The organism is Streptococcus sp. 17.1 (genome assembly GCF_016648655.1).
Classification (GTDB): domain Bacteria; phylum Bacillota; class Bacilli; order Lactobacillales; family Streptococcaceae; genus Streptococcus; species Streptococcus salivarius_E.
Genome location: NZ_JACLQM010000008.1, coordinates 1 through 108,775 on the forward strand (window position 1 = coordinate 1; position 108,775 = coordinate 108,775).

A 108,775-nucleotide genomic window follows, 5' to 3' on the forward strand; every position below is an offset into this window, starting at 1 on the left:
GTGACTAGTTCACCTTTGGCTTGTTTACCGTTACTGTGGAAGTAGACTGGGACATTGTCAATGGTTTGTTCACCGGTAACTTTATCACCATTGACATCAACGTAGTAGAAATAGTCCTCACAATCGAAGTCTTTGCTTGAAAGTGGGTAGTGACTAATGTCTACTGGTATTGTGTTATCATTGAGACCAAAAATAAAATTATGTGGGTACTTGATAAAAAAGTTATCGACAGGATTACCGTATTTATCTTGAAATTTCCAGTTATAGATATGGACGTAACGGTTTGTTACAAGTGCACCAGTATCCTTATCATAGTAGTGTCCATCAGGAGCAAAACGTCCCTTAACCTGTGCTCCATTAGGGAAGAAGTACATTTTGACATAATCAAGTGTTTGAGGTCCTTTTAGTGGTCGGCCTTCCCTATCAAGGTAATACCAGTCCTTTGCATATAAAATTTCGCCATTTATGGTACTACCAACGGAAGTCAATACTTCTTTAAAAGTATTGGTCACTAGTTCACCAGAATCTTTGTCATAGAATTTACCGTTTTGAGCAACCCTTCCTTTGGTCTGAAAACCCCAAGGATTATCAAAGTATAGTTTTTGACCATTAATTTCAACTTCTCCTGTTGCAGCTGTACCATCTTTTGTAAAATAATACCAAGTTCCAGTTCCATTACGTTCGAAAAAGCGATTTTTCAAGATTTTACCACTATGATCAACATAATAGACCTTATTATTTTCATAGATAAAACGATCTCGTAACATTTCTCCAATGTCATAGTGTTTATACGTATTTTCTGGACGGAAGTAATAGAAATCGCCATTAATTTCCTGAAGCCCAAGAACTATTTGTCCTTTATCATCAAGGTAGTAGGTTGAATCATTTTCATTAACAAAGCCTGCATGGGTTACTTTGCAACCATTGTCTTTATCATAGTAGTACTTAGGCATGTAATAATATTTGGAGATAAACTTCGGATCTCTTACAAATCCTCCTTTAATCTGTTTACCATCATGGGGATCGAACATAACATCTTGTCCATCAATAATGTAGGCCCCTTTTAGTGGGCTACCGTATTTATTAACATAGTACCAATTACCATTAACTTCAACGTAACGATTGGTTACGAGATTTCCTGTATTGATATCGTAGTAACCTTTAAGGTCATTATATATATCTAAATAGGCCCCTTTGACTTGTTGTCCATTATCCCGGAAGAATACTCTTTGTCCCTTAATGATTTGGGAACCGATAAGGTTTTCTCCGCTTGCATTCTTATAATACCAGTTACCCTGTTCATCGCTATAGTAGCCGTTAGGGTTTGGAGCATCTTTACCAATTCCATTTTCATCAAAGTTATAAGTCATCCCATTGATCGTTAGGCTTGTATTTACAACACGAGCTCCAGAATCAGGATCATAGTAACGGAGGACCCCATTATCAAGAACAAGTTCTCCTTTAGCTTGACGGCCGTTTGAGTAGAGATAGACGATTTGTCCATTAATAAGGGTTTCCCCATCTTTAGGACGAATAGCATTTCCATCATCACCGTAGTAGTACCATTTATCATGTTCTTTAATTGTTTGTTTTTTGACTAACTGACCGGTTTCTGAGTCAAAATAGTAACGACGGGTAATGTTTGTGGGCGTTCCATATTTATTAGAAGTTGGAAGAGTCTTTCCATCTTCTAGCTCTATGCTGATTCCTTTTTGCATGACACCAGAGTTGATTTCGAAATAATAAAGATTACCATCAATCATACGAGTTCCTGTATATTTAGAACCGTCATTATTGATAAAAAAGGTTCTTCCTTCTTTATCTTGAACGAGACCTTCTTTTCTAACTCTAGCTCCGGTGTTAGGGTCATAATAGTGCATCTTATCAAGATTACCAGAATACTTTTCACTAAAGTCTCCTTTGACTTGAGTTCCGTCATAATCAAAATAAACTTCTTGCCTATCAATGGTTTGTTCCCCCTTGAGAGGAATACCATCCTTGTCAACATAGTACCAGTTTCCCTTATATTCTAGATAACGTTTGGTTTGTAGTTGACCAGTATTATCATCAAAATAACGGTATAGTTTGTAATTTACGATTTGTGGTCCTTTAATTTGTTTTCCGTCCTCCCAGAAGGAGACTCTTACGTTATCAATCGTTTGGTCTCCAGTAAGTTTTTTCCCATTAGCATCTTCATAGTACCAATTCCCCTGTTTATCACTGTAGTAGTGACCGCCAGTGATATTATTTTCAGCAGAGGGAACTTGAGAATTAGGGGTATCAGTATCACTAGTTGTTGGTGACGAATTCTCAGTTGTAACACTCTCACTAGTCGTTGCACTTACCTCAGAATGTGTAGTTTCAGAATTAGCTGCTTCCGAACTAGCTGTGCTTGTGACTTCAGAGCTTGGTTTTTCAGAGACTGTTTCTGTTGAAGCCCCTTCAGAGGTGACCACTGGTGTTTCTGACACAGTGGCAACCTCGCTCGAAGCGGTAGCAGCTGTGTTTTCTACAGGTTTAGTTGTGGCTTCATTACTTGCTGGAGCCTCAACGTCAATAGCGCCTTCTTTGATGATGGCTTCAACAGTTGCTTCATTAACAGGTGTAGGTTGTTCTTCAGCTGAAGCGTAGCTGAGTCCTGCAAAACTCAATCCCAAAGCAAGTCCTGTCACTGCAATAGTTACCCAATGTTTTTTAACTTTGTGAAGTTTAAAATGTACTTTCTTTTCCATGGTAATTCTCCTTTCATTTTAAACTTTTTACATACTGCAAAATAAGGGCTGTCATGAGAGTTTATGAAAAGTGAGCATTGGGGAGGAGTCCCTAACGATGTAAGTTAATCTTTTTGTGACAATCCTTATTTCTCCAAGCCTCCTCAATTTCTATATTACGAGACTGTTCGAGGCAAACATGAGTCCTGACGAAATGATTCTAGAAAAACGAGAGCCGTTCGGAATTTTCCTCCTTTCTAAGCATGGAAGATCTCGTTTATTTTGGGCTTCTAAGACACAAAAAACTAGAGCTTACTAGTATGAGGCGTCCCCTCTAGAGCTCTAGTTTGAAATGATGCTGTATTCTTTTTATGAGCCCTAGTTTGATGGTTCAAAGTGACTCAGGAATGGTTATCCTACTATAATCCTTATTTAGGCATTAGGTAACTAATGTCAATCTTTTAGATAATCCCCCAAGTGTCCTTTAAAGCAAAATTAAAACGCTTACATATTCACCTAGCTTCATTATAATCCTTTTTTAAGAATAAACAACAGAAACTAACGGAATTATCAAAAATGTTAAAGAACTGACATAAAAGATTCTATATTTAGTTTCGTTAGTCAAATAAGAATTCACCTGTGTAAATCATTTATATTTTTAATTTTTGTTCCTCATAGACAGACCACGATCTTAGTCAGATGAAAAAATAGAGTCTTTCTATCTAAAATTTTCTTTTCAGAATTGTCTTTTTAGGGGCTGCTTCTCTCATAGTTTTGCTATCTCTTAAGGTTAATTGAAGCTTGCTTTAATCTTCAAAAGCCTTTGAAGATAAGCACTTGAAGGAGTTTGAGAAGCAAAAAAACTCTATTTAGGACCTTACATATGGTGTAAGGTCTCATTTTTACAAATCAAAGTTAATAATAGGAAGCGTCCGGCAGAGATTCATGAAAATAAGATGACTTTTTCCTATTTGTAATTTGTCTGAATATATCATAGAGTAGAGAAAACAATAGAAAAAAAGGATGATTGTTATAGATGGAAAATAAGGTACGTTTTAAACTACATAAGGTTAAGAAAAACTGGGTAACTATCGGGGTGACTACCCTCTCAATGGTTGCCTTGGCGGGTGGAAGCCTCCTAGCTCAAGGAAAAGTAGAAGCCGATGAGACGAGCGCACCTAATGGTGACGGCTTGCAGCAACTGAGTGAGGATGGTACTGCCAGTCTAGTGACGACAACAACTGTTACTGAGCAAGCTAGTGCTCAAGCAAGTGTGGCAGCAGTAGCAACAGCCAGCGTAAGTCACGAAACAAGCTCTCAGGCGACGACAAGTGCGGTCGCTCAAGAGGCAACTGCTCAAGCACAAAGCAGTCAAGTTATCGATCAAGAAGTGGCAGTTTCTTCGCAAACTCAAGCTAGTGCCCAAGAGACACAGACTACGGAACAGGCCTCACAAGGTCAGACATCAACTCAAGTAGCTGTGCAAACAAGTGCTCAGTCTACTCCAAGTGTGACAGAACAAGCAAGACCTAGAGTCTTGACCAATGCTGCACCAGCAATCGCCACACGCGCTGCTGACAGCACTATTCGTATCAATGCTAACCGCAACACTAACATTACGATTACGGCCAGCGGTACGACACCAAATGTAACCATTATCACAGGGCCAAACACTCCTAAGCCAAACGTAACGGTGACAAGTCCAAATGGCACAAGACCAAATGTGACCATTGTAACGCAGCCAAATCAACCAAACAAACCTATTCAACCAAGTCAGCCGTCTCAACCTAACAAGCCAGTCCAACCAAGTCAGCCAAGTCTTGACTATAAACCAGTAGCTACTAACTTGAAGACGATTGATGGCAAGCAGTATTATGTTGAAAATGGCGTTGTGAAAAAGAACACAGCGATTGAACTTGATGGTCGTCTTTATTATTTCGATGAGACTGGGGCGATGGTAGATCAAAGTAAACCTTTGTATCGTGCCGATGCCATTCCAAATAACTCTATCTATGCGGTTTATAACCAGGCCTACGATACGTCAAGCAAGAGTTTTGAACACTTGGACAATTTCTTGACGGCTGATAGCTGGTATCGTCCAAAACAGATCTTGAAGGACGGGAAAAATTGGACAGCTTCAACTGAGAAAGATTATCGTCCCCTTTTGATGACTTGGTGGCCAGACAAGGTGACACAAGTCAACTACCTCAACTATATGAGTCAACAAGGGTTTGGTAATAAGACCTATACGACCGACATGATGAGCTATGACTTGGCAGCTTCTGCCGAAACGGTGCAACGAGGAATTGAGGAACGTATTGGTCGTGAGGGCAATACCACTTGGCTTCGCCAGTTGATGTCAGATTTCATCAAAACACAGCCTGGCTGGAACTCTGAGAGTGAGGACAATCTCTTAGTTGGTAAAGATCACCTGCAAGGAGGAGCACTGACCTTCCTAAATAATAGTGCGACAAGTCATGCCAATTCAGATTTCCGCCTCATGAATCGCACACCGACTAACCAAACGGGGACACGCAAATATCATATTGACCGTTCAAATGGTGGCTACGAGTTGCTCTTGGCTAACGATATCGACAACTCTAACCCAGCTGTTCAGGCTGAGCAACTAAACTGGCTCCACTACATCATGAACATTGGTTCTATCCTTGGCAATGATTCAAGTGCCAACTTTGACGGTGTTCGTATCGATGCGGTGGACAATGTGGATGCGGACCTCTTGCAGATTGCTTCTGACTACTTCAAGGAAAAATACCGTGTCGCAGACAATGAAGCCAACGCTATTGCCCACTTGTCGATTCTTGAAGCTTGGTCTTACAACGACCATCAATACAACAAGGATACCAAGGGTGCTCAGTTATCCATTGACAATCCACTACGTGAAACACTTTTGACAACTTTCTTGCGTAAGAGCAATTACCGTGGCAGCTTGGAACGTGTCATTACTAACTCTCTTAACAATCGTTCAAGTGAGCAGAAACACACGCCACGTGATGCCAATTATATTTTTGTGCGTGCCCATGATAGTGAAGTGCAAGCTGTTTTGGCTAATATCATCAGCAAGCAGATTAATCCAAAAACAGATGGTTTCACCTTTACTATGGATGAGCTCAAACAGGCTTTTGAAATCTACAATGCGGACATGCGCAAGGCTGATAAAAAGTACACCCAGTACAATATCCCAGCTGCCTATGCCACAATGTTGACCAACAAGGATAGTATCACTCGTGTTTACTACGGGGACCTCTTTACCGACGATGGCCAATACATGGCTGAAAAATCACCATACTATAATGCCATCGATGCCTTGCTCCGTGCTCGCATCAAATATGTAGCAGGTGGTCAAGACATGAAGGTTACTAAGCTTAATGGCTATGAAATCATGTCATCTGTGCGTTATGGTAAAGGAGCAGAAGAAGCCAACCAGCTTGGTACTGCCGAAACACGCAACCAAGGAATGCTCGTCCTTACAGCCAACCGTCCAGATATGAAGTTGGGAACAAATGACCGTTTGGTGGTCAATATGGGAGCTGCCCACAAAAATCAGGCTTACCGTCCATTGCTTCTCAGCAAATCGACAGGACTTGCGACCTATCTCAAGGATTCTGATGTGCCAGCTGGATTGGTTCGCTATACGGACAATCAAGGGAACTTAACCTTCACAGCAGACGATATTACTGGTCATTCAACCGTTGAAGTTTCAGGTTATTTGGCAGTTTGGGTGCCAGTTGGTGCTTCTGAAAACCAAGATGCCCGCACCAAGGCTTCGACGACCAAGAAGGGTGAGCAGGTCTTTGAATCATCAGCAGCTCTTGACTCACAAGTCATTTACGAAGGTTTCTCAAACTTCCAAGATTTCGTTAAGACACCAAGTCAGTATACCAACCGTGTTATTGCTCAAAATGCCAAACTCTTCAAAGAGTGGGGAATCACTTCCTTTGAATTTGCGCCACAATACGTGTCTAGCCAAGACGGCACTTTCTTGGATTCTATCATTGAAAATGGCTATGCCTTCGAGGACCGCTACGATATTGCCATGAGTAAGAACAACAAATACGGTTCGCTCAAAGACCTCATGGATGCCCTTCGTGCCCTTCACTCAGAAGGTATCTCAGCCATTGCTGACTGGGTTCCAGACCAAATTTACAACCTTCCTGGAAAAGAAGTGGTAACAGCCTCACGTACCAACAGCTACGGCACACCACGTCCAAATGCCGAAATCTACAATAGTCTCTATGCAGCTAAAACACGCACCTTTGGAAATGACTTCCAAGGGAAGTATGGTGGTGTCTTCCTTGATGAATTGAAGGCTAAATACCCAGCTATCTTTGAGCGCGTGCAGATTTCAAATGGCCGTAAATTGACAACCAATGAGAAAATCACGCAATGGTCAGCCAAGTATTTCAATGGAAGCAATATCCAAGGTACTGGAGCACGTTATGTCTTGCAAGACAACGCCACAAACCAATACTTCAGCCTTAAAGCAGGTCAAACCTTCCTTCCAAAACAAATGACTGAAATCACAGCAACTGGTTTCCGTAGGGTGGGAGATAAGGTCCAATACCTCTCAACGAGTGGTTACCTTGCCAAGAATACCTTCATTCAAATCGGTGCCAACCAGTGGTATTACTTTGATAAGAACGGTAACATGGTCACAGGTGAATAGGTCATTGATGGTAAGAAATATTTCTTCCTAGACAATGGTCTCCAGCTACGTCATGTCCTTCGCCAAGGCAGTGATGGTCACGTCTATTACTACGATCCTAAAGGGGTTCAGGCCTTTAACGGATTCTACGACTTTGCAGGTCCTCGCCAAGATGTTCGCTATTTTGATGGCAACGGTCAAATGTATCGTGGCCTCCACGACATGTATGGCACAACCTTCTATTTCGATGAAAAGACTGGTATTCAAGCCAAAGACAAGTTCATCCGTTTTGCGGACGGACGCACGCGTTACTTCATCCCAGATACAGGAAATCTCGCAGTCAACCGATTTGCGCAAAATCCTGAGAACAAGGCTTGGTATTACCTCGATAGCAACGGTTATGCCGTGACAGGACTCCAAACCATTAACGGTAAGCAGTATTACTTTGACAATGAAGGCCGTCAGGTTAAGGGACACTTTGTCACAATCAATAACCAACGTTACTTCCTTGATGGTGATAGCGGTGAAATTGCTCGCTCACGCTTTGTGACGGAAAACAACAAGTGGTACTATGTCGATGGCAATGGTAAACTGGTTAAAGGTGCTCAGGTCATCAACGGTAATCACTATTATTTCAACAATGATTATAGTCAAGTCAAGGGTGCCTGGGCCAACGGCCGTTACTATGATGGTGACTCAGGTCAGGCCGTAACCAACCGCTTTGTCCAAGTTGGTGCCAACAAATGGGCTTACCTCAACCAAAATGGTCAAAAGGTAGTTGGTCTTCAACATATTAATGGTAAACTTTACTACTTTGAAGGTAACGGTGTCCAAGCTAAAGGGAAACTTCTGACATACAGAGGCAAGAAATACTACTTTGATGCCAATAGTGGTGAAGCCGTAACCAATCGCTTTATCCAAGTTTCTCGCGGTGTTTGGTATTACTTTAACGCCTCAGGCCAAGCTGTAACCGGAGAACAAGTCATCAACGGTCAACACCTCTACTTTGACGCTTCTGGCCGTCAGGTCAAAGGCCGTTACGTTTGGGTTAAAGGCCAACGTCGTTACTATGACGCCAATACTGGAGCTTGGGTCAGAAAACGATAAGGGGCAGAAGAAAATGTGATTTTGGGACTATCCTAGATGCTTTTGGATTAAAATTCAGTAGGTACCTTCCCAGTCTCACCACTTTTAAGCACTTGAAACATTTTGTTTCAAGTGCTTTTCTTTATTACTATCTCTTGATATGCCAAGCAGATTGTAAGCAAACAATGAGTTTGATTAATAGATTCCTCAATAAACTGCTTACTTTAGCTTTAAATTATGCTCAGTCCTTTAATGAAGGAAGAGCTAAAACGGCTAAACATCGGAATTTCTGTGTACTTTTTAAAAAATCTGAACGTTTTTTGGAAACGATTTCTAACATATAAAAGGCTTAACCATGTATCTTAGACTTGTTTTTTGAAATCTATTATGGGCATAAGGTTAGTCTTATGAGACTAGAGTTATGCATCTGTAATTGTATTCGTTTCCAAAATCCCTTAACATAGAATAGAGAAATAAAGTTATATTGAAAGGTGTATGTTATGGAAAAGAAAGTTGGGTTTAAGTTGCACAAGGTCAAGAAAAACTGGGTGACTATTGGAGTTAGTACGCTGTCTATGGTTGCACTTGCGGGTGGAGCCCTTTTGGCAGACCAATCGGCACAAGCAGATGAAGTGTCACTTCCTAATGGTGATGGTTTTGAACAAACAGATGCAGGCATTGAGTCAAGTGCATCATTGATTAATGAAAGCTATTCACCAACCTTAACAGAAGGTGCTACTTATGTGTCAGCAGTGCCATCTAACTATGCAAGTCAAACGAGTACAGGCTACGAGTCTTCATCATCTGTTTCAACAGGAGGCTCATCTCAGACTGTAGTTGGTGGTGGAGCTGGTCAAGTCAGTTCGTCACAATCTTCTCAAGTAGTAGGAACACAAAACTCTAATTCATCACAAACGGGTTCTGCTTACCAATCAAGTAGCAGCTCGGCATCAGTAAGTGCTAGTGCGTCAAGTTCTTCAAGCTCATCAAGTTCAGCTTGGTACTCTTACTCGTCGTCATCATCATGGTCATCATCATCGTCAGCTAGCGGTTTTGCGACAATTACGACGAGTTCGTCTAACTCAAACGGCATTCATTGGAATGGTGGTCGAAACACGACTATCACCATCACGGCTTCAGGAACTACGCCGAATGTTACTATCGTTTCGAATTCAAATAAACTGTTTCCAAACATATCAGTAGGGCATTCGAATGGTTCAAATGCTAATGTCACTATCATTTCACAAGGTGACCAGCAAAATAACTCAGGTTACCAAATCATCACAGGTGAGACTAAACCAAGTGTTGATTCAAACAATACCAAGTCTTCATTTGTACGTGTAGGTGAAAATCAATGGTACTATTACGATCAATATGGTCAAAAGGTCAAAGGCGAAAAGGTTATTGATGGTAAGGCTTATTACTTCCTTGAAAATGGCCTTCAAGCTCGTGACTCACTTGTTAAAGGTAGCGATGGTTACACCTATTACTATGATAAAAATGGCGTGAAGGCTATCAATGGCTTCTACGATTTTGCAGGTTACCGTAAGGATGTACGCTATTTCGATTGTTATGGTCACATGGCTACTGGTCTCCTTGAAATGGGTAGCACAACCTTCTACTTTGATACACACACAGGTATCCAAGCTAAAGACAAATTTATTCGCTTCTCAGATGGCCGTATCCGTTACTTCATCCCTGATACTGGTAATATGGCTGTAAATACCTTTGTTCAAAATAAAGAAAACCAAGCTTGGTACTACCTTGATGAACATGGTTACGCTGTGACAGGAAAACGTATCATCAATGGTAAAGAATACTGCTTTGACTCAGAAGGCCGTCAAATCAAAGGTCAGATGATGCAACAAGGCAACAAGCAATACTACATTTCTGCCCAAACAGGTGAAATGGCTGTGTCACGCTTTATCTTTGAAAATAACAACTGGTATTATGCGGATGCTTTTGGTTGCCTCGTTCAAGGTGCCAAAGTGATTGATGGTAAACTCTATTACTTCAACAAAGACCATAGTCAGCTAAAAGGTGGCTGGGCTGAAGGACGTTACTATGACGCTGTCACTGGTCAAGCAGTCATCAACCAATTCATTCAAATTGCGGCTAACCAATGGGCGTACCTTAACCAAGATGGTCACAAAGTGATAGGTCTTCAAAATATTAACAATAAAGTTTACTACTTTGGTAGCAATGGTGCTCAAGTCAAAGGTAAATTGCTCACTGTCCAAGGTAAGAAATGTTACTTTGATGCCCACACTGGTGAGCAAGTGGTAAACCGCTTTGTCGAAGCTGGACGTGGCTGCTGGTATTACTTCAACGCAGCAGGTCAAGCAGTGACTGGACAACAAGTCATCAATGGCAAACAGCTTTACTTTGACGGTTCAGGTCGTCAAGTGAAAGGACGTTATGTTTATGTTGGTGGCAAACGCCTCTTCTGCGATGCTAAAACTGGTGAATTGAGACAGCGTCGCTAATTACTATGTACTTTAAAAATCTAGAGCTAATTTTTCCTTTTCCTATCTAAATTATTATTATTTTCCTATCATAACTCTAGGTGATTAAATAGATGAAAAAACCAGCGTTTGCTGGTTTTTTTTGAGTTGTTTTAGAGAAACTGTCAGTGTACACCCTGATGCTTTTTCACACTTAAATCCTAATAATTTTGTCCCTCTCATATTCGCAAGGAGGAGCTATAGCCGTGTTATAATGGGTATTATATTTGCATGTAGGAAAAAAGAGTTAGAGGTAGTTATGGGGAACCATCTTCGTTAAGCTCTAGGTGTAACTGACTTCTTAAAGGAGAGAAATTATGGTTATCTTGGCTTGGATTATCATTGTCATATTATTTCTTTTAATTTCGAATTATTACTTTTATAAAACAGACTTCAGAAAACGAAAATACCCATTACTCTATGCCATTATTGAAACCATAGCTGATTTGTTCACTAGGTAATATCTCTAACCCAAGCCTTTATTTCATCTTAGAAATGAAGGTTTTTTTATTTAAAAATAAATTAATATTGTAGGATGATTCTATCGTCTAAAAAAGTCTAAATCCTAACGATTTTAGTTGGTTTTATGTTATCCTTAGTGCATTTGTTCACAAGGGGCATTTATTAGGCAGATTATTAAAGGACGTTTTCTGAGAAAACGAAGGTAGATACATTAAGCTGACATTATAGTTGTGTAATTGTATTCCCTTGTCAAATAGCTTATGATAGAAGTAATATAAGGGAAAAAGGTAAATATTATGGAACAAAAAGTACGCTTTAAAATGCATAAAGTGAAGAAGAATTGGGTGACTATTGGGGTGACAGCACTCTCAATGGTTACTGTTGCTGGTGGAACTTTGTTGGCGGATCAACAGGTTCAGGCCGATGAGCAAAATCCTGCGAATCAGTCGGGTGATAGCAGTCAGAATCTGCTTCAAGAAACGCCAGCTACAACTAATGATGCAGCAACTACAGTAGCACCAACTATCTCAGCAGATGCTAATACTGCGAGCGTGGCTATTCCTGTCGCAGATGCGACTAGCACGACAACCGATGTTACAGATAGGGCAGCGGCACCTGCTGCAAACACAGCGACAGTTGATACTAACTCAGGTCAAGCAGCACCAAGTACAAATGTGCAAGCAGCTGCAGTTGATACGAGTGCTACAACGACAGATACAAATAATGCGACTGCAACAGCTACTACAGACCGTGCAGCAACAACTGATACGGCAAATACAGAAGCTCGTACACGTAGTCGTCGTGCCTTGGCAGAAACTCGTGAAGCCAATACCAATACAGCGACTGGTATCCAATGGATTAACGGCAAACAATACTATGTCAATAGTGACGGTAGTGTGCGTAAGAACTTCGTCTTTGAGCAAGATGGTAAGTCATATTACTTTGATGCCGAAACAGGGGCTCTTACGACCAAGTCACAGGATGAATTTTCAACTAAACCTATCAAGGCGACCGTAGATTTTTCATCTGGAAATCAGCTCTACAAAAACGATAACAAATCTTTGGACCAACTCGACACCTTCATCACTGCGGATGCTTGGTACCGTCCAAAGAGTATTCTCAAGGATGGTAAGACTTGGACAGCTTCAACTGAAGCGGACAAACGTCCACTCTTGATGGTTTGGTGGCCTGACAAATCGACTCAGGTTAACTACCTAAACTACATGCAAAATCAAGGTCTTGGTGCGGGATCATTTTCAACCAACTCTAGCCAGGAAAGTCTAAATCTAGCTGCTAAAGCGGTTCAGACTAAGATTGAAGAGCGTATTGCGCGTGAAGGCAATACCAAGTGGTTGAGTACAAGTATTAATCAATTTATCAAGACTCAGCCAGGTTGGAATAGTAGCACTGAAAATATTTCATACGACCACTTGCAAGGTGGACAGTTGCTCTTTAACAACAGTAAGGGTGATACTGGTAACCGTACTAGCTACGCCAACTCTGATTATCGTCTACTTAACCGCACACCTACTAACCAGACGGGTACACGTAAGTACTTCAAGGACAATTCTATCGGTGGTCTTGAGTTCTTGCTTGCCAACGATATTGATAACTCAAACCCAGCTGTTCAGGCGGAGCAACTTAACTGGCTCCACTTTATGATGAATATCGGAAGTATCATGGCCAATGACCCAACTGCTAACTTTGACGGTTTGCGTGTCGATGCCTTGGACAATGTGGATGCTGACCTTCTCCAAATCGCTTCAGATTACTTCAAAGCAGCCTATGGTGTTGACAAGTCCGAAGCTAATGCGATCAAACACTTGTCATACTTGGAAGCGTGGTCTGCCAACGACCCATATTACAACAAGGACAATAAGGGGGCACAACTGCCGATTGATAATGCCCTTCGTAATGCTCTTACCAACCTTTTGATGCGTGATAAAAATACACGTATGCAGCTTGGGGACATGACTGCTTTTATGAATAGTAGTTTGAATCCACGAGGTGCTAACGATAAGAACGGTGAACGTATGGCCAACTATATTTTCACCCGTGCCCACGATACGGAAGCGCAAACCATTATCCAACGTATCATCCGTGATCGTATCAACCCAAATCTGTTTGGTTACAATTTCACACGTGATGAAATAAAGAAGGCCTTCGAGATTTACAATGCGGATATTGATAAGGCTCACAAGACTTATGCGTCATACAACTTGCCATCTGTCTATGCCCTCATGTTGACCAACAAGGACTCTGTAACACGTGTTTATTATGGAGACCTCTACCGTGAGGATGGTCACTACATGGCGAAAAAGACGCCTTACTTTGATGCCATTGACACCCTTTTGCGTGCCCGTATCAAGTATGTAGCTGGTGGTCAAGACATGGAAGTGAAAAAAGTCGGAAATGATGGACTTTTGACTTCTGTTCGTTATGGTAAAGGTGCCAATAACAGAACTGATTGGGGAACTGCTGAAACCCGTACGCAAGGGATGGGTGTCATCATGACCAACAACTATGATTTCCGATTGGGTAGTAATGAAACTGTAACGATGAATATGGGTAGAGCTCACCGTAATCAGCTTTATCGCCCATTACTTTTGACGACTAAGGATGGTCTAGCAACCTACCTCAACGATTCTGATGTGCCTAAAAACCTTCTTAAACGTACCGACTGGAATGGGAACTTGACCTTCAACGCCAACGATGTTTTTGGTGTTGAAAATGTCCAAGTCTCAGGTTATCTCGGTGTCTGGGTACCAGTCGGAGCTAAGGCTAACCAAGACGCACGTACACAGCCAAGTAACCGTGCCAATAGCGATGGTCAAGTTTACAAGTCTTCAGCAGCCCTTGATTCGCAAGTTATGTATGAAGCCTTCTCAAACTTCCAAGCTTTTGCGGACAATCAGCCAGAACTCTACATGAACCGTGTCTTGGCTAAGAACACTAATTTGCTCAAAGCTTGGGGTGTTACGTCTGTTGGACTTCCACCACAGTACGTTTCAAGTAAGGATGGTACCTTCCTTGATTCAACAATTGACAATGGTTATGCCTTTGATGACCGTTATGACATGGCCTTGAGTCAAAATAACAAGTATGGCTCACTTGAGGACCTCCTTAATGTCCTTCGTGCCCTCCACAAAGATGGTATTCAAGCCATTGCTGACTGGGTGCCAGACCAAATTTATAACCTTCCAGGAAAAGAAGTAGTTAATGCCACACGTGTTAACGGCTACGGTTATCACCAACAAGGTTATCAAATTGTGGACCAAGCCTATGTGGCAAATACCCGTACAGATGGTACAGACTATCAAGGTAAATATGGTGGTGCCTTCCTTGATGAGCTTAAAGCTAAGTACCCATCTATTTTCAACCGTGTGCAAATCTCAAATGGTAAGCAGTTGCCTACGAATGAAAAGATTACCAAATGGTCTGCTAAGTACTTCAATGGAACCAATATCCTTGGACGAGGTATCAACTATGTCCTTCGTGATGACAAGACCAACCAGTACTTTAATACCTCAGCCAACGGCCAACTCTTGCCAACACCACTTCGTGACACAGGTGCCATCACAAGCACTCAAGTCTTCCAACGTCGTGGACAAGACGTTTACTTCCTTCGTGATAACCAAACCGTTAAGAATGAATTTGTTCAAGATGGTAACGGTAACTGGTATTACTTCGGTGGTGACGGTAAGATGACCAAGGGTGCTCGAAACATCAATAACAAGGATTACTATTTCTTTGACAATGGTATCCAATTGCGTAACGCCCTTCGTCGTGCTAGCAACGGCTATACCTACTATTACGGTCTAGACGGTGCCATGGTTAAGAATGCCTTCGTTGATTTTGATGACAAACATAAGCAGGTTCGTGCCTTTACGACTCAAGGAACAATGGTAGTAGGTAACCTTCATTGGAGTGGCCACCATTTCTACTTTGACCGTGAAACTGGTATTCAGGCTAAGGATCGCATTGTCCGTACAGATGATGGCAAATTGCATTACTATGTTGCTGAAACTGGTGATATGGGACGTAACGTCTTTGCGACAGACAGCAGCACAGGTAAACGTTATTACTTTGACGCTGACGGTAATACTGTGACTGGTTCACGTGTCATTGATGGTAAGACTTATTACTTTAACCAAGATGGTAGCGTCGGTACGGCCTACAGCAATCGTGCAGATTCTATTATCTTTGAAAATGGTAAGGCTCGCTACATCACACCAGCAGGCGAAATCGGACGCAGCATCTTTGTCTATAATCCAGCAACTAAGGCTTGGAATTACTTTGATAAAGAAGGTAACCGTGTTACAGGACGTCAATACATTGATGGTCACCTTTATTACTTCAAGGAAGATGGTAGCCAAGCTAAGGGTGAAATTATCGAAGAAAATGGCATCAAATATTATTATGAGCCAGAATCAGGTATTCTTGCTAGCGGACGCTATCTCCAAGTAGGTGATGACCAGTGGATGTACTTCAAACACGATGGTTCACTGGCTATCGGCCAAGTTCGTGCTGATCATGGATACCTTAAGTACTTTGATAAAAATGGTATCCAAGTTAAGGGTAAAACCATTGTCGAAGATGGTAAGACTTATTACTATGATGCCCACAGTGGAGCTCTTGTAACAAGCAGCTTTGCTGAGATTGCACCAAACCAATGGTCTTACTTCAATACTGATGGCCAAGCCCTTAAAGGCAAGTGGACTATCAATGGCAAGGAATACTACTTTGACCAAAATGGTATCCAATACAAGGGCAAAGCTGTTAAGGTCGGTAGTCGTTACAAGTACTATGACGAAAACGATGGCCAACCTGTAACCAACCGCTTCGCTCAAATCGAGCCTAACGTCTGGGCTTATTTCGGAGCTGATGGCTATGCCGTAACAGGCGAACAAGTCATCAATGGCCAACACCTTTACTTTGACCAATCAGGTCGCCAAGTTAAAGGCGCCTACGTCACAGTCAACGGCCAACGCCGTTACTACGATGCTAACACTGGCGAATATGTCCCAGGAAGATAAGCAGTAGTAGCCCATGTGACTGACTAGAGAACACACAGCCGAGAATGAGGGAAAATTCTCAAGAAGAAAGATCGTGAAAACGGTCTTTTTTTGTACTCCTATTTCGATTTTCTTCGAAATACTATTGACAGTGCTTTCAGAAAAGCGTAGAATCTATTTCGAAAAGTATAGAAATAGGTATTATGACTTAAGTCGTACTGATGCTCCGTATCAAGGAAAGGATAAATCAAATGGAAACATTCCTTTTTATGACAATTCTTGCCATGTTAGTTATCGCCATCATAAGTTTTATCGTTCTGAAGAAAAAATGGCAATTTTCAATCAAGCTCTTTTTAGTAGGTCTGATTGGTTTTGCCTTACCTGTCATGATGATTGAAGGACCTATCAATGCTGTGGCTGTTTCTGGTCTTGCTCACTCTTCTAAATGGTTGACCATTATTTATGGAGGACTTATGGCTGGCCTTGTCGAAGAAACAACACGCTATGTGGTGTTTAAGGTCCTTGCTAAGAAAAGAAGGTTGATGACATCTGATATTGTTGCCTACGGTTTTGGACATGGACTTAGTGAATTTATCTTCCTTGGAGTGATGGGCTTACTCACTAACATCATTGTTTTACAGGCCATCCATTCAGGGCAGGCCGGTCAGTTACCTTCACTTCTTGTGAGTCAGGTCAACCATTTAACGGGCTTTGCTGTGGTTATGTCTCTCTTTGAAAGATTAGTTGCCTTGGTGTTACAAGTCTTGCTTACAGCTTGGGATTTTCTAGCAGTCACTAAGCATAAGCTTTCATTCTATTTCTGGGCGATTATACTCCACGCTGCCATTGATTTTTTGGCAGGTGCTTATCAACTAGGGCTAGTCAGCAATCTCTTACTAATCGAACTTATTTTAGCTATTTATGTGTTAGGTATTGGACTTCTGACACGTCGGATTTGGAGAAAGGAGGGAACTCATGGGCTTATCTGAAACCTTAAAAGCCATCTCTGCCCCTGTGAGGAGAGAAATTTTAGACTATCTAAAGTCTGGACCAAAGTCCGCTGGTGAAATCAGCCAGCAGTTTGCCTTAGCTCCCGCAACAGTTTCCCATCATTTGTCTACCTTGAGAAAAGCGGGACTTATTGAAGAAGAAAAGCAGAAGAATTTTATCTACTATAGTTTGAACTTGACCGTTTTTGAAGAAATTTTAACTTGGATTCAATCACTTGGAGGAAAAGAAGATGAAAAATAATATGCAAAGAGTCATTGGCAATCTAGTAATACTCACACCGGTTATTGTCGGCTTAGCCCTTTACCAGCAACTCCCAAATCGGGTGGCTATCCACTTTAATGTGGAAGAACAAGCCAATGGTTTTATGAATCGCAATCTAGCAATAGTTGTCCTTCCTTTTATTGCTCTTGCCATTTATAATCTCTTATTTTCATATTTTAAACAAATAACCATTTCATTCTTGAAAGAGTTTATGTTATGGCTTATTCCGATTTCTGCAGTTATCATTCAAGGTCTCGTATTGACTGTTGCCATGGGCGGGCATGTCCAAGTTCGATTGACTGTCATTTGGTTAGTGGCACTCATTTTTCTAGTAATAGGAAATTATCTTCCTAAAAGTATTGGTCTAGCTACTAAAAATCACAGTGAGAGCAGTAACTCAGTAGCGAGAAAGTTAGGTTATCTAATGGTTGCAATGAGTCTTGCCTTGTTAATCAGCCTATACTTTAATCCCTATACTACAATTATTATTTTAGGTGTTTTTGTAGTTCTAATCTTGAGTATCTTGTTACCCAATTTTCGCAGTTTAAGAAAGTAATCGACTGATTACTTCTTTTTGTCCGTTCGTGCATTCGTGACAGAAAGATATTTTTGCTCTTGAATTTGATATGCTAGATGTGTATAATGATGTCACAGCGAACTATTAAAGGAGGTCGGTGCTCATGACAATACAAAAATTAACCAATTTAATTCACTTGCTCGACCTAATCTTGCTACAGGTTATAGGAGGTAATCTAGATGACAAAAAGCAATAACACGCAAATTACGGATATCTTAAACAATATCTATAATCTGATTGTAAATCCAGAAACAACTGAAAATGAGAGAGAGTTGCTTGTCAAGTTTAAAAATGAAATAGAAGTTGGGAAGAAGGATAATGATGAACTTCTAGCAGAATTATGTAGAGCTATTCAAGTTCTAGCAGTCCGCAATCTTTCTAAAGGCAAATCACTGAGTTCTGGAGTGAGTGACTTGAGTAAGACGCTCACAGAATTCCAAGAAAAATCAGAGCGTAACTTTAATCTAGCAAGAGGATTAACATCACTCGGCAGTTTGTCTTTTTAAATGATTTATCTGCTTGTGATGATTAGTAAAATGACAAAAAAGATCAACTAAACCCATTAAGTTGGATTTAGTTGATCTTTTATTGTTCTTATCTTGAGTGTCATAATACCTAATTTTCGCTATTTAAGAAAATAAAAAGAAGTAATCGTCTGATTACTTCTTTTTGTCTCCCAAAAACAGCTTGCTAAAATAAGTGTTCTAATGATATAATACAAGTATATTAATCTAATTTTCTAAGGAGTATCTATGAAAAAGCGTAAGAAAATTATTCTTGGTTCCATAACGGGAGCTTTGGCCTTGGCTCTTGCAGGAGGTGGTTTTTGGGCTTATAAAACCTTTGTTCCACAAGAAACGCCGATTGACAAGAATGCTACGGTAGCCTCAAATTTTTACCAAGCTGTTAACAAGGACTGGCTTCTAAAAACCAAAATTCCTGCTGATTCTCCAAGCATTGATAATTTTTATACTTTAGATGAAGATATCAAAGGAAAGCTAAAGAAGGATATCAAAAATTTAGGGGAGGGCAAGGAAACGTCGGATATTACAGGAATGTCTGAGTTTATCACCTTCTACAAGGCTGCTAGTGATTACAAGCAGCGTGAGAAAGATGGCCTTGAACCTCTCAAACCTTATCTAAAAGAAATTGAGGATATCAAGGATCTGAATGATTTGGCCAGTAAATCTGCTAGCTTGACTGATAAAGGGATTCCTCTTCCATTTGGTTATGACGTAGGAACTAACGCAGAGAATACCAGCCAAAAACAAATCCAATTGAGTCCCCCAAGTATCTTATTGCCAGATGTGTCTATTTATAAAGACGAGGCCAGCAAGAAACAATATTTGACTCCAATTGAAACAGCCACGCAAAAAGCCTTGGAAATGCTTGGATATAGCGAAAAAAATAGTAAACGGATTGTCAAAGAAGCACTGGAGTTCGACGAAATCATTGCTAAGTACAGTCTCAGTAACGAAGAGATGTCTGAAAGTAAGAATTTGGTTCACCCTAAAACAGCAGAAGAGATTAATGCCTACTCTGGTTCCTTCAAATTATATGATGTCATTAAAGGCATTATGGGACGTGATTTAGAAACCATCAATGTCCCTAATACCAAGTATTTTGAGAATTATAGTAAGGTCGTTAATCAGGATAATTTTTCTAAAATCAAATCATGGATCTTGGTGCAAGAAGCTATGGCAGCGTCAAATTCTTTGACAGAAGATTACCGTTTGAATTTTGCATCGATTAGCATGGCTATTATGGGTACACAGAAGCCAGTTTCTAAGGAAGATACGGTTTACGAGATGAGTGTCCATCTGTTTAGTGATGTCATGAGTGTCTATTATGGACGTAAATACTTTGGTGAGGAAGCCAAGACTGATGTGACAGGCATGATTGATAAAATCAAAAATGTCTATCGTGGCCGTCTCCAAAAGAATAATTGGTTGACGGAAGGTACACGCAACAAGGCCATCGAAAAGTTGGATAAAATGAAGGTTTTCGTAGGTTATCAGGAAGATGTCGATCCTGGTACTAAGGAACTACATCTTGACCCTAACAAGTCCTTCTTTGAACTGTCAGAAGATATTGCCCAGTTCGGAAAACGTTATACCATTGATCATTTTGATGATCCTATTGATAAGAATAAATGGTCTGGTTCTGCTTTTGATATCAATGCCTATTACAACCCAGAAAGTAACAGTATCAACTTCCCGGCTGGTATTTTGCAAGCTCCGTTTTATGACAAAAACCAAAGTACTGAAAAGAACTATGGTGGTATCGGTGTCGTGATTGGACATGAAATTACCCATGCCTTTGACTCCAATGGAGCCGATTATGATGAGAATGGTGACATGCATAACTGGTGGACAAAAGCAGATACTAAAGCTTTCGACAAGAGGATCAAAGCCTTTGAAGACCAGTGGAATGGTTTGGAAATTTACGGGACTAAGGTAAATGGAAAACTCACAGTCACTGAGAATGTCGCAGATGCTGGTGGTCTCTCATCCACACTACAAGTTCTCAAAACAGATATGACAAAACCTAACCTCAAGGATTACTTTGAGAACTACGCAGATATCTGGAAACAAAAGGCTAGCCTACAGTACAACAAATATACCATGGTGCAAGACGTCCACGCACCAAATGAGCTACGTGTTAACCAACAACTTAAAAACCTTCCTGAGTTCTATGAGACCTACCCTCAAATCAAAGAAGGGGATGACATGTACTTGGCACCAAGCAAACGCATTAGTTTGTGGTAAGATGTGTTGCTATTTTGTAAATCAACAAGAAGAGAATTTGGAATGGAAACATCCCAGGTTCTCTTTTTATGTTGTCGTTTTGGGGAATCATTTTCTAGTGTTATAATGGTGCTATTAAGGAAAGGATTCAAGAATGAAGCATAAAAGGAATCTGATAGAAGATAATAAAAGAGGTGAGAATCAGAGCTTTCTCTACTTCCTACACGAGGAGAAACAATTTGACGTAAAGGCACTTGATGATTTGTGTCACTACATCATAGAACTGGATACAATCAGTCTCGAGGAGCTGAGAGATATCCATTATATTGAAAATCAAATACTACGCCATCTCGTGTATCATTTTGATGATAATGATTTAAGTAAGATTTCAAATCTTCCTTTTGAGTATTGGGAGCATATAGAACCCTTTGAACGTTTGGTGGAATCTTTGTATGAGGGTGATGGTGAGAAATGACAATTATCCAGGGCATAACAAAGACTTAATCGAGCGTTTAAACCAGCAGTATGGCTATGCTAAAGATGTTAAGGAATATTTTGATTTGAAGTAGATTGATGAAAGAGATTCTGTCAGGTAGCTTTACTATGTTTTAGAAAATAAAAAGAAAACACCAGAAAAATTGATTTCTGGTGTTTTTGAATACATTTTGGCAAAAATGAGGTATTTTTCAAATGCTTACAGTTGTTAGTTTGATGTTAATCCTTTTTCTCTGTAGCTACGCCATTTTCGTCAATAATATAGGTTTTTCCATCTTTTTCAAGCGTAGTGTTAGTGGTAATTGGAGAACCTTTTGAGTATGGACTAACTGATATCGGCATTTCAAAATGATAAAGTTTACCATCAAACTCTGCCCATTCGCCACTAAAAGGAGTAGTCATATAAATTTCAGGGTTGAAATAATAAAGTCTATTATCTTCTAACCGAATGACACCTGTTTTTACAACTCCATTTTCATCAGAGATACAGAAACCATTCCAAGAGGTCGAGGTGTCTGTAGCTGTATTCCTTAGAAGTCGTCCTTTAGGGCCAAAAAGATAGGTCTTTTCATTGATAGTTTTTAGATATGTTCGGTTTTCAGCTCCCCATGGTGGGCTAATGTAGTAGGTTTCATTATTATGAGTAACCCATCCGAACTGTAGATGACCGTCTTTATCAGCATAATAGTACTTGTAGTTGCCGTCAATATCATTAGAAAGCATACTACCGTCTTTTTTGAAGAAATAATCGAAATCACCTATCTTGTGTCTATCATTTCGAACTTGGTAGCCATCTTCTTTAAAATAAACACGTTTACCGTCAATAGTTGCCCAACCAAATATCTGGCTTCCATCCTCGCCAAAATAAGTATATTTTTTAGAAAAGTAATCGCCTGTTTCATGGAATTTATTTACGAACATAGCACCAGTATCTTCATCGAAGAAATAGTACTTTCCATCAAGCAAAAGTCGTTTTCCTTTGGCTTGTTTTCCAGTTGGATCAAAGTAGTATTTTTGATGATTAATAATCTGAAGTCCAGTGGCTACCTGTCCATTTTCTTTAATATAAGCCCAATCACCATCTTTATCTTGAATAAATTGTCCAGGTTTATTCATAGTTACATAACCATTTTGGTCAATGATATAACGAATACCATTAAGTTCAAGTGTTCGGTTAGTCCACATAGCTCCGCTGTCTCTATCGAAATAATGTGTTTGACCGTCAATTTCGACAAGTCTTCCCTTAGCTTGTTTGCCCTCTTTATCAAAGTATAGAGTGACATTATCTATTGAATGGAGTCCGGTGACAGCTTTTCCCTCGTTATCAAAGTAGTACCAATTCCATGCATCATCGTGTTCGAAACGATTTGTTAGTTTAGTTTCGGTCGCTACTCCTTTATCATCAATGAGGTAGGCTTTTTTATTGTAAACTAAGGTCTTGGAAACTGTGAGAGGGGAAGTTTCGGAAAGCGAACTTGTTCTATTGAAAGCATAGAATTTATTATCACTTTGAATTACAGTTTCTTCAATCTTAGTTAAATCTGTGTTTTCTGGAAGTAGATGTCCGATGTAGAAATCATTGTTTTCATCAAGATAGTATAGATTACTATAATTATCACGAATAATACGTTTAATCTTATCGGTCTTTGTTCGTACTCCGTGGTCAATAATGTCTACTTCTTCCCTGACGGTATGGGTATAACTTCTTCCACCATTCTTGTAAGTTCTGTTTATGCTAGGCTCTAAGTGGTATAGCTTATCATCAATCGTTTTCCAAGTAGGTGTTGTAACTGTAAACATTTTGGGGATATTGCTATTATCAAAATAGATATTTTCAAAATAATAGAGTTTACCATTATTTGCAGTGCTAACACCAGTAAGTAGAATTCCATCCTTATCTGTACCTACGATGCCAGAGTAGTATGCATCATAATCCAGTTCCTGACGTCCGAGTAAAGGTCCGAGATAGTTTTTTAGAAGTTTGCCTTCAAAATAGTAATAGTCCTTGCCTCCTTTATTGACTATACCAGTGACTGGTGAACCAGAATTTGAAAAATAGTAGTCATCACCATTAATATGATGTTCTCCGGTTAGTACTTGGCCAAATTTATTGGAGCGATAGCTAGTATTTAAAGTTCCAACAAAGACACGTAATGACTGAATATAAAAGGCATCTTTTACCAATTTTCCATGATTATCAAAGAGGTAGTTTTGTCCTTTGAAGATAGTAAGATCATTTTCAACTCGACCCTTATAATCAAAATAATAAAGTTGATCGCCAACTCGATGCCATCCATAGTAACGTCGACCATCAGAACCATAATATTCGTTATACGTTTTAGCAAATGGTTCCTGTCTTCTGATTTCAATAGACCAAGTATGCCAATAGTTGGTTTTTACAGCACCTGAATAGTGACTAAAATAGTAATGGGAGCCGTCAATGATTCTTTCCCCATTTTTCGCTTGACGACCTTCTTTGTCAAAGTAAAGAGTTACTCCATCTACATTTTGCCATCCTTTTAGTTTCTCTCCTGTTGCGGTGTAATAGTACCAGTTGCCTGAGGAATCTTCTTGGAAATGGCCACCAGAAACAAGTGGACGTTGAGGAAGTTTCTGTTCAGTTTCAATCAAAAGTCCATTAGCTTCTGCGTGGTAAGTTTTTCCATTGATAGTAATGTCGGTATTTATGACCTTATGACCACTATCCTTATCGAAGTAATAGGGTTCGATACCTATTGTAACGATTTCACCCTTGGCCTGAACACCGTCTGGGTAGAAATACATGTCGAAGCCATCTATAGTCTGTTCGCCTGTTAGAAGTTTCCCTTCTTTATCACTATAGTACCAGTTGCCGTCGTCATCCGACCAAAAACGGTCACGAACCAATTGGCCAGTATCTTTTTGAAAATAATAGGAATTTCCATCTAGTACGACAAAGGCATCTTTAGCTTGAACACCATTAGGGTAAAAGTAGAGTGGAATATTGTCAATAACTTGGCTACCAGTAAGTGCTTTCCCATCGTGGCCTAAATAGTACCAATTTCCATTCTTATCAGATGCAAAAGCATTACGGGTAAGTTGTCCACTATCTTTCTCAAAGTGATATGTTGATCCATTAACGTGACGGGTGTCTCCTTTGACTTGCTTACCATCGGCATCGAAGTAGACATTCACATTATCAATATTTTGCATACCAGTAAGTGCTTTCCCATCCTTAATATAGTACCAGCTGCCCTGATCATCGCTAGTGTAATGACCGCCGGATATTACAGGACTTTCTTCTACTTCATGGGCTGTATTTGTTTCAGAATGTGATGTTTCAGAGCTTACGACTTCACTGCTAGTAACAGTAGAGACTTCCGAACGAAAAGCTTGTTGAGAGTTAATTTCAGAAGTACTTGTTTCTGGAACAGTTGCTTCAGTGGTACTTAGGTCAGATTCAGTAGAAGTAGCTTCAGTGATGTTTTCTCTTGTATTGGGGGCGTCGAAAGATTTGTTTTCTTCTGGTTTAGTAATAACTTCATTAGTTGACGAGCTTACGACATCAATTGCGTTTTCTTGGATGCTGTTTTCAACAGTTGGTTCTGAGGTGGGGTGAGTCTGTTCAGCTGCGGACACATAGCCCAAGTTTGCAAAACTAAGTCCTAGAGCTAGACCAGTTACTGCAATGGTTACCCATTGCTTTTTTACTTTGTGAAGTTTAAAGTATACTTTCTTTTCCATGATAATGCTCCTTTCATTAAACTGAACAATGTTAGCAAGGATATGGTTAACTCATGAGTAAAATTAAGTTAATATTATAGTTCTATTGCTTACATATCAAGTTTATCATCACATTTCAATAAAATCAAAGAATTGTGTAAGCGTTTTTATTTTTTGTATAAACTCTTTCCAACTCTACTCTAAACAAAACTGATAGTATATGAATGATAAACTTTCATTAAAGAGAGTTAATGATGTATTTGCTTTAAGTTAGCAGCGGATAGATCCTTGAGTAGGGTATTTTTGATATTCATAATATGCTATCCACTGATTTTAGAACGCCACCAAAAAAGCCACTGGCATATAAAACCAATGGCTTTCAACAATTTATTTTTTCTTCCCTAGTACAAAATAGCGGCTAGGGATTTGTTGTGTCAAACTGACGGCGATGGCGATGGTAAAGGAGGCCAGGAAACAAGCTCGTAGGAAGCTGAGGCCTAGGTCTGCATTTCCGATTAAGAGGAAGTAGACCGCACGGTAGAAGCTCATCCCAGGGATGAGTGGGAACATGCTTGAGGCTAGGAAGACTGTAGCTGGACATCTACGGTAGTGGGCCAAAAAGCGTGAGGTGATAGTGACTAATAGGGCTGGGAAGAGGATGGCGAGGACCTCGTGATGGGTATTATTCCAAATCAAGAGGTAGAGGAGCCATGAGCCGGCACCTAGGGTCCCAAGGTCTAAGAAGTATTTCTTAGGCACTCGGTAAAGCACGGAGAAGGCTGCTGTCCCAAGTCCTGCCATGAAGGTCTGAATCAAGACCCCCAGCCATGAGGTTGACGGTGTTGAGAATATGCCTGATAACTGTTCCGCAAAGGGGAGGATGGAAATCATGGCAAGAACACCGACAGAGATAGATAGACAAGTGGAGACCCCTGACAACATCAGGGCTAGACCGCTATAGTAGTTGTTCTGGGTGAATTCTCGAATGGCATTTACAAAGTAAGCCCCAGGAATCAAAATCATCAAGGTGCCCAGAATAATCACGCTACGATGTTGCCCGATACCCAAATAATAGAGAATGTTAGCTGATAAAGCGGCAATGGCACTAGAAAGGATAATCTGCAAGAAACTGGTATGAATAAAACGGGAAAAGAGTTGCATGCCAATCCCTACAAAAACTCCCGATATAGCCGCAGCAGTTCCATCAATCCAGCTACTTCCAAGGGCTAGTGAGAAGCTCCCTGCACCAATGACACAGGCTATAATATCCTCTAAAGGACGATAGAAAGTCTTCTGCTCAATGGTTTTCAGCTTTTGGAAAATGCTAGATACAGGCTGATTTGGCTGTTCTGCCAGTTCTCGAGACAGGCGGTTTACTTCCTCTAGTTTACCTAGATGGATAGACGGGACTGAGGTAGCTAGGACACGAGACTCTTTAAGACCTGAGCGGTTGAGTCCAGAAATCATGACTCCTCGATTGACCACATAAGTGGAGAAGTCTCTGATACCAAGAGACTTGGCCATGTGTCCCATGGTGTCCTCGATACGGTAAATCTCAGCACCGCTCTCCATAAGGACACGGCCTGCCTGAAGGACGGCATCCATTTCATTTTTGGTTTCTATTTCTGTCTCTCTTGGAAAATCGATGGTCATTTGAACCTCCTTAGCGCTTAATTCGTCATTCCATTATAAGGCTTGAATGGTGGTTTTTCAATAGCTTTGACGACTAAAATAGGACTTTCTATGAGATTTTTCTTCTACTTAATGATAGGGGGCAGGAAAATGGGGGGGCTTGCCTTTTGCCTTGCTATTGGTAGAGGCAAATGCTACAATTAAATTATAAAATGTATGCGTTTACATATTTTTACGCTACCTTTCTCAAAAAGCGTTTAAGTCCTTTATTTATAGGGGTCTTAGCAATTAAAGAAGGGAACAAATGTAAGTGCAAATAGATGATACCTTTGAAAAGGAGGCAGTTCCATGAAAAAAATTATCAATAAACCTGAAAATGTTGTGACAGAGATGCTAGATGGTTTGGCTTATGTTCACAGTGATTTGGTGCATCGTGTTGACGGCTTTGACATCATTGTAAGAAATGAGCAGGCTGCTGGTCAAGTTGGTCTCATTTCTGGTGGCGGAAGTGGTCATGAGCCAGCTCACGCTGGTTTTGTAGGTGATGGTATGCTTTCAGCAGCCATCGCAGGTGCAGTATTTACGTCACCAACGCCTGATCAAATTTTGGAAGCTATCAAGGAAGCAGATCAAGGGGCTGGTGTCTTCATGGTTGTTAAAAATTATTCTGGGGACATCATGAATTTTGAGATGGCTCAAGAATTGGCTGAAATGGAAGGTATCGAGGTTGCCAGTGTCGTTGTGGACGACGATATTGCTGTGGAAAATAGCCTCTATACTCAAGGTCGTCGTGGGGTTGCAGGTACCATTTTCGTGCATAAGATCCTAGGTCATGCGGCTCGCGAAGGTAAGTCTCTGGCTGAAATCAAAGACTTGGCTGACAAGATTGTTCCTAATATCCACACTATTGGTTTGGCCCTTAGCGGTGCGACAGTTCCTGAGGTCGGCAAGCCTGGTTTTGTCCTAGCAGAGGATGAAATAGAGTACGGTATTGGTATCCATGGTGAACCAGGCTATCGCAAGGAGTCTATGCAACCTTCTCGACAGTTAGCTGAAGAATTGACAGGGAAGCTCCTTGAAGCCTTTGAGGCTAAGTCAGGCGAACGCTATGCCCTTCTCATCAATGGTATGGGTGCGACACCTCTCATGGAGCAGTATGTCTTTGCTAATGATGTAGCAAGCATTCTTGGAGATGCCGGACTAGATGTGGCATATAAAAAATTAGGTAATTACATGACATCTATTGATATGGCAGGCCTCTCATTGACTCTGATGAAGATTGAAGATGAGGCTTGGCTTGAGGCTTTGGAGAGTCCAGTTAAGACTATTGCTTGGTAGTCTGACGTGAGAACTAGAAATTAGGTATATTATGGATAAAACAGTTGCAGTAAAATGGATGCAAGGCTTTAACCAAAAAGTTGAAGCAGAAAAAGACCACTTGTCTGAATTAGACGGTCCTATTGGAGATGGTGATCATGGTGCTAACTTGGCGCGTGGTATGGCGGCAGCCATTGAGGCTATTAAGAGCACGGAACCACAAAGTGCAGCAGAAGTGTTTAAGGCAGTCTCAATGGCCTTGATTAGCAAGGTTGGTGGTGCCTCAGGTCCGCTCTATGGGTCTGCCTTTATGGGCATGATGAAGGCTGAACAAGCTGGACAGGATTTGGCAGGAGTGCTTGAGGCAGGTCTCGAGATGATTAAAAAACGTGGCCATGCAGAAGCCGGTGAAAAGACCATGGTGGATGTTTGGCATCCGGTTGTTGAAGCTGTCAAACAAGGTCAATTAACCAATGACCTTATTGATCAAGCTGTTCTTTCAACCAAGGAAGTTGTGGCTACCAAGGGGCGTGCCTCTTATGTAGGTGAGCGTTCTATTGGTCACATTGATCCAGGCTCTTATTCGTCTGGTCTACTCTTCAAAGCCTTGCTAGAATCGGAGGGCTAGGATATGCCAGAACTTGGAATTGTGATTGTGTCCCACTCTGCGGATATTGCTAAAGGTTTGGTGAGCCTGATTCGTGAAGTCGCTCCAGATATCCCTTTGACGGCTACAGGTGGTCTGGAAGATGGCGGCCTGGGATCTAGTTTTGACCATGTGCAAGTGGCTGTGGACAGTCAGCCAGCCAATCGCCTTCTGGCTTTTTACGACTTGGGCAGTGCACGTATGAACTTGGAAATGCTTGAGGAATTTTCAGACAAGGAAATCCTTATTCAACAGGTACCTCTCATTGAGGGGGCCTATGCGGCTGCAGCCTTGCTTCAGGCAGGAGCGAGTGAGGTTGAAATCTTATCTCAGATAAATGAATTAACCATTCAAAAATAGAATAAAGGAAAACTATGACAAATCAAATTAAGTATAAATGGGCTACTCTTGGGACGGGTGTTATTGCCAATGAGTTGGCACAGGCTTTAGAGGCTCTAGGTGGTAAACTCTATTCCGTTGCAAATCGTACCTATGATAAGGGGGTGGCCTTTGCTGAGAAATATGGAATCGAAAAGGTTTATAAAGAAATCGACGAAGTTTTTGAAGACCCTGAAGTGGATATTATCTATATCTCAACGCCTCACAATACGCATATTAATTACCTTCGCAAGGCCCTCGCAGCTGGCAAGCATGTGCTCTGTGAGAAGTCCATCACTCTCAACAGTGAGGAATTGGCAGAAGCGATAAAGCTTGCTGAAGAAAACCATGTCAAACTGGCAGAAGCCATGACCATTTTCCATATGCCTATTTATCGAAAACTCTCTGAAATCGTGGAAAGTGGTAAGTTGGGACCTCTTAAGGTTATCCAGATGAACTTCGGTTCTTATAAAGAATATGACATGACCAACCGCTTTTTCAATCGTAACTTGGCTGGTGGAGCTTTACTTGATATCGGTGTCTATGCCCTTTCCTTTGTACGTTGGTTCATGACGTCGCAACCGACAGAGATGGTTTCACAGGTTAAATTAGCTCCAACTGGTGTTGATGAACAAGCGGGTATTCTCCTTGCCAATGCAGAAGGGGAAATGGCAACGGTGACGCTAAGTCTTCACGCCAAACAGCCTAAACGTGGTACTATCGCCTATGATAAGGGCTATATCGAACTTTATGAATACCCACGTGGGCAAAAGGCGGTCATCACCTATACGGAAGATGGCTCACAAGAAGTCATCGAAGCAGGAGAAACCGCTAAAGCCCTCCAGTATGAGGTCCTCGATATGGAAGCAGCTGTTGCAGGCGAGGATGATCATACCTACCTCAATTACAGCCGAGATGTCATGGATCTCATGACACAACTCCGTAAAGACTGGGGTTTGACCTACCCAGAAGAAGAGTAGGAGTTTTGAAAACAGAGTAAAAAATTAGACTTATGTACTGACTCCAAATAGATATGCTGTCAATTAAAGTGAGTTTTTAGCTCTATATTCCATAGAAGTAAGGTCGTTTAATTGATTCTATATAAATACATTTATGTCAAAGGAGAAAGACTATGAGAAATTTTGCAAGTCCGTCACGTTACATTCAAGGTGAAAATGCCTTATTTGAAAATGCAAAAACCATTTTGGAATTGGGAACTCATCCTGTTTTACTATGTGACTCAGTAGTTTATGATATTGTAGGTAAACGTTTCGAAGAATACCTTGTTCAAAATGGACTCACAGTTGTACCAGTCTTCTTTAATGGAGAAGCATCGGATAATGAAATTAATCGTGTGGTCAGCCTAGCCAAAGAAGAAGGCTGTGATTTAGTTATTGGACTCGGTGGCGGTAAGACTATCGATAGTGCTAAAGCTATTGCAGACCTTCTACAATCGTCAGTTGTTATTGCCCCAACTATCGCATCTACAGATGCTCCAGTTTCAGCTTTGTCTGTTATCTATACTGACGAGGGTGCCTTTGAGCGCTATATCTTCTATTCTAAGAACCCAGAGTTGGTTTTGGTTGATAGTAAGGTTATCTCTCAAGCGCCAAAACGCTTGCTCGCTTCTGGTATCGCAGATGGCTTAGCAACTTGGGTAGAAGCTCGAGCAGTTATGCAAGCAAATGGTAAAACCATGCTAGGCAAACACCAAACACTTGCTGGTGTTGCCATTGCTGAACGCTGTGAAGAAATCCTTTTTGCAGATGGTCTACAAGCCATGGCCGCTTGTGAAGCTAAAGTGGTAACGCCTGCCCTGGAAAATATTATTGAAGCTAATACCCTTCTTAGTGGTATTGGATTTGAAAGTGGTGGTTTGGCTGCTGCTCATGCCATCCATAATGGTTTCACAGCTCTCACTGGCGATATTCACCATTTGACTCATGGTGAAAAAGTAGCCTACGGAACTCTTGTGCAATTGTTCTTAGAAAATCGTCCAAAAGAAGTTTTGGATAAATACATTCGCTTCTATCAACAAATTGGCATGCCAACTACTCTTAAAGAAATGCATCTTGAAAATGCAAGCTATGAAGATCTTCTCAAGGTTGGTCAACAAGCAACAATCGAAGGAGAAACTATCCATCAAATGCCATTTGAAGTGAAGGCTTCTGATATTGCGCAAGCCATCGTTGCTGTAGATGCTTATGTTCATGGATTAGCCTAAGTAAATTTGCTCTTTTGTAGGGAAAGTGCCACCATTCCCGTATAGGAATATTATCCCCCTCAGGCACTTATCCCAACAGGATAGTCAAATTCTTATAGGAAAGGGTTCAGTTCTGTATTAGATAGGACTGAGCCCTTTTTACTATTTAAAATCCAATATTTCTAAAGTTAATCAAAGCGGTTTAAGAACTTTTGAAAACATAAAACATTTTCAAGAAATCCTGATTTAACAGTCATTTCACTTGTGTAAGCGTTTCAAAAAGTGTATACTATAAGTAGAAAGATAGGAAAAGGAGATGACTAGTGGCTAGTATAACAATTGAAGCGAGCAAGGTAGCTAGAAAGAGTCCTATTCGCGTAGACAGTAGTCTTGTGGGGACAGTTTCTGGAGTGGAAGACGTGAGCGTTTCCCTACCATCGTCGAAAGCTCGTTTGAGTGTCGGAAAGTTGGGTTACAAGTCTAACACCATTTCTGTCGAGGACGGACAAACCGTTCGTGTTACTAGCAATTTTCTAAATCGTTTCATAGCGATAGCGCCGTTGTTACTCTATCTTGTTGGAGGTCGTTACCTCCCACTCGTGGCAGTCCTATCTACTATAATTTTGCTTTTTAGCTTACCTTTTCTCAAGTTAGAAATCGTAGGCTGATTAGAATTGGGAGTGGCTTAGCCCTCTGTTTGATACCTTTAACTCACTTTTTCATAATAATGCTAGGCCACTCCCTTTTCATTGGGAACGGGTCGAGACGAAAGAGTGGGTTATCAAAAAGGGAACTCGATAGAGTTTCCCTTTTTTCTTTCTCAAGTTAAATTCAGTTCTAAAAGACCTCAGTTGCTAAATCTGAGGTCTTTGTTGTTTCTAGTGATCTATTATTTACGATACAATTTGTCGTATTGATAGTAAGGGTCGAAGGTCACATTGATACCAAGCTTACGGAGAACATTTTTATCTTCATCAGTAAGGATGATAGTTGAGTGGGCTTCAGAACCCTTGAGGTTACCAAGTTCCTCCATGGCACGCGCCGCATCCGCATTGTTGGCAGCTGTAATGGCCAAGGCGATAAGGATTTCGTTGGAGTGGAGACGAGGATTACGGCTACCCAGATGGTCAATTTTCAGACCTTGGATAGGTTTAACCACTTCAGGCTCGATAAGTTTAGTATCCTTATCAATACCTGCAGAAGTCTTGATAGCATTAATCAAAGCAGCTGCAGTTGGACCAAAGAGTTCTGAATTCTTACCAGTGACGATTTGACCATTTGGCAATTCGAGGGCAAGAGCAGAACCACCTGTTTCTTCAGCCTTAGTGCGTGCTGCAACAACCACTTGGCGATCTTCAGGAGTAATACCAAGGTCATTCATGAGCAACTCAATCTTCTTGACAGCAGTCTCAGGAACACGTTCATTTTTGAAATCAAGGACGGTTTGATAGTAGCGACGGATGATTTCTTGTTTAGAAGCTTCTTTGGCTGCCTCATCATCCGTAATGGCAAAACCAACCATGTTAACACCCATATCCGTAGGTGAAGCGTAAGGTGACTCACCAAGGATGCGCTCAAGCATACGTTTGAGGACTGGGAAAATCTCGATGTCACGGTTGTAGTTTACCGTAGTTTTGCCATAAGTTTCCAAGTGGAATGGGTCAATCATATTGACATCATCAAGGTCGGCAGTGGCAGCTTCATAGGCCAAGTTGACTGGGTGATGAAGTGGCAAATTCCAAACTGGGAAGGTTTCAAATTTTGCATAACCTGATTTGATGCCATTGATTTGGTCGTGGTACATGTTAGACATACATGTCGCCAATTTACCAGAACCAGGACCAGGAGCAGTAACGACGATAAGGTTACGGCTAGTCTTGATATAGTCATTTTTTCCCATACCTTCAGGAGAAATGATATGGTTCATATCCGTTGGATAGCCCTTGATAGGGTAATGGATGTAAGACGTGATGCCATTTTTTTCCAGTTGGTTACGGAAGGCATCAGCCGCAGGTTGACCTGAATACTGCGTAATAACAACAGAACCCACATAGATATTGAGCTCGTTGAATTTATCAATCAGACGAAGGACCTCTTGGTCGTAGGAAATGCCAAGGTCACCACGAGCCTTAGAGTGCTCGATATTGCTAGCATTGATGGCGATAACCACTTCAACCTGATCTTTAAGCTCTTGAAGGAGCTTGATTTTATTGTCAGGCTCATAACCAGGAAGGACACGAGCAGCGTGGAAATCCTCCAACATTTTACCACCAAACTCCAAGTAGAGTTTCCCGTCAAACTGGTTAATACGCTCCAAAATATGGTCGCGTTGCAGATTCAAATACTGTTCAGAACTAAAAGCTTGTTTCTTCATAAATAAAAATACCTCTGAGGAAAATTATATCAAATGCCGAGGGTAAATGCTATTGGCGAGAGACGATTTATGGGAGAAAAAGAGGTGAAGTCAATCATGAAACGAATTTTTTATGATAGTCCTTTAGAGTTATTATTTAATTGGAGTTCTCATCTCAGCAGTTAGATTTTTAGATAACAATCACTTTAGAATATTGAATTTCATAAAGGTTTCACATTTGTCGTCTATAATTGGGATAAGAAAAATGAAGAGTCCTCATTTATCTTTGGTGTAGCTGAGGGCCAATGTCTTAAATGGAGGTGGAAGATGGTTCTCTTACAACAGGCAGTTGCTTATATTTTCCGCAAAAAAACGCGGAATTTTATTCTTTTTCTTATTTTATTTTTGATATTATCTTGCTTGTATTTTTGTTTCTCTCTTATGCAAGTTGGTGGAGGAATGAAAGCACAAATCAGGAAGTCAAGTGGGGCAAGTTTTGCTCTGGTAAGTAAAGAAAGAGGCAGTGCATTTTCCTGGAAAGAGGGGGAAAAGATTAGTCATCTATCTGATGTGATGACAACGATACCTGAATATATAAGCCCAGTGCGACTTATCGATAAGGAGGTCGTTACAGGAAAACAAACGGTGGAACGTGATGATCTTGATAATGAGGCTAATCAAGCCTTGGGAGCCACTTTTACTAAGGAAACAGGCCAAAGTGTTGATTTTAGGAGTGGTGCTTTTCAACTCCTTAAGGGGAAGCACATATCTGCTAAAGGTCAAATTATGATTCATGAATCGCTTGCTAGGAAAAATAAGCTAAGCGTCGGAGATAAGCTGACCTTGTCCAATTTCCAGATGACTGAAAGTGGAGCTAGGGAAATGGGCTTTGATATCGTTGGTATTTTTTCTGGCAAGAAGGAGGAGACATTTACTGGAATGTCCTCAGATTTAAGTGAAAATCAAGTCTTCCTCCATTATGAGGACTCTAGCCAGCTGCTTAATTTGACTGATAAGTTAGTGACAAAATTATCCTTTGGTATTAAGAATCCAGATAGAATCGACCAAGTCATTAAACAAGTGGAACAATTAGATATCGATTGGTATCGTCTACGTTTGGACCAGGACCGAAAGGCTTTTGACTCCTTGAAGGAATCGTCTCAAGCGCTACAAGAAATAGTCAGAACGATGATGATTAGTTTAATTGTTACAGGAGCAGGTATCCTCTCGTTTTTAATGGCACTATGGACGCGTGAGAGAAATCATGAGATAGGTATTCTTTTAGCAATTGGGAAGAGCAAGGGACGCATTTTTGCTCAATTTCTTATGGAGATATTGTTGGTGTCCCTTATGTCTTTGTTACCAGCCCTTGCTATTGGACGACTACTAAGTCGACTGTTTTTGCAAGAATTTATAGGACAGCAAGGACAGCAGCAGGCTCTTCAGTTATTAGATCAAATTCCTCAGGGACTACCCTTAGGGCTATCTTATCTATGTCTTCTAGTCTTGGTAATATTATCGCTCGGTGTGACAACAGGTCTCATTTGGCGCAAAACTCCAAAAGAAATCTTATCTAATATGAGTTAAGGAGAAAGGAACACTATGTTAGAACTCAAAGATGTTACGTATAGTTATCAAAATAAAAGTGAAGCTATCTTCTCGAAGGTGAATTATCGTTTCGAGAAAGGTAAATTTTATAGTATTATTGGGCAATCTGGAGCGGGAAAAACGACCTTACTTTCCCTTTTGGCAGGTCTTGATTATCCCAAGAAGGGGCAGGTCTTGTTTAACGGAGAAAATATCAAGAAAAAAAGCTCTAGTTATCATCGTAGACACCATGTTGCGCTTGTTTTTCAAAATTACAATCTCATTGATTATCTTACACCTTTAGAAAATGTACGACTTGTTAATAAAAATGCTGATAAGAAGATACTTTCTGAATTGGGATTAGATGAAAAACAAATTAATCGAAATGTCCTGCAACTTTCAGGAGGGCAACAACAACGCGTAGCTATTGCACGGGCTTTGGTTTCAGAGGCTCCGATTATCTTAGCAGATGAACCGACAGGAAATCTAGACGACGAAACTGCCAAGGATATTATTGCTATCCTTAAAAGAATGGCCTTAGATCGCCAAAAATGTGTTATTGTTGTCACGCACAGTAAGGAAGTTGCTCAGGCATCTGATGTGGTTTTAGAGTTGAAGAAGAAACAACTCATAGAAAAGAAAAAATAAAGAAAGGACTCTTATGTTTCGAAACGCTTTTGCATATATTACACGAAAATGGTCAAAGTCACTATTACTGTTAATTATTATTCTTTTGATGAGTACTCTTAGTTTGTTAGGACTTGCTATGCGAAGTGCAACCCAAGAAGCTGCATCCAAGAGTCTAGGGGCAATTACCAATAGTTTTTCAATGCAGATTAATCGTAACACGAATCCTGGAACTCCTCGAGGGGCTGGAAATCTTAAGGGAGAAGATATTAAAAAGATTAGTGAGACTAAAGGAATTGTTTCGACTATTAAACGGATAAATGGTATTGGTGATTTACTAGATTATGAGATTATTGAAACAGAGCAAACGCTACAAAATCAATCGCCAGAACGTGCTAAAAATTTTAAGTCTACCTTGATGTTGACAGGAGTCAATGACTCATCAAAAGAAGATAAATTTGTTTCAGGTGCTTATAAACTAGTTGAAGGAGAACATCTAACCGATAAGGACCATAATCAAATCTTGATGCACGAAGGTTTAGCTAAAAAGAATGGTCTTAATGTAGGAGATAAAGTAAAGCTTAAATCTAATCTCTATGATGCTGATAACGAAAAAAGGGCTGATGAAACAGTAGAAGTGACTATCAAAGGTTTATTTTCTGGTCAAAATCAAGCTGCCGTTACCTATGCTCAGGAGTTGTATGAAAACACCCTCATCACTGATCTAGATACAGTAGCAAAACTCTATGGTAATACTGTAGAAACTGCCACTTATGAGGATGCCACTTTCTTTGCTAAAGGCGATCAAAATCTTGATTCCTTGATAGCAAAGATTAAAAAGTTGAATATTAACTGGTCCCTCTACGATCTTGTTAAGAGCTCGTCAAATTACCCTGCTTTACAGAAATCTATTCTTGGGATGTATCGTGTGGCAAACCGTATGTTTATTGGAAGTCTCATTTTTACAAGTTTATTGCTAACCCTTCTGTTAATTTTATGGTTAAATGCTCGTCGTAGAGAAGTTGGTATCTTTTTGGCCTTGGGACTTAAAAAGACACAGGTTGCGGGTCAATTTTTAATAGAATTGCTGATGATTGCCTTACCAGCCTTTCTTTTGTCATATGGTTTAGCTAGTTTCTTTGCCGAAAAAGTTGGTAATACAGTCCTTTCCAATGTAACAGAAGGTATCAATAAGCAAATGACCAAAGAATCTCTAGCTGCAAATCTTGGTGGAGGGGCTGAGGCAGAAAGCTTCAGTAAGACTCTAACTCAGATTCACATGACAGTCCAACCTAAGCAACTTTTGGTAGTCATTCTAGTCGGTGGATTTATTTTAAGCTTGGTATCCTTGATTTCTTCTCGCTGGCTTCTTCACAAGAAACCCAAGGACCTCTTAGTTGATGTTGAATGATAAGTTTGCTGCACCTATAAAAAACGGTATAATGGAAGAAAGAGACCATATATAGATTAAAAGGATAATGTATGAAGATACTAATCGTAGAAGATGAAGTCCTGATTCGCGAAGGGATGAGCGACTATCTCATGGAATGTGGCTATGAGGTCTTTGAAGCAGGCGATGGGCAGGAGGCCCTGGACCTCTTTCACAGAGAGGCGCCAGATCTGGTCTTGCTGGATATCCAGCTCCCTATCCTCAATGGCTTGGAAGTACTCAAGACCATCCGGAAGACCAGCTCAGTCCCTGTCCTCATGCTAACGGCCTTCCATGACGAGGACTATAAGTTGACAGCCTTTGGAGAGTTGGCAGATGGCTATCTGGAAAAACCCTTCTCCTTGTCCCTCTTGAAGGTCCGTATCGAAGCTATTTTTAAAAAGCTTCAGCCTTCACGGGTCTTCACCTATGGAGAGGCACAGGTGGATTTTGAGAGCTACACAGCCAGCCTAGCTGGGCAAGCCATCTCCATGAATGCCAAGGAGTTGGAAATCTTGGAATACCTGCTCCAGCATGAAGGCAAGGCCCGGACTCGCTCTCAGATCCTCGATGCCGTCTGGAAGGAGACGGAGGAGATTCCTTTTGATCGGGTGATCGATGTCTATATCAAGGAACTACGAAAAAAACTAGAGCTGGACTGTATCGTTACGGTACGCAATGTCGGCTATAAATTGGAGAGACCATGACCAAACGGAGTATCTTTGCAAAAATCTTTCTGATTACCTTTGCCCTTTTTAGTAGCTTAGTCATTCTTCTACATGCTTCGGTTTACTTTATTTTTCCATCGACCTATATCGAGTCCCAGCGCCAGACGATTTTGAAGAAATCGCAAGCTCTGGCTAAGAGTTTCCAGGGCCAGGAAGAAGGGACCATTGAGTCGGTCATCGACCTTTATTCCAAGACCAATGATATCAAGGTGTCTATCAAAGGAAAGCAAAAACAAAATGCCCTAGAGGTCAAGGATGACCTGCTCGTGAACCCTGACAGCCAGAATAATTCCTTGGTCATTGAAGAGCGAAAGATTCAGACCAAGGAAGGGAAGGACTTGACCTTGCAATTCTTAGCGACCGTCGATTCCCAAAAGGAAGCGCGGGACATCAGTCTGGGCTTTCTTCCCTATAGTCTCCTTGCTTCCTTTGTTCTGTCATTGCTTGCCTCCTATCTCTATGCCCGCATGATTTCTGCTCCGATCCTTGAGATCAAGCAGATGACCAAGCGGATGAAACGGCTGGATCGGACAGCCAGTCTTCCTATTCACTCGCAGGATGAGATTGGCGTTCTCAAGCAACAGATCAACGACCTCTATCACCATCTTTTAGAGGTGATCGACAATCTAGAGCAGCAGAAACAGGAAAATCTGAAGTTGGAGCAGATGAAGGTCGAGTTCCTACGGGGGGCTTCGCATGAGCTCAAGACGCCTCTGGCCAGCTTGAAGATTATCCTAGAAAATATGCGAGATAAAATTGGTCGCTACAAGGATCGGGACCGCTACCTATTAGTTTCTCTTGACATCGTCGATGAGATGAACCAGATTGTCCTAGAGATCCTGTCTTTATCTTCTGTTCAAGAATTAGGTGGTGATAAGGAGTGGATTCAGTTAGATGATGTGGTAAATCGCATACTCACTCAAAATCAAGTGTTGGTTGAGAATCGCTCCCTATCAATTGACAATTATCTTCCGGCAACTAGTATTTTCATGAATTTACCTATTTTGAAATTGGTTCTCTCAAATATCATCAGTAATGCAGTCAAGCATTCTGATAAGGGTGGAGTGATTCGAATAGGTTTAGAAAATGAAGGAACTGATTTTGTCATTGAAAATACGATTGTATCTAAAGAAAATACTCCAACTAAAGTTCAGTCTAAGAAAGAAGGAGGATTAGGCCTTTTTGTGGTTAAATACCTTCTAGAGCATGAGGAACTTAGCTATAGATTTGAAGAAAGTTCCATGGGGAGACGCTTTGTTATGGTCTTGCCCAAAAAGTAAAAAGTGACGGTTGAGGTATTAACCGTCGTTTTTGTCTCACGAAACCCACTAGCTGTGCTAGTGGTTCCGAAAAGCTTTTAGCGATGTATCAAAAAAGTCCCCCTAAAGTGTAATATTAGATAAGGTTTCCCGACCACTAACTAGTATACAAAAGGAGGACCCCTGATGAGACAGGATAATAATAGTTTAGCACATACTACCACGCTAATTTAAAGTATAAATTTGGGAATTTCAAATTTTGGTGTTGAGGGTTTTATGTTGATACGGTTGGGCTAAATCAAAAGTGAATTGAAGAATATATTCGTAATCAATTACAAGAAGACGTGATAGCAGATTAGCTCAGTCTTTTCGAGGAATATTGTCCGTTTACAGGTGAAAAGAATAAAAGAAAGTAGTCTTAAAGAGACCCGCTAGTCGGGTCAGCTAGCAAAGGTGGTGCTGAAGGGAAACCATTCGGTAGGCCTTTAGGCCTCGGCCGGTAGCAGAGGCTTTCAGCCGAAGAGCAAACCACCCGTTCTCACGGGTGGTTTTGATTTGTATTGTTAAGCTAAGCAAAGGCTAACCTTACATTTCAACTCTATTATTTTTCAATATTACCAAAATTTTAAGGAGTCTGGAGTATAGGTCATTGAAATGTTTTAAACAAAAAAGAAAACGCTTGCATAACTTCTAGAAAAACGTAAAATAGAACTATCAGACTCACGATGATAATAAAAACGAGGAGTAGAATCATGCAAAAACATTGGTGGCATAAAGCTACGATTTATCAAATTTACCCTAAATCTTTTATGGACAAAAACGGTGATGGCATTGGTGATTTGAAGGGGATTACCAGTAAGTTAGACTACTTGCAAAAACTTGGAATAACAGCCCTATGGCTTTCGCCTGTCTATGACAGTCCAATGGATGACAATGGCTATGACATCGCTAACTATGAGGCTATTGCAGATATTTTTGGAGACATGAGTGACATGGATGAGCTTTTGGCGGAAGCCAAGAAGCGTGATATTCAAATTGTTATGGACTTGGTGGTTAACCATACGTCTGATGAGCATGCATGGTTCATCGAAGCGCGTGAAAATCCAGAAAGTCTTGAACGAGATTTCTACATCTGGCGAGACAAACCTAATGAGTTAGTATCTATCTTTAGTGGCTCTGCTTGGGAATATGATGAGACCTCAGGGCAATATTATCTGCATTTCTTTAGTAAGAAACAGCCAGACCTCAATTGGGAAAATCCACAGTTGCGCCAGAAAGTTTATGACATGATGAATTTCTGGATTGATAAGGGAATCGGTGGTTTCCGCATGGATGTGATTGATATGATTGGTAAGATCCCAGATCAACTGATTGATACAAACGGTCCAAAACTTCACGATTATATCAAGGAGATGAACCAGGCAAGCTTTGGAAAGCACGACCTTCTAACCGTTGGTGAAACCTGGGGAGCAACACCTGAAATTGCTAAACAGTATTCAAATCCTGATAATCAAGAACTTTCTATGGTTTTCCAGTTTGAACATATTGGACTTCAGCATAAGCCAGATAGCCCTAAATGGGAGTATGAGAAAGAGTTGGATGTTTCAGCACTTAAGACTATTTTTAATAAATGGCAAACCGAGTTAGAGTTGGGACAAGGATGGAACTCACTTTTTTGGAATAATCATGATCTGCCTCGTATTCTCTCAATGTGGGGAGATACTGGTGTCTATCGTGAGAAGTCAGCCAAGGCCTTGGCTATCCTCCTTCATCTGATGAGAGGAACACCTTACATTTATCAAGGTGAAGAAATCGGCATGACCAATTATCCTTTTAGAACTTTGGAAGAATTGAATGACATTGAATCTCTCAACTATGCCAAAGAAGCTCTCGAAAAAGGGGGATCGATAGAAGTTATCATGGACCAAATCCGTCAGGTGGGTCGTGACAATGCTCGAACACCAATGCAATGGGATACGTCTAAAAATGCTGGATTTAGCATATCGGATAAGACTTGGTTACCTATTAATCCAAACTATAAGGACATAAATGTTGAATCAGCCCTTGCCAATCCAGAATCAATTTTCTATACATATCAGAAGCTCGTAGAGCTTCGTAAGACTCAAGATTGGTTGGTAGATGCTGACTTTGAACTCTTGGAGACTGTCGATAAGGTCTTTGCTTATATCCGTAAGACTCAGGATAGCAGTTATCTAGTTGCAGTCAATCTATCAGACCAAGAACAAGACTTCTGTTATGATTTCGAAAGAGCAGAAGTTGTCATTGCAAATACCGAATTAGAGCCAATTACAGACCAAGGCAAACTCCAAGCCTGGGATGCCATTTGTGTGAAGATGAAATAAAAAGAAAAATGGTTGTCAACTAACTGTTGATGACCATTTTTTATCTTCTTTCCCCTTACTTAACTCAGGTTAGTCCTGTAGACTAGAATTATGTTATAATAATAGAAAAATAAGAAAAAGGTAAATTTTATGGCAATCTTAGTTTTAGGTGGAGCTGGTTACATCGGTTCTCACATGGTGGACCGTTTGGTTGAAGCGGGCCAAGAAAAAGTCGTTGTCGTGGATAACTTGGTGACAGGTCACCGTGCGGCAGTCCATCCAGACGCGGCATTCTACGAGGGAGATTTGGCAGACCAGGACTTTATGCGTAAGGTCTTTAAGGAAAATCCTGATGTCGATGCCGTTATTCACTTTGCGGCCTACTCACTTGTGGCTGAGTCTATGGAAAAGCCACTTAAGTATTTCGACAATAACACTGCTGGTATGGTGAAGTTGCTTGAAGTCATGAACGAATGCGGTGTCAAATACATTGTCTTCTCATCAACAGCTGCAACTTATGGTATTCCTGAGGAAATTCCTATCCTTGAGACCACACCACAAAAGCCAATCAATCCTTATGGTGAGAGCAAGCTCATGATGGAAACCATTATGAAGTGGTCAGACCAAGCTTACGGCATCAAGTATGTCCCTCTTCGTTACTTTAATGTGGCGGGTGCCAAACCTGATGGTTCTATCGGAGAGGATCACGGTCCTGAAACCCACCTCTTGCCAATTATTCTCCAAGTGGCTCAAGGGGTTCGTGAGAAAATCATGATTTTTGGTGACGACTACAATACTCCAGACGGTACAAATGTTCGTGACTATGTGCATCCATTTGACTTGGCAGATGCCCACCTCTTGGCAGTGGAATATCTCCGCAAAGGAAATGAGTCAACAGCCTTCAACCTAGGCTCTTCAACAGGTTTTTCAAACCTTCAAATCCTTGAAGCAGCTCGTAAGGTAACAGGTAAGGAAATCCCAGCTGAGAAGGCTGATCGTCGTCCTGGTGATCCGGATACATTGATTGCATCCTCTGAAAAGGCTCGTACAGTGCTAGGCTGGAAACCACAATTTGACAATATCGAAAAAATCATCCAAAGTGCCTGGGCATGGCATTCAAGCCATCCAAAAGGCTATGATGATAGAGATTAATCATAAGCAATAGGAGCTCCATCTGGTCATAAACTACCATTTGGAGTTTTTTCTAGACACCATAGCAAATCTTTGCAATTTTATCTTATATCCTTTAAGATAATTCTGTTACAACTTGAAAAGGAGAACAGGATGGAAACATATACACTTTCAAATGGCGTTACGATTCCTAAAATTGGTTTTGGGACTTGGCAGATTCCAGAAGGGGAAGAAGCTTATAACAGCGTTAGTTTCGCACTTAAGGCGGGTTACACACATATTGATACGGCGCAAATCTACGGTAACGAGGTTTCTGTAGGTAAGGCGATTGCAGATAGTGATGTGGCGCGTGAGGATATTTTCCTAACGACTAAACTCTGGAATGACAAGCACGATTACGATTTGGCTAAGGCCTCTATCGACGAGTCTCTTGAAAGACTAGGTGTGGATTATTTGGATCTTTTGCTCATCCACTGGCCTAATCCAAAGGCTCTTCGTGAGAATGATGCTTGGAAGGTTGGCAATGCAGGTGCTTGGAAGGCAATGGAAGAAGCCTACAAAGATGGTAAGGTGCGTGCTATCGGTGTGTCAAACTTTATGCAGCATCACCTTGTTGCTCTCCTTGAAACGGCTGAAATTGTGCCACATGTCAATCAAATTCTCTTGGCTCCAGGTTGTGCCCAAGAAGATTTGGTTACCTATTGCCAAGAGCGTGACATTCTTCTTGAAGCCTACAGTCCACTAGGTACTGGTAGCATTTTTGGAAATGAAGACGTAGAAGCAGTGGCTGAACGTAACGGAAAATCTGTTGCTCAAGTTGCCTTACGTTGGAGCCTTCAAAAAGGTTTCTTGCCACTACCTAAGTCAGTGACACCAAAAAATATCGAAGCCAACTTGGATATCTTTGACTTTGATTTGTCAGAGGAAGATATGGCAGTATTGGATAAGATTCAAGGCATTAAAACTCAGGATGATCCTGATACAGTTAATTTTTAATAGGACTGCAAGCAACTCGTCAGGGTTGCTTTTTCTATTGTTTTACGAATAAAAGTATGAACCTATTATCAAAATTGACAAAAAGGAGGAGTGGTAATACAATGGTGTTACAAAAGAGAACGAGGTTAAGGATATGACAACAATTACATTGAAGGTTTCAGAAGCAGATAAGAAGTTCATGCAGGCAATTGCCAAATTTGAAGGCGTATCCTTGTCAGAATTAATTCGGACCAAAACTTTAGAAGCCATTGAGGATGAATACGATGCTAGAGTAGCCGATTTGGCTTTGGCAGAATATGAAGATTATCTAGAAAACGGTGGGGAGGTGCTAAATTGGGATGACCTATAAGATAGTACCCACCCCTAAATTTGCCAAAAGTTTTAAAAAGTTGGATCCTTTCGTCAGAAAACAAATTAAGTCTTATCTCAATCGTGTAACAGATAATCCAAGAGCCAAGGGTAAGGCCTTGGTTGCCAATCGCACTGGACAATGGGGCTATCGTATTGGTGCCTATCGTGTTATTGTCAATATTCAGGACAATGAACTAATCATACTTGCCCTCGAAGTCGGTCATAGACGTGATATCTATTAGTATCAAGACTTATAATATCCCAGATTCCGTTAATTTTTAATAGGATTGCAAGCAACTCGTGAGGGTTGTTTTTTTCTACTGTGTGTGCCCGAATTTGCTATAATAAGGCTATCCTATCAATTACTATTAGAAGGGAAGTTATGTTATGGAATCGCGGAACCTTCTTCCTCAAAATACGCGTCTGATGGCTAATTTGTTGAGTTTCTCGGGAGGGGCTTTGGATGTCTTTTGTCATATGTACTATCATAGTTTGGTTGCTACACAGACTGGGAATATCCTTCTCTTGGTCGCTGACTGGCAGAACAGTAGTATGTACTATAACTTGTTGCGTTGCTTTTCAATCTTATTCTTTTCTTTAGGCTTTCTTTTTGGCATGTGGTTTAAAGACCAGCGTAAGAATGCCTATTGGCGAGTTTATGGTCTTCTTCCACTTTGTGTGATGACAGCTATCCTGCCTTTTCTACCTTCAAATGCCTTGATTGAGCTCCCGATTATCGCTTTTTCTGCAGGTATCATGATGAAGACTTTTACTGGCAGTCAGATTGAGAATCATCCCTTCGTGATATTTATGACCTCAGGAAATTATCGAAGGATGTTAACGGCCCTCTATTATGCTATTCAGGGAAGTGGTGATCAGAGAGAATATCGTCGTCAGGCTGTCAATTATAGCTTTATCGTAGGGAGCTTTGTCGTTGGCGCTATCGTCTCAGCCGTTCTGATGCATTTTGTGCACCTTAAGTCAATTTGGGTAATCACACTCAGTCTTATTACCATCATGGTTTACTATTCATCTGAAGTGAAACGGCTAGGGCTCAAGGAAACTAATCTTTAGTCGTCTGTAGCAAATATTTTTGATAACAATTGTCTTGTGTTATAATTTTGATTATATTATTTTCATTTAATCAAAAAAAGGAGACATAAGATGCCTGTAGTAAGCAATGATTTTTCAGATATCGTTTATAACCGTCGTTCCATTCGTAACTTTGATACATCTGTTAAGATTCCGCAAGAAGAACTGTTGGAAATCCTAGATAAGACTGTCACAGCACCATCATCAGTCAATATGCAACCTTGGCGTTTTGTCGTCGTTGATAGCGAAGAGGGCAAGGAAAAATTGACACCTTTCGTCAGCTACAATGGTTTGCAAAATGAAACATCGTCAGCCATGGTCCTTATTTTTGCCGATTTGAAGAGCCAAGAAAGAGCTGAAGATATCTACGGTAAGGCTGTTGCTCAAGGAAAAATGCCTGAAGAAGTCAAAGAAAAACAACTGTCAAGCATTGTACCAATGTATGAAAATGCTCCTAGAGACGTCATGAATGAAATTGTTCATATTGATGCTAGTCTGGCTGCCATGCAGTTGATGTTGGTTGCTCGTTCTTATGGTTATGATACCAACGCCATCGGTGGTTATAAAAAAAATGGGCTTGCCAAAGCCTTTGGACTTGATGAAGACCGTCATGTACCAGTTTTGCTCATTGCTCTTGGGAAAGCCAATGAAGAAGGCTTTGAGTCTGTTCGTCTGGATGCCTCTGATGTGACGACTTTTGCTTAATAAATAATTGACCGTAAGTCTCGGAAGTGGAGACTTACGGTTTTTATTTTTCCTTTTATGCTATCAATAACTCATAATGCACCTTGTCATTAATTTGGCTTTTTGTTAAGATGAAAGAAAAAGTGAGCGTATACAATTGGTAGTATCATTGGAGGATTAAGACATGGCACGTATTTTACAGATTGAAGACAATGAGGATATCCAGAATATTCTTTTTAACTTGTTTTCTGAAGAACATGATATTATCCAAGCCTACTCTGGAACCGAAGGAGAGCTTTTGTTTCAAAGTCAAGAGATTGATTTGGTTCTCCTAGATATCATGTTACCGGGTAAGGGTGGCGAAGAAGTGCTTAAGTTTATCAGGCAAAGAAGCTCTGTTCCTGTCATTATGCTGACAGCCTTGGGTGACAAGCACTTGATTAGCCAGTACTTACTTGATGGTGCAAATGATTATATCGTTAAGCCCTTTGATCTTGAAGAAGTTTATGCGCGTGTCTCGGTTCAACTACGTGAACACAGCAAGGAAAGTAGTAAGCATGATAACATCTATCAAGTCAAAAATATCACGATAAACCCAGACAGTTTTGAAGTCTCCTGTCAGGGAAAAGTCATTCGTTTGGGTAAGAAAGAGTTTCAAATTTTCCACACACTCCTTCAAAATCCAAAGAAAATTTTTACTAAAGAGGACCTTTATGAGACGGTTTGGGAAGCCCCTTATCTATCAGGTGATAATACATTGAATGCACAGTTGAGTAACCTACGTAAGAAACTAGCCCAAGTGGATGCGGGTACGGAGTATATCGAAACGATTTGGGGCTTAGGTGTGCGACTTAAAGGAGAAGACTGATGGAAGGACTGCTTATTGTATTGATAGGACTTCTTCTGGGAGCGACTACCTGTCTAATTCGTTACTATTTGGCTGTAAAATCTCTCTCAAAGCAGATTGAAGAAAAGCTAGTTGAAGAAAGCCATCGACGAATTACTCTGAAAAACCAGCCAAAATCATTGGTTACCCTAACGAATCGGATTGAGTCTCTCTTTACCCAAATTGAAAAGACTAAGCTTGTCGCTCTCCAAGAAAAGAAGACCATGGACATGGCTATCAGTAATATTGCCCATGATATACGAACACCACTGACAGTAGCGAGCGGCTATGCTCAGCAAAGTCTTCGAAGTAGTAGTGAAGATGACATGGCTATGGAGAAGATTTCTAAAAATCTACTGACTGTTTCAAAGCGTTTGGAAGCCTTGTTGGAATATCGACGATTAACAGAGGGGGCCATCCAACCACAATTTCAAGATGTGGACTTTTCTCAACTTGTGGTTAAGTCTATCCTGCCTTACTATGACATGTTTCAGGAGACAGGGATTACACTAGATATTCAAGTAACCCCTGATATCCAATGCGAAATGGATGCTGATATTTTTGAACGTCTATTTCAGAATATTATCAGTAACGTTCTAAAACATGGTAAGACTCAAGCTCAACTGACATTGCAGAAAAAGGACGATGGCATTTATTTGTCAGTTAGTAATATGGTCCAACAGCCGATACAGCATCTAGACCAACTAACGACCCGCTTTTATTCTGAAAACCTGTCAGACACCGAGGATTCCTCTGGACTTGGACTTTATATCACCGAACACTTAGTCCAAGTCTTAGAGGGTGAGTTGCATCTGGCCTATGAGAATGAATGGTTTTATTTAACAGTGAGGTTAAAATAATTTCGGAAAACAACTCAACCACCGATTTGATTTAGCAAAAAATCTTTGATTCTAGAATTCTTTTAAAATATAGAAAGTAACATTATTCATACTGCTTTTCTTGATTCTATTTGCTTTCAGTGATAGAATAAAAATATTGAGAGGATATCGTAGGATGACTGGTAACAGAGCGTTCAAAGGTACCAACTTCTGGTACGGGTGCGGTGCTACCTTCAGCTTCAGGCTGTAAAGAACCCTTACTGACATTGGTCCTCTTTTTTAGTTGTCGTCAACTTTTGTTGGTGACTTTTTTTATATTTTAGATTTTGAAAGAATCCATAAATTTATACAAACTCTCGTAAATAAAATAGATATCTTCAAAGTAAACAAACACTTCTACATCAAAAATATGAATTGTTTCGCACCTTCGGAGAGAAACGGATTTGAAGTCACAGAATAAAAATAACATCGTGCACGCGCGCGATGTTATTTTTGTTATCATAAATCTTGTTTTTCAAAGGTAATCAAGCCCAAAGCTGTAAATGCTAGGATAAATCCTACTGCCACGATTGCAGTATTTTGAATGATAGTTTTATCTGCAGTCATGCCGTAATTAAAGTTGAGTGACAAGTATTTCAAAATTTCTACTTTAGGGAAGATTGCTGCTGGTACGGTTAAAGCTACTAAACCAAGGGTGTAAGTCACAAAGGTTGTCACGATAGAATGTGTGAGGTAGAGGGCAACCGTGGTCAGACTTACCCAAGCTAGATTACACAAGAATTGGAGAAGGAAAGTTAAGGCAAAGTTTCTAACAAAGTGATCAGGTACAGTTCCAAGACCGTGGCAAAGAGTACCTAGAACAAAGGCAAGGCCGTAAGACAGGAGGAGTTGTCCTAAAGTGATAGCTACAATGACGGTTGCCTTGGCGAAGAAGAACCCGCTCCGTGAAATGCCAGAGGTGAGATTATTCTTGTACAATTTTTGTGCTAAATCAACACCCAAAATGATAGAGACCACAATTAAAGTGAATAGGACTGTCATGGAGATACTACTAGAGTAATTAATCAGTGATCCGACACCAGTCCACGAAGAGGCGCTTTTAACGGCTTGTTTTGCCCCAGTTTCTACGCCTACATGCCCTGTGCCTCCCAATAGGACACCAGAAATAATGTTTAGGGCTAGGATAATTTCAGAAATCCAAAATCCTTTAGAACGGAAGAGTCGATAGAAATCGGCGTGAATAGTGTGTAACATGGCTCTACCTCCTTTCTGAATCTACTAGTTGTGTGAAGTAGTTTTCTAAGTCTTGACGTTTGTAGTAAATTTCATCGATGTCAACTTCTTGTTTAACCAGCTCTTTGACAATTGCCTTTATAACATGGGATTTGTCAAAAATATGAATTTCATTGTCGCTGTTAACCACTTTGAAGTGTTGATGGAGTTGGCCTTGGAGAATGCGACTAGCCAAGGCTAATTGGTTAGTTTTAAGAACGATATAGTCTTCGCTGAGATGTTCGAATTCGTCCTTAGTGATTTCACGGATGATGTGACCGTGATCAATAATGCCAAAGCGGGTTGAAACTTGATAGAGTTCAGACAAGATATGGCTAGAGATGAGAACTGTCATACCTTGCTCTTCGCTCAATTTTTTAATCATTTGGCGGAATTCTTTGATAGCAACTGGGTCGAGACCATTAATCGGTTCATCTAAAATAAGTAGGTCTGGTTTTGCAATCAGTGCAATAGCGATACCTAGACGTTGCTTCATACCCAGTGAGAAACTACGAAATTTTTTCTTGCCAGTGTGTCCAAGTCCAACTGTATCAAGGATTTCATCAATGACCTTGTCAGGAATTGGAACGTGATGAATCTTGCAGTAGTAACGTAGGTTTTGACGTGCATTGAGATGATTCAGGGCAACTGGTGTTTCAATCACAGAACCAACACGTTTCAGTGCGTGAGTCCACTCTGATTTGGAAGTGGAGTGGAAGAGGGAAACACTGCCTTGGCTAGGGCGGATGAGTTTAGTGATGACTTTAATCAGTGTTGTCTTACCTGCCCCGTTTCTTCCGATAAGGCCATAGACCTCACCCTTTTCTAAGGTCAGGTTTACATTGTCGAGTGCTAGGTGTTGGCCGTAACGTTTAGTCAGATGTCTGACCTCAAGTACCTTTTTCATGATAAGCCTCCTTTCGCTTATTTGATACCGCTTTCTTTTCATCTTTATTGTAGTATAAAGTCATTAAATAAACATCAAGAAATTCTCAAATATTTCTTAAATTTTTCAAGAAATCATGAAAATGGTGGTGACTAAATTCTGATAGTGTGTGCTTTAACCCACGATTAAGGTAAGGCCTCTCTCTTTGTGTTATAATGAAGAAAAATGTTAAATGTAAAGTTTATTTTGCCTTTTACTAGGAGTCTTTTATGACAAACTATTTGGTCCAGAGGTTTCTCTGGTTTCGTGAGCGAGGCTTCGTCCAAATTACGCAGAAAACCTTGGTTTCGCTCTTTCCTTTTTTCCTATTTTCAGGAATTATTCGGGTGATTTCACTATCTGTCTTTTCGGAGCTTGGTTATATTAACCAATTGTTTTCAGTTTCTGACTGGTTACCGGCCTTTAAGATAACTGGGCAGGTGCTCATTAATCTTTCCAATTTTCTTGGTGGCTTAGCCGGACCCTTATCAACCTACTTTGCAGGAAAATACACAGCTGGTCACTATGGTAGAAGTACTGGTACAGCTGGTGTGACGTCCCTTTTGGTTAGCTTAATTATAGGATCGCAAGAGCTGTTGCTGTCACCGCTAAACGATGGTGTTTTGACTCGCATCAATTTACCGGCTTCAATCAACATTATGTTGGCTATCTTTGTGGGCTATCTGGTTGGCCAGATTTTTCGCTTTTCAAGAGCTAGTGATGATCAGATTGTGGACAAGGACTATATTTATCAACCAAAGACCGTCCGTCCCATTTTTTTGTCACTCATTTTAGCTATTGGACTTAACATTCTCTTTGTGATTGGGGAGCAAGATAATGTTTTTCTGACGATTAGGCAGGTTACCTCTACCTTTACTGTAACTGATAATCACCTGTTCTCAACCTTTATGATGGGACTTTTGAACACTTTTTCTGCTTGGATTGGAAATAGTCAGGCTTTTGCCCTAAATTCAATTGCCGAGGATAGTTTTGCCTTGGAAAATTTGACCTATGCTGTTTCCCATCATACGACGACTGGGCTTCCCCACCTTTACACACTAACAAATCTTTATCATAGTTATGGCTTGGTTGCTGGCATTGGCTCAGGGCTAGCCCTCTTGGTGGCTCTGCTTTTAGCATCAACCAGTTATAAGGATAAGAAGGTGAGTCTTCTAAGTGTCTTTCCTAGTCTCTTTAACAATGGGGCTCCATTTATGGTGGGGATACCAGTCTTGCTTAATTTAGTTTATCTGGTTCCTTTCCTACTGGCACCTATAATCAATATGGGCATTGCTGCGGTGGCCTTGGCTATCCATCTTATGCCAGCTGCGGTTTATCCAGTTCCAGATGGTACACCAAGTCTTCTTTTCGCCTTTATCGGAACTGGGGGTAGTTTACGAGCTCTTGCTGTTAGTCTGCTCTGTTTTGCAGTCGACATTGTTATCTTTATTCCATTTGTGCGTCTGTCTAATAAAGTACAACACGGTCTAAAAGAGGAAGGAGAGGGCATTGAAACTAAATAAAAAAACTAAGTTGGTCTTTATCCTTGTTGCTTTCTTTCTCATTGGGCTAGCCGTCCCATCCTATAGTTGGACTAGGAAAAATGTCAAGGAAATAGAGACTTTCTATAATTCAAAATTGTCTCCCATTATCATGATTCCAGGGAGCTCCGCTACGGAAAATAGATTCGACGGCCTAGTACGTAAGCTCAATCAAGACCATCGTGGTGTCAAGCATAGCCTTCTCAAAGTCAAGGTCTGGAACAATGGGCGTATCACCTTTGAGGGTAAAATCAAGGATAAGGATAACGAGCCAGTCATTGTTATTGGATTTGAGAATAACAAAGATGGCTATAACAATATCAAGAAACAAACCAAGATGATGAATCAGGCATTTGAAGCCTTGCAGAATAAATACAATTTCAATAATTTTAAAGGGTTGGGGCATTCAAATGGTGGCTTGATTTATACGGCTTTTATTGAAAATTATCTTAGCGACTACGATGTCAAGATAAATTCTTTGATGACTATCGGAACGCCCTATAATTTCACTGAAACCAATATTAAAAATAAATCGGTCATGCTAGCAGACTTTATAGCTGCTAAGGAGAATATTCCGTCTACCCTACATGTCTATTCGGTAGCGGGAACCATCACCTATGATTCGGACGAGCTGGTTCCAGATGCTAGCGTGTCCGCTGGGAAATATATCTATCAGAATCAGGCAAAAAGTTATACTGAAATCACTGTTACAGGTGAAGATGCCCAACACTCGGATTTACCAACCAATGATGAAGTAGTGGAACTAATCAAACAACATATCGAGGGACAAGGTGTTCGTAAGAAGCAAAAGACCAATCTAGAACCTCAATAGGCTATAATACTATGTATTATTAGTCTAGTTAGTTATTATCAAATACAAAAGAATAGAGTCTACGATGGCTCTATTTTTTTAGTGTAAGACTGACTCTTTAAGTTGTTGTAACCCCTTGTTTTACAACGTTGGTTTTGTTATAATTGATTGAAAAGAAAAAGATGAATGAGAGGTTCTGATATGCAAATACCAAGTCGCTTTACCATTGCTGTTCATATTTTGACCCTTATAGCACAAAATAAGGGAAATGAAACTAAGCTAACCAGTGATTTAATGGCAGGTAGTGTGGGGGTTAATCCAGTTATTATCCGCAAAACCTTGTCGCAACTGAAGAAAGCAGACTTGATTTCAGTTCAAAGGGGAAGTGGAGGAGCCACATTAGCCAAGGTACCAGAGGAGATTAACCTTTTGCAGGTTTATCGTGCGGTGGATAGCATCGGTCCAAGTGGCAAACTCTTTAGTTTTCATGACAATCCTAATCCAGCGTGTCCAGTAGGACGTAATATCCATGGGATTTTGGATCAGAGCCTAGAAGACGTTCAAATGGCAATGGAAAAGGAACTCGAAAAGAAAACTTTGGCTGGTATTTTAAAGGATGCTAAGGCCAACTGGAAAGAAGCTGGAGCTTGATTTTTAGATTTTAAACTATAAGAAATCGAAAGTTTTTCGGTTTCTTTTTTAATTCCCAAGTTGTAATGATTGACGTGACAATATAAAAAATTATAATGTAATTCATATAATTACAACACAGGAGAAAATCATATGACATACGACTACAATAGTAAGATTTACCTCGCGGAGACGGTACTCAATGTGAAGGACTTGGCACGTCAGACAGCCTTTTATACACAGGTTATAGGACTTGAAATCCTATCTCAAACTGCAACAGAAATTGTTTTGGGTGCTGGAAACAAGCCGCTAGTTCACTTGATTGAAACCAATCGTGAGGAAGCGGTCAAGTCTAGTTATGGTCTCTACCATATGGCAATTTTGTTGCCATCTCGCGAGGATTTGGCAGATGTTTTCAAACATATTGCTGAGCTAGATTATCCATTTGTCGGTGCAGCTGACCACGGTTATAGTGAAGCCCTTTATTTGGAAGACCTTGAAGGCAATGGTATTGAGCTCTATAGAGACAAGCCTGTTGCTGAATGGGATATTCGTGAGGATGGTCGCATCGTTGGTGTAACAGAAGAACTATCAGCTCAAGAAATTTACGAGATGGGACGCAAGGTTGAGCCATTTGTGATAGCTAAGGATACTCGTATGGGGCATATTCATTTATCGGTCAAAGATAGTCAGCTAGCAACGGCTTTCTATCAGGATGTTTTGGAGCTGGCAGATAAGTATACCATTCCAAGTGCTAGTTGGATTGCTTCAGGTGATTACCATCACCACTTGGCTGTCAATGAATGGGGTGGCAAAAACTTAGCCAAACGTGAAAAAGGGATGATTGGTCTTGCCTACTACGTCCTTGAAGTAGAAGACAAAGAAGATTTGATTACCATAGCAGAACGTGCTAAGAATCGTGGAGCAGAGGTCAAATGGTTATCTTCTAATGCGTTAATCTTCGAGGATAATGATGGTATTTTGACACGAGTGAGAAAAAATATTAATAATTAGTGATTTTCAAGTCGTAACTATTGACATTACATTTGAAAGGTCTATAATGGTTATTGTAATCAAAGTTGTTACAAATAAACTTAACAATTTTAACAATTAACATTCATCACAAAGAAAGAGGGAATAACTATGACCTACTTTACAGACTTACAAACAAAGCGCCGTTCTATCTACGCATTAGGAAAAGACCTTGAGCTCTCTAACCAAGAATTGATTGAAACCGTTCAAGGGGCTGTTCTTAACACTCCGACAGCCTTTAACTCACAAACATCACGTGTGGTGATTTTGCTGGATGAAGAATCAGATGCTTTCTGGAATGAAATCGCTTATTCAGAGCTTGAAAAAGTAACGCCAGCAGAAGCTTTTGAGGCAACAAAAGAACGTTTGGCAGGTTTTGCCCAAGCTAAGGGAACAATCCTCTTCTACGAAGATCAAGATGTAGTGAAAGGCCTTCAAGAGCAATTCCCACTTTACGCTGAAAACTTCCCAATTTGGTCAGAGCAAGGTCATGGAATCGCCCTTTATGCGACGTGGTTGGCTTTGGCTGAGAAGAATATCGGCATGAACGTACAACACTACAACCCACTTGTTGATGCACAATTAGCTGAAAAATATGACATTCCAGCTAACTGGAAACTCCGTGCTCAAGCGCCATTTGGTCAAATCGTTGCACCAGCAGGAGATAAAGACATCCAAACAGAAGGTCGTTTCAAAGTTTTTGGCGACAAATAATCACTTTAATTTAGTCAGTCAGCTTGCCAGTAGGCTACATACTGACTGAACAAAATCATAATGATAAGACAAAAAAATTAGCAAGATTGAGAAATCTTGTTATTTTTTTATCTTAAAAATAGTAATACCCAAGGAAAGTTATAGCTTGAATTTTGCTAAGGTGACACCGGACGTCAGCAATCTTTTTCGAGGTTTCATGACTAAGTTTTAAGTTTCTAGATTTTAAATTTTTAGGCTCGGGCTAAGACAATTTTCCCAATTTCCGAGTATCTGAAACTATTTGGTTTCGGGCGCTTGCGTAACGGCATCTTGCATATCAATTTTTCCAAGTCATTTTTTTGAAGGAGAAGTGCTATAAGATGTTAGAAAAGTTGTGTTATTTATATCATATTTTCAATGATTTTGACAATATCCTTTTTATTTTTGACAAAGATGCTTGTCAAAAATAAAAAGAAGCGTTACAATAGTTTTAGACGAAAGAAGGAGAGGTATTCTTATGGGAGCCATATGGATTCTTTTTATCCCTTTTATAGTTATATTTTATGCAAGCTCAGAAAAGAAGATAAAAGGATTGAACAGACGTATCAGACGATTAGAAAAACAAGTGAAAGGAAATAAAGAAATGTCTAGACTTTTAGAAGAATTGAAAGGCCAAACGGCCACTGTTACAGTAGATGGTGTTGGATTTGAGTATGAAATTATGGATATCGATGAAGATTGGGTCAAATTGAGTCGTGAAATTAATAAACAACAAAGAGAAACTAAATTAGTCCGTATCGAAGATATTCAGGGTGTTCAACTATAAGGAGGCGGATGCCATGATCTTAAAAAATCGTCTGAAAGAGTTGAGGGCGCGTGATGGGCTCAACCAATCTGAGCTAGCTAAGCTAGCAGGGGTCTCGCGTCAGTCCATCAGTCTCTTGGAACGGGGGGAATATACCCCTTCGGTTATTATTGCCATCACCATCGCCCAGGTTTTTAAAGAGCCTGTGGAAAATGTTTTTAGTCTTGTAGAGGAAGAGGAATGATTATGAAAAAGCAACCACAAAAAAGATCTCCACGTAATCGTTTTTGGAGAAATGTCGGAATCATCACAGTTTCCGGCTTGATTGGAGGAGTCATTGGTTTTTTGACAGGCATGTTCGGATCCGAAAAACCCCTTGAAATCCAATCCTTCTTTAGTATAGAAGTACTCCTTTTGGGCTCAATACTTTTGTTTCTTATCGTGTTTATGGTCACGATAGCCTTACTAATAAGCGCGAGAAAAGTCCATCAAAAAATGCTCCAGATAGAAGACGAAGAGGAAGCCTATCACTATGACATCCAGAATAAAAAACTGTTTGGGTTAGCGACCATTTTTAAAGGAGTCATGATCTTGCCATACTTTTTAGTCATCATCTTTTATAGTCAATGGGTGTATATGGATAGACCTTCCACAGGGCACTTAGCTTTTATCTTTGGAACTTTTACCATGCTCTATCTTTTTCTTGTCTTGATTGTCCTATTTTTCTTATCAGATATCTTCTTTCGCAAGACCTTCCATCTGCTTTATGGAAAACCAATTCCCCGCAATGTCAATACCAAGGAAGTGCGTGAATTTATGATGAGTATGATGGATGAGGCAGAAAAACAGATAAGCTACGAGGAAAATTTCGAAGTGGTGGTTAAGTTAAGTAATTATATCTTACCTATCATGCTAATTGGAATTTTAATCATTGGGATTGCCTTCCAGACGGATATCCTCTTGGCTTTGAGTGTTGTATCCATCATCTATATTTATATCCTTATTTCACAATACAAGATTACCAAACGTTATTATAAAGAATAAATGTATCATCCATGTTAGAAATCTGTAAAAGCTTTTGGAAGTGATAAAGAGCTCTTTTTATTGAAAATCTTATCTTCCATTTCTTTATATACAATCAATGGGAGTGTTATCAGTCTTGAATCTTAGGGATTCTGAGAGACTATCAAAGGTGACCTAGCTATCGTAAATCATCCAAGCCCTCAGTTGATGCTGAGGGCCTTTTATTTCTCAATTGATTTTTGAAATCCTTTTCACTACAATAGAACTACAGAAAAGGAGGCGGACATGAACTATATTGAGTTTGCTGAAAATGAGCGTCTGTCCACGATTGTCCTTGGGATGATGCGGATCAGTCAGATGAGTGAAGATGAGGTGGAGGCCTTGGTAGAGGCAGCCTTGTCGATTGGCATTAACACCTTTGACCTAGCGGATATCTATGGTGATGGCCAGTGTGAGGTCCTGTTGGGTAAGGTTCTCAAGCGCCGTCCGGATCTTCGGAACCAGATGTGGATCCAGTCCAAGTGTGGCATTCGCAAAGACGGTTTTACCTATTTTGATTTTTCCAAGGACTATATTTTGGACTCCGTCGATGGCATCCTCGATCGTCTGCAGATCGAGCGCTTAGATAGTCTCCTCCTTCACCGACCGGATGCCCTCATGGAACCGGAAGAAGTGGCAGCAGCTTTTGATCAGTTGGAGCAAGCGGGCAAGGTTCGTCATTTTGGGGTGTCCAATCAAAATCCCATGATGATGGAATTGCTTAAGACGGCTGTCAAACAACCTCTCAAGGTCAACCAGCTGCAGTTGAGTGCCGCCTTTACACCGAGCTTTGAAGCTGGTTTTCATGTCAACATGGAAGGGGCAAAAGCAGCCGTGCGAGATGGCAGTGTCTTTGAGTATTGTCGTTTAACTGATACTGTGATTCAGGCCTGGTCTGTCCTCCAGCATGGCTATTTCAAGGGGAATTTTGTCGGCAAGGAAGAGTTTGCAGCCCTCAATCATGTCCTCAATGACTTGGCGAAAAAATACCAGGTCACACCGACAGCTATCGCCCTTGCTTGGGTCCTTCGCTATCCAGGTAAGATGCAGGCTGTCATTGGAACGACCAAACCCCAGCATGTCCTTGAAGCGGGGAAAGCAGCAACAGTCACTTTGACACGCAAGGAATGGTACCAAATCTACTTGGCGGCGGGAAATGATTTGCCTTAGAATCTTGTGGTCAAACCAGACTCCACTCTTATCAGTGGTCTGGTTTTTTGTTTTGTGGTTTTCAGATTTTTCTTGACAAGTCTTTCATTTTTATGGTATTCTTTTATGCAACAAGTGTTGCGCAACGAATGTTGCGTGAAAGGAGTCTTATGCCACCCAAGGTTAAATTTAGTAAAGAGGCTATCATTGGGACAGCTTTACAATTGGTGAGAGAAGAGGGAATGGCTAGTTTAACTGCTAGAGCATTAGCGGAGAAACTGGGAGCCACACCGAGAGTCATTTTTGGGCAATTTGCTAATATGTCCGAGTTACAAGCAGAGGTTATTGGTGCTGCGGAGATGGTCGTGGTGGAGTATATTCGCAAGGCCTTAGAAGATGAGAAACCTTTTCGATCTGTCGGGGTTGCTTATATCCTTTTCGCCTCAAAAGAGCCCCAACTCTTTCAGTTGCTTTTCCAAAATCCTAGCAAAGATCCGATTCGTCGCTTTCAGGATTTTCTTCCCATGAAGGATCATAGTTACCAATTGGTTCTGGAATCGATTGTCGCAGACTATCCGTTGACGTTAGAGGAGGCTAGTCGCTTGTACCAGCATTTATTTATCTACTCACACGGGATGGCCTCGATGGTTGCTTCTGGTATTTATCTGTTCAGCATGGAAGAAGTGATTGGTTTATTGACAGAAGTTTGTCAATCTCTCATCAAAGAAATGGTAGGAAAGAAATGATTCAACTAGAAAATGTTTACAAAGGCTACGGCCAAACCAAGGTTTTAAAAGGGATTGATTTGCAGATTCAAGACCAGGATGATGTGGTGATCCTAGGCCCTTCTGGATCAGGGAAATCAACCCTCTTAAACGTATTATCAGGATTAGAAAAGGTAGATGAGGGGCATATCCTCATTCAAGGACAGGATTTATCGCAACTCACGGATGCGCAATTGACAGCCTTTAGACGTGAGAAGATAGCCTTTATTTTCCAGCAGTATTATTTATTACCGAATCTCACGGTCAGACAGAATGTTAAGATGGGAGCTGATCTGGCAAGCAATCATGATTTTTTGAAGATCATCGAGGATTTGGGTCTTGGCGATAAGCTGGACAAGTATCCAAGTGAATTGTCTGGTGGAGAACAGCAGAGAGTCTCCATTGCTCGGGCCTTAGCCAAAAAGCCAGAGATTCTTTTCTTAGATGAGCCGACTGGGGCCCTGGATGAAGAAACAGGGCGCAAGATTCTCGACTATATCTGGAAATTAAAGGAAAAGTTGGGCTTTACCTTAATCATGGTGACGCACAACCAAAATATTGCGGATATGGCCAGAACCATCATTCGTGTCAATAGTGGCAAGATTACCCAAGTTGTGACCAATGATCAGCCTCAGACTGCCTATGAGATTGGATGGTAAGCCATGTTTTCAGTAAAAGATATTCGAAAATTAGTTGTCGTCAGTATCATTGGGGCTTGTGCGGTCTTTGTGGCTAATCTTTTCTTGAATTTTTATCTTGATATCGAGCAGTTGGAGATTTCTAAAATCAATCCGATGATTCAGACCTACTATGATGCCCAGGTTTCGCTTTCCTGGATGGTGGCCATGGTCAGTGGAGTCGTCTTGTCCTTGACGTCGGTCCTTCTCATGTGTTTTTATATCAAACAATTTGTCGACGACCACAAGGAACAATTAGGAATTTTAAAGGCTTTGGGCTATAGCAATGGCCAGTTGGCTAAACGATTTTGGGCCTTTGGACTCAGTTTTGGAGCTGGAGCGCTTCTTGGCTATTTTGCTTCATTTCTCATGATGGGACATTTTTTTGACTTCCGTAATGAGAAGGGGATTTTGCCAGAAATCACCATTCATTTTCACTGGCAGCTCTTGCTTGCTTTGGTGATCCTGCCAACGACCTTCTTTATGCTTCTCGCGATTGGTTATGCCAGAAGACAACTACAAACACCGGCACTTCGCTTATTGAAAAAGTCTCCAACACCAATCAAGGTCCAAAGGAGAAAGAGGGCTCCCAAGAAAGACAAATCCTTCCTAAAAGAGCTATCCTCGTCACTGATTTGGGGGAGAAAATCTATCTTGTTTTTTGTAGTCTTTGGCTCTATGTGTTTTGCGGCCATGGTTCAATTGTCCTTTGGCTTAAGAGATTACACAGATGACATCATCCAAACCATGATGATTATGATTGGCCTAATTCTTTCTTTCTCGATTCTCTTTTTGTCATTGGGGATTGTCGTCTCAGAAAGTCGCGAAACCTTAGCCTTGATGAAGGCTTTTGGCTACACCAATCGTGAATGCCAAAATCATATTCTCGCTCCCTATCGTTTTTGGGCTTATCTAGGATTTGTTCTTGGGACAGCTTATCAATATGGCATCATGGAAATCTTGATCGGTGTGATCAAAGACACGGTTCCTGAAAAGATTGAGCATAACTTTGATGGGAATGTGTGCTTCTGGACCTTGCTCGGTTTTGCTGTAGTTTATGAAAGCCTCTTTTATCTATCCAACAGAAAACTCCAAAAACAAACCATCAAAGAAGTGCTCTTAGCTGAATGATTTATGACAGTAATCCTTAATATCAGTGCTTTTTGATGAGAAAAAATAGTAGATTCATTGACTTTAGACCTCTTAAAGAGGTCTTTTTCTCTGATGAAAACGCTACATAAGAGACTAAATGCACTATCACAATCTTGTGATAGTTTACATCTTCTTAACATTGTCCCGAAATTCTTGCATTCTCTATTGTTAAAGCGTAAGATAGACACTGTTTTAATTTTGTGCATTAAAACATGTCTTGAAATATTTCTAGGTGTACAAGGCAAATAGAATTTTATGAAAGAGGAGTCTCGAATGTCAGATAAACAAATGAAAACCCTTGGTTGGGTGGCAACCTTCATGTCAGTTATGATGTATGTATCATACGTACCACAAATCATGGACAATTTGTCTGGTCATAAAGGAAACTTTATCCAACCATTGGTAGCTGCAGTCAACTGTAGCCTTTGGGTTTACTATGGTCTCTTTAAAAAAGAACGTGACCTTCCCCTTGCTGCGGCCAATGCACCAGGTATTATCTTTGGTTTAATTACAGCATTGACAGCTTTGTTCTAAAATAAAGCGAAATTTCTTTCTATACTATTTTTCTTAACGCAGAAAACGAGAGCAGAACTAGCGACAGTTAAAGATTGTCGTTCTAGTTTCACTCTCGTTTTTTGTTTTTAGTTACTAAGAAGAGCCTTGATAGCATCTTCCATTTTTAGTGGTTCAGTTTTGGAAGAAAAGCGTTCGACGACTTGACCTTCACGGTTAATCAAAAACTTAGCAAAGTTCCATTCGATTCTAGCCCCAAGAGGTCCAGATTTTTCTTGTTTTAGCCAATCAAAAAGTGGTTCTGCTTCCTTTCCATTGACCTTGATTTTGGCAAACCGAGGGAAGGTAGTATGGTAATTTAGGGTGCAGAAGGTATTGATTTCTTCAGCACTACCAGGTGCCTGCCCCATAAATTGATTACAAGGAAAATCAAGAATCTCGAAACCCTGGTTTTTGTATTTGTCATAAAGTTCTTGCAAGCCCTGATACTGTGGCGTCAAACCACAGCCTGTTGCTGTATTGACGATTAAGACGACCTTGCCCTTATAGTCCTGGAGAGACACAAGCTGGTTGGATTGATTTGAAACTGTAAAATCGTATAAGGTTGTCATAGGAAACCTCCTTTGGTTTAGTTGAGACTATTATAGCAAAAATAAAGACATAAGAATTGTACTTTTACAGTATAGCTTTTAGCATTCCCCACAAAAAAACCAAGACTTTCGTCTCGGTTTCATCTCATCTTATGACACGACATGTCCTTCTTTGTCGAAGGTATAGAGTTTACCGTCGATGAGGACAGAGCGGTTAGTGTATTTTTCTCCTGTTTTAGGGTCCAAATAGTAGGTGTAGTTATCAACTGTGACAAAGCGTCCTTTGACTTGTTTGCCTTCAGCGTCGAAGTAGAGGACCTTGCCATCAACTTCTTGGAAGCCGGTCACTTTTTCACCTTTGTCATTGTAATAGTAGTTGTCACCTTTATCGTAGACAATGCGATTGCGATAAGCAGGCTCACCCTTGCGGTCAGCAACTACACCATTGTCATCAGCATTATAGGCTCTGTCTCCGATGACAAAACGTCCTGTTTCGAGGTTTCCACTAGCTCGGAAGTAGTAGTCTTTGCCATCGATGGTTTGCCAACCAGTAAGAGCAGCTCCATCGTTACCATAGTAGCGTGTTGGGTAGTATGGGAAGCGTGGAGAACCTTCGTAGTTGTATGATTTTGAAAAGGCGTTGCGTGTCATGATACCAGTCAATTGGTCAAATTGGTAAGTCTTACCGTTGATTGTAACCTCTGTGCCTTTGGCTTGACGGCCATCTTCATAGAAATAGTAAGTGACGCCATCAAATGTCTTCAAGCCAGTGACTTTTTGACCATTTTCATAGAGATAACTTGTACCGCTACGATCCGTCTGCAATTGGTCAAAGTGGATGGCTTTTTCTTTTGCCGCATCAATACCCTTGGCATCAAAATTAAAGGTTACGCCACGATAAGTAAGGGCCTTGTTAGTTGTTGCAATGGCAACGTTTGTGGTCACTTTTTGGCCATTTGGTGCTGTGAAGGTCATAGGTGTTGAGTCGAAATGGTAGAGGTGTCCATTAAGAATATCCCATTCGTCAAAAGTTGACCATTGTGATTGGCGGACGTTACTATATTTAGATCCAAGAATCTTACCATCATATTGATAAGGACCTTCTTTGATATTACCGTCGGCATCTGTAACATAGACACCTTCAAGTTCATACGAATTCTCACCAGTACGCTTGAACTCAGGATAGAGACCGTTTGTCAAGAGTTTTCCATCTGGGCTAAAGAGTTGAGAGTTGATAACTCCTGTGTAGAGGTTTCCTTTAGGTGTGTCGTCATCAGAATAGTCGCTACCATAATAACGGTTGCCATCAACTTCAAACCAGCCTGTCTTGAAGGCACCATCATTGCCAGCGTAGTAGATGTTTTCAGAGAAGTCACCGTAACGCCCAGTAGATTTATCATGGTAGAAGGCATTACGTAGGACAGCACCGGTGTCTTTGTTGGCGAAGTAGTGGTTATCACCTAGGTTGAAAATCTTTCCTCGGACTTGTTGGCCCTTATCGTTGAAGTAGAAGAGGTCCTTGTTAATAGTTTGGAAACCAGTGACCTTTTTACCATTGGCATCGTAGTAGTACCATTCTTGATCAGTACCTTTAACAAATTGATTTCGATTTGTGGTTTGGTCAGCTTTAGTAGTCGCCACACCATTGCTATCAAAGTTATAGACCGTACCGTTTAAGGTAAGTGAGCGATGTACCCACTTGTCACCTGTATTTGGGTCGAAGTAGTAGGTTTTGCCACCAACAGTAACCAGTTGTCCCTTGGCTTGTACACCATATTCGTGGAAATAAAGGTTCTGTCCGTTAATGGTTTGGAAACCAGACACGGCTTTACCATCAGCTCCGAAGTAGTACCAAGAGTTGTCTCTATTGATAAATTGGTTAGTTACTGGATTTCCATTATCTTTATCGAAATAGTAGATATCGTTACCGTAGTAAAGGAAGTCCCCTTTGACTTGTTGACCATTGTCATTGAAGTAGTGAAGGCTACCGTCAACCGTTTGAAAACCGTGAAGCGCCTTACCATCTTTACCAAAGTAATACCAATTACCCTTGTCGTCAGAAACATAGCGATTGGTTACCATAATACCAGTCTTAGGATCAAAGTAATACTGTTGTCCGTTCAGGTTTTGAACGCTTGTCTTGTAGTGAGCTTGGCTACGGTCTAGGAATTCGGTTTGGAAACCAAATGGGTCTGAGAAGCCTTTAGTTGCCTTGAAGTCATTGATGTAATACCAGTTTCCAGCTTTATCCGAAACAAAGACAAAATTAGGTTGATTACCAGTAGCATCAAAGTAGTAAAGATTTCCATTTTCAGTGATGAAGTCATCTTTGACCATCTTGCCATCTTTGTCGAAGTAGTAAAAGCCAAAGTATTTATGGTTGACGTTGTTAAGAGCTTGGAGACCTGTTACGCGACGTCCATTGTCTTTATCGAAATAGTAGCTATCACCATTAATAGTGACGATTTCGTTTTTAGCTTGTCGACCATCTTCGTGGAAGTAGAGGTTAAAGCCATCGATGTTCTGAGCACCAGTGACGGGTTTGCCATCTTTGCCGAGGTAATACCAGTTTTGGTTGTTGTCTTCAATAAACTGGTTGCGTTTGTTCGTTTCAGGCAGAACTGCTGTCAAACGACCTTGGGCATCAGCTTTGTAGGCTTGACCATCAATGTTGATAGAGGTATTGGTTACCTTACGTCCATTGGCTTTGTCATAGTAGTAAGATTGTCCATTTTCTGTGATAATCTCACCCTTGGCTTGCTTGCCATCCTCGTGAAAATAAAGGTCGAAATGGTCAACGTTTTGGGCACCTGTCAGATTTTTCCCATCTTTGAGATAGTACCAGTTGCCCTCAGCATCGCTCTTGAATTGACCGCCAGAAACGACAGTAGTTTCAACAGACTCCGGTGCTTGACTGTTTACTTCGGTGACTGTGCTAGCTGTTTCTGAAGTTGAGGTAGCGGTTCTCGTTTCGCCACTAGACAAATTGTAAGTGCTACTTGCTTGGTCTTCCTTAAGGACTGGCTGCTTATCAGTTGTGACAGTAGCAGTTGTATCAGTTGCCTTATTGGTTGCGCCTTGATTAGCTTTTGTCGTAGCTACAGTTGTTTCTGTGACAACAAGCTCAGGATCCTGACTGACGCTTTCAGGCGTGCTAGCTGAGGTAACTTGATTGGCAGCTTGCTCGTCGGCAGAGACACCAACTCCAATCAATGAGGCACCAAGTGCCAAACCAGACACGGCAATGGTAACCCATTGTTTTTTCACTTTATGAAGTTTAAAATGAACTTTATTTTCCATAAAAGTTCCCCTTTTCCTTTTTAATGACCCCATTCTAACATCTTTTATTAGAAGAATCAAACGCATTCATAAGATTTTCATGTTTTTTCTAAAAATTGAAAATTCTTTCCAGATAAGGATTTGAGAAACGAAATAGAATGATATAGGACCACTTTAGCAAGCTCCTTTTAATCGAGATGTATGTAAAATTAAAAAGCAACCACTGGGAGTCCCCATTTTTGGCATAGCATTCAACAATAAAAGTATAAAAATACAGAAATGGGCCCTTTTAGGCCAAGAAATATGGTATAATAGTCCGGTATTTCGCAAAAAATGGAGTATAAAAATGAGTATTTTTCGTAAAAAGGACGTCGGTCTCGCTCAGACTGAGATGAAACGACATCTGACCCTTAGGGATGTAGTCCTTCTGGGAATCGGTGCCATGGTTGGGACAGGAATCTTTACGATTACTGGTACCGCGGCATCGACTCTAGCTGGTCCTGCCCTGATTATTTCGGTCTTGATTTCAGCCGTGTGTGTTGGGATGTCAGCTATTTTCTTTGCCGAGTTTGCCTCACGTTACCCATCGGCTGGTGGTGTTTATGGTTATCTCTATGCTGTCTGGGGGGAGTATCCTGCTTGGATGGGTGGCTGGTTGACCATGATTGTCTTTATGAATGCTGTATCCAGTGTGGCCTCTGGTTGGGGTGCCTACCTCAAGGGGCTACTGGCTAGTTTTGGTCTTAAGTTGCCTCAAGCCATCAGTGGACCTTTCAATCCCAGTCAAGGCACTTACATTGACCTCTTGCCAGTCTTGGTCTTGGTCTTGGTGACGGCTCTTCTTCTCATGAATTCTAAACAGGCTTTACGTTTGAACTCCCTCTTGGTAGTGCTCAAGTTTTCAGCCTTGGCGGTCTTTATCTTAGTGGGCCTCTTCCATTTGAATCCTAGCAACTGGGCAGATTTTGCACCATTTGGGTTTGGTCAGATTTATGGAGGAAAAACTGGGATTATGGCTGGTGCCTCTCTCATGTTCTTTGGATTCCTTGGTTTCGAGTCTATCTCTATGACCGTAGACGAGATTAAAGAGCCGCAAAAGAACGTTCCTCGAGGTATCGTTCTTGCCTTGATTATTGTGGCTTCACTTTATGCAGTGGTTTCTCTCGTCTTGACAGGAGTGGTTCACTATACCAAGTTGAATGTCGACGATGCCGTGGCTTATGCCCTTCGCTATATCGGTATTTCTTGGGCAGCCAACTACGTCTCTGTCGTTGCTATTATGACCTTGATTACGGTATGTATTTCAATGGCCTATGCCCTTAGCCGTATGGTTTATAGCCTGGCGCGTGATGGTTTCCTTCCCCAAACCTTCCAAAAGGTTTCAAAGACTAATAAGGTTCCACATCATGCGACGCTTTTGACAGGCGTTTTGTCGGCTATCTCAGCAGGTATCTTCTCTTTGGCCAATATGGCGTCCTTGGTTAACATTGCGACCTTGGCTTACTTGGTCCTCTTGGCTATTGCCCTCATTATTCTTCGTAAGGACAAGGGTTTGCCACAGAAGGATGAGTTTAAGGTTCCATTTGTTCCTGTCTTGCCCATTATTTCAATTATCGTCTGCCTCTCCTTTATGAGTCAGTACAGTTGGCAGACATGGTTAGCCTTTGGTTTGGCAGTGCTAATTGGGTCAGCTATCTATGCCTTTTACGGTTACAAACATTCTAAGTATTAAGATGAAAACGTTAGGTCTGATGATCTAGCGTTTTTTGATATAATGGAAGGAAAGTAAAAGCAGGAGTAGATTGATGAAATCAGACCAGATGTGGCAAGCCTATAAGATTTTAAATCAGACAATCGGAGATAAGATTGATGCCTGGGCCTTTGGCGTGGAAGCAGATTATTTGGCAGAACTCGTATTGATGGGGCAAAAGACAGCAACCAGTTCAGCTTTTGACTTGTATGCAGTGGGGAATGAACCATTGCCCAAGGAAAATGAACTAAGCGTCATTCTTGATAGTAAGGAGAATGCTATTTGTATTATTGAAACGACGAAAGTTGAGGTCATCCCATTTAAAGAGGTTTCTGAAGACCATGCCTACAAGGAAGGTGAAGGAGACTGTGGGCTAACCTATTGGCAAGAGCTTCATGAGAATCTCTTTAGCAATTGGTTGCATGAGGTTGGATTACATTTTAGTCAGGACAGTCTAGTTGTGTTGGAAGAATTTAGAGTGGTTTATCCTATAGATTAAAAGTTCCCAATATCTTGGGGACTTTTTACTTTAAGGAAAGATTAACCTTTCTTTAAGTCTTGTCTTAGGTTTCTTGTGTTTAATAAAGGCATCTCAAAAGTAAGAAAGAGGTCTAAGATATGACATACAAACATAGCAAACAAACACAAGAACGTTACGCCATTAAAAAATCATCAAAATGGAAAACTGCAGGCTCAGTCCTAGTAGCGAGCTTAATTTTTGGTAGCTCGGTCGTCTTAAATGAAAATAAGGCTTCAGCCGATGAGACTAACACCGAATCAACACTCTCAACGGTTACGACGGGTGAAACCACTGCCGATTTGATTGAAGAAAGTGTTCAGACAGAAGATTCGTCAAATAGTACTGAAACAAGTACAGACACTGATACAAGTACTACAACTACGACTTCCGACACGGCTTCGTCAGCAACAAGTACAACATCCGACACAACAGATACATCGACAAGTAGTGAAACATCTAATCAGTCAAGCACATCTTCAACTTCAGAAGCCAGTTCTTCTGAAACTGCTGCAACAACAACTAATGAAACTTCAGAAACGGCAACAACTACTACAGATGAAAACAGTAGCACTAATACAAGCACAAGCTCCACTGAAGCGACCGCTTCAGAGACAGCTTCAGTTCTAACCAATAATTCTGCAGATACAACTTCAGAAACCACAACGGATTCTAGCAGCACTGATTCAGAAAGTACAACGACTACGATTACCTTTAATGGGACAACGGTGGTAACGAGTGATAGTAGCACAGTGACGGTTGATGGTACTACCGTTACCATTAATCAATCAGGTTCATATACACTAACAGGTAATGGCTCAAGTTATACTATTATTGTGGCTGGTAGCGTGACGGATCCAGTTACAATTTACTTGGATGGAGTGACCTTAACAGATTCCTCAATCACTTCTAATTCCTCAGCAGAATTGACAGTGAATGTCCTTTCAGACAGTTCCATTTCTGCGACTTCTGCTAATGCCATCGAAGCAGCGGGAGCTTTGACCATTACCAGTGGTACTGGAAGCACCCTTACCCTTTCAAGTACTGAAAAGCACGCCATCAAGGCTGATAGTGTGACTGTTGATTCAGTAACGCTTGATTTGACGTCAGAGGCTAAAGATGGTATCAATGCGACGACAGCTGTAACTATTAAAAATGCCACAGTCAACATCACAGCAACTGATGACGGTATTCAGGTCGAAGACGAAACAGATGTGAACAGTGGTGATTTGACGATTACCGACTCAACGGTAACCATTAATGCAACTGATAAAGGTATCACGGTTACAGATGAATTGACTGTCGAAGGCAATTCTAAAGTAACAGTTGTAGCAGGTGACGAAGGCCTTGAAGGGCGTTATATCAATTTGACAGGTGGAACCGTTGATATCACTGCTGGTGATGATGGTATTAACGCCACTGAGTGGACGACCAAGGACAGCGCTGATACTTCAAGCTTAACCAATTCGACTTCTGACTTGGAAAATGAAGTGGGCATCAATATTGACGGTGCAACGGTAACTATCTTGGCAGATGGTGATGGTATCGACAGTAACGGCAATGTGACAGTGAAAAGTGGTTCTCTCTACGTCGCTCAGACAAGTGCAGATAATGCTGCTATCGACTACGATGGAACAGGTATTATTTCGGGCGGTACTGTATGGGCTATTGGTAACCAAGGAATGGCTCAAGCCTTTACAACAGGTTCAAGCCAGTCTTATATCATGGCCAACATCTCTGGTAGTGCTGGAGATACCATCACAGTTACAGATAGTTCTGGAAATGTTGTAGCGACCACAACAGCAACAACTTCATTTGGAAATGTGGTCTTTAGTACCGAGAGTCTAACTTCGGGTGAAACCTATACCATTACGACATCAAGTGGTGCTAGTGTGACTGCAACAGCTACTGAAGAAGGCACAAACAATGGTCCTGGTGCTGGTGGCATGGGCGGCTTCCCAGGTGGTGGTTTTGGTAATAGTTCAATGTCTGATAACTTCGGAGGCTACGGCGGACCAACTAGCTATGGTGGCAGCTCTACAAATACGGGTACCGTCAATACCCCATGGGGTCAATCTGCTTCGACAAGTTCTGAGAATACAACTAGCACAAGTAGTACAAGTTCAACAAGCCAGACGGCTAATACTGGACGTCCTACCCCATCAAACTTTGCTAGTCAAACAAGTAGCTCAAACTCTATAAATATGAGCCCTACGACAAGCAGCAGTGCTAATCAACCAGCTACCAATGCTCCAGCAATGACAGCGACAAACACAGCTTTATCAAATCAAAATACGTCAACATCAAATCCTTCAAGCTTTGAAGGAGCATCGCTTAAATCAAATACCTCTCTCGCTAACCAGCCTACAAAAGAGCAATCGACACAAACAATGACCAATACATCAAGCAGTGCCCAACAACAAGCTCATGAGACTGCTGAAAAGTTGGATAAGCTCCAACCTCAAAATCAAAGCTCTAAAGCATCAAAAGGTCAGCCAAGAGAAGTTTCAAGTCAAAAGGAAAATGTAGGCCCAGTCGTACAGACGAATCTTGCACAAAAAACAAATAATCAAACAAGCTCTAAGTCTAACCAGTCTGACAAAAGCTCACAAAGCAACCAAACAACAAGTAAATCTAGCCTACCAAATACTGGTGATGTGAGTAGCTTGGGCTTAGGCGCATTAGGAGCTGTACTCATGACAACATCATTTGCACTTAAGGGAAGCAAGCATTCCCGTAAGTAATCTCTCATTTTAAGTATAAAAAACTGTACCTGATTAACAGATACAGTTTTTTTACTTATTTTTTAAAGCTATTTTTAAGGCCTTCAACAGCACCTTCAACGCCTTCTTTAACATCTTCGATACCGTCTTTTGCTTTTGCTACAACTTTTTCGACAGCACCTTCGATTTCAGTTTTTTTGTCGCCAGTAAGTTTACCAGCACCCTCTTTAAGAGCGCCTTTAGCTTGATTCAATTTATCTTCGATTCCCATAGTAGAACCTCCTTTTTATGATGAGACCATTGTAGACAATATTAGACGGTAATGCAAGTGATTTGTTTAATAAGTAACGACATTAATGTTTCCTTTATCGTATTCAGCGATGAAGATATCTGAAATGTTGTCATATCCCATTTTAGTAAGTTCGTCGTTTAACCATGCTTCAGATTTTCCGATACTGTCAAGAATTTCCAACTGAACAACGCCATCTGTGACAATTGGGTATTTCGGATTTTCATCACCCGCACGAACCACAATCAATTGGCCGTTTTGCTCAATTACAGCACGTTTAACCTCTTTGAGTTGAAAAATTCCTTGAGAACGTAATTTTAAAGCGACATCAGAGGCTGAAAGTCCTTTAGAGCGACAAGCTTCAGGATCTAGTTGACCATGTTTGATGATGACTGTTGGCTTACCGTCAATCAAGTGTTTGATAAAGCGAATGTTTGTGTTAAGCCATTTTAGAAGTAAAATCAAAATCGTCCAAATAATCAAAATCACGAAATATTGGAGGATGGAAACGTTACTACTATAAATTGTTCCACCGATGATTCCACCAAGGACGAAGTACTGTACTTGGTCAGTAGCTGAGCTAGGTGCTAGGTTTCCTTTACCTGTTAAATTGATAACAAAGACGAGTGAAATAAGCCCCAAAGCTAGTTTAATTGCAACAGTAAGATAAAAAGATGTCATTTTTTAACCTCCACGAGTTCAACATCAGACTTGTAAAGTTTTATTTGTTCTAGCAAGTAGCTATCGGGATCCGAACCTGCAATGGCACGGTAGTAGTTGTCTTTAACTTTTACGATAGCTCCATCAGTGGCAGCAGAAGTATTGACATAAACCTTGCTCTTATCAACGTCAAGATTTTTAGACACAACCTCGATAAAGTGAAGAGATGCTCTAAATTGGTCGTTGTTAGATTGATTGCTTTGGAAATTACTGATAGCAATTAGAACCACGGCAACTAAGGTTAAAATAGAAATAATAGAGAGTTCACGAAACTTAGTATCATGGCGTTCTTTGAAGGCTTTAAAAGCAAATACACCGGTCACTAAAATAAGTCCTGCAGTAATGGCAACCATAACCAAGTTTTGTTGGCTAATCTGACTTAGCACATAGTCGTAGGAATAGAATTTCATTGAGAAGATTTCCTTTCATAGTATCACTAACATTATAGATTAAAAAGTCTTTAAATTCAATTAATCTATCCGAAAAATGAAGGAATGAGTAGGATTCTTAAAGGAAATTTGCTATTGAAATGACTTGCAGCCATTAAGCCAAAATCTTATGATTTCTTTAAGGACTTTGTTGATATTTTCACAAATTATGCTTATAATTGAGGTAATCAACAATCAGAACTTGCCTAAATTTTTCGAGAATCAGAAGTCTGGTAACTTAAAGAGATTGGTTATTTTATGTAAGACTTCACTGTTAATCTCTAAGAGAGTCAACACCTTTTCTTGAATTCCAAAAAATGTTAAGGCCTCTCGTTCCTAGAAAAAGGAGTAATTATGTCTGAACCATTATTTTTACAATCTGTCATGCAGGAGAAGATTTGGGGTGGCACGAATTTGCGTGATGTCTTTGGCTACGACATTCCTAGCGACCATGTTGGAGAGTACTGGGCTATCTCAGCTCACCCTAACGGCGTCTCTACTATCAAGAATGGTCGCTATGCCGGTCAAACTTTGGATGCCCTTTATGCAGAGCATCGTGAGTTGTTCGGCAATCGTCAGGAACCTGTCTTTCCTCTCTTGACTAAGATTTTGGATGCTAATGATTGGCTTAGTGTGCAAGTTCATCCAGATGATGCTTATGGACTTGAACATGAAGGTGAGCTTGGTAAAACAGAGTGTTGGTATATCATTGCCGCTGAACCAGGCGCAGAAATCATTTATGGTCACAATGCTAAATCAAAAGAAGAATTGCGCCAGCAAATTGAAAGTAAGGATTGGGAAAATCTCTTGACCAAGGTTCCAGTTAAAGCAGGAGATTTCTTCTATGTGCCAAGTGGTACCATGCATGCTATTGGTGCAGGTATCATGGTTCTTGAAACGCAACAATCTAGTGATACGACCTACCGTGTTTATGATTTTGACCGTAAAGATGATCAAGGTAACCTGCGTGAACTCCATCTTGAAAAATCTATCAATGTCCTTAATATCGGTGAGCCAGCCAACAGTCGACCAGTCACAACAAAAGTAGATGACCTCAAATCAACGCTCTTAGTAGCAAGTGATTTCTTCGCCGTTTATAAATGGGAAATCTCAGGTAAGGCTGATTTTGAAAAGACTGCTGATTACAGTTTGTTTAGTGTACTTGACGGTCAAGGAAGCCTCTTAGTCGATGATCAAGAATACCAAATTGCAAAAGGCAGCCACTTTATTCTTCCTAGCGATGTTGAAACATGGCAAATTAAGGGAGAGCTTGAATTGATTGTCAGTCACCCATAATCAAAATATCAAACTAGACGAGATGAGAATCTTGTCTAGTTTTTTCGTACAAGGATACAGAAAATTTGCAATTTTAAAAACCTTTGTAAATACGTTTCAATAGCTTGAAGTTCCAAACTAATCATGTCATACTAAATAAGTTGACTAAAATTATAATAAACAAGTTGTGTCTATTTGGGGCATAAGATCTTGTTTGTTTTAGATTGGAGAAACTTATGTTAAAAAAGGGAAGCCTTACAGCTTTATTGTTGTTTGGTATGTTCTTTGGAGCGGGAAATCTGACCTTTCCCCCTCAGCTAGGCTTTGAATCTGGAGGTCATTTTTGGCCAGCCATTGCCGGCTTTGTCCTATCAGGTGTTGGTATTGCCATCCTAACACTGGTTATCGGGACTTTAAATCCTAAGGGTTACATTCATGAGATTTCTCAAAAAATCTCGCCTAAGTTTGCCCTAGTCTATTTGGCAGTACTTTATCTGTCCATTGGTCCTTTCTTTGCCATTCCTAGAACGGCCGCCACCGCCTTTTCAATTGGCTTCTCTCCTTTGATTGGAAGTGGACATACTAGCCTTTGGCTCTTTGTCTTTACCGTAATCTACTTTGCTCTAGCACTTTGGATTGCCATGAATCCATCTAAAATTCTAGATAGTATTGGACGTATATTGACGCCTATCTTTGCCATCATGATTGTTGTCGTTATCGTGGCAGGAGCATTTAAATATGGTGGTCACAATCCTCAGGATGCAAGTCAAGCCTATCAGGCTTCTGCTTTTGGTAAAGGATTCTTGGAAGGCTACAACACCTTGGATGCCTTGGCTTCTGTGGCCTTCAGTGTAGTAGCAGTAGTCACACTCAACCAATTAGGCTTCAAGTCTAAAAAAGAGTATATCTCAACGATTTGGGTCGTTGGTTTCGTAGTGACTATCCTCTTTGGTGCTCTGTATTTGGGATTAGCCTTTTTGGGGAATCATTTCCCACTCCAAGTGGCGGGATTACCAAAAGATGCCAATATTGGTGCAAGTGTCTTGTCACAAGCCACACAAGCCATCTTTGGACCAGCGGCTCAGATTTTCTTAGCTATCATGGTGACAGTGACTTGCTTCACAACAACCGCAGGGCTTATTGTTGCGACTGGGGAATTCTTCCACAAGGCATTTCCGAAAGTATCTTACAAGGCTTACGCCATTATCTTTACCTTGATTGGGTTTGCGATTGCCAACTTGGGACTTAACAATATCATTGCTTTCTCAGTACCAGTGCTTTTGATTCTCTACCCAATTACTATCACGATTGTCATGATTGTAATTGCCAACAAGTTCGTGGCCTTGTCTAAACCTGGTATGCAAATAACAGTTGCTGTAGTCACGTTGATTGCCTTGCTCAGCGTGCTTGCTAGCCAATTCAAGCTTGCAGGACTCAATGCTCTTATTAACTTCCTACCATTGTCAGGAGCATCCTTGCCATGGTTGATACCAGCCATTTTGTGTATCCTCTTGTCTCTCGTCTTACCAGATAAGATTAAGAGCGAAAGCTTTGAAATGGAATAAAAATAAAATCCTATCACAATGTGATGGGATTTTTTCTCCCTCAAGTCACTATAAGTGCGAAATCTTCTCAAAAGCGTTACACTTAAGGCGTGGAGATGAAAGTATCTATTGAAGGGAGTGTTAAAAATGTCAAATCTAAATAATCATATGATTTATCTTGCTGGTGGCTGTTTCTGGGGTGTTGAGGAATACTTTTCACGTGTTCCTGGTGTGTTAGATGCTGTTTCGGGTTATGCTAATGGACGTAGTGAGACCACTCGCTATGAGCTCATCGGTCAGACGGGTCATGCTGAGACTGTTCAGGTGACTTATGATGCTAGTAAGGTGTCATTGCGAGAGATTTTGCTACATTTCTTCCGTATTATCAATCCTCTAAGCAAAAATAAACAGGGCAATGATGTGGGAACTCAGTACCGTACGGGTGTTTATTACACAGATGACAATGACCTACCAGTCATAAAGCAAGTTTTCCAAGAAATGACTGAGCAATACGGCCAGCCTTTGGCGGTTGAATTGTTGCCTCTGAAGCACTTTATTCCTGCAGAGGATTACCATCAAGATTATCTCAAGAAGAATCCTAATGGCTATTGCCATATAAATGTTAATCAAGCAGTTAATCCTGTTATTGATTCAAGTGCTTATCACAAGCCAAATCAGGAGGAGCTTAAGGAAAGCTTGAGTCCAGAAGCCTATGCTGTGACCCAGGAAAATGGAACGGAACGTGCCTTTACGAGTCCGCTTTGGAATCAGTTTGAGCCTGGAATTTACGTTGACGTGGTGACTGGCGAACCACTCTTTTCCTCCAAGGATAAGTTTGATTCAGCCTGTGGCTGGCCAAGTTTCTCTCGCCCTATAAGCCCCGAGGTAGCCAACTACAAGGAAGACCATTCGCACAATATGGACCGCATCGAAGTTCGTAGTCGTGTGGGTGATTCTCATCTAGGTCATGTCTTTCCAGATGGGCCAAGAGATAAGGGTGGCTTACGCTACTGTATCAATGGTGTAGCAACGCGATTTGTTCCTAAAGCTGACATGGCAAAAGAAGGCTATGCTTACTTGCTTGATCAAGTGGACTGATTAGTTATTCTGAAGGAATGAATTATTTACTAAAAAGAGGTTGGTTCTAACCTCTTTTTTCATGACAGAAGAAGATGTAAATAAGATGAAAGCCTTTTAAACCTAACATGATATGTAACCTAACCATTCAGGATAAAAAAGTGACCTTTCATTACATTTTTTAACAATTTGGGCAAAATTGTTTTATGTTTCAAATAAAAAAATAGTACACTATAATAGTGAGAAATCTGACAAGTGTCAATATGTCCTTCTCCTTAGCTTTTGCTGGTTTTGGCGTCTGTAAACATTATTGTACTTTGTGTAATAATGAGTCTTCCCAACCTCCCAATATGATTTTATATGTCTTAACTTACCTAAACAAGACTAGCAAGAGATACTAAGATATTTCCTTAAGAAGTAATGACAGTACTTGTTAGATTTTATGATAACATTCAGATAGTCCTAAGGACTATTTTATTGTGCTAAACCTTTTTGACGGAGATTATTATGGAATGGATGAATAAACTAATCATATTAATAGCCATTTGTGTCTTGTGGTTCTGGTCTTTTCTTTTACTTCCTAAAACAGGGGAGAAAGTAGTTTATTTTTATCATTTCCTAGCTCTGTGTGGTTTAGTCATGATTTATGGTGCCCTAGTTGATCCAGCTGGTCTCTGTGATACTTTTTTCAATATTAAACATCTATGTTTTCATTAATGCATCCAGTTTGGTAATAGGTCAGGAAAATCTGAATATAATTAATCACTCATCAAAAGAAGCTTTCTGTGTATTGATAACAGTCTATCTGTTTTCAATATGCAGGAGTTTTTTTTTCTGTATTATCGAGATTTGAGTATAGAAAAAGCAGTCTGACAAGACTGCTTCAGGGATATCAAAGTTGTGATTCGTAACGTTTGACGATTCTATTTAAGCGCCATTGGTAACAGAGACCACTGACGATAAGGCTAGCAATAAGGCCAATCCAGTAACTGTAGGGACCTAGCCCAGTGACTTTTTCAAGAAGGAAGCCAACTGGGAAGGTGATGCCCCAGTAGGTTAGGACACCGAGATAAAAAGGTACCTTAGTGTCTTTATAGCCACGGAGGATTCCTTGAAGCGGAGCCGCAAAGACATCTGCCACTTGGAAGAAGAGGCTATAGGTCATGAAAATGGCTGTCATTCTCAAAAATTCAGGTTCATGCCCATAGAGTTCTGCCAAATCATAGCGCAAGAAGTAGAGGAAAATCAAGGTAAAGATAGAAAATCCTAGGGCTGTCAACCGTCCCAGCTTGCTGTAGCTCTTGACCGCATTCATGCGTCTGGCCCCAAATTCGTAGGAAATAATGATAGCCATGGCACTGGAAATGCTGAGAGGGAAGGCGTACATGAGATTTGAGAAATTCATGGCTGCCTGGTGACTGGCAATCACTAGGGACGGATATTTAGACATAACCAGACCAACACCTGAGAAGATGGCGACCTCCGCAAAGACCGTTCCACCAATCGGGAGACCCAGTTTAAGTGCCTCAAGTAGAGCACTTTTATCAAGGGGTTGGACCTTTTCAATGTGGTAGGGCTTAACCCTTTTATGTTTTCTGATAACGGCAATGGAAATGAGGAGAAGGGCCCAATAAGCCATTGAAGTTCCCAGACCTGCTCCAGCTCCCCCTAACTCTGGTAGACCAGCAATGCCATAGATGAGGAGGAAATTGAAGAAACCATTGAGAGGTAGGAGCAAAAGCATGAGATACATGGAGAGACGCGTGAGGCCAAGGGCATCAAGGAAGGAGCGAACCACACTAAAGAGTAGAAGGGGGATAATCCCAAGACTTAAAAAGCGTAAATAACCAAGGGCTACCTTTCTGACCAAAGGCTCCAAACCTAAATGATTCAAAACCAAGGGTGCCCCTAGAAAAACGAGGGCAAAGAGGATAAGTGATAGGCCCAAAGCCATATAAAGAAATTGATAGAAATCAGGTGCCACTCGGTCCTTGCGACCTGCCCCTAGATGGTGTCCGATAATAGGAACTAGGGCAGAGACGATACCTGTTAAAAAGGTGAAAAAAGGACTCCATAAACTCGTTGCCATGGCTACCCCCGCCAAGTGTAGGGCATCGTATTGACCAGTCATGGTAGTGTCCACAAAGGCTGCCGAGAAGTTGGCAAACTGATAAATCAGTATGGGCACAAAAATCTTGAAGAAAACAAGAAATCGCTCACGGAGAGAATGTGTTTCGTGCATTCTGTTTTCCTTTCTAAATTTTTCAAATTATATAATCATTGTACAACTGTTATCCAATAAAGTCTATAATTGACAGAAGGTTTGATCCCATTCTCTCAAATTATCGTCATCACCAATAAAAGCCAAGTAGTGGAGAATTTCTTTATGTATAATCTTTCCCATATTCTTATCGATAAATTTATAAAGGTAAGCGGCTCCTAGCTCTTTAAGATAGAGTTTTTGTAACATGAAATAATCTGGGAATTGAATAGTTTTTAGTTCGTTTAGATAGTAATCACTATCTTCTTGATTTCCGTAAAGAATGATTTGGAAAATACAACGACTGATAACATCTAAAGTGATTCGATCTAAATTATTTCTAGGATTTTTACCGAGAATTGATAGGAGTTCTTTAATGTAGATTTTTAGCGCATCTTCTGTGAAGATATCCTTTACCATATCCAGTAAATCAATATCAAGAAGTGTCCAAATATCAATCGAAAAGAAGTAGTTTTGAAGTTCTGTAGCAATATCTTGGTTAACTGGCTGGTTTTGAAGTTTTGAAACCTGACAGGTAATACAAAGACTAATCAGATAATCGCTATAATTAGTTTCTCCTAAAATGCGAAATCTTTCTGCGACTTGCTTTAGTGCTTCAAAATCTAGATTATTTGAGGCGTGATTGTATTGATTAGCAAGTTTTATGTAGGTTTCGTCCACAAGATATTCTTGTCCGAAAAATTCATTATATTCGACTTTTAGGTGTTTTAAAAGTTTGAAAAGAATATCATTTGAGAGTGATGTTTTGTTATTTTCAAAGTCTGAAATACTCGCCACAGATCCAGCCACTTGAGCGAGTCTTTGAATAGTATATTTTCTCTGTTTGCGAATCTGCTTAAATTTTTGACCTAGTTCCATATAAAATTTCCTTATCGGATTTCCGAAATTTCAATAGTTGATACTATTAATAAACTAAAATAATAGTATCAAATGGAAGGAGGTAAAAGCAATGATTATTGAAAAAATAAATCAGTTGCTGTATCACAATGATGGTTAAGTTTATTAAGTTACTTCCTAAGAAGGAAATAGTACTTTATATCATTTTTGCACTTCTTTATTCGTGTCAAGGAATTGTTATTCCTGTAATTATCCAGATGGCAGGTCATTTAGATAGCTGTAATAGTCGGGATTTAATAGTTTTTACTTTTTCGGGTATTTCTCTTTGGGTGGCTGTGTACGCTTTTATGTATATAGAGAATATTCTGCTTCGTTCTATTATTAGGGCGTTTAATCTAAGACTATCAGGGAATATTTTGAAGAATTATGCTGTCTTTCCTAAAAAGAACTCTGATTCTGAGCTTTGCTCACTCTTGACACAAGATCTTGGAATCGTAGACCAGGAGTTCCTTCAATCATTTCTTATCTCACCAGTGTGGGGTGCCTCTGTCCTAGTATCTGTTATTTATCTGCTCAAACAAAATGTTATTGTGGGTAGTCTTTTTACTGTAGGTGCTTTTCTGATGATTTTGCCTCAGTTTATATTTAAGAGAAAATTAAAAGAATCAGGAGAATTACTAAGTAGTTCAAAAGAGAAGAATTTAAGAGCTATCACAGACTTTGGTAAGGGGATTGAAACGATTATTTGCAACCAGGCAGAAAAAGAAAATGTAAGGCAAACTCTCGTAACACTTGGTGAGATGGAGAAGACACAATTTAAATATTATACACTTCAGAATTTGGTTATGTTTTGGACAGGACCTCTGAAAGCTATCGGTTTGATTGGACCGTTTGTGATTGGTCTTGTAATGAAACAAAATTCAATCACTACACTTATTGCTATGATGTCTGCATCAACATATCTCATTAACCCCTTACAACAAATTCTGGAGGCTATTGCAAGTATTCAATCAAGTCAAGTGATAAAAGATAAATTATTGACATTTGGAAGTGAGGCAGAAATTCCTTCAAAAGGGCATCACATACATACTTTAGAAGAAATTCAGTTAAAAAATGTCACTAAATCTTATGATAATCAAGAGATTTTTCGAGATGTTACGGTTACTTTTTCATTGTCTCAGCATAATCTTATAGTTGGTGATAGTGGTATTGGGAAAACAACACTTTTTAGGTTAATATCAGGGCAAGATAAGGCATATAGTGGGGAAATCATTTTTAAAAGCATTGATGGAAGGGAGCTGACTCCAAATTTAGATAACATTGCAATTATTCATCAAAATCCCTATGTCTTTCATACAAGTGTGCGACATAATCTAACTCTTTATCAAGATTGTTCTGACTCATTGCTCATTTCAACACTGAAAAAGGTTGGACTATGGGAGGCTTGTTGTCACCAATTAGACTATGAATTAACTGGAGATAACTTTTCAGGTGGTCAAATCATAAAACTGGAGATTGCACGTGCTATTTTGAGAGGCAAGCAGGTTTTACTTGCGGATGAGATGATGGCTTCTTTAGATGCAGCAAGTTCAAAGGAAATAAGAAATGTCTTGCAACAATTGCCTAATAGTATTATTGAAATTGCCCATCATTACAATTTGGAAGATTACGATGCTGTCTATAGAATTGAAAATAAGTCAATCGTAAGAATTAAATAGTACGAGCTACTTTCAGTAAAAGTTAGACAGAGTAGTTGCTTAGTCTTTTCTTTCGATTTACAAACTTGAAGATTTTAATTTCAAACAAAAACACCTAAGTCAAGCGACTCAGGTGTTCTTGTGTTATTTTTCTTTTTTGTTATGGTTCAAAATGGCATTTAGGACAATGGCAAGCAAGCTTGCGACCACGATACCGTTTGAGAAGAACATTTGGAAAGCATTTGGTAGGCTGTTGAAGAGGTTGCTACCGTTAAGACCAACCCCTGCAGCGATTGATACCGCAGCAATCAAGAAGTTGTGTTCATTGTTGGCGAAATCAACACGTGCCAAGATTTGCATTCCTTGGATAGAAACAAAACCGAACATGACAAGCATAGCGCCACCAAGGACTGGGCTTGGGATGATTTGCGCTAAGGCACCGAACTTAGGAAGGAGTCCAAGAAGAACAAGGAAACCAGCTGCATAGTAGATTGGCAAGCGAGTCTTGATACCTGACAATTTCACAAGACCAACGTTTTGTGAAAAACCAGTGTATGGGAAGGTGTTGAAGAGTCCACCAAGGAGAACAGCCAAACCTTCAGCGCGGTAACCGTTACGAAGGCGAGTGCTATCGAGTGGTTCTTTGGTAATATCAGAGAGGGCCAAGTAAACTCCAGTTGATTCAACCATAGACACTGTAGCGATAATACACATCATGATGATTGATGATAACTCAAACTTTGGCATTCCAAAGTAGAATGGTGTTGGCACGTGGACAATAGGTGCCGCAGCCACTGGTGAGAAGTCAACCAAGCCCATGCTTGCTGCGATAGCAGTACCGACAATCAAACCAATCAAGATTGAGATGGATTTGATAAATCCTTTAGTGAAAATATTAATCAAAAGGATGATGAGAACGGTAATAGCTGCAAGGAAGAGGCTTTGACCAGTTGGTTTATCAACGTTGTTCCCCATATTTCCGATAGCCACAGGGATGAGGGTCAAACCAATAGTTGTGATGACAGATCCCGTAACGATAGAGGGGAAGAGATTGGCCACTTTTGAGAAGACGCCAGAAACGAGGATAACATAAATCCCTGAAACGATAAGGGCACCAAACATAGCACCGCTACCGTGTTTCTCACCAATCATAATCAGTGGTGCCACTGACTGGAAGGCAACCCCAAGAACAACTGGAAGACCGATACCGAAGTATTTATTAAGTTGAAGTTGGAGGAAGGTTGCTACACCACACATGAAAATGTCTGTTGAAATCAAGTAGGTTAATTCATGGGCTGAATATCCCAAAGCACCAGCAATCATGATTGGAACCAGGATTGATCCCGAGTACATGGCAAGTAGGTGTTGCAGTCCTAGGACCGCTGCCTGCGAGTGTTTCTCTTTGTTTTGCATTAGATGTCTGCCTCCTTAAATACGACCTGACCATTTTCAAAACGATCCAAACGAGCAAGTGAAACGACTGGGTAGCCAGCTTCTTCCAGAAGGGCACGACCATCTTGGAAAGATTTCTCAATAACGATACCAACCGCTTCAACGTGTGCACCAGCTTCTTCGATGATTTGAATCAAGCCTTTGGCAGCTTGACCGTTAGCTAGGAAGTCATCAACGATGAGGACCTTATCTTCAGGAGTGAGGAACTTGCTTGCGATAGAGACAGTACTAGTCACCTGCTTAGTGAAGGAGTAGACCTCAGCAGTGAGGATTCCTTCATTCATGGTGATATTTTTAGCCTTCTTAGCAAAAATCATAGGGACATCCAAAGCTTCAGCAGCATAGAGGGCCGGAGCAATACCAGATGCCTCAATAGTTACTACCTTAGTGATGCCTGCATCTTTGAACTTGTCAGCAAAGACCTTTCCAATCTCACGCATGAGGTCAAAGTCCACTTGGTGAGTGAGGAAAGAGTCAACTTTGAGGATGTTCTCCCCAAGGACATTCCCATCTTTGAGAATGCGGTCTTCCAGTAATTTCATATTACCTCCTATAAAAAATATAACTAAAGTGTATGTTGACTTTCTTTTGATTCTGTAAAAGACTCAAAAAAATCAAAGACAATCGAATAATAGAAAAAGGCTTGCAAAGCAAGCCTTTAAAATCATAAAAAGACGGTAAAATCTTATTATGACTTTATGACTTACTCATTGTTAGGTGTTACGGCACCTTGTAGAAACGTCACGCCGATTCGTGACATAAATAAGTAATGTTCTCATTATTCGATGAAGCTGTCGTTGGTTGATGATAAACCAACATCAACTCTATTATAATACTATATTTTCTTTGAAGACTCAAAGGATTTTTCCTATGAAAACGCACTATTTTAAAAGTTGGAAAATTCAATCTAACATTATTGTAAGATTTGCTGAGAATGGTCGTTTCTTGGGGTATTTATTGTTATTATGTGCCTCTTTTTCATAGGTTTATTTATATAAGTGTTTTATTTCTATTGAATAATTCTATGAAAAAGTTTTAAAATAGTAAAAAATTTAATCTTTTGTTGACTTCAATAAATAGAATAGATAGAATATAAGAAGATAGTCCGCTGAATACCTGAGTAATGGTAGTTTAACTTAATATTTGCAATAAAAACTCAAACGCATTCGTTTATAAAGCGACAGTTATAGAGGAATATCATAATTTATAAAAATATATTAATAGGAAATCTGTATGAAGAAAATACTAGTAGGAGCAATATTCGTAACCTTATTCATAACCTTGGTATATTATACTTGGATATACTTCGTAGTGGGCTTTGTTGGGTATATTATTTTCTACTTAATAAAAAAGAGAAACAAAAACAAACAATCCTATCCTACTTCACTATTACCATCTAAAAAGAATAGTGAAGTAGAATCAAGTTCTACAGTTTCTGTCGATAATGATTCTCCTATATTTGATAGTCGTTATCAAAATATCATGTTACATAGACCTCAATGGTCTGATTTTATCGAAGGAGATTATTACGATGCTTTTGATGATTCTTACCATACTCCAGAAGGTTATAAATTAAGAGAGCTTTTATTGCTTGTATGGTGGGGGAAAACTCAAAAAGGTAGAATTTTAGATGTTCGAATTCCTAGATATTACTATGATAGATATCATTTAAACCCTAACGAAGTGACTAAAAGATTCTTTGCTGATGGTTTACTGGAATATAATGAAGAAACTAATTTAGTAAAACCAACACCATTTGGTAAGGAAGTACAACAGAAGTATTCTAAACTCTGGGAAATACATTCTCTGAAAGAGTATTATGCGAATTTAGATAAAGAATTTGCTAACTGGGATCTTAATAATTTTTTACTCTCTAGACATAAGCAGAAACTTGAATACTACAAAGCATCGGTGAAATTCTACGATGAAGTAGCTAGATTCCTAAGAAAAAACTACCCTAAAGAAGAACATGATATCTTATATTATCAAGATTCTAAATACGCTGATGAAGCTAATATTGCCCGACTCACCGAGTTAATTGCTACATTTGAATAATTAAGAAACTTCTTGCAAAGGCACTTAGATAAACTATGTGCTTTTTTAGTTGTTCCCGTCTAGTTCCTTTATTATATCCGATACTTTTTCTATGCTCAATGTTTCGTGTGGCTCAACTTGTTCACCATCTAAAACGTAGTCATGGATTTTACCGTTATTTCAGACTATCTGGGCAGTATCACCTTTAATAAAACCATTGTCCATAGATTCTTTGAATTCGTCATAAGTTAGCATTTTTTACCTCTTTATATATTCTATTTGTAAAGAGTTGGAAAATTCAATCTAACATTATTGTAAGATTTGCTAAGAATGGTCGTTTCTTCTAGCATTTCTGTTATAATAGTGGGAAATGAAAGAGGTAGAGTTATGCATAAGATTTTATTAGTAGAGGACGACGAGGTTATCCGTCAACAAGTCAAAAAAATGCTAGAACAGTGGGGTTACGAAGTTGTTCTTGTTGAAGATTTCATGGAAGTATTATCTATTTTTGTAAAAGTAGAGCCCCACTTGGTTCTTATGGATATTGGTTTACCTCTATTCAACGGTTATCATTGGTGTCAGGAAATTCGTAAGGTCTCCAAGGTGCCTATTATGTTCTTGTCTTCCAGAGATCAGGCCATGGATATTGTTATGGCAATCAATATGGGTGGGGACGACTTTGTGACTAAACCTTTTGACCAAAATGTTCTCTTGGCAAAAATTCAAGGACTGTTACGCCGTTCTTATGAGTTTGGTAAGGATCAGAGTCTCTTGGAATATATGGGTGTGATTCTGAACCTTAAGGCCATGGATTTGGTTTATCAGGGAGAGGTCATTTCTTTGACAAAGAATGAGTTTCAGATTTTACAAGTTCTCTTTGATCATGCTGGTAATATCGTTAGTCGGGAAGACCTGATGAAGGAGCTTTGGAATAGTGACTTCTTTATTGATGACAATACCCTGTCAGTTAATGTAGCTCGTTTACGTAAGAAGTTAGAGGCAGTGGGTTTGAAGGATTTTATTGAAACCAAGAAAGGTGTTGGCTACGGGTTGCGTCATGATGGGTAAGTGTCAATTTATCAAATACCATATTAGGTCTCGTCTGACTTTCTATCTTTTATTTGTCTTTAATGGAATCATATTGGTCTTGTTTGCCTTTTTATTTGAAGAGGCGGCAGATATTCTTTATTATGCCTTGACCATAATGACCTTTGTGACTATCATCATGGTTATTTGGGACTTGGTTAGGTCCTATCACTTTTATAACTTAGCCTATCTCTATGAGGAAATCACACCATCAAGTCCTTTAGAATTTTACCTGGCCCAAGCCTTGGAAAGTGCTAGGGAGAGCCAGATGTCTCAGACTGAGGAGGAGCGCAAGCGCTATACAGATTTGATGGACTACTATACGCTTTGGGTGCACCAAATCAAGACGCCAATAGCAGCTAGTCAATTATTGCTTCAGGATGTTACGGATAGTAAAACGAGGGCTCTCTTGGAGCAAGAGGTATTCAAGATTGATTCTTACACCAATTTGGTCTTGCAATATTTACGTTTAGAGAATTTTCATGATGATTTGCAGTTGAGGCAGGTTACATTAGAACCCTTGGTTAAAGAAGTTGTTAGAAAACATAGTCTTTTCTTTATTCAAAAAGGATTGACTATTAATCTACATGACTTGGATGTTAAGGTCGTTTCAGATGAAAAATGGCTCTTGGTTATCATAGAGCAGGTCTTGTCAAATAGTTTGAAGTACACAAAAAGTGGTGGCATTGACATTTACTTTAAAGATAATGGGCTTCATCTTAAAGATTCTGGGATTGGTATTAAAAATAGTGATATTCTACGGGTTTTTGAGCGTGGCTTTTCAGGTTACAATGGCCGACTGACCCAGCAATCCTCTGGGCTAGGACTGTATCTTTCTAAGAAAATTGCTGATCAGCTTGGACATGATATTAGTATTAGCTCCCAAGTAGGCCAAGGAACCACAGTCTCCATTCATTTTCAAAAGAAGAAGTTAGCCATTGATTGATAACTTACAAAAGTGTAAGAAATTAGACGACAAATGAAAGCAAGGGTTATGGTTTTGCCCCTGCTTTTTCTATAAAATGGTATCGAAGTTAAGTAAGAGATTCCTAAAATCTCTCCTAATTCTACTAATAAAGGAGCTTATTATGACATTACTAGATGTTCAACATGTTAAAAAAATTTATAAAACACGTTTCAAAGGAAATCAGGTTGAAGCCCTTAAAGATATCCATTTTACGGTTGAGAAGGGTGAGTATGTTGCTATTATGGGTGAGTCTGGTTCAGGAAAATCAACCCTGCTCAACATTCTTGCCATGCTTGATAAACCAACGTCAGGGCGTGTCTACCTTAATGGTATGGACACAGCAACTATTAAAAATAAGGATGCTTCCAGTTTCCGTCGTGAAAGATTAGGGTTTGTTTTCCAGGATTTCAATCTTTTAGATACCCTATCAGTTAAAGATAATATCCTGCTACCTTTGGTCCTTTCTCGACGCTCAGTTAAGCAAATGATGACACAAGTTGAAGCTATCAGTCGTCAACTGGGAATTCATTCCTTGCTAGAGAAGTACCCTTATGAAATTTCAGGTGGTCAAAAGCAAAGGGTTGCAGTTGCGCGTGCGATCATCACTAAACCAGAAATCCTCTTAGCAGATGAGCCAACAGGCGCCTTGGATTCAAAATCTTCAGCGGCACTCTTGGATGTCTTTGAAACTATTAATGCCAGCGGTCAGACCATTCTTATGGTAACTCACTCAACAGCGGCCGCCAGTCGTGCGCAGCGTGTTTTGTTTATTAAGGATGGTATTCTTTATAATCAAATCTTCAAAGGGGATAAGTCTGAACATCAAATGTTCCAAGAAATTTCCGATACACTAACTACAATGGCAAGTGAGGTGAACTAATATGTTTCGTCTAACCAATAGACTGGCTTTGTCCAATCTCATAAAAAATCGTAAGCTTTACTATCCGTATACATTGGCAACTATTCTGGTTATTGCCATTACCTATATTTTTACATCTTTAACGCTTAATTCGCATCTGGATGACTTACCTGGGGCAGATGCTATCAAGATGGTTTTGGGGTTGGGACTTGGGATTGTCGCCCTATCCTCTGGGATTATTGTTCTTTATGCCAACAGCTTTGTCATGAAAAATCGTTCAAAGGAGCTTGGTCTCTATAGTGTGCTAGGCTTAGAGAAACGTCACCTCTTTAGCATGATTTTAAAAGAAACGATGATTATGGGTTTTGTGACTTTGCTTCTAGGTATAGGTGTAGGGGCGCTATTCGATAAACTCATTTATGCTTTTCTTCAAAGGCTTATCGGTGAAAGTACTGGTTTGGTTTCGACCTTTCAAGTAATGACAATTCCTATTGTTCTTGTCATCTTTGCTTGTATTTTTAGTTTGTTGGTTTTGGTAAATGGTTTCCGATTACTACGGCTTAATCCTTTACAATTAACTAAAGATGGCCTTAAGGGTGAGAAAAAAGGACGCTTCCTAGTTATTCAAACCCTTTTAGGACTTGGGACTATGGGATATGGTTACTATCTTGCTCTTTCTGTTCAGAATCCAGTAACGGCTATTATCAGTTTTTTCCTAGCTGTTTTACTGGTCATTTTAGGGACTTATCTTCTCTTTAACGCTGGGACAACAGTAGTTCTACAACTCTTGAAAAAGAAGAAAAGCTACTATTACAAGCCTAATAATATGATTTCCATTTCCAACCTTGTCTTTCGAATGAAGAAAAACGCAGTTGGGCTTGCTACCATTGCTATCCTCTCAAGTATGGTTCTGGTGACGCTTGTAGGTGCTGCAAGTATCTATGCTGGAAAAAAAGACTATTTGGCCAGTGCTGCTCCACATGAGTACTCAGTTACCGGAACGAATGTAGATGTAACAAGTACACAAAAGGTTATGGATGATTTCTTATCACAGTCGGGAAATCAGGTAAATAGAAAAACGGAAGTAACTTACCTCTACTTTGGTATCAAAGAACAAGAAAAAAACAAGCTAACCATCTTTTCTGAGAATGAAAGAAAAGTTCTACCAAAGTCAGTTTTTCTTGTCTTCTCACAAGCAACTTATAAGCAATTAACAGGTAAAGACCTCAATCTGACTTCAAATCAAGTTGGCTTATTTACTAAAAATAAAATATTGAAAGATCAAAAGAGTGTCTCTATCAATGGTCAAAACTACCAGATTCAGGAAAGCCTTAATGACTTTATTAAAGGTAAAGTACCTAATATCTTTACAACCATAGTTTCTGATTATAGCTACCTTGTCGTTCCTGATATGGATAATTTTAAAGAAAGTATCAAAGGAACAGCAACCACTCAATCTACTTATGTTGGTGTTAACGTCAAAGACCCTACACATGAAGCCAAGAAAAATTCAGATTTGCTAGACAAACTCACGGATAAAGAAACGCAACAGTTAGCTGGACAAACTACTGGTGTCCCTGGGCCTAACCTCACTGCTAATAGCCGATATGATGTAGAAGGGATGCTAAATGGCTTTGTTGGCGGAACCTTATTTATCGGTATTTTCTTATCCATTATCTTTATGCTTGGCACAGTTCTCGTGATTTACTATAAACAGATTTCTGAAGGTTATGAGGATCGTGAGCGCTTTGTTATTCTTCAAAAGATTGGGTTGGACGATCAACAAGTCAAGAAAACCATTCGTAAACAAGTTCTTACTGTCTTTTTCCTCCCTCTGATTTTTGCCTTTACACACTTAGCCTTTGCTTACCATATGATCAGTTTGATTGTGCGTGTTATTGGGGTTCTCAATCCAAATCTTATGTTAGTGGTCACTATTATTGTTTGTGGCGTCTTCTTCCTAGCCTATGTCTTGGTTTTCGCCCTAACGTCGCGTTCTTATCGTAGAATCGTATCGATGTAACTAACATAGAGTCTAGTTCAAGCTAGGCTCTATTTCTTTTATGCTATAATAGATGAAAGAATTATAAATCATCGGAGAAAACACATGTCACAGACTATTGATGTCAAACGTTACGAGGAATTGGCACGTCAAAAGCAGGGGGAGCACCGTAAATTTCTAGCACAACTCAAGAAGAAAGCCCCTAAAAATTTAGATAAGATTGTTCAGCAGGTACACAATGAAGTTTTTCAGGAGATTGATTGTGTCCAGTGTGCCAATTGTTGTAAGACACTAGGCCCAGACTTCACAGAGCAGGACATTACTCGTATTGCCAAGCATTTTCGCATGAAGTTACCTGCTTTCGAGGAGATGTACTTGCAAGTAGATGAGGATGGCGATAAGGTCTTCAAGTCCATGCCTTGTCCATTTTTGGGGCCTGATAATCTCTGTGACATCTATGATGTCCGCCCCAAGGCCTGTGCAGCCTTTCCTCACACAGACCGTAAGAAAATCTATCAGATCAATCATCTGACTATTAAAAATACGCTTTTCTGTCCAGCAGCCTACCTTTTTGTGGAAAAACTCAAGGATAGGATTTAGAAAGGAACTGTTATGAGACGCTTTAATGCAGGTGTTATCACCCTACTTATCATTGCTGCCTATTTTATCGCGACAGCCTTTATTCCAGATTTGTATTTGGCCTTTAATTATAAGTTGATTTTGGCCTTGCTTTTTGTGCTTTTGAGTTGGCAATCTAAGGGGAAATTTCTCTTTTTCTTGGGAATGGCTTTTCTATCAACCTATATTCATGACCTCTTTAGATTGGACTATTCAGAATGGACCCTGTTTGTAGGGATTCTTATCTTGGGAATTGCGGTGGACCGTTTGAGCAAGCCAAGTTATAAAAAGAACTTCTCTTACAAGGTTTCTAAAGAACATGAGCGAGAGATTTTTGCTAAGACCTTATTTTCAGAGTCTGTTCAGGTGGTGACTTCACAAAACCTCGAAACTGTCTATGCCAATGCCGATTTTGGACGTTTGACTTTAGATTTGCGTCAGGCTCAGTTTATGACGGACCGACCTCAGATTGTGGTTCAGGCCAATTTTTCTCATGTTGTCATTCGAGTGCCTAAGGATTGGCAAGTGGATACACATGGGCTTCATACAAGCCTAGCAGGAGTGAAAGGCTACGATAGTCTGGGAGAGCGAGACTTGTCTAGCACTACAGTTTCTCTAACAGGCTCAGTATCCTTTGGACAGGTAACTGTCAAACATTGAAAAATGATGAAAGGGCGAAAGCTCTTTTTTTCTTGCAATTCCTTCTTATATAACATTGAATACGTTTACAAATAGTGCTATACTGATAGTGAAAATAATTGGAAAATTGCAATCATTTCTTTAGAAAGGAGTCTTCTTATGCAACGGTTTAATCTTCGGTCTTTCTTATTGCTTTTACTAGCAGCTTGTTTTATCGCTAGTGCCTTTATTCCAGATTTTTGGATCATGGTCAATTATAATCTGGTTTTCTTCGTGGCCTTCTTTTGTTTTGGTATCCTGAATAGGCGGCCTCTCCTCGTTTTTCTTGGTTTGGCCTTCTTATCACCCTATGTTCATGACTTGTTAAACCTTGATTTTGCACAGTGGAATCTCTTTAGCGGTATCTTTCTCATTGGTTTGGCCTTAGAGCTTTTTTATGGTCGTAGTCAAAAGAAGGGTCTCACTAAAGACTATAAGGTTAATAAGAATGACCAAGAGGGGCCTCATATTTCTGTTAAGACCTATATGGCTGAGGATAGGTATCGTATCTATTCTCAAGAAGTCGAAACGATTGATATGAATCTAGCTTTTGGTGAGCTTTGGTTGGATTTGAGTCAGGCCAAATTTGCGTCAGATCGGGTAGCTGTTCATCTTGATGCAAAGTTTGGTGAAGTTCATATCCGACTTCCTCACGGCTGTGTCATGGATACCACTGGAATTTCACATCCTCTGTCATCTGTGAAGGTGGATCGTTTCGAATCTGATTTCGAGCAAGTTGAAACGAGACTTCATCTGAGCGGAAGTCTCTTCTGTACGGAGTTGGAAGTGGAGTATTAAGGGAGTCCAATGATATCAGCTCTATTGTCAATTAGCATGGTTCCTATACAAAAGAAAGGAAATCACAGGTATGAGTGAAACGGTTATTCAAGTCACATCCCTTGGAAAAAGAATCAAGGGAAAGACCATTTTAGAGGATATTAGTTTTGAGATAAATCAGGGAGATTGTGTTGCCTTGATTGGACCTAATGGGGCGGGTAAGACTGTCTTGATGTCTTGTATTCTTGGAGATAAAAAGCCCAGCGGTGGTCAGGTCCTCATTGATGGTAAGGCAGGTAAGGCCAAAAATAAAATTGCGGTTCTCCTTCAGGAAAATACCATTCCAAATAGTTTAAAAGTGGAAGAGCTGATTGCCTTCTTCCAATCTATTTCTGATAATCCCTTGACCAATCAAGAGGTTCAGGAACTCCTGCAATTTAAGGAAGACCAGTACCAGCAGTTTGCGGACAAACTCTCAGGTGGTCAAAGACGTCTTCTGGCTTTTGTCCTTTGTTTGATTGATAAACCTAAAATCCTCTTTTTAGACGAACCGACAGCGGGTATGGATACCTCCACTCGTCAGCGTTTCTGGGAGATTGTTAATGATTTGAAAAAATCAGGTGTGACCATTCTCTATTCCTCTCACTATATTGAAGAAGTGGAACACACGGCTGACCGTATCTTAGTCCTCCATCAAGGGAAACTTATCAGAGATACTACGCCATACGCTATGCGACATGAAGAGAAAGAGAAACAAGTCACTCTTCCAAGTAGCTTTGTTAGCATTGTTCATGGACTGCCAGATATCTATGAAATCACTGAAAAGAGGGATGTCATCAGCTTCATGACCAAAGATATCGAAAAGGTATGGCAAAGTCTTGAAAATTCGGGCTGTGGAATTTCTGATATTGAAATTCAAAATAAAACACTCTTGGATAGCCTATTTGATTCAACAAGGGAGGACAAGGCATGAAAGCATTACTAAAAATTGAATGGATTAAAACGTGGCGAAGCTGGCCAGTCTTTATCATGGGAATCGGGATACCTGTCGGATTTTTCCTCCTTTTTTCTAGTATCTTCTCAGCACCTACTCCAGAAGCTCAAAAAGAGTTTTTGCTGTCTTATATGCTGACCATGACTGGCTTCTCCATGTCTAGTTTTGGTTTGTTTACCTTTCCCTATATGTTGCAAGAGGACCGAATTGAACACTGGTTGACCTATATCGAGCACTCAAAGGTTAGTATTGCAGCTTATTATCTTTCTAAAATCTTTCGTGTGCTTCTAAACTTTATGGTTGCCATTATTGTGACCTTTTGTGTAGGTGCCTTTTTCCGAGATGTAGAGATGCCATTCTTTAGATGGGTAGGGTCAGGTGCTCTCTTACTTTTGTCCGGTCTGCTCTTTCTAGCTTTTGGTTTACTTATCGCTCAGATTAAATCTCAACAATTCATGTCTCTTGTGGCAAATATTATTTACCTTGTCTTGCCTATAGTGAGTGGTTCATGGGTTCCTATTTCCATGTTCCCTAAGTGGGTTCAGAGCATCTCTGAGTGGACACCTGTCTATCATGTCAATGAATTGGTCGTTAATTTTGCTATCAATGGGAAATTTTCATGGAAATCACTCCTGTTTATTGTAGCTTATACTGCAGTAGCAACAGGGCTTGCACTCTTTATCAAGTCTCAAAGGGAAAGTGATCGAGGTTAAAGGAGAAATAATGGATATCTGGCAGAAAATGTATGAAAAGGCTCAAGCCTTGTATCAGCCACAGGAAGTCTCAGACTTTGTCTATGCTAGACACGTTGTGGCTGCCGTTGAGGCTGGAGATGGGCAAATTTTCACGGGCTTTTGTATGGAAGGAACGTGTGGTGTTTTCCGTCTATGTGCCGAAAGAGCTGCCCTTTTCAATATGTATCAAGAAACTGGTCAAACTAAGGTCAAGCGTATTATCGCCTTTCGTGACCAGCCACCTCATGGTGGACCATCTGGCATGCCTTGTGGGGCTTGTCGAGAATTTCTAATGGAACTCCATCCTGACAATCGTAACTTGGAGTTTATGGTTGACTACGACACACGTCAAACCATTACTTTGGGCGAATTATTGCCACTATGGTGGGGCGAAGAACGGACTCAACAGTTTGAAGAGAAGTTAGAAGATAAGTCTTAAGGTTTATAAAATCAATAATCCTCGCATCTTAAGTGTGAGGGTTTATTTTTTTTGAAATTAATTTCAGAAAATTCGAAATTTACCTTGGAATTCAAAATGAAAGTGCTATACTATTCTGTGAAAATAGAAAGAAGGTTTCATTATGGAGTCACTTGTATCTTTTAGTAAATGGCTCAGCAAATGGTTTACTGTAGCTGTTATCCTCTGGGCGGCCTTTAACTATGCCCTTCCCGCAACTAGTAGTTGGGTCATTCCCAATACGGCTTATCTGCTTGGTTTGATTCTCTTTGGTATGGGGCTTACCTTGACAACTGAAGATTTTAAACGTATTGCTAAGCGTCCAATTCCAGTTGTTCTCGGGACTGTAGCCCACTATGTCATCATGCCTGGTTTGGCTTGGTTGCTTTGTATGATTTTCCATCTGAAAGGTGCGACAGCAGCAGGGGTTATCCTTGTTGGCTCTTGTCCAAGTGGGACTTCATCGAGTGTCATGGCCTTCCTTTCAGGTGGGGATGTTGCCTTGGATGTCTCTATTGAAACCCTCTCAACTCTTTTGGCACCACTCATGATTCCAACCCTCTTGTCATTCTTGGCTGGTCAGTACGTGAGTGTCCCTGCCCAAAGCCTCTTCCTAAGTACCTTGCGTATCGTGGTTGTCCCTATTATCTTGGGTGTGCTCGTTCACTCAATCTTTGGTAAGAAAATCGATGCCATCATCAAGATTATGCCTTTGATTTCACAAGCTGCCATCCTCTTGATTGTTGGAGCAGTTGTTTCTGCCAACCATGCCAATATTTTCACAGCAGCGACAGCCCTTGTTATCCCAGTTGTTATGCTTCATAACCTTTGTGGTTATGCCCTTGGTTTTGGATTTTCAAAAATCCTTGGTTTGGAAGAACCACAACAAAAAGCCATTACTTTCGAAGTGGGGATGCAAGACTCAAGTCTTGGAGCAACCCTTGCCATGAAATATTTCGTGCCACAAGCTGCCATCCCATCAACTATCTTCAGTATTTGGCACAATATCTCAGGTTCCATCCTCTCATCATGGTGGAAGAACCATTCAAAAAATAGTCATTAAGATAAATGAAAAGCTGACCTTGGGTTGGCTTTTATTTTTTAATAAAGAATCTTTTTCGAGACTGTCCTTAGGTGATGATGGACGTCAGCGAACGTCAAGGAAGTTCCATACCTAAGCTTAGAGTATAAGGTCTCGATATTTCTGAACCTCTGAAGTTTTAGTTCTTAGGGGGGTATCATAGCGGAAAGTCTCAGTTAAACTCACTTTGTTCTCAAAAAGAATGTGATGTCATTATATGCAGGCCTTCTTAATTCATGGCATATTTAAAAACGTTTATTCACCACTTGAAGCTGACCTTGGGTCGGCTTTTTTACGTCACATGACAAATGTCATGTCATGTCATGACATCTGGTGCTAAAAAGAGAATGACCAAAAAGATATACTTTAGTCATAACTTAGAAATAATAAAAAACGAAAGAGGTCATCTCATGAAAATCAAAACATCTTACCTTATCTACGCTGTCATCGGAACTGTCTTTGCTGGACTTAGCATGTTTACTGACTTTTTTGAAAAAGGCAATTTTGAAGCTATCTTCTCAAATCTGGGCATGATTATTGGCTTGTCTATCTCAGCCTACATTCTCATCACTATGGCTAAAAGTTTTATCGACCTTGTCATTAAAGAATTGAAAAACTAGGAGGCCCAGTATGAAATTATTGAAAATACTAAGCATTATGCTCCTAGCAACAACTTGGACCATCCTCTTTGCTTATGTCCTACTTCATGGCAGCAGTGATATTCTCTATAGTATTATGGGCGTATCTGTTGCAGCTTGTTATGTTTTTCTAGCCTTCTACCAAAAGAAAGGAAATCACAAACATGAGTGAAACAATCCTTCAAGTCACAAATCTTGTCAAAAAGATTAAGGGAAAAACGATTTTAGACCATATTAGCTTTGAGGTAGGACAAGGCGACTGTCTTGCTTTAATTGGGCCAAATGGTGCTGGTAAAACGACCTTAATGTCCTGTATTCTTGGCGATAAGAAAGCCAGTAGCGGTCAAGTCTTTATCAAGGGTAAAAAGGGAAAAGCGCAAGATCAAATTGCGGTTCTCCTTCAAGAAAATACTATTCCTTCACAATTAAGAGTTAGGGAACTGATTGCTTTTTTCCAAGATATTTCTGAAAATGGGTTATCTAAAGAAGAAATTCAAGCACTCTTACAATTTAAAGATGACCAGTATCAGCAGTTTGCGGACAAACTCTCAGGAGGGCAAAAACGTCTTCTTGCTTTTGTTCTCTGTCTTATTGGTAAGCCTGACATTCTCTTTTTAGATGAACCGACAGCAGGGATGGACACTACGACACGCCAACGTTTCTGGGAAATCATCAATGATCTGAAAAAGTCAGGTGTGACCATCCTCTATTCGTCCCACTATATCGAAGAAGTCGAGCACACAGCTGACCGTATTTTGGTCCTTCATCAGGGGAAACTCATCAGGGATACTACGCCACACGCTATGCGTAGCGAAGAAAAGGAAAAACAAGTCACCTTATCAAGTCGCTTTGCGCCAAGTCTTGACAAACTGGCAGACATTTATGATGTGACTGAAAAACGTGATGTTGTAACCTTTATGACTAAAGATATTGAAAGTGTGTGGAGTAGTTTACAAGCTCAGGGCTGTCGCATTTCTGACATTGAAATTCAAAACAAGACACTTTTAGATAGCCTATTTGATAGCACAAGGGAGGACAAGTCATGAAAGCACTACTTAAAATCGAATGGATAAAAACATGGCGCAGTTGGCCAGTCTTTATCATGTCTATCGGAATGCCCGTCGGATTTTTCCTCTTGTATTCAGGTATGGAAATGAGTCCTGACCCAGAGTCACAAAAAGCCTTTATCTTGTCTTATATGTTGACCATGACTGGATTTTCCATGTCCAGCTTTGGCTTTTTTACCTTTCCCTACATGCTTAGAGAGGACCAAACGGAGCACTGGCTAACCTATATCGAACATTCAAAAATCAGTATTCAGGCCTATTACCTCTCTAAAATCTTCCGTGTTCTTATGAACTTTATGGTAGCTATCCTAGTGACTTTCTGTGTGGGAGCTTTTGCGCGTGATGTTGAGATGCCATTCTCACATTGGCTTGGTTCAGGTGCTCTGTTACTCTTGTCAAGCCTAGTCTTCCTATCCTTTGGCTTGCTCCTAGCTCAAATTAAGTCTCAACAAATCATGTCTATCGTCGGAAATATCGTCTTTCTTGGACTTGCTATTATCGGTGGTTCTTGGATGCCAGTAACCATGTTTCCAAAATGGGTTCAGCATATTTCAGAGTGGACACCCATCTATCATATCAATCAATTGGTGGTCAATTTTGCAAAAAAAGGGGAATTTTCATGGAAATCACTCATTTTTATCCTGGTCTATGCTACAATAGCTACAGGCTTAGCCCTTTTTATTAAATCTTACAGAGAAAGTGACCATGTTTAGAACTTACCAGAAAAATGATTTCGCTTATTTTGTTAGTCTGATTTTCCTTGTCTTTCCAGTATTGGGAGTCTTTGGTGGGTATTTTCCAGTTTGGACCATAGTTTTGACTGGACTGTTTACCATAGCTTATCTCCTGATGGTATATTTGAAAAAAGCTTATAGTAAGTGGATTCCCTTTCTGTGGTTTTACACTCTAGCTTACATTATCTTTATGACCCTGACCTTCCAGGGGGGGATGATGTGGTTTATTTTTTTCAACGTCAATCTTCTCGTTTGGCGCTTTGAGGATAGCATATCATCTTATCGCTTCTTATCCTTTCTAGCGACACTCTTGATTTTGACGTTATCATCCTTCCTATTGACAGACGATTTGGGTACCCACCTCATGTCTATGGCTATTCTCCTCTTTTCGTTGGGAATGTACTATTTTCAAAACCGTATACGTCAGGAGAGAAAGATGGAAGAAGCCAACCGTACCATCAATATCCTATCAGCTGAAAATGAACGTAATCGTATTGGTCGTGACTTGCACGATACCTTAGGGCATACCTTTGCCATGATGAGTCTTAAAACCGAGTTGGCTTTGAAACAGATGGACAAGGAGCAGTATGAAGCTGCTAGAAAGAATCTGGAAGAATTGAACCAGATTAGCCGAGACTCCATGTATGAGGTGCGTGAGATTGTCAATAAGCTCAAGTACCGAACGGTGGCCGAGGAGTTACTGGAACTTGAGCGGCTCTTTGACCTATCTGATATCGTCCTGACCGTGGATAGTAGCCTTGATTTAGACAGCCTGTCACCCGTTAGTCAGTCTACCTTGTCCATGGTGCTTCGTGAACTGGCTAATAATGTCATCAAACATAGCCAGGCCGATAGCTGTCAGATTCGTCTAAGACGTGATCATGGTATTGTCCTTGAGTTTGAGGATGATGGTTGTGGCTTTGAGGAAGTCACTGGACAAGAACTACACAGTATCAGAGAGCGCCTCAGTTTGGTAGATGGAGACTTGGAAATTCTGTCTCAATCGCATCCAACCATTATTCGTGTACATTTGAAAGAGGGAGGAAAAGCATGAAATTATTAGTTGCCGAAGACCAGTCAATGTTGAGGGATGCCCTCTGCCAGCTCCTCATGTTGGAAGACGATGTCGAAGAGGTCCATGCGGCCAGCGATGGTCAAGAAGCCATTGCTCTCTTGGAAAAAGAAGAGGTCGACGTAGCCATTTTAGACATTGAAATGCCAGCTAAGACAGGCCTTGATGTCCTAGAGTGGATCCGTGCCAACCAAAGAGAAACGAAGGTCGTTATTGTGACCACCTTCAAACGAAAAGGCTATTTTAAACGAGCCCTTGCAGCCCAGGTGGATGCCTACGTTCTCAAAGAGCGTTCCATCAGTGACCTCATGGCGACCATCCATACCGTCCTAGCAGGTCAAAAGGAGTACTCACCAGAGCTTGTCGAAGGTGTCGCCTTTGACAATAATCCACTCAGTCAACGTGAACAAGAAGTCTTGGCCATGGTTGCCAAAGGTTCAACCAACCAAGAAATCGCTGAAAGCCTCTTTCTTTCAAATGGAACTGTCCGAAATTACATGACAGCCATCCTGACTAAACTTGATGCAGGCAACCGAACAGAAGCCGTCCGCATTGCCAAAGAAAAAGACTGGTTGGGATGAGGAGAAATAGATAAGAATGAAGTCACCATATGGTGGCTTTTTTGTGGCTTATAATCTATCTAAACATTCACAAGCAAGAATGAGAGAAGTTGAAATGAGCCTCTACAGGAATATGTAGAGGCTTTGATGAATTATTGAATTGTGTCATTTTGTTTAGTGAATTAGACGGGTGGTTTTGATTTTTTCAAGTATCAAAACTATTTTCTCTTTTTCGAGAATAACACTTGGTTTCCTTTTTTAACTGCTTTATAATAGAGTAATACTGATACCTTCTGCTGTGATAAAGAAGGCAGATTTTAGGAGATGAGAAATTGGCTTTTTGTGTTTAGAGGACACGGTTTGTTGATTTTTTACTTTAGGAGATAGATATGGCGATGATTGAAGTGGAACATCTTCAGAAAAATTTTGTGAAGACTGTTAAGGAACCGGGCTTGAAGGGGGCTTTGCGTTCCTTTATTCATCCTGAAAAGCAGACCTTTGAAGCGGTCAAGGATTTAACTTTTGAAGTTCCAAAAGGGCAGATTTTAGGATTTATCGGGGCAAATGGTGCTGGGAAGTCAACCACCATCAAAATGCTGACAGGGATTTTAAAACCGACATCGGGTTTTTGTCGGATTAACGGCAAGATTCCACAGGACAATCGCCAAGATTATGTCAAGGATATTGGAGTCGTTTTCGGACAACGCACCCAGCTATGGTGGGATTTGGCACTGCAAGAGACCTACACGGTCTTGAAGGAGATTTACGATGTGCCAGACTCGCTTTTCCATAAGCGCATGGACTTTTTGAATGAAGTTTTGGATTTGAAGGAATTTATCAAAGATCCTGTGCGGACTCTTTCACTAGGTCAACGGATGCGGGCGGATATTGCGGCTTCCTTGCTTCACAATCCCAAAGTTCTCTTTTTAGATGAGCCGACTATTGGTTTGGATGTGTCGGTCAAGGATAACATTCGTCGGGCCATTACTCAGATTAATCAGGAGGAAGAGACAACTATTCTCTTGACCACTCACGACTTGAGCGACATTGAGCAACTCTGTGATCGGATTTTTATGATTGACAAGGGGCAGGAGATTTTTGATGGGACGGTGAGTCAGCTCAAGGAGACCTTTGGCAAGATGAAGACTCTCTCCTTTGACCTGACGCCAGGTCAAAATCATCTAGTCTCTCATTATGAGGGCTTGCCTGATATGTCCATTGATAGACAAGGAAATACTCTCAATATTGAATTCGATAGTTCCCGCTACCAGTCGGCCGATATTATCAAGCAAACCTTATCTGATTTTGAAGTCCGTGATTTGAAGATGGTAGATACAGATATTGAAGATATTATCCGTCGCTTCTATCGAAAGGAGCTCTAAGATGGTCAAATTGTGGAGACGTTATAAACCCTTTATCAATGCAGGGATTCAGGAGTTGATTACCTATCGAGTCAACTTTATTCTCTATCGGATTGGTGATGTCATGGGGGCTTTTGTGGCCTTTTATCTCTGGAAGGCTGTCTTTGACTCCTCCCAGGAGCCTTTGATTCAGGGCTTCAGTATGGCAGATATCACCTTCTACATCATCATGAGTTTTGTGACCAATCTCTTGACCAGGTCTGACAGCTCCTTTATGATTGGGGAGGAGGTCAAGGATGGCTCCATTATCATGCGCTTGCTGAGACCAGTGCATTTTGCGGCCTCTTACCTTTTCACCGAACTTGGCTCCAAGTGGTTGATTTTTATCTCTGTTGGACTGCCATTTTTAAGTGTCATTATTTTGATGAAAATCCTGTCTGGGCAAGGGATTGTAGAAGTGCTGGGATTAACTGTTCTATATCTTTTTAGCTTAACGCTCGCCTATCTAATTAACTTTTTCTTTAACATCTGCTTTGGATTTTCAGCATTTGTCTTTAAAAATCTTTGGGGTTCCAATCTACTCAAGACTTCCATAGTGGCCTTTATGTCTGGAAGTTTGATTCCCTTGGCTTTCTTTCCAAAGGTGGTTTCAGCTATTCTCTCCTTCTTGCCTTTTTCATCCTTGATTTACACTCCGGTTATGATCATTGTTGGGAAATACGATGCCAGTCAGATTCTTCAAGCGCTTTTGCTCCAGTTCTTCTGGCTTATAGTGATGGTGGGCTTGTCTCAGTTGATTTGGAAACGAGTCCAGTCATTTATCACTATTCAGGGAGGTTAGTATGAAAAAATATCAACGCATGCATCTGATTTTTATCAGACAATACATCAAGCAAATCATGGAATACAAGGTTGATTTTGTAGTAGGTGTCTTGGGAGTCTTTCTGACTCAAGGTCTGAACCTCTTGTTTCTCAATGTTATCTTTCAACATATCCCATCCTTAGAAGGTTGGACTTTTCAAGAGATTGCCTTTATCTATGGATTTTCCTTGATTCCCAAGGGATTGGACCATCTCTTTTTTGACAATCTCTGGGCCTTAGGTCAACGACTAGTTCGAAAAGGGGAGTTTGACAAGTATCTGACTCGTCCTATCAATCCTCTCTTTCACATCCTCGTTGAGACCTTTCAGATTGATGCCTTGGGTGAACTTTTGGTCGGTGGCATTCTATTAGGAACAACAGTAACTAGCATCGCTTGGACTCTTCCAAAATTCCTGCTTTTCCTAGTTTGTATTCCATTTGCTACCTTGATTTACACTTCTTTAAAAATCGCAACAGCCAGCATCGCTTTTTGGACCAAGCAGTCAGGTGCCATGATTTACATTTTCTATATGTTTAATGACTTTGCCAAGTACCCGATTTCCATTTACAATTCGCTCCTTCGTTGGTTGATCAGTTTTATCGTGCCATTTGCCTTTACGGCTTACTATCCTGCTAGTTATTTCTTGCAGGGTAAGAATGGGCTCTCTAATATCGGTGGTTTGATTCTGATTTCCCTTGTCTTCTTTTTCATTTCCCTCAAACTCTGGGATAGGGGCTTGGATGCCTACGAAAGTGCTGGCTCGTAAGGGGGAAAGTAAGACTAAAATCAAGAAAGGAACTTATGATGTTTACAATTGAAGAAGTCAAGGATGAAGATCAAAAAATGGCAGTTGTTGATGAGGTTTTAAAGGATTTGCCAGAATGGTTTGGAATACCTGAAAGCACGCAAGCCTACATCGAAGGAGCCAAAGATTTGCAAGTTTGGGCAGCCTATCAGGAGAGTGATTTGACTGGATTTGTAAGCTTGTCCTATTCTAGTGAAGAGTGTGCAGAGATTGATTGTCTCGGCGTAAAAAAAGCTCATCAAGGTAGAGGAATTGGGAGTCAATTGCTTGCTACTTTAGAAAGTGAAGCACGCAAACAAGTAGACTACCTACAGGTAAAAACAGTAGCAGAAGGCTCTAATAAAGATTATGATCGAACAAATGTCTTTTATCGAAGTGTTGGTTTTAAAAAATTAGAGATTTTTCCTCAACTATGGGATCCCCAGAATCCTTGCCAGATTTTGATAAAGAAAATCGTTTAAAACTTCCTGACAAAAAATTGAGAGTGCCATACTATAAAAGTGTTAGCCAATTTAGCTCAGTTGGTAGAGCAAGGCACTCGTAAAGTCTAGGTTATAGGTAGATAAACGACTGAGGATTTGAAAAAATAGATATGTAGAAGATAACCGTTAAGTCTTATTATTAGCGGTTTTTTATATTGTTTAATAGCGCTGATATTTCATTAATGATGTTTGACTTTGTGATGTTGCTAGTGCTTTAAGTTGATTGCTACTATTTTTGATGGTGTGAATGTTCTGATAATGTACCCCAGCTAACTACGAAAGTTTTGACTCTATGTTTTTAACGCTTGTTAAAAAATAAATTAATGTAGGTTAATTTTTCTTGACTTAAATTTTTTAAATGATATACTATTTTTCTGGAGAGCTAACAATTATATATAAATGTACTACTCTATTTCCTAGATAATACTTATACTCGATGAAAATCAAAGAGCAAACTAGAAAACTATCCGCAGGTTGCTCAAAGCACTGCTTTGAGGTTGTAGATAGAACTGACGAAGTCAGTAACCATACATACGCTAAGACGACGTTGACGCGGTTTGAAGCGATCTTCGAAGAGTATTAGTAAAACTTTTTATAACAAATGCTAGCAAAGTTAAAGTTTACTATCTATTGGAAGTTAAATAAATATGTAAGGAATTAAAATGAAAAAAAGTACAGTATTGTCATTAACCACAGCTGCAGTTATTTTAGCAGCATATGTCCCTAATGAGGTAATCCTAGCAGATACACCTAGTTCTGAAGATTCTTTAAAAATATCTGATAAAGAAACAGTAATAGGTAAACAAAACGAAAACAAAGAAAAACTTGAAGATATTCATAATCTTATAGAAACTTCAAAGGATACTGAAGAAAAGAAAACAACAATTATTGAGGAAAAAGAATTTGTTAGTAAAAATCCTGTGATAGACAATAACACTAGCAATGAAGAAGCAAAAATCAAAGAAGAAAATTCCAATATTGAGGAAAAAGAAGTTGTTAGTAAAAATCCTGTGATAGACAATAACACTAGCAATGAAGAAGCAAAAATCAAAGAAGAAAATTCCAATCAATCCCAAGGAGATAAAGCGGACTCGTCTGCAAGTAAAGACCCAGAAAGTCCCAAAAAAGAGGATAAACTTGTCTATATTGCTGAATTTAAAGATAAAGAATCTGGAGAAAAAGCAATCAAGGAACTATCAAATCTTAAGAATACAAAAGTTTTATATACTTATGATAGAATTTTTAACGGTAGCGCTATTGAAACAACCAAAGATACTCTGGACATAATTAAACTAATAGAAGGTATTTCATCGGTTGAAAGGTCACAAAAAGTCCAACCTATGATGAATCATGCTAGAAAAGAAATTGGAGTTGAAGAGGCAATCGATTACCTAAAATCTATCAATGCACCATTTGGGAAAAACTTTGATGGTAGAGGTATGGTCATTTCAAATATCGATACGGGAACGGATTATAGGCATAAGGCCATGAGGATTGATGATGATGCTAAAGACTCAATGAGATTTAAAAAAGAAGACTTAAAAGGTACTGATAAAAATTTCTGGTTGAGTGATAAAATCCCTCATGCTTTCAATTATTATAATGGTGGTAAAATTACTGTAGAAAAAGCTGATGATGGAAGCGATTATTTTGATCCACATGGGATGCATATTGCAGGGATTCTTGCGGGAAATGATACTGAAAAAGATATTAAAAACTTTAACGGAATAGATGGAATTGCTCCTAATGCACAGATTTTCTCTTATAAAATGTACTCTGACGCAGGATCTGGCTTCGCAGGAGATGAAACAATGTTTCATGCTATTGAAGATTCGATCAAACACAATGTCGATGTTGTTTCGATATCATCTGGCTTTACAGGAACAGGTCTTGTAGGTGAGAAATATTGGCAAGCTATTAGAGCATTAAGAAAAGCAGGCATTCCAATGGTTGTAGCTACGGGTAACTATGCGACTTCTGCTTCAAGTTCTTCATGGGATTTAGTGGCAAATAATAATCTGAAAATGACCGACACTGGAAATGTAACACGAACTGCAGCACATGAAGATGCGATAGCAGTCGCATCTGCTAAAAATCAAACAGTTGAGTTTGATAAAGTTAACATAGGTGGAGAAAGTTTTAAATACAGAAATATAGGTGCCTTTTTCGATAAGAATAAAATCATAACAAATGAAGATGGATCAAAAGCTTCTAGTAAATTAAAATTTGTATATATAGGCAAGGGGCAAGACAAAGATTTGATAGGATTGGATCTTAGAGGCAAAATTGCAGTAATGGATAGAATTTATACAAAGGAGTTAAAAAATGCTTTTAAACGTGCAACGGATAAGGGTGCACGTGGCATTATGGTTGTAAATACTGTAAATTACTACAATAGAGATAATTGGACAGAGCTTCCAGCTATGGGATATGAGGAGGATGAAGGAACTACTAGTCAAGTTTTTTCAATTTCAGGAGATGATGGTGTAAAGTTATGGAACATGATTAACCCTGATAAAAAAACTGAGGTTAAAAGGAATAATAAAGAAGATTTTAAAGATAAATTGGAGCAATACTATCCAATTGATATGGCAAGCTATAATTCTAATAAACCGAATGTAGGTGACGAAAAAGAGATTGACTTTAAGTTTGCACCTGACACAGACAAAGAACTGTATAAAGAAGAGATCATCGTTCCAGCAGGGTCCACATCTTGGGGACCAAGAATAGATTTACTTTTAAAACCAGATGTTTCAGCACCCGGTAAAAATATTAAATCCACTCTCAATGTCATTAATGGGAAATCAACTTATGGTTATATGTCAGGGACTAGTATGGCAACTCCAATCGTGGCAGCTTCTACTGTTTTGATTAGACCAAAATTAAAGGAAATGCTTGAAAGACCTGTGTTGAAAAATCTTAAGGGAGATGACAAAATAGATCTTACAAGTCTTACAAAAATAGCCCTACAAAATACTGCACGCCCTATGATGGATGCAACTTCTTGGAAAGAAAAAAGTCAATACTTTGCATCACCTAGACAACAGGGAGCAGGGCTAATTAATGTTGCCAATGCTTTGAGAAATGAAGTCGTAGCTACTTTTAAAAACACGGATTCTAAAGGTTTGGTAAACTCTTATGGTTCTATTTCTCTTAAAGAAATAAAAGGAGATAAAAAATATTTTACAATTAAGCTTCACAATACATCAAACAGACCTTTAACCTTTAAAGTTTCAGCATCTGCTATAACTACAGATGCTCTAACTGACAGACTCAAACTGGATGAAACATACAAAGATGAAAAATCTCCAGATGGTAAGCAAATTGTTCCAGAAATCCACCCAGAAAAAATCAAAGGAGCAAATATTACATTTGAGCATGACACTTTCACTATAGGTCCAAATTCTAGCTTTGATTTAAATGCGGTTATAAATGTTGGGGAGGTTAAAAACAAAAATAAATTTGTAGAATCATTTATTCATTTTGAGTCAGTGGAAGAAATGGAAGCTCTGAACTCCAACGGGAAGAAAATAAACTTCCAACCTTCTTTATCGATGCCTCTAATGGGATTTGCTGGGAATTGGAACCACGAACCAATCCTTGATAAATGGGCCTGGGAAGAAGGTTCAAAATCAAAAACAATGGAAGGTTATGATGATGATGGCAAACCGAAAATTCCAGGAACCTTAAATAAGGGGATTGGTGGAGAAGGTATAGATAAATTTAATCCAGCAGGAGTTATACAAAATAGAAAAGATAAAAATACAACATCCCTAGATCAAAATCCAGAATTGTTTGCTTTCAATAACGAAGGGATCAACGCACCATCATCAAGTGGTTCTAATATTGCTAAAATTTATCCTTTAGATTCAAATGGAAATCCTCAAGATGCTCAACTTGGGAGAGGATTAACACCTTCTCCACTTGTATTAAGAAGTGCAGAAGAAGGATTGATTTCAATAGTAAATACAAATAAAGAGGGAGAAAATCAAAGAGACTTAAAAGTCATTTCGAGAGAACACTTTATTAGAGGAATTTTAAACTCTAAGAGAAATGATGCAAAGGGAATCAAATCTTCTAAGCTAAAAGTTTGGAGCGACTTGAAATGGGATGGACTCATCTATAACCCTAGAGGTAGAGAAGAAAATGCACCAGAAAGCAAGGATACCAAAGATCCTGCTACTAAGATAAGAGGACAATTTGAACCGATTGCAGAAGGTCAATATTTCTATAAATTTAAATATAGATTAACTAAAGATTACCCATGGCAGGTTTCCTATATTCCTGTAAAAATTGATAATACAGCCCCTAAGATTGTTTCGGTTGATTTTTCAAATCCTGAAAAAATTAAGTTGATTACAAAGGATACTTATCACAAGGTAAAAGATCAATACAAGAATGAAACCTTATTTGCGAGAGATCAAAAAGAACATCCTGAAAAATTTGACGAGATTGCAAACGAAGTTTGGTATGCAGGCGCCGCTCTGGTTAATGAAGATGGAGAGGTTGAGAAAAATCTTGAAGTAACTTATGCAGGTGAGGGTCAAGGAAGAAATAGGAAACTAGACAAAGACGGAAATACTATTTATGAAATTAATGGTGCAGGAGATTTAAGAGGAAAAATCATTGAAGTCATTGCATTAGATGGATCTAGCAATTTCACAAAGATTCATAGAATTAAATTTGCTGATCATGCTGATGAAAAGGGGATGATTTCCTATTATCTAGTAGATCCTGATCAAGATTCATCTAAATACCAAAAGCTTGGCGAGATTTCCGAATCTAAATTTAAAAATTTAGAAAATAGAAAAGAGGATAGTCTTAAAAAAGATACAACTGAGGAAGAAAATCATCAAGAAAATGAAGAGTCTATCGAAGAAAAATCAAGCTTGACTATTCATAAAACTATTTCAACAATTAGAGATTTTGAAAGTAAAGACTTAAAGAAACTCATTAAAAAGAAATTTAGAGAAGTTGATGACTTTACAAGTGAAACTGGTAAGAGAACAGAGGAATACGATTATAAATACGATGATAAGGGAAATATCATTGCTTATGACGATGGTAGTGCCTTACAATATGAAACTGAAAAACTTGACGAAATCAAATCAAAAATTTATGGTGTTCTAAGCCCGTCTAAAGATGGACACTTTGAAATTCTTGGAAAGATAAGTAATGTTTCTAAAAATGCCAAGGTATATTACGGCAATAACTATAGATCTGTAGAAATCAAAACGACTAAGTATGATTCCCACTCAAAAACGATGACATTTGATTTATACGCTAATATTAATGATATTGTGGATGGATTAGCTTTTGCAGGAGATATGAGATTCTTTGTTAAAGATGATGATCAGATAAAAGCTGAAACTAAAATTAGAATGCCTGAAAAAAATAAGGAAACTAAAACAGAATATCCCTATACATCAAGTTATGGGAATGTAATAGAATTAGGAGAAGGTGATCTTTCAAAGAACAAACCAAACAATTTAACGGAAATGGAATCTGGTAAAATCTATTCTGATTCAGAAAAACAACAATATCTGTTAAAGGATAACATCATTCTAAGAAAAGGCTATGCACTAAAAGTGACTACCTATAATCCTGGAAAAACGGATATGTTAGAAGGAAATGGAGTTTATAGCCAAGAAGATATAGCAAGAATACAAAAGGCCAATCCTAATCTAAGAGTCCTATCAGAAAAAATAATTTATGCTGATAGTAGAAATGTTGAAGATGGAAGAAGTACTCAATCAGTATTAATGTCGGCTTTGGATGGCTTTAACATTGTAAAATATCAAGTGTTTACCTTTAAAATGAATGATAAAGGGGAGGCAATCGATAAAGATGGAAATCTTGTAACAGATTCTTCTAAACTGGTATTATTTGGTAAAGATGATAAAGAGTATCATGGGGAGGATGAGTCCAACGTAGAAGCTATAAAAGAAGATGGCTCTATGTTATTTATTGATGCAAAACCAGTAAATCTTTCAATGGACAAGAACTACTTTAATCCATCTAAATCTAATAAAATTTATGTACGAAATCCAGAATTTTATTTAAGAGGTAAGATTTCTGATAAGGGTGGTTTTAACTGGGAGTTGAGAGTTAATGAATCGGTTGTAGATAATTATTTAATCTACGGAGATTTACACATTGATAACACTAGAGATTTTAATATTAAGCTTAATGTTAAAGACGGTGACATCATGGACTGGGGAATGAAAGACTATAAAGCAAACGGATTCCCAGATAAGGTAACAGATATGGATGGAAATGTTTATCTTCAAACTGGCTATAGCGATTTGAATGCGAAAGCGGTTGGAGTACACTATCAATTTTTATATGATAATGTTAAACCAGAAGTAAACATTGATCCTAAGGGAAATACTAGTATTGAATATGCTGACGGAAAATCTGTAGTCTTTAATATCAATGATAAAAGAAATAATGGATTCGATGGTGAGATTCAAGACAAACATATTTATGTAAATGGAAAAGAATATAAATCATTTGATGATATTAAACAACTAACAGATAAGACACTAAACATTAAGATTGTTGTAAAAGATTTTGCAAGAAATACAACCGTAAAAGAATTCATTTTAAACAAAGATACGGGAGAGGTAAGCGAACTAAAACCTCATACGGTAACTGTGACCATTCAAAATGGAAAAGAAATGAGTTCAACGATAGTGTCGGAAGAAGATTTCATTTTACCTGTCTATAAGGGTGAATTAGAAAAAGGATATCAATTTGATGGCTGGGAAATTTCTGGTGTCGAAGGGAAAAAAGATGCTGGCTATGTTATTAATGTATCAAAAGATACTCTTATAAAACCTGTATTCAAGAAAATAGAGGAGAAAAAGGAGGAGGAAAATAAACCTACTTTTGATGTATCGAAAAAGAAAGATAACGTGCAAGAAAATCATAGTCACTTAGATGAAAATTACAAAAAGGAGGATTTACAAAGAGAAAATCATTCACACAAATCTGATTCAACTAAGGATGTCACAGCTAAAGTTCCTGATGAAAATGATAAAAACTTTGAAAATAAGAAGGAAGTTTATCTTAATGAACCAGAGAACATAGATAATAAACATACCAATATTGATAGTAAATCAACTACTAACAATGATAGGTTGCCAAAAACCGGAACAGTTAGCGAAGTCTTCATGTCATTAGTTGCCGGAATAATGTTTACCTTAGGTGCGTTTCTTGGATTAAAGAAAAAAGATCAAGATTAAGACAAAGCTATAGAAAAATGGTTTGTGTACTGAGATAGTGTGATGATGAAACAGTTTTGTGAAAATAGCCATTTATAACTCAATTATTTAGTTTACTTTACTATTGATACTCTTTTTGGATTTATTAATGTACTTAGTTTCGACAACTAATGAATTGATTGAAAGGGTTAGTATTGACAATATTGGTCATATTAATTAGAAAATAGAGTCTATCAAAATTTAAAGGCTAATAGAGGTGATGAGATAATTTCAAGGAATTAAGTAGCGTTTGGTTGCTTAATTCCTTTTTATTATGTGACTATTAGTCCGTTTCGCTCCTAAGGTGCGAAACAAATAAACCACCCGCTATTGATATGCCCCCTGTCAAGTAGACAGGTTAAATATGGCTCTTTTCTACCATTTGTCAAGTCTATCAAGGCTTTAAGTAAAAAAAGAGATAAGACAGTAACTATTCTGAGGTT

Annotated in this window: 86 protein-coding genes, 3 pseudogenes and 1 riboswitch; of the genes and pseudogenes, 73 read left to right on the forward strand and 16 right to left on the reverse strand. The window is 39.8% G+C overall.

Annotated features, from left to right (window positions below; all coding sequences use genetic code 11):
- A partial coding sequence (locus H7T99_RS06125; RefSeq protein WP_129852324.1) for a KxYKxGKxW signal peptide domain-containing protein occupies window positions 1-2,732 on the reverse strand: 2,732 nt, incomplete at its 3' end.
- Window positions 2,733-3,747: 1,015 nt separating this feature from the next.
- Here H7T99_RS06125 and H7T99_RS06130 point away from each other — a divergent pair.
- From H7T99_RS06130 to H7T99_RS06170, 9 genes and pseudogenes are all read left to right on the forward strand, one after another.
- Window positions 3,748-8,481 (forward strand): annotated as a pseudogene (locus H7T99_RS06130) (glycoside hydrolase family 70 protein).
- A 479-nt stretch (window positions 8,482-8,960) separates the two neighbouring features.
- Window positions 8,961-10,946, forward strand: a complete 1,986-nt coding sequence (locus H7T99_RS06135; RefSeq protein WP_037602274.1) for a KxYKxGKxW signal peptide domain-containing protein — start codon at window positions 8,961-8,963, stop codon at window positions 10,944-10,946.
- 776 nt (window positions 10,947-11,722) lie between these two features.
- Complete coding sequence (locus tag H7T99_RS06140) at window positions 11,723-16,462, forward strand: glycoside hydrolase family 70 protein (protein WP_037602268.1); 4,740 nt, start codon at window positions 11,723-11,725, stop codon at window positions 16,460-16,462.
- A 230-nt stretch (window positions 16,463-16,692) separates the two neighbouring features.
- A complete protein-coding gene (locus H7T99_RS06145; protein ID WP_037602266.1) occupies window positions 16,693-17,430 on the forward strand; it encodes a YhfC family glutamic-type intramembrane protease in 738 nt (245 codons plus the stop codon).
- Window positions 17,417-17,692, forward strand: a complete 276-nt coding sequence (locus tag H7T99_RS06150) for an autorepressor SdpR family transcription factor (RefSeq protein ID WP_037602264.1) — start codon at window positions 17,417-17,419, stop codon at window positions 17,690-17,692. Before H7T99_RS06145 ends, H7T99_RS06150 begins: the two co-directional genes overlap by 14 nt.
- On the forward strand, window positions 17,682-18,269 hold the full coding sequence (locus H7T99_RS06155; protein ID WP_037602261.1) for a DUF1648 domain-containing protein: 588 nt from the start codon (window positions 17,682-17,684) through the stop codon (window positions 18,267-18,269). The genes H7T99_RS06150 and H7T99_RS06155 overlap by 11 nt, the downstream gene beginning before the upstream one ends.
- Window positions 18,270-18,469: 200 nt before the next feature.
- On the forward strand, window positions 18,470-18,796 hold the full coding sequence (locus H7T99_RS06160; protein ID WP_037602259.1) for a bacteriocin immunity protein: 327 nt from the start codon (window positions 18,470-18,472) through the stop codon (window positions 18,794-18,796).
- A 246-nt stretch (window positions 18,797-19,042) separates the two neighbouring features.
- Complete coding sequence (locus tag H7T99_RS06165) at window positions 19,043-21,058, forward strand: M13 family metallopeptidase (protein ID WP_014632902.1); 2,016 nt, start codon at window positions 19,043-19,045, stop codon at window positions 21,056-21,058.
- A gap of 133 nt (window positions 21,059-21,191) precedes the next feature.
- Entirely contained in the window at window positions 21,192-21,512 is a 321-nt protein-coding gene (locus H7T99_RS06170) for a hypothetical protein (RefSeq protein ID WP_037602257.1), read from the forward strand.
- A 239-nt stretch (window positions 21,513-21,751) separates the two neighbouring features.
- Here H7T99_RS06170 and H7T99_RS06175 read toward each other — a convergent pair whose 3' ends face one another.
- Both H7T99_RS06175 and H7T99_RS06180 read right to left on the reverse strand, forming a co-directional pair.
- Complete coding sequence (locus H7T99_RS06175; protein ID WP_037602255.1) at window positions 21,752-25,255, reverse strand: KxYKxGKxW signal peptide domain-containing protein; 3,504 nt, start codon at window positions 25,253-25,255, stop codon at window positions 21,752-21,754.
- Between the two features lie 366 nt (window positions 25,256-25,621).
- Window positions 25,622-26,887 carry a threonine/serine ThrE exporter family protein gene (locus tag H7T99_RS06180; protein WP_002891300.1) on the reverse strand — a complete coding sequence of 422 codons (1,266 nt, stop codon included), beginning with the start codon at window positions 26,885-26,887 and terminating at the stop codon, window positions 25,622-25,624.
- A 327-nt stretch (window positions 26,888-27,214) separates the two neighbouring features.
- Between H7T99_RS06180 and dhaK the strand changes: the two genes are divergently transcribed.
- From dhaK to H7T99_RS06210, 6 genes are all read left to right on the forward strand, one after another.
- Window positions 27,215-28,204: a dihydroxyacetone kinase subunit DhaK gene (dhaK, locus tag H7T99_RS06185; RefSeq protein ID WP_002891299.1), complete on the forward strand. Its 990-nt coding sequence runs from the start codon at window positions 27,215-27,217 to the stop codon at window positions 28,202-28,204.
- Between the two features lie 31 nt (window positions 28,205-28,235).
- Entirely contained in the window at window positions 28,236-28,811 is a 576-nt protein-coding gene (gene dhaL / locus H7T99_RS06190) for a dihydroxyacetone kinase subunit DhaL (protein ID WP_037602252.1), read from the forward strand.
- A gap of 3 nt (window positions 28,812-28,814) precedes the next feature.
- Window positions 28,815-29,189, forward strand: coding sequence for a dihydroxyacetone kinase phosphoryl donor subunit DhaM (gene dhaM, locus H7T99_RS06195; RefSeq protein ID WP_021143900.1), 375 nt, complete (start codon window positions 28,815-28,817; stop codon window positions 29,187-29,189).
- A gap of 14 nt (window positions 29,190-29,203) precedes the next feature.
- Window positions 29,204-30,187: a Gfo/Idh/MocA family protein gene (locus H7T99_RS06200; RefSeq protein WP_037602250.1), complete on the forward strand. Its 984-nt coding sequence runs from the start codon at window positions 29,204-29,206 to the stop codon at window positions 30,185-30,187.
- Window positions 30,188-30,339: 152 nt separating this feature from the next.
- Window positions 30,340-31,431, forward strand: a complete 1,092-nt coding sequence (locus H7T99_RS06205; protein WP_037602248.1) for a glycerol dehydrogenase — start codon at window positions 30,340-30,342, stop codon at window positions 31,429-31,431.
- 302 nt (window positions 31,432-31,733) lie between these two features.
- The gene (locus H7T99_RS06210; protein WP_037602246.1) at window positions 31,734-32,078 is read left to right on the forward strand and encodes a hypothetical protein; all 345 of its coding nucleotides are present in this window, start codon (window positions 31,734-31,736) and stop codon (window positions 32,076-32,078) included.
- A gap of 221 nt (window positions 32,079-32,299) precedes the next feature.
- Here the strand turns inward: H7T99_RS06210 and H7T99_RS06215 are convergent, their stop codons facing one another.
- Window positions 32,300-33,784 (reverse strand): DUF1846 domain-containing protein, encoded by a 1,485-nt coding sequence (locus H7T99_RS06215; protein ID WP_037602244.1) that lies wholly within the window; start codon window positions 33,782-33,784, stop codon window positions 32,300-32,302.
- Window positions 33,785-34,090: 306 nt separating this feature from the next.
- On the opposite strand from H7T99_RS06215, the gene H7T99_RS06220 reads away from it, so the two are divergent.
- From H7T99_RS06220 to H7T99_RS06290, 15 genes and pseudogenes are all read left to right on the forward strand, one after another.
- Window positions 34,091-35,350 (forward strand): ABC transporter permease, encoded by a 1,260-nt coding sequence (locus H7T99_RS06220; protein ID WP_037602242.1) that lies wholly within the window; start codon window positions 34,091-34,093, stop codon window positions 35,348-35,350.
- Window positions 35,351-35,365: 15 nt separating this feature from the next.
- Window positions 35,366-35,998 (forward strand): ABC transporter ATP-binding protein, encoded by a 633-nt coding sequence (locus tag H7T99_RS06225; RefSeq protein ID WP_014632914.1) that lies wholly within the window; start codon window positions 35,366-35,368, stop codon window positions 35,996-35,998.
- A gap of 13 nt (window positions 35,999-36,011) precedes the next feature.
- Window positions 36,012-37,388 (forward strand): ABC transporter permease, encoded by a 1,377-nt coding sequence (locus H7T99_RS06230; RefSeq protein WP_037602240.1) that lies wholly within the window; start codon window positions 36,012-36,014, stop codon window positions 37,386-37,388.
- Between the two features lie 71 nt (window positions 37,389-37,459).
- A complete protein-coding gene (locus tag H7T99_RS06235) occupies window positions 37,460-38,113 on the forward strand; it encodes a response regulator transcription factor (protein WP_037602238.1) in 654 nt (217 codons plus the stop codon).
- A complete protein-coding gene (locus H7T99_RS06240; protein WP_037602236.1) occupies window positions 38,110-39,414 on the forward strand; it encodes a sensor histidine kinase in 1,305 nt (434 codons plus the stop codon). Before H7T99_RS06235 ends, H7T99_RS06240 begins: the two co-directional genes overlap by 4 nt.
- Before the next feature lie 200 nt (window positions 39,415-39,614).
- Window positions 39,615-39,752, forward strand: a pseudogene (locus H7T99_RS06245) (IS200/IS605 family transposase); the annotation flags it as partial.
- 393 nt (window positions 39,753-40,145) lie between these two features.
- Window positions 40,146-41,756 carry a glucan 1,6-alpha-glucosidase DexB gene (gene dexB, locus H7T99_RS06250; RefSeq protein ID WP_037602235.1) on the forward strand — a complete coding sequence of 537 codons (1,611 nt, stop codon included), beginning with the start codon at window positions 40,146-40,148 and terminating at the stop codon, window positions 41,754-41,756.
- Between the two features lie 129 nt (window positions 41,757-41,885).
- On the forward strand, window positions 41,886-42,887 hold the full coding sequence (galE, locus tag H7T99_RS06255) for a UDP-glucose 4-epimerase GalE (RefSeq protein ID WP_037602233.1): 1,002 nt from the start codon (window positions 41,886-41,888) through the stop codon (window positions 42,885-42,887).
- Window positions 42,888-43,019: 132 nt separating this feature from the next.
- On the forward strand, window positions 43,020-43,862 hold the full coding sequence (locus H7T99_RS06260) for an aldo/keto reductase (RefSeq protein WP_037602231.1): 843 nt from the start codon (window positions 43,020-43,022) through the stop codon (window positions 43,860-43,862).
- Window positions 43,863-43,995: 133 nt separating this feature from the next.
- On the forward strand, window positions 43,996-44,211 hold the full coding sequence (gene relB / locus H7T99_RS06265; RefSeq protein ID WP_014632927.1) for a type II toxin-antitoxin system RelB family antitoxin: 216 nt from the start codon (window positions 43,996-43,998) through the stop codon (window positions 44,209-44,211).
- Window positions 44,201-44,455, forward strand: coding sequence for a type II toxin-antitoxin system RelE family toxin (locus tag H7T99_RS06270; RefSeq protein WP_195950635.1), 255 nt, complete (start codon window positions 44,201-44,203; stop codon window positions 44,453-44,455). The genes relB and H7T99_RS06270 overlap by 11 nt, the downstream gene beginning before the upstream one ends.
- 145 nt (window positions 44,456-44,600) lie before the next feature.
- Window positions 44,601-45,287, forward strand: coding sequence for a YoaK family protein (locus tag H7T99_RS06275; protein WP_004182263.1), 687 nt, complete (start codon window positions 44,601-44,603; stop codon window positions 45,285-45,287).
- Between the two features lie 90 nt (window positions 45,288-45,377).
- On the forward strand, window positions 45,378-46,010 hold the full coding sequence (locus tag H7T99_RS06280) for a nitroreductase family protein (protein ID WP_037602226.1): 633 nt from the start codon (window positions 45,378-45,380) through the stop codon (window positions 46,008-46,010).
- 163 nt (window positions 46,011-46,173) lie between these two features.
- Entirely contained in the window at window positions 46,174-46,857 is a 684-nt protein-coding gene (locus tag H7T99_RS06285; RefSeq protein WP_037602224.1) for a response regulator transcription factor, read from the forward strand.
- The gene (locus H7T99_RS06290) at window positions 46,857-47,735 is read left to right on the forward strand and encodes a sensor histidine kinase (protein ID WP_037602222.1); all 879 of its coding nucleotides are present in this window, start codon (window positions 46,857-46,859) and stop codon (window positions 47,733-47,735) included. Before H7T99_RS06285 ends, H7T99_RS06290 begins: the two co-directional genes overlap by 1 nt.
- A gap of 477 nt (window positions 47,736-48,212) precedes the next feature.
- Here the strand turns inward: H7T99_RS06290 and H7T99_RS06295 are convergent, their stop codons facing one another.
- Window positions 48,213-48,968 carry an ABC transporter permease gene (locus H7T99_RS06295; protein WP_003093365.1) on the reverse strand — a complete coding sequence of 252 codons (756 nt, stop codon included), beginning with the start codon at window positions 48,966-48,968 and terminating at the stop codon, window positions 48,213-48,215.
- Between the two features lie 4 nt (window positions 48,969-48,972).
- Window positions 48,973-49,893: an ABC transporter ATP-binding protein gene (locus H7T99_RS06300; protein WP_037602217.1), complete on the reverse strand. Its 921-nt coding sequence runs from the start codon at window positions 49,891-49,893 to the stop codon at window positions 48,973-48,975.
- Window positions 49,894-50,141: 248 nt separating this feature from the next.
- Between H7T99_RS06300 and H7T99_RS06305 the strand changes: the two genes are divergently transcribed.
- From H7T99_RS06305 to H7T99_RS06365, 13 genes are all read left to right on the forward strand, one after another.
- Window positions 50,142-51,434, forward strand: coding sequence for a PTS sugar transporter subunit IIC (locus H7T99_RS06305; protein WP_037602215.1), 1,293 nt, complete (start codon window positions 50,142-50,144; stop codon window positions 51,432-51,434).
- On the forward strand, window positions 51,421-52,284 hold the full coding sequence (locus H7T99_RS06310) for an alpha/beta hydrolase (protein ID WP_037602213.1): 864 nt from the start codon (window positions 51,421-51,423) through the stop codon (window positions 52,282-52,284). The genes H7T99_RS06305 and H7T99_RS06310 overlap by 14 nt, the downstream gene beginning before the upstream one ends.
- Window positions 52,285-52,464: 180 nt before the next feature.
- Window positions 52,465-52,914 carry an Rrf2 family transcriptional regulator gene (locus H7T99_RS06315; RefSeq protein WP_037602342.1) on the forward strand — a complete coding sequence of 150 codons (450 nt, stop codon included), beginning with the start codon at window positions 52,465-52,467 and terminating at the stop codon, window positions 52,912-52,914.
- A gap of 132 nt (window positions 52,915-53,046) precedes the next feature.
- Window positions 53,047-53,907, forward strand: a complete 861-nt coding sequence (locus H7T99_RS06320; protein ID WP_037602211.1) for a VOC family protein — start codon at window positions 53,047-53,049, stop codon at window positions 53,905-53,907.
- A gap of 129 nt (window positions 53,908-54,036) precedes the next feature.
- Window positions 54,037-54,639: a nitroreductase family protein gene (locus H7T99_RS06325; RefSeq protein WP_037602209.1), complete on the forward strand. Its 603-nt coding sequence runs from the start codon at window positions 54,037-54,039 to the stop codon at window positions 54,637-54,639.
- Window positions 54,640-55,135: 496 nt separating this feature from the next.
- Entirely contained in the window at window positions 55,136-55,444 is a 309-nt protein-coding gene (locus H7T99_RS06330) for a hypothetical protein (protein WP_037602207.1), read from the forward strand.
- Between the two features lie 13 nt (window positions 55,445-55,457).
- On the forward strand, window positions 55,458-55,667 hold the full coding sequence (locus H7T99_RS06335; protein ID WP_021143931.1) for a helix-turn-helix transcriptional regulator: 210 nt from the start codon (window positions 55,458-55,460) through the stop codon (window positions 55,665-55,667).
- Window positions 55,664-56,467, forward strand: a complete 804-nt coding sequence (locus tag H7T99_RS06340; protein ID WP_014634712.1) for a DUF3169 family protein — start codon at window positions 55,664-55,666, stop codon at window positions 56,465-56,467. The genes H7T99_RS06335 and H7T99_RS06340 overlap by 4 nt, the downstream gene beginning before the upstream one ends.
- Before the next feature lie 264 nt (window positions 56,468-56,731).
- Window positions 56,732-57,655 carry an aldo/keto reductase gene (locus H7T99_RS06345; RefSeq protein WP_201035961.1) on the forward strand — a complete coding sequence of 308 codons (924 nt, stop codon included), beginning with the start codon at window positions 56,732-56,734 and terminating at the stop codon, window positions 57,653-57,655.
- A gap of 149 nt (window positions 57,656-57,804) precedes the next feature.
- A complete protein-coding gene (locus tag H7T99_RS06350; protein WP_201035962.1) occupies window positions 57,805-58,380 on the forward strand; it encodes a TetR/AcrR family transcriptional regulator in 576 nt (191 codons plus the stop codon).
- On the forward strand, window positions 58,377-59,057 hold the full coding sequence (locus H7T99_RS06355; RefSeq protein WP_201035963.1) for an ABC transporter ATP-binding protein: 681 nt from the start codon (window positions 58,377-58,379) through the stop codon (window positions 59,055-59,057). The genes H7T99_RS06350 and H7T99_RS06355 overlap by 4 nt, the downstream gene beginning before the upstream one ends.
- A gap of 3 nt (window positions 59,058-59,060) precedes the next feature.
- Window positions 59,061-60,206, forward strand: coding sequence for an FtsX-like permease family protein (locus H7T99_RS06360; protein ID WP_037602201.1), 1,146 nt, complete (start codon window positions 59,061-59,063; stop codon window positions 60,204-60,206).
- 294 nt (window positions 60,207-60,500) lie between these two features.
- Window positions 60,501-60,761, forward strand: coding sequence for a SemiSWEET family transporter (locus H7T99_RS06365; RefSeq protein ID WP_002885327.1), 261 nt, complete (start codon window positions 60,501-60,503; stop codon window positions 60,759-60,761).
- A gap of 107 nt (window positions 60,762-60,868) precedes the next feature.
- Here the strand turns inward: H7T99_RS06365 and H7T99_RS06370 are convergent, their stop codons facing one another.
- Both H7T99_RS06370 and H7T99_RS06375 read right to left on the reverse strand, forming a co-directional pair.
- On the reverse strand, window positions 60,869-61,351 hold the full coding sequence (locus H7T99_RS06370; protein ID WP_037602199.1) for a glutathione peroxidase: 483 nt from the start codon (window positions 61,349-61,351) through the stop codon (window positions 60,869-60,871).
- Window positions 61,352-61,480: 129 nt separating this feature from the next.
- Entirely contained in the window at window positions 61,481-64,630 is a 3,150-nt protein-coding gene (locus H7T99_RS06375; RefSeq protein WP_037602197.1) for a KxYKxGKxW signal peptide domain-containing protein, read from the reverse strand.
- Window positions 64,631-64,955: 325 nt separating this feature from the next.
- On the opposite strand from H7T99_RS06375, the gene H7T99_RS06380 reads away from it, so the two are divergent.
- The 3 genes from H7T99_RS06380 to H7T99_RS06390 all read left to right on the forward strand — a co-directional run bounded on the left by H7T99_RS06380 (window position 64,956) and on the right by H7T99_RS06390 (window position 69,620).
- On the forward strand, window positions 64,956-66,341 hold the full coding sequence (locus H7T99_RS06380; protein WP_037602195.1) for an amino acid permease: 1,386 nt from the start codon (window positions 64,956-64,958) through the stop codon (window positions 66,339-66,341).
- Between the two features lie 73 nt (window positions 66,342-66,414).
- Window positions 66,415-66,858 carry an ASCH domain-containing protein gene (locus tag H7T99_RS06385; protein ID WP_037602193.1) on the forward strand — a complete coding sequence of 148 codons (444 nt, stop codon included), beginning with the start codon at window positions 66,415-66,417 and terminating at the stop codon, window positions 66,856-66,858.
- A 119-nt stretch (window positions 66,859-66,977) separates the two neighbouring features.
- A complete protein-coding gene (locus tag H7T99_RS06390; protein ID WP_037602191.1) occupies window positions 66,978-69,620 on the forward strand; it encodes a carbohydrate-binding domain-containing protein in 2,643 nt (880 codons plus the stop codon).
- A gap of 55 nt (window positions 69,621-69,675) precedes the next feature.
- Here H7T99_RS06390 and H7T99_RS06395 read toward each other — a convergent pair whose 3' ends face one another.
- The 3 genes from H7T99_RS06395 to H7T99_RS06405 form a co-directional block, all read right to left on the reverse strand.
- Window positions 69,676-69,870, reverse strand: coding sequence for a CsbD family protein (locus tag H7T99_RS06395; protein WP_037602189.1), 195 nt, complete (start codon window positions 69,868-69,870; stop codon window positions 69,676-69,678).
- A 66-nt stretch (window positions 69,871-69,936) separates the two neighbouring features.
- Window positions 69,937-70,569: a DUF421 domain-containing protein gene (locus H7T99_RS06400; protein WP_201035964.1), complete on the reverse strand. Its 633-nt coding sequence runs from the start codon at window positions 70,567-70,569 to the stop codon at window positions 69,937-69,939.
- Window positions 70,566-71,018: a DUF3290 family protein gene (locus H7T99_RS06405; RefSeq protein WP_037602185.1), complete on the reverse strand. Its 453-nt coding sequence runs from the start codon at window positions 71,016-71,018 to the stop codon at window positions 70,566-70,568. Before H7T99_RS06405 ends, H7T99_RS06400 begins: the two co-directional genes overlap by 4 nt.
- Window positions 71,019-71,390: 372 nt before the next feature.
- On the opposite strand from H7T99_RS06405, the gene manA reads away from it, so the two are divergent.
- From manA to msrB, 3 genes are all read left to right on the forward strand, one after another.
- Entirely contained in the window at window positions 71,391-72,332 is a 942-nt protein-coding gene (gene manA, locus H7T99_RS06410; RefSeq protein ID WP_037602183.1) for a mannose-6-phosphate isomerase, class I, read from the forward strand.
- 215 nt (window positions 72,333-72,547) lie between these two features.
- A complete protein-coding gene (brnQ, locus tag H7T99_RS06415) occupies window positions 72,548-73,876 on the forward strand; it encodes a branched-chain amino acid transport system II carrier protein (RefSeq protein ID WP_037602181.1) in 1,329 nt (442 codons plus the stop codon).
- Between the two features lie 126 nt (window positions 73,877-74,002).
- Window positions 74,003-74,953 (forward strand): peptide-methionine (R)-S-oxide reductase MsrB, encoded by a 951-nt coding sequence (gene msrB / locus H7T99_RS06420; protein ID WP_037602178.1) that lies wholly within the window; start codon window positions 74,003-74,005, stop codon window positions 74,951-74,953.
- An 871-nt stretch (window positions 74,954-75,824) separates the two neighbouring features.
- Here msrB and H7T99_RS06425 read toward each other — a convergent pair.
- Together H7T99_RS06425 and H7T99_RS06430 are read right to left on the reverse strand one after the other, a co-directional pair.
- Window positions 75,825-77,174: an MATE family efflux transporter gene (locus tag H7T99_RS06425; RefSeq protein WP_037602176.1), complete on the reverse strand. Its 1,350-nt coding sequence runs from the start codon at window positions 77,172-77,174 to the stop codon at window positions 75,825-75,827.
- A 63-nt stretch (window positions 77,175-77,237) separates the two neighbouring features.
- A complete protein-coding gene (locus H7T99_RS06430) occupies window positions 77,238-78,071 on the reverse strand; it encodes a helix-turn-helix domain-containing protein (protein WP_037602174.1) in 834 nt (277 codons plus the stop codon).
- 128 nt (window positions 78,072-78,199) lie between these two features.
- On the opposite strand from H7T99_RS06430, the gene H7T99_RS06435 reads away from it, so the two are divergent.
- Entirely contained in the window at window positions 78,200-79,768 is a 1,569-nt protein-coding gene (locus H7T99_RS06435; protein ID WP_080702580.1) for an ABC transporter ATP-binding protein, read from the forward strand.
- 123 nt (window positions 79,769-79,891) lie between these two features.
- On the opposite strand, the gene H7T99_RS06440 is transcribed toward H7T99_RS06435, so the two are convergent.
- On the reverse strand, window positions 79,892-81,160 hold the full coding sequence (locus H7T99_RS06440; protein ID WP_002891246.1) for a nucleobase:cation symporter-2 family protein: 1,269 nt from the start codon (window positions 81,158-81,160) through the stop codon (window positions 79,892-79,894).
- A complete protein-coding gene (locus H7T99_RS06445; RefSeq protein ID WP_037602172.1) occupies window positions 81,160-81,741 on the reverse strand; it encodes a xanthine phosphoribosyltransferase in 582 nt (193 codons plus the stop codon). Before H7T99_RS06445 ends, H7T99_RS06440 begins: the two co-directional genes overlap by 1 nt.
- A 148-nt stretch (window positions 81,742-81,889) precedes the next feature.
- A riboswitch (purine riboswitch) is annotated at window positions 81,890-81,985 on the reverse strand.
- 447 nt (window positions 81,986-82,432) lie between these two features.
- Here H7T99_RS06445 and H7T99_RS06450 point away from each other — a divergent pair.
- A complete protein-coding gene (locus tag H7T99_RS06450) occupies window positions 82,433-83,254 on the forward strand; it encodes a hypothetical protein (protein WP_051677050.1) in 822 nt (273 codons plus the stop codon).
- A gap of 45 nt (window positions 83,255-83,299) precedes the next feature.
- Here the strand turns inward: H7T99_RS06450 and H7T99_RS10600 are convergent.
- A pseudogene (locus H7T99_RS10600) lies at window positions 83,300-83,488 on the reverse strand (hypothetical protein).
- A gap of 132 nt (window positions 83,489-83,620) precedes the next feature.
- Between H7T99_RS10600 and H7T99_RS06455 the strand changes: the two are divergent.
- The 22 genes from H7T99_RS06455 to H7T99_RS06560 all read left to right on the forward strand — a co-directional run bounded on the left by H7T99_RS06455 (window position 83,621) and on the right by H7T99_RS06560 (window position 108,314).
- Window positions 83,621-84,301, forward strand: coding sequence for a response regulator transcription factor (locus tag H7T99_RS06455; RefSeq protein WP_037602169.1), 681 nt, complete (start codon window positions 83,621-83,623; stop codon window positions 84,299-84,301).
- Window positions 84,291-85,265 carry a sensor histidine kinase gene (locus H7T99_RS06460; RefSeq protein WP_201035965.1) on the forward strand — a complete coding sequence of 325 codons (975 nt, stop codon included), beginning with the start codon at window positions 84,291-84,293 and terminating at the stop codon, window positions 85,263-85,265. The genes H7T99_RS06455 and H7T99_RS06460 overlap by 11 nt, the downstream gene beginning before the upstream one ends.
- A 142-nt stretch (window positions 85,266-85,407) precedes the next feature.
- Complete coding sequence (locus tag H7T99_RS06465) at window positions 85,408-86,166, forward strand: ABC transporter ATP-binding protein (protein WP_037602164.1); 759 nt, start codon at window positions 85,408-85,410, stop codon at window positions 86,164-86,166.
- A gap of 1 nt (window position 86,167) precedes the next feature.
- Window positions 86,168-88,168, forward strand: a complete 2,001-nt coding sequence (locus H7T99_RS06470) for an ABC transporter permease (RefSeq protein WP_037602162.1) — start codon at window positions 86,168-86,170, stop codon at window positions 88,166-88,168.
- A gap of 84 nt (window positions 88,169-88,252) precedes the next feature.
- Complete coding sequence (locus H7T99_RS06475) at window positions 88,253-88,747, forward strand: YkgJ family cysteine cluster protein (protein WP_004182309.1); 495 nt, start codon at window positions 88,253-88,255, stop codon at window positions 88,745-88,747.
- A gap of 12 nt (window positions 88,748-88,759) precedes the next feature.
- Entirely contained in the window at window positions 88,760-89,425 is a 666-nt protein-coding gene (locus tag H7T99_RS06480) for a hypothetical protein (RefSeq protein ID WP_037602160.1), read from the forward strand.
- Window positions 89,426-89,563: 138 nt separating this feature from the next.
- Window positions 89,564-90,241, forward strand: coding sequence for a hypothetical protein (locus tag H7T99_RS06485; RefSeq protein WP_037602158.1), 678 nt, complete (start codon window positions 89,564-89,566; stop codon window positions 90,239-90,241).
- A 70-nt stretch (window positions 90,242-90,311) separates the two neighbouring features.
- On the forward strand, window positions 90,312-91,193 hold the full coding sequence (locus tag H7T99_RS06490; protein ID WP_037602156.1) for an ABC transporter ATP-binding protein: 882 nt from the start codon (window positions 90,312-90,314) through the stop codon (window positions 91,191-91,193).
- Window positions 91,190-91,927, forward strand: a complete 738-nt coding sequence (locus H7T99_RS06495) for an ABC transporter permease (protein WP_004182313.1) — start codon at window positions 91,190-91,192, stop codon at window positions 91,925-91,927. The genes H7T99_RS06490 and H7T99_RS06495 overlap by 4 nt, the downstream gene beginning before the upstream one ends.
- Window positions 91,928-91,937: 10 nt before the next feature.
- Window positions 91,938-92,387 carry a cytidine deaminase family protein gene (locus tag H7T99_RS06500; protein ID WP_037602154.1) on the forward strand — a complete coding sequence of 150 codons (450 nt, stop codon included), beginning with the start codon at window positions 91,938-91,940 and terminating at the stop codon, window positions 92,385-92,387.
- A 142-nt stretch (window positions 92,388-92,529) separates the two neighbouring features.
- Entirely contained in the window at window positions 92,530-93,468 is a 939-nt protein-coding gene (locus H7T99_RS06505; RefSeq protein ID WP_037602152.1) for a bile acid:sodium symporter family protein, read from the forward strand.
- Window positions 93,469-93,896: 428 nt separating this feature from the next.
- Window positions 93,897-94,106: a hypothetical protein gene (locus H7T99_RS06510; RefSeq protein WP_037602150.1), complete on the forward strand. Its 210-nt coding sequence runs from the start codon at window positions 93,897-93,899 to the stop codon at window positions 94,104-94,106.
- A 10-nt stretch (window positions 94,107-94,116) separates the two neighbouring features.
- Complete coding sequence (locus H7T99_RS06515) at window positions 94,117-94,296, forward strand: hypothetical protein (RefSeq protein ID WP_037600935.1); 180 nt, start codon at window positions 94,117-94,119, stop codon at window positions 94,294-94,296.
- Window positions 94,289-95,170 carry an ABC transporter ATP-binding protein gene (locus H7T99_RS06520; RefSeq protein ID WP_002891228.1) on the forward strand — a complete coding sequence of 294 codons (882 nt, stop codon included), beginning with the start codon at window positions 94,289-94,291 and terminating at the stop codon, window positions 95,168-95,170. The genes H7T99_RS06515 and H7T99_RS06520 overlap by 8 nt, the downstream gene beginning before the upstream one ends.
- Entirely contained in the window at window positions 95,167-95,904 is a 738-nt protein-coding gene (locus H7T99_RS06525) for an ABC transporter permease (RefSeq protein ID WP_037602148.1), read from the forward strand. Before H7T99_RS06520 ends, H7T99_RS06525 begins: the two co-directional genes overlap by 4 nt.
- The gene (locus tag H7T99_RS06530; RefSeq protein ID WP_037602147.1) at window positions 95,897-96,979 is read left to right on the forward strand and encodes a sensor histidine kinase; all 1,083 of its coding nucleotides are present in this window, start codon (window positions 95,897-95,899) and stop codon (window positions 96,977-96,979) included. The genes H7T99_RS06525 and H7T99_RS06530 overlap by 8 nt, the downstream gene beginning before the upstream one ends.
- Window positions 96,976-97,578, forward strand: coding sequence for a response regulator transcription factor (locus H7T99_RS06535; RefSeq protein WP_037602144.1), 603 nt, complete (start codon window positions 96,976-96,978; stop codon window positions 97,576-97,578). Before H7T99_RS06530 ends, H7T99_RS06535 begins: the two co-directional genes overlap by 4 nt.
- Window positions 97,579-97,946: 368 nt before the next feature.
- Window positions 97,947-98,939 (forward strand): ATP-binding cassette domain-containing protein, encoded by a 993-nt coding sequence (locus tag H7T99_RS06540; protein WP_037602142.1) that lies wholly within the window; start codon window positions 97,947-97,949, stop codon window positions 98,937-98,939.
- Between the two features lies 1 nt (window position 98,940).
- Window positions 98,941-99,759 (forward strand): ABC transporter permease, encoded by an 819-nt coding sequence (locus tag H7T99_RS06545; protein WP_037602140.1) that lies wholly within the window; start codon window positions 98,941-98,943, stop codon window positions 99,757-99,759.
- 1 nt (window position 99,760) lies between these two features.
- Window positions 99,761-100,546, forward strand: coding sequence for an ABC transporter permease (locus H7T99_RS06550; RefSeq protein ID WP_037602138.1), 786 nt, complete (start codon window positions 99,761-99,763; stop codon window positions 100,544-100,546).
- A gap of 38 nt (window positions 100,547-100,584) precedes the next feature.
- Complete coding sequence (locus H7T99_RS06555) at window positions 100,585-101,046, forward strand: GNAT family N-acetyltransferase (RefSeq protein ID WP_037602136.1); 462 nt, start codon at window positions 100,585-100,587, stop codon at window positions 101,044-101,046.
- Between the two features lie 683 nt (window positions 101,047-101,729).
- On the forward strand, window positions 101,730-108,314 hold the full coding sequence (locus H7T99_RS06560) for a S8 family peptidase (RefSeq protein ID WP_037602135.1): 6,585 nt from the start codon (window positions 101,730-101,732) through the stop codon (window positions 108,312-108,314).
- The last annotated feature ends 461 nt before the right edge of the window (window positions 108,315-108,775 follow it).

What these genes read in the sequence shown, in the direction of transcription:
- H7T99_RS06260 (WP_037602231.1), top strand. Translation starts at nt 43,020, where the DNA reads ATGGAAACATATACACTTTCAAATGGCGTTACGATTCCTAAAATTGGT.
- H7T99_RS06350 (WP_201035962.1), top strand. Translation starts at nt 57,805, where the DNA reads ATGCCACCCAAGGTTAAATTTAGTAAAGAGGCTATCATTGGGACAGCT.
- relB (WP_014632927.1), top strand. Translation starts at nt 43,996, where the DNA reads ATGACAACAATTACATTGAAGGTTTCAGAAGCAGATAAGAAGTTCATG.
- H7T99_RS06500 (WP_037602154.1), top strand. Translation starts at nt 91,938, where the DNA reads ATGGATATCTGGCAGAAAATGTATGAAAAGGCTCAAGCCTTGTATCAG.
- H7T99_RS06455 (WP_037602169.1), top strand. Translation starts at nt 83,621, where the DNA reads ATGCATAAGATTTTATTAGTAGAGGACGACGAGGTTATCCGTCAACAA.
- galE (WP_037602233.1), top strand. Translation starts at nt 41,886, where the DNA reads ATGGCAATCTTAGTTTTAGGTGGAGCTGGTTACATCGGTTCTCACATG.
- dhaL (WP_037602252.1), top strand. Translation starts at nt 28,236, where the DNA reads ATGGATAAAACAGTTGCAGTAAAATGGATGCAAGGCTTTAACCAAAAA.
- H7T99_RS06230 (WP_037602240.1), top strand. Translation starts at nt 36,012, where the DNA reads ATGTTTCGAAACGCTTTTGCATATATTACACGAAAATGGTCAAAGTCA.
- H7T99_RS06140 (WP_037602268.1), top strand. Translation starts at nt 11,723, where the DNA reads ATGGAACAAAAAGTACGCTTTAAAATGCATAAAGTGAAGAAGAATTGG.
- H7T99_RS06370 (WP_037602199.1), bottom strand. Translation starts at nt 61,351, where the DNA reads ATGACAACCTTATACGATTTTACAGTTTCAAATCAATCCAACCAGCTT.
- H7T99_RS06240 (WP_037602236.1), top strand. Translation starts at nt 38,110, where the DNA reads ATGACCAAACGGAGTATCTTTGCAAAAATCTTTCTGATTACCTTTGCC.
- H7T99_RS06485 (WP_037602158.1), top strand. Translation starts at nt 89,564, where the DNA reads ATGCAACGGTTTAATCTTCGGTCTTTCTTATTGCTTTTACTAGCAGCT.
- H7T99_RS06180 (WP_002891300.1), bottom strand. Translation starts at nt 26,887, where the DNA reads ATGACCATCGATTTTCCAAGAGAGACAGAAATAGAAACCAAAAATGAA.
- H7T99_RS06305 (WP_037602215.1), top strand. Translation starts at nt 50,142, where the DNA reads ATGACAAACTATTTGGTCCAGAGGTTTCTCTGGTTTCGTGAGCGAGGC.
- H7T99_RS06225 (WP_014632914.1), top strand. Translation starts at nt 35,366, where the DNA reads ATGTTAGAACTCAAAGATGTTACGTATAGTTATCAAAATAAAAGTGAA.
- dhaM (WP_021143900.1), top strand. Translation starts at nt 28,815, where the DNA reads ATGCCAGAACTTGGAATTGTGATTGTGTCCCACTCTGCGGATATTGCT.
- H7T99_RS06175 (WP_037602255.1), bottom strand. Translation starts at nt 25,255, where the DNA reads ATGGAAAAGAAAGTATACTTTAAACTTCACAAAGTAAAAAAGCAATGG.
- H7T99_RS06495 (WP_004182313.1), top strand. Translation starts at nt 91,190, where the DNA reads ATGAAAGCATTACTAAAAATTGAATGGATTAAAACGTGGCGAAGCTGG.
- H7T99_RS06215 (WP_037602244.1), bottom strand. Translation starts at nt 33,784, where the DNA reads ATGAAGAAACAAGCTTTTAGTTCTGAACAGTATTTGAATCTGCAACGC.
- H7T99_RS06530 (WP_037602147.1), top strand. Translation starts at nt 95,897, where the DNA reads ATGTTTAGAACTTACCAGAAAAATGATTTCGCTTATTTTGTTAGTCTG.
- H7T99_RS06540 (WP_037602142.1), top strand. Translation starts at nt 97,947, where the DNA reads ATGGCGATGATTGAAGTGGAACATCTTCAGAAAAATTTTGTGAAGACT.
- H7T99_RS06490 (WP_037602156.1), top strand. Translation starts at nt 90,312, where the DNA reads ATGAGTGAAACGGTTATTCAAGTCACATCCCTTGGAAAAAGAATCAAG.
- H7T99_RS06505 (WP_037602152.1), top strand. Translation starts at nt 92,530, where the DNA reads ATGGAGTCACTTGTATCTTTTAGTAAATGGCTCAGCAAATGGTTTACT.
- H7T99_RS06200 (WP_037602250.1), top strand. Translation starts at nt 29,204, where the DNA reads ATGACAAATCAAATTAAGTATAAATGGGCTACTCTTGGGACGGGTGTT.
- H7T99_RS06460 (WP_201035965.1), top strand. Translation starts at nt 84,291, where the DNA reads ATGATGGGTAAGTGTCAATTTATCAAATACCATATTAGGTCTCGTCTG.
- H7T99_RS06345 (WP_201035961.1), top strand. Translation starts at nt 56,732, where the DNA reads ATGAACTATATTGAGTTTGCTGAAAATGAGCGTCTGTCCACGATTGTC.
- H7T99_RS06135 (WP_037602274.1), top strand. Translation starts at nt 8,961, where the DNA reads ATGGAAAAGAAAGTTGGGTTTAAGTTGCACAAGGTCAAGAAAAACTGG.
- H7T99_RS06465 (WP_037602164.1), top strand. Translation starts at nt 85,408, where the DNA reads ATGACATTACTAGATGTTCAACATGTTAAAAAAATTTATAAAACACGT.
- H7T99_RS06235 (WP_037602238.1), top strand. Translation starts at nt 37,460, where the DNA reads ATGAAGATACTAATCGTAGAAGATGAAGTCCTGATTCGCGAAGGGATG.
- H7T99_RS06290 (WP_037602222.1), top strand. Translation starts at nt 46,857, where the DNA reads ATGGAAGGACTGCTTATTGTATTGATAGGACTTCTTCTGGGAGCGACT.
- H7T99_RS06325 (WP_037602209.1), top strand. Translation starts at nt 54,037, where the DNA reads ATGACCTACTTTACAGACTTACAAACAAAGCGCCGTTCTATCTACGCA.
- H7T99_RS06525 (WP_037602148.1), top strand. Translation starts at nt 95,167, where the DNA reads ATGAAAGCACTACTTAAAATCGAATGGATAAAAACATGGCGCAGTTGG.
- H7T99_RS06405 (WP_037602185.1), bottom strand. Translation starts at nt 71,018, where the DNA reads ATGAAATTCTATTCCTACGACTATGTGCTAAGTCAGATTAGCCAACAA.
- manA (WP_037602183.1), top strand. Translation starts at nt 71,391, where the DNA reads ATGTCTGAACCATTATTTTTACAATCTGTCATGCAGGAGAAGATTTGG.
- dexB (WP_037602235.1), top strand. Translation starts at nt 40,146, where the DNA reads ATGCAAAAACATTGGTGGCATAAAGCTACGATTTATCAAATTTACCCT.
- H7T99_RS06450 (WP_051677050.1), top strand. Translation starts at nt 82,433, where the DNA reads ATGAAGAAAATACTAGTAGGAGCAATATTCGTAACCTTATTCATAACC.
- H7T99_RS06280 (WP_037602226.1), top strand. Translation starts at nt 45,378, where the DNA reads ATGCCTGTAGTAAGCAATGATTTTTCAGATATCGTTTATAACCGTCGT.
- H7T99_RS06170 (WP_037602257.1), top strand. Translation starts at nt 21,192, where the DNA reads ATGAAGCATAAAAGGAATCTGATAGAAGATAATAAAAGAGGTGAGAAT.
- H7T99_RS06165 (WP_014632902.1), top strand. Translation starts at nt 19,043, where the DNA reads ATGAAAAAGCGTAAGAAAATTATTCTTGGTTCCATAACGGGAGCTTTG.
- H7T99_RS06320 (WP_037602211.1), top strand. Translation starts at nt 53,047, where the DNA reads ATGACATACGACTACAATAGTAAGATTTACCTCGCGGAGACGGTACTC.
- H7T99_RS06275 (WP_004182263.1), top strand. Translation starts at nt 44,601, where the DNA reads ATGGAATCGCGGAACCTTCTTCCTCAAAATACGCGTCTGATGGCTAAT.
- H7T99_RS06535 (WP_037602144.1), top strand. Translation starts at nt 96,976, where the DNA reads ATGAAATTATTAGTTGCCGAAGACCAGTCAATGTTGAGGGATGCCCTC.
- H7T99_RS06440 (WP_002891246.1), bottom strand. Translation starts at nt 81,160, where the DNA reads ATGCAAAACAAAGAGAAACACTCGCAGGCAGCGGTCCTAGGACTGCAA.
- H7T99_RS06545 (WP_037602140.1), top strand. Translation starts at nt 98,941, where the DNA reads ATGGTCAAATTGTGGAGACGTTATAAACCCTTTATCAATGCAGGGATT.
- H7T99_RS06220 (WP_037602242.1), top strand. Translation starts at nt 34,091, where the DNA reads ATGGTTCTCTTACAACAGGCAGTTGCTTATATTTTCCGCAAAAAAACG.
- H7T99_RS06205 (WP_037602248.1), top strand. Translation starts at nt 30,340, where the DNA reads ATGAGAAATTTTGCAAGTCCGTCACGTTACATTCAAGGTGAAAATGCC.
- H7T99_RS06560 (WP_037602135.1), top strand. Translation starts at nt 101,730, where the DNA reads ATGAAAAAAAGTACAGTATTGTCATTAACCACAGCTGCAGTTATTTTA.
- H7T99_RS06340 (WP_014634712.1), top strand. Translation starts at nt 55,664, where the DNA reads ATGATTATGAAAAAGCAACCACAAAAAAGATCTCCACGTAATCGTTTT.
- H7T99_RS06365 (WP_002885327.1), top strand. Translation starts at nt 60,501, where the DNA reads ATGTCAGATAAACAAATGAAAACCCTTGGTTGGGTGGCAACCTTCATG.
- H7T99_RS06470 (WP_037602162.1), top strand. Translation starts at nt 86,168, where the DNA reads ATGTTTCGTCTAACCAATAGACTGGCTTTGTCCAATCTCATAAAAAAT.
- H7T99_RS06300 (WP_037602217.1), bottom strand. Translation starts at nt 49,893, where the DNA reads ATGAAAAAGGTACTTGAGGTCAGACATCTGACTAAACGTTACGGCCAA.
- dhaK (WP_002891299.1), top strand. Translation starts at nt 27,215, where the DNA reads ATGAAAAAAATTATCAATAAACCTGAAAATGTTGTGACAGAGATGCTA.
- H7T99_RS06400 (WP_201035964.1), bottom strand. Translation starts at nt 70,569, where the DNA reads ATGACATCTTTTTATCTTACTGTTGCAATTAAACTAGCTTTGGGGCTT.
- H7T99_RS06375 (WP_037602197.1), bottom strand. Translation starts at nt 64,630, where the DNA reads ATGGAAAATAAAGTTCATTTTAAACTTCATAAAGTGAAAAAACAATGG.
- H7T99_RS06510 (WP_037602150.1), top strand. Translation starts at nt 93,897, where the DNA reads ATGAAAATCAAAACATCTTACCTTATCTACGCTGTCATCGGAACTGTC.
- H7T99_RS06435 (WP_080702580.1), top strand. Translation starts at nt 78,200, where the DNA reads ATGATGGTTAAGTTTATTAAGTTACTTCCTAAGAAGGAAATAGTACTT.
- msrB (WP_037602178.1), top strand. Translation starts at nt 74,003, where the DNA reads ATGTCAAATCTAAATAATCATATGATTTATCTTGCTGGTGGCTGTTTC.
- H7T99_RS06550 (WP_037602138.1), top strand. Translation starts at nt 99,761, where the DNA reads ATGAAAAAATATCAACGCATGCATCTGATTTTTATCAGACAATACATC.
- H7T99_RS06295 (WP_003093365.1), bottom strand. Translation starts at nt 48,968, where the DNA reads ATGTTACACACTATTCACGCCGATTTCTATCGACTCTTCCGTTCTAAA.
- brnQ (WP_037602181.1), top strand. Translation starts at nt 72,548, where the DNA reads ATGTTAAAAAAGGGAAGCCTTACAGCTTTATTGTTGTTTGGTATGTTC.
- H7T99_RS06330 (WP_037602207.1), top strand. Translation starts at nt 55,136, where the DNA reads ATGGGAGCCATATGGATTCTTTTTATCCCTTTTATAGTTATATTTTAT.
- H7T99_RS06145 (WP_037602266.1), top strand. Translation starts at nt 16,693, where the DNA reads ATGGAAACATTCCTTTTTATGACAATTCTTGCCATGTTAGTTATCGCC.
- H7T99_RS06475 (WP_004182309.1), top strand. Translation starts at nt 88,253, where the DNA reads ATGTCACAGACTATTGATGTCAAACGTTACGAGGAATTGGCACGTCAA.
- H7T99_RS06395 (WP_037602189.1), bottom strand. Translation starts at nt 69,870, where the DNA reads ATGGGAATCGAAGATAAATTGAATCAAGCTAAAGGCGCTCTTAAAGAG.
- H7T99_RS06150 (WP_037602264.1), top strand. Translation starts at nt 17,417, where the DNA reads ATGGGCTTATCTGAAACCTTAAAAGCCATCTCTGCCCCTGTGAGGAGA.
- H7T99_RS06335 (WP_021143931.1), top strand. Translation starts at nt 55,458, where the DNA reads ATGATCTTAAAAAATCGTCTGAAAGAGTTGAGGGCGCGTGATGGGCTC.
- H7T99_RS06445 (WP_037602172.1), bottom strand. Translation starts at nt 81,741, where the DNA reads ATGAAATTACTGGAAGACCGCATTCTCAAAGATGGGAATGTCCTTGGG.
- H7T99_RS06515 (WP_037600935.1), top strand. Translation starts at nt 94,117, where the DNA reads ATGAAATTATTGAAAATACTAAGCATTATGCTCCTAGCAACAACTTGG.
- H7T99_RS06385 (WP_037602193.1), top strand. Translation starts at nt 66,415, where the DNA reads ATGAAATCAGACCAGATGTGGCAAGCCTATAAGATTTTAAATCAGACA.
- H7T99_RS06315 (WP_037602342.1), top strand. Translation starts at nt 52,465, where the DNA reads ATGCAAATACCAAGTCGCTTTACCATTGCTGTTCATATTTTGACCCTT.
- H7T99_RS06285 (WP_037602224.1), top strand. Translation starts at nt 46,174, where the DNA reads ATGGCACGTATTTTACAGATTGAAGACAATGAGGATATCCAGAATATT.
- H7T99_RS06270 (WP_195950635.1), top strand. Translation starts at nt 44,201, where the DNA reads ATGACCTATAAGATAGTACCCACCCCTAAATTTGCCAAAAGTTTTAAA.
- H7T99_RS06480 (WP_037602160.1), top strand. Translation starts at nt 88,760, where the DNA reads ATGAGACGCTTTAATGCAGGTGTTATCACCCTACTTATCATTGCTGCC.
- H7T99_RS06380 (WP_037602195.1), top strand. Translation starts at nt 64,956, where the DNA reads ATGAGTATTTTTCGTAAAAAGGACGTCGGTCTCGCTCAGACTGAGATG.
- H7T99_RS06555 (WP_037602136.1), top strand. Translation starts at nt 100,585, where the DNA reads ATGTTTACAATTGAAGAAGTCAAGGATGAAGATCAAAAAATGGCAGTT.
- H7T99_RS06155 (WP_037602261.1), top strand. Translation starts at nt 17,682, where the DNA reads ATGAAAAATAATATGCAAAGAGTCATTGGCAATCTAGTAATACTCACA.
- H7T99_RS06355 (WP_201035963.1), top strand. Translation starts at nt 58,377, where the DNA reads ATGATTCAACTAGAAAATGTTTACAAAGGCTACGGCCAAACCAAGGTT.
- H7T99_RS06520 (WP_002891228.1), top strand. Translation starts at nt 94,289, where the DNA reads ATGAGTGAAACAATCCTTCAAGTCACAAATCTTGTCAAAAAGATTAAG.
- H7T99_RS06425 (WP_037602176.1), bottom strand. Translation starts at nt 77,174, where the DNA reads ATGCACGAAACACATTCTCTCCGTGAGCGATTTCTTGTTTTCTTCAAG.
- H7T99_RS06390 (WP_037602191.1), top strand. Translation starts at nt 66,978, where the DNA reads ATGACATACAAACATAGCAAACAAACACAAGAACGTTACGCCATTAAA.
- H7T99_RS06160 (WP_037602259.1), top strand. Translation starts at nt 18,470, where the DNA reads ATGACAAAAAGCAATAACACGCAAATTACGGATATCTTAAACAATATC.
- H7T99_RS06360 (WP_037602201.1), top strand. Translation starts at nt 59,061, where the DNA reads ATGTTTTCAGTAAAAGATATTCGAAAATTAGTTGTCGTCAGTATCATT.
- H7T99_RS06430 (WP_037602174.1), bottom strand. Translation starts at nt 78,071, where the DNA reads ATGGAACTAGGTCAAAAATTTAAGCAGATTCGCAAACAGAGAAAATAT.